General features: G+C 64.5%; 85 protein-coding genes, 1 tRNA gene and 4 pseudogenes. 55 read left to right on the top strand and 35 right to left on the bottom strand.

Features of this window, described 5'->3' with window-relative positions:
- Positions 1-144 precede the first annotated feature (144 nt).
- Positions 145-969 carry a DUF1206 domain-containing protein gene (locus tag AC1DIP_RS16950; protein ID WP_477734437.1) on the bottom strand — a complete coding sequence of 275 codons (825 nt, stop codon included), beginning with the start codon at positions 967-969 and terminating at the stop codon, positions 145-147.
- 179 nt (positions 970-1,148) lie between these two features.
- On the opposite strand from AC1DIP_RS16950, the gene AC1DIP_RS16955 reads away from it, so the two are divergent.
- On the top strand, positions 1,149-3,707 hold the full coding sequence (locus AC1DIP_RS16955; RefSeq protein WP_477734485.1) for an excinuclease ABC subunit UvrA: 2,559 nt from the start codon (positions 1,149-1,151) through the stop codon (positions 3,705-3,707).
- A 45-nt stretch (positions 3,708-3,752) separates the two neighbouring features.
- Positions 3,753-4,640 carry an SDR family NAD(P)-dependent oxidoreductase gene (locus AC1DIP_RS16960; protein WP_476210908.1) on the top strand — a complete coding sequence of 296 codons (888 nt, stop codon included), beginning with the start codon at positions 3,753-3,755 and terminating at the stop codon, positions 4,638-4,640.
- Here the strand turns inward: AC1DIP_RS16960 and AC1DIP_RS16965 are convergent.
- From AC1DIP_RS16965 to AC1DIP_RS16975, 3 genes are read right to left on the bottom strand one after another with little or no spacing between them, the layout of a single operon-like run.
- A complete protein-coding gene (locus AC1DIP_RS16965) occupies positions 4,585-5,358 on the bottom strand; it encodes an enoyl-CoA hydratase-related protein (protein WP_476210906.1) in 774 nt (257 codons plus the stop codon). The two genes, AC1DIP_RS16960 and AC1DIP_RS16965, sit on opposite strands and share 56 nt — an antisense overlap.
- Positions 5,358-5,987 (bottom strand): flavin reductase, encoded by a 630-nt coding sequence (locus AC1DIP_RS16970; RefSeq protein WP_476210904.1) that lies wholly within the window; start codon positions 5,985-5,987, stop codon positions 5,358-5,360. The genes AC1DIP_RS16965 and AC1DIP_RS16970 overlap by 1 nt, the downstream gene beginning before the upstream one ends.
- A gap of 6 nt (positions 5,988-5,993) precedes the next feature.
- On the bottom strand, positions 5,994-7,316 hold the full coding sequence (locus AC1DIP_RS16975; RefSeq protein ID WP_476210902.1) for an MFS transporter: 1,323 nt from the start codon (positions 7,314-7,316) through the stop codon (positions 5,994-5,996).
- Positions 7,317-7,695: 379 nt separating this feature from the next.
- Here AC1DIP_RS16975 and AC1DIP_RS16980 point away from each other — a divergent pair, with 379 nt between their 5' ends.
- The gene (locus tag AC1DIP_RS16980; RefSeq protein WP_477734438.1) at positions 7,696-9,129 is read left to right on the top strand and encodes a flotillin family protein; all 1,434 of its coding nucleotides are present in this window, start codon (positions 7,696-7,698) and stop codon (positions 9,127-9,129) included.
- Positions 9,130-9,136: 7 nt separating this feature from the next.
- On the top strand, positions 9,137-9,379 hold the full coding sequence (locus tag AC1DIP_RS16985; RefSeq protein WP_477734439.1) for a hypothetical protein: 243 nt from the start codon (positions 9,137-9,139) through the stop codon (positions 9,377-9,379).
- Between the two features lie 31 nt (positions 9,380-9,410).
- Here AC1DIP_RS16985 and AC1DIP_RS16990 read toward each other — a convergent pair whose 3' ends face one another.
- The 4 genes and pseudogenes from AC1DIP_RS16990 to AC1DIP_RS17005 all read right to left on the bottom strand — a co-directional run.
- Entirely contained in the window at positions 9,411-10,442 is a 1,032-nt protein-coding gene (locus AC1DIP_RS16990; RefSeq protein WP_476210897.1) for an aldo/keto reductase, read from the bottom strand.
- Between the two features lie 15 nt (positions 10,443-10,457).
- Positions 10,458-11,351, bottom strand: a complete 894-nt coding sequence (locus AC1DIP_RS16995; protein ID WP_477734440.1) for an SMP-30/gluconolactonase/LRE family protein — start codon at positions 11,349-11,351, stop codon at positions 10,458-10,460.
- Between the two features lie 40 nt (positions 11,352-11,391).
- Positions 11,392-11,658, bottom strand: coding sequence for a YciI family protein (locus AC1DIP_RS17000; RefSeq protein WP_476210893.1), 267 nt, complete (start codon positions 11,656-11,658; stop codon positions 11,392-11,394).
- Positions 11,659-11,685: 27 nt separating this feature from the next.
- Positions 11,686-12,204 (bottom strand): annotated as a pseudogene (locus AC1DIP_RS17005) (glycosyltransferase family 2 protein); the annotation flags it as partial.
- Between the two features lie 148 nt (positions 12,205-12,352).
- Between AC1DIP_RS17005 and AC1DIP_RS17010 the strand changes: the two are divergent.
- Entirely contained in the window at positions 12,353-13,519 is a 1,167-nt protein-coding gene (locus AC1DIP_RS17010) for a cytochrome P450 (protein ID WP_477734441.1), read from the top strand.
- Between the two features lie 43 nt (positions 13,520-13,562).
- Here the strand turns inward: AC1DIP_RS17010 and AC1DIP_RS17015 are convergent, their stop codons facing one another.
- Complete coding sequence (locus AC1DIP_RS17015) at positions 13,563-14,315, bottom strand: lytic transglycosylase domain-containing protein (RefSeq protein WP_477734442.1); 753 nt, start codon at positions 14,313-14,315, stop codon at positions 13,563-13,565.
- Positions 14,316-14,363: 48 nt separating this feature from the next.
- On the opposite strand from AC1DIP_RS17015, the gene AC1DIP_RS17020 reads away from it, so the two are divergent.
- Positions 14,364-14,879, top strand: coding sequence for a DEAD/DEAH box helicase family protein (locus tag AC1DIP_RS17020; RefSeq protein WP_477734443.1), 516 nt, complete (start codon positions 14,364-14,366; stop codon positions 14,877-14,879).
- A 33-nt stretch (positions 14,880-14,912) separates the two neighbouring features.
- Here AC1DIP_RS17020 and selB read toward each other — a convergent pair whose 3' ends face one another.
- The 3 genes from selB to AC1DIP_RS17035 all read right to left on the bottom strand — a co-directional run bounded on the left by selB (position 14,913) and on the right by AC1DIP_RS17035 (position 18,175).
- On the bottom strand, positions 14,913-16,709 hold the full coding sequence (gene selB, locus AC1DIP_RS17025) for a selenocysteine-specific translation elongation factor (RefSeq protein WP_476210886.1): 1,797 nt from the start codon (positions 16,707-16,709) through the stop codon (positions 14,913-14,915).
- Between the two features lie 3 nt (positions 16,710-16,712).
- On the bottom strand, positions 16,713-18,044 hold the full coding sequence (gene selA / locus AC1DIP_RS17030) for an L-seryl-tRNA(Sec) selenium transferase (RefSeq protein WP_476210884.1): 1,332 nt from the start codon (positions 18,042-18,044) through the stop codon (positions 16,713-16,715).
- 36 nt (positions 18,045-18,080) lie between these two features.
- Positions 18,081-18,175, bottom strand: a tRNA-Sec gene (locus AC1DIP_RS17035).
- Positions 18,176-18,239: 64 nt separating this feature from the next.
- Here AC1DIP_RS17035 and selD point away from each other — a divergent pair.
- Complete coding sequence (gene selD, locus AC1DIP_RS17040) at positions 18,240-19,244, top strand: selenide, water dikinase SelD (RefSeq protein ID WP_477734486.1); 1,005 nt, start codon at positions 18,240-18,242, stop codon at positions 19,242-19,244.
- Positions 19,245-19,270: 26 nt separating this feature from the next.
- On the opposite strand, the gene nrfD is transcribed toward selD, so the two are convergent.
- The 4 genes from nrfD to AC1DIP_RS17060 form a co-directional block, all read right to left on the bottom strand.
- Positions 19,271-20,362, bottom strand: coding sequence for an NrfD/PsrC family molybdoenzyme membrane anchor subunit (gene nrfD / locus AC1DIP_RS17045; protein ID WP_477734444.1), 1,092 nt, complete (start codon positions 20,360-20,362; stop codon positions 19,271-19,273).
- Positions 20,359-21,354, bottom strand: coding sequence for a 4Fe-4S dicluster domain-containing protein (locus AC1DIP_RS17050; protein ID WP_476210880.1), 996 nt, complete (start codon positions 21,352-21,354; stop codon positions 20,359-20,361). Before AC1DIP_RS17050 ends, nrfD begins: the two co-directional genes overlap by 4 nt.
- 98 nt (positions 21,355-21,452) lie before the next feature.
- Positions 21,453-24,785, bottom strand: coding sequence for a formate dehydrogenase (gene fdh, locus AC1DIP_RS17055; RefSeq protein WP_477734445.1), 3,333 nt, complete (start codon positions 24,783-24,785; stop codon positions 21,453-21,455).
- A gap of 168 nt (positions 24,786-24,953) precedes the next feature.
- Entirely contained in the window at positions 24,954-25,226 is a 273-nt protein-coding gene (locus AC1DIP_RS17060) for a hypothetical protein (protein ID WP_477734446.1), read from the bottom strand.
- A 223-nt stretch (positions 25,227-25,449) separates the two neighbouring features.
- Here AC1DIP_RS17060 and AC1DIP_RS17065 point away from each other — a divergent pair, with 223 nt between their 5' ends.
- On the top strand, positions 25,450-26,496 hold the full coding sequence (locus AC1DIP_RS17065; protein ID WP_476210875.1) for an alcohol dehydrogenase catalytic domain-containing protein: 1,047 nt from the start codon (positions 25,450-25,452) through the stop codon (positions 26,494-26,496).
- Positions 26,497-26,510: 14 nt separating this feature from the next.
- Entirely contained in the window at positions 26,511-27,473 is a 963-nt protein-coding gene (locus AC1DIP_RS17070; protein WP_477734447.1) for an aldose 1-epimerase family protein, read from the top strand.
- A gap of 126 nt (positions 27,474-27,599) precedes the next feature.
- Here the strand turns inward: AC1DIP_RS17070 and AC1DIP_RS17075 are convergent, their stop codons facing one another.
- A complete protein-coding gene (locus tag AC1DIP_RS17075) occupies positions 27,600-28,100 on the bottom strand; it encodes a MarR family winged helix-turn-helix transcriptional regulator (protein ID WP_477734448.1) in 501 nt (166 codons plus the stop codon).
- Positions 28,101-28,152: 52 nt separating this feature from the next.
- Between AC1DIP_RS17075 and AC1DIP_RS17080 the strand changes: the two genes are divergently transcribed.
- From AC1DIP_RS17080 to AC1DIP_RS17110, 7 genes are all read left to right on the top strand, one after another.
- A complete protein-coding gene (locus tag AC1DIP_RS17080; RefSeq protein WP_476210869.1) occupies positions 28,153-28,659 on the top strand; it encodes a hypothetical protein in 507 nt (168 codons plus the stop codon).
- Positions 28,656-29,297 (top strand): gluconate 2-dehydrogenase subunit 3 family protein, encoded by a 642-nt coding sequence (locus tag AC1DIP_RS17085; protein WP_477734449.1) that lies wholly within the window; start codon positions 28,656-28,658, stop codon positions 29,295-29,297. The genes AC1DIP_RS17080 and AC1DIP_RS17085 overlap by 4 nt, the downstream gene beginning before the upstream one ends.
- Positions 29,294-30,949 carry a GMC family oxidoreductase gene (locus AC1DIP_RS17090; protein ID WP_477734450.1) on the top strand — a complete coding sequence of 552 codons (1,656 nt, stop codon included), beginning with the start codon at positions 29,294-29,296 and terminating at the stop codon, positions 30,947-30,949. Before AC1DIP_RS17085 ends, AC1DIP_RS17090 begins: the two co-directional genes overlap by 4 nt.
- Positions 30,950-30,951: 2 nt before the next feature.
- Positions 30,952-32,742, top strand: coding sequence for a thiamine pyrophosphate-requiring protein (locus AC1DIP_RS17095; protein ID WP_477734451.1), 1,791 nt, complete (start codon positions 30,952-30,954; stop codon positions 32,740-32,742).
- A gap of 3 nt (positions 32,743-32,745) precedes the next feature.
- Positions 32,746-33,867 carry an enolase C-terminal domain-like protein gene (locus AC1DIP_RS17100; RefSeq protein WP_477734452.1) on the top strand — a complete coding sequence of 374 codons (1,122 nt, stop codon included), beginning with the start codon at positions 32,746-32,748 and terminating at the stop codon, positions 33,865-33,867.
- A gap of 106 nt (positions 33,868-33,973) precedes the next feature.
- Positions 33,974-35,812 (top strand): glycoside hydrolase family 15 protein, encoded by a 1,839-nt coding sequence (locus AC1DIP_RS17105; protein WP_477734453.1) that lies wholly within the window; start codon positions 33,974-33,976, stop codon positions 35,810-35,812.
- 225 nt (positions 35,813-36,037) lie between these two features.
- Positions 36,038-37,375 (top strand): MFS transporter, encoded by a 1,338-nt coding sequence (locus AC1DIP_RS17110; protein ID WP_476210861.1) that lies wholly within the window; start codon positions 36,038-36,040, stop codon positions 37,373-37,375.
- A gap of 39 nt (positions 37,376-37,414) precedes the next feature.
- Here AC1DIP_RS17110 and AC1DIP_RS17115 read toward each other — a convergent pair whose 3' ends face one another.
- Positions 37,415-37,681, bottom strand: coding sequence for a hypothetical protein (locus tag AC1DIP_RS17115; protein ID WP_476210860.1), 267 nt, complete (start codon positions 37,679-37,681; stop codon positions 37,415-37,417).
- Between the two features lie 209 nt (positions 37,682-37,890).
- Here AC1DIP_RS17115 and AC1DIP_RS17120 point away from each other — a divergent pair, with 209 nt between their 5' ends.
- Both AC1DIP_RS17120 and AC1DIP_RS17125 read left to right on the top strand, forming a co-directional pair.
- Entirely contained in the window at positions 37,891-38,349 is a 459-nt protein-coding gene (locus AC1DIP_RS17120; RefSeq protein ID WP_477734454.1) for a rhodanese-like domain-containing protein, read from the top strand.
- Positions 38,350-38,406: 57 nt separating this feature from the next.
- A complete protein-coding gene (locus AC1DIP_RS17125; protein ID WP_477734455.1) occupies positions 38,407-39,348 on the top strand; it encodes an amidohydrolase family protein in 942 nt (313 codons plus the stop codon).
- Here AC1DIP_RS17125 and AC1DIP_RS17130 read toward each other — a convergent pair.
- Positions 39,345-40,745, bottom strand: coding sequence for a dihydrolipoyl dehydrogenase family protein (locus AC1DIP_RS17130; RefSeq protein ID WP_477734456.1), 1,401 nt, complete (start codon positions 40,743-40,745; stop codon positions 39,345-39,347). The genes AC1DIP_RS17125 and AC1DIP_RS17130 overlap by 4 nt on opposite strands.
- 244 nt (positions 40,746-40,989) lie before the next feature.
- Between AC1DIP_RS17130 and AC1DIP_RS17135 the strand changes: the two genes are divergently transcribed.
- Positions 40,990-41,337, top strand: a complete 348-nt coding sequence (locus AC1DIP_RS17135) for a UBP-type zinc finger domain-containing protein (protein ID WP_477734457.1) — start codon at positions 40,990-40,992, stop codon at positions 41,335-41,337.
- Between the two features lie 516 nt (positions 41,338-41,853).
- On the opposite strand, the gene AC1DIP_RS17140 is transcribed toward AC1DIP_RS17135, so the two are convergent.
- Entirely contained in the window at positions 41,854-43,416 is a 1,563-nt protein-coding gene (locus AC1DIP_RS17140) for a CehA/McbA family metallohydrolase (protein WP_477734458.1), read from the bottom strand.
- Between the two features lie 119 nt (positions 43,417-43,535).
- Between AC1DIP_RS17140 and AC1DIP_RS17145 the strand changes: the two genes are divergently transcribed.
- From AC1DIP_RS17145 to AC1DIP_RS17175, 7 genes and pseudogenes are all read left to right on the top strand, one after another.
- Positions 43,536-44,138, top strand: coding sequence for a hypothetical protein (locus AC1DIP_RS17145; protein WP_477734459.1), 603 nt, complete (start codon positions 43,536-43,538; stop codon positions 44,136-44,138).
- A gap of 46 nt (positions 44,139-44,184) precedes the next feature.
- Positions 44,185-45,207 carry an LLM class flavin-dependent oxidoreductase gene (locus AC1DIP_RS17150; protein ID WP_477734460.1) on the top strand — a complete coding sequence of 341 codons (1,023 nt, stop codon included), beginning with the start codon at positions 44,185-44,187 and terminating at the stop codon, positions 45,205-45,207.
- Between the two features lie 154 nt (positions 45,208-45,361).
- Positions 45,362-46,058, top strand: a pseudogene (locus AC1DIP_RS17155) (PfkB family carbohydrate kinase); the annotation flags it as partial.
- A 435-nt stretch (positions 46,059-46,493) separates the two neighbouring features.
- Positions 46,494-47,579, top strand: coding sequence for a M4 family metallopeptidase (locus AC1DIP_RS17160; RefSeq protein WP_477734461.1), 1,086 nt, complete (start codon positions 46,494-46,496; stop codon positions 47,577-47,579).
- A gap of 133 nt (positions 47,580-47,712) precedes the next feature.
- A complete protein-coding gene (locus tag AC1DIP_RS17165; protein ID WP_477734462.1) occupies positions 47,713-50,478 on the top strand; it encodes a hypothetical protein in 2,766 nt (921 codons plus the stop codon).
- Positions 50,479-50,746: 268 nt separating this feature from the next.
- Positions 50,747-51,118: a hypothetical protein gene (locus AC1DIP_RS17170; protein WP_477734463.1), complete on the top strand. Its 372-nt coding sequence runs from the start codon at positions 50,747-50,749 to the stop codon at positions 51,116-51,118.
- Positions 51,119-51,395: 277 nt separating this feature from the next.
- Positions 51,396-52,058 carry a phosphatase PAP2 family protein gene (locus AC1DIP_RS17175; RefSeq protein ID WP_477734464.1) on the top strand — a complete coding sequence of 221 codons (663 nt, stop codon included), beginning with the start codon at positions 51,396-51,398 and terminating at the stop codon, positions 52,056-52,058.
- Between the two features lie 60 nt (positions 52,059-52,118).
- Here the strand turns inward: AC1DIP_RS17175 and AC1DIP_RS17180 are convergent, their stop codons facing one another.
- Both AC1DIP_RS17180 and AC1DIP_RS17185 read right to left on the bottom strand, forming a co-directional pair.
- A complete protein-coding gene (locus AC1DIP_RS17180) occupies positions 52,119-52,346 on the bottom strand; it encodes a helix-turn-helix domain-containing protein (RefSeq protein WP_477734465.1) in 228 nt (75 codons plus the stop codon).
- A complete protein-coding gene (locus AC1DIP_RS17185) occupies positions 52,346-52,741 on the bottom strand; it encodes a hypothetical protein (protein WP_477734466.1) in 396 nt (131 codons plus the stop codon). Before AC1DIP_RS17185 ends, AC1DIP_RS17180 begins: the two co-directional genes overlap by 1 nt.
- A gap of 75 nt (positions 52,742-52,816) precedes the next feature.
- On the opposite strand from AC1DIP_RS17185, the gene AC1DIP_RS17190 reads away from it, so the two are divergent.
- The 17 genes from AC1DIP_RS17190 (at position 52,817) to AC1DIP_RS17270 (ending at position 72,551) form a co-directional block, all read left to right on the top strand.
- A complete protein-coding gene (locus tag AC1DIP_RS17190; RefSeq protein WP_476210840.1) occupies positions 52,817-53,128 on the top strand; it encodes a 4a-hydroxytetrahydrobiopterin dehydratase in 312 nt (103 codons plus the stop codon).
- Positions 53,129-53,289: 161 nt separating this feature from the next.
- Positions 53,290-53,985 (top strand): hypothetical protein, encoded by a 696-nt coding sequence (locus AC1DIP_RS17195; protein ID WP_476210839.1) that lies wholly within the window; start codon positions 53,290-53,292, stop codon positions 53,983-53,985.
- Positions 53,986-54,560: 575 nt separating this feature from the next.
- Entirely contained in the window at positions 54,561-55,778 is a 1,218-nt protein-coding gene (locus tag AC1DIP_RS17200; protein WP_477734467.1) for an arylsulfotransferase family protein, read from the top strand.
- Between the two features lie 839 nt (positions 55,779-56,617).
- The gene (locus tag AC1DIP_RS17205; protein ID WP_477734468.1) at positions 56,618-58,141 is read left to right on the top strand and encodes a glycoside hydrolase family 32 protein; all 1,524 of its coding nucleotides are present in this window, start codon (positions 56,618-56,620) and stop codon (positions 58,139-58,141) included.
- Positions 58,141-59,139, top strand: a complete 999-nt coding sequence (locus AC1DIP_RS17210; RefSeq protein WP_477734469.1) for an aldo/keto reductase family protein — start codon at positions 58,141-58,143, stop codon at positions 59,137-59,139. The genes AC1DIP_RS17205 and AC1DIP_RS17210 overlap by 1 nt, the downstream gene beginning before the upstream one ends.
- 151 nt (positions 59,140-59,290) lie before the next feature.
- A complete protein-coding gene (locus AC1DIP_RS17215; RefSeq protein ID WP_477734470.1) occupies positions 59,291-60,361 on the top strand; it encodes a LacI family DNA-binding transcriptional regulator in 1,071 nt (356 codons plus the stop codon).
- A gap of 79 nt (positions 60,362-60,440) precedes the next feature.
- The gene (locus tag AC1DIP_RS17220) at positions 60,441-62,114 is read left to right on the top strand and encodes an ABC transporter substrate-binding protein (RefSeq protein WP_477734471.1); all 1,674 of its coding nucleotides are present in this window, start codon (positions 60,441-60,443) and stop codon (positions 62,112-62,114) included.
- Between the two features lie 125 nt (positions 62,115-62,239).
- Positions 62,240-63,217, top strand: a complete 978-nt coding sequence (locus AC1DIP_RS17225; protein WP_477734472.1) for an ABC transporter permease — start codon at positions 62,240-62,242, stop codon at positions 63,215-63,217.
- A 32-nt stretch (positions 63,218-63,249) separates the two neighbouring features.
- Positions 63,250-64,176 (top strand): ABC transporter permease, encoded by a 927-nt coding sequence (locus AC1DIP_RS17230; protein ID WP_477734473.1) that lies wholly within the window; start codon positions 63,250-63,252, stop codon positions 64,174-64,176.
- Positions 64,173-65,126, top strand: coding sequence for an ABC transporter ATP-binding protein (locus AC1DIP_RS17235; RefSeq protein WP_477734474.1), 954 nt, complete (start codon positions 64,173-64,175; stop codon positions 65,124-65,126). The genes AC1DIP_RS17230 and AC1DIP_RS17235 overlap by 4 nt, the downstream gene beginning before the upstream one ends.
- On the top strand, positions 65,123-66,205 hold the full coding sequence (locus tag AC1DIP_RS17240) for an ABC transporter ATP-binding protein (RefSeq protein ID WP_477734475.1): 1,083 nt from the start codon (positions 65,123-65,125) through the stop codon (positions 66,203-66,205). Before AC1DIP_RS17235 ends, AC1DIP_RS17240 begins: the two co-directional genes overlap by 4 nt.
- A gap of 317 nt (positions 66,206-66,522) precedes the next feature.
- On the top strand, positions 66,523-67,947 hold the full coding sequence (locus AC1DIP_RS17245) for a GH32 C-terminal domain-containing protein (RefSeq protein WP_476211877.1): 1,425 nt from the start codon (positions 66,523-66,525) through the stop codon (positions 67,945-67,947).
- A 103-nt stretch (positions 67,948-68,050) separates the two neighbouring features.
- On the top strand, positions 68,051-69,142 hold the full coding sequence (locus tag AC1DIP_RS17250) for a carbohydrate kinase family protein (protein ID WP_477734476.1): 1,092 nt from the start codon (positions 68,051-68,053) through the stop codon (positions 69,140-69,142).
- A gap of 52 nt (positions 69,143-69,194) precedes the next feature.
- The gene (locus AC1DIP_RS17255; protein ID WP_476210819.1) at positions 69,195-70,247 is read left to right on the top strand and encodes a zinc-binding dehydrogenase; all 1,053 of its coding nucleotides are present in this window, start codon (positions 69,195-69,197) and stop codon (positions 70,245-70,247) included.
- On the top strand, positions 70,244-71,089 hold the full coding sequence (locus AC1DIP_RS17260) for an alpha/beta fold hydrolase (protein WP_477734477.1): 846 nt from the start codon (positions 70,244-70,246) through the stop codon (positions 71,087-71,089). The genes AC1DIP_RS17255 and AC1DIP_RS17260 overlap by 4 nt, the downstream gene beginning before the upstream one ends.
- Before the next feature lie 70 nt (positions 71,090-71,159).
- Positions 71,160-71,762, top strand: a complete 603-nt coding sequence (locus tag AC1DIP_RS17265) for a TetR family transcriptional regulator (RefSeq protein ID WP_476210815.1) — start codon at positions 71,160-71,162, stop codon at positions 71,760-71,762.
- 75 nt (positions 71,763-71,837) lie between these two features.
- Positions 71,838-72,551, top strand: coding sequence for an SDR family oxidoreductase (locus AC1DIP_RS17270; RefSeq protein ID WP_477734478.1), 714 nt, complete (start codon positions 71,838-71,840; stop codon positions 72,549-72,551).
- Between the two features lie 42 nt (positions 72,552-72,593).
- Here the strand turns inward: AC1DIP_RS17270 and AC1DIP_RS17275 are convergent, their stop codons facing one another.
- Genes AC1DIP_RS17275 through AC1DIP_RS17295 form a run of 5 tightly spaced genes read right to left on the bottom strand, consistent with a single transcriptional unit; the run spans position 72,594 to position 77,976 of the window.
- A complete protein-coding gene (locus tag AC1DIP_RS17275; protein ID WP_476210812.1) occupies positions 72,594-73,589 on the bottom strand; it encodes a PfkB family carbohydrate kinase in 996 nt (331 codons plus the stop codon).
- Positions 73,590-73,634: 45 nt separating this feature from the next.
- Positions 73,635-74,696 (bottom strand): alcohol dehydrogenase catalytic domain-containing protein, encoded by a 1,062-nt coding sequence (locus AC1DIP_RS17280; protein ID WP_476210810.1) that lies wholly within the window; start codon positions 74,694-74,696, stop codon positions 73,635-73,637.
- Between the two features lie 30 nt (positions 74,697-74,726).
- Complete coding sequence (locus tag AC1DIP_RS17285; protein WP_477734479.1) at positions 74,727-75,638, bottom strand: carbohydrate ABC transporter permease; 912 nt, start codon at positions 75,636-75,638, stop codon at positions 74,727-74,729.
- A complete protein-coding gene (locus tag AC1DIP_RS17290) occupies positions 75,635-76,603 on the bottom strand; it encodes an ABC transporter permease subunit (protein WP_476210807.1) in 969 nt (322 codons plus the stop codon). The genes AC1DIP_RS17285 and AC1DIP_RS17290 overlap by 4 nt, the downstream gene beginning before the upstream one ends.
- Before the next feature lie 26 nt (positions 76,604-76,629).
- Entirely contained in the window at positions 76,630-77,976 is a 1,347-nt protein-coding gene (locus tag AC1DIP_RS17295; RefSeq protein WP_477734480.1) for an ABC transporter substrate-binding protein, read from the bottom strand.
- Between the two features lie 272 nt (positions 77,977-78,248).
- On the opposite strand from AC1DIP_RS17295, the gene AC1DIP_RS17300 reads away from it, so the two are divergent.
- Positions 78,249-79,172, top strand: a complete 924-nt coding sequence (locus AC1DIP_RS17300) for a helix-turn-helix domain-containing protein (RefSeq protein WP_476210803.1) — start codon at positions 78,249-78,251, stop codon at positions 79,170-79,172.
- A 303-nt stretch (positions 79,173-79,475) separates the two neighbouring features.
- On the top strand, positions 79,476-79,772 hold the full coding sequence (locus AC1DIP_RS17305) for a hypothetical protein (protein WP_477734481.1): 297 nt from the start codon (positions 79,476-79,478) through the stop codon (positions 79,770-79,772).
- A 45-nt stretch (positions 79,773-79,817) separates the two neighbouring features.
- Here the strand turns inward: AC1DIP_RS17305 and AC1DIP_RS17310 are convergent, their stop codons facing one another.
- Positions 79,818-80,102, bottom strand: coding sequence for a hypothetical protein (locus tag AC1DIP_RS17310; RefSeq protein WP_476210800.1), 285 nt, complete (start codon positions 80,100-80,102; stop codon positions 79,818-79,820).
- 259 nt (positions 80,103-80,361) lie between these two features.
- Here AC1DIP_RS17310 and AC1DIP_RS17315 point away from each other — a divergent pair, with 259 nt between their 5' ends.
- Positions 80,362-80,763, top strand: a complete 402-nt coding sequence (locus AC1DIP_RS17315; RefSeq protein WP_476210799.1) for a ribonuclease E inhibitor RraB — start codon at positions 80,362-80,364, stop codon at positions 80,761-80,763.
- Between the two features lie 191 nt (positions 80,764-80,954).
- Here the strand turns inward: AC1DIP_RS17315 and AC1DIP_RS17320 are convergent, their stop codons facing one another.
- Positions 80,955-81,206 carry a hypothetical protein gene (locus tag AC1DIP_RS17320; protein ID WP_476210798.1) on the bottom strand — a complete coding sequence of 84 codons (252 nt, stop codon included), beginning with the start codon at positions 81,204-81,206 and terminating at the stop codon, positions 80,955-80,957.
- 275 nt (positions 81,207-81,481) lie between these two features.
- Here AC1DIP_RS17320 and AC1DIP_RS17325 point away from each other — a divergent pair, with 275 nt between their 5' ends.
- Positions 81,482-82,087, top strand: a complete 606-nt coding sequence (locus AC1DIP_RS17325; protein WP_476210797.1) for a hypothetical protein — start codon at positions 81,482-81,484, stop codon at positions 82,085-82,087.
- 120 nt (positions 82,088-82,207) lie between these two features.
- Here the strand turns inward: AC1DIP_RS17325 and AC1DIP_RS17330 are convergent, their stop codons facing one another.
- On the bottom strand, positions 82,208-83,062 hold the full coding sequence (locus tag AC1DIP_RS17330) for a 3-hydroxyacyl-CoA dehydrogenase (RefSeq protein ID WP_476210796.1): 855 nt from the start codon (positions 83,060-83,062) through the stop codon (positions 82,208-82,210).
- A 24-nt stretch (positions 83,063-83,086) separates the two neighbouring features.
- Complete coding sequence (locus AC1DIP_RS17335) at positions 83,087-83,656, bottom strand: TetR/AcrR family transcriptional regulator (RefSeq protein ID WP_477734482.1); 570 nt, start codon at positions 83,654-83,656, stop codon at positions 83,087-83,089.
- 133 nt (positions 83,657-83,789) lie between these two features.
- Here AC1DIP_RS17335 and AC1DIP_RS17340 point away from each other — a divergent pair, with 133 nt between their 5' ends.
- Complete coding sequence (locus AC1DIP_RS17340) at positions 83,790-86,198, top strand: alpha/beta fold hydrolase (protein ID WP_477734483.1); 2,409 nt, start codon at positions 83,790-83,792, stop codon at positions 86,196-86,198.
- A 606-nt stretch (positions 86,199-86,804) separates the two neighbouring features.
- Here AC1DIP_RS17340 and AC1DIP_RS17345 read toward each other — a convergent pair.
- A complete protein-coding gene (locus tag AC1DIP_RS17345) occupies positions 86,805-87,050 on the bottom strand; it encodes a type II toxin-antitoxin system death-on-curing family toxin (RefSeq protein ID WP_477734484.1) in 246 nt (81 codons plus the stop codon).
- An 88-nt stretch (positions 87,051-87,138) separates the two neighbouring features.
- Here AC1DIP_RS17345 and AC1DIP_RS17350 point away from each other — a divergent pair, with 88 nt between their 5' ends.
- The 3 genes from AC1DIP_RS17350 to AC1DIP_RS17360 all read left to right on the top strand — a co-directional run bounded on the left by AC1DIP_RS17350 (position 87,139) and on the right by AC1DIP_RS17360 (position 88,663).
- Entirely contained in the window at positions 87,139-87,738 is a 600-nt protein-coding gene (locus AC1DIP_RS17350; protein ID WP_477734487.1) for a DUF1349 domain-containing protein, read from the top strand.
- A 169-nt stretch (positions 87,739-87,907) separates the two neighbouring features.
- On the top strand, positions 87,908-88,333 hold the full coding sequence (locus tag AC1DIP_RS17355) for a DUF3995 domain-containing protein (RefSeq protein WP_477734488.1): 426 nt from the start codon (positions 87,908-87,910) through the stop codon (positions 88,331-88,333).
- A gap of 60 nt (positions 88,334-88,393) precedes the next feature.
- On the top strand, positions 88,394-88,663 hold the full coding sequence (locus tag AC1DIP_RS17360; protein WP_476210790.1) for a DNA gyrase subunit A: 270 nt from the start codon (positions 88,394-88,396) through the stop codon (positions 88,661-88,663).
- Positions 88,664-89,208: 545 nt separating this feature from the next.
- Here AC1DIP_RS17360 and AC1DIP_RS17365 read toward each other — a convergent pair.
- A complete protein-coding gene (locus tag AC1DIP_RS17365; protein WP_476210788.1) occupies positions 89,209-89,574 on the bottom strand; it encodes a hypothetical protein in 366 nt (121 codons plus the stop codon).
- Between the two features lie 1,285 nt (positions 89,575-90,859).
- Here AC1DIP_RS17365 and AC1DIP_RS17370 point away from each other — a divergent pair.
- From AC1DIP_RS17370 to AC1DIP_RS17385, 4 genes are all read left to right on the top strand, one after another.
- Entirely contained in the window at positions 90,860-91,867 is a 1,008-nt protein-coding gene (locus AC1DIP_RS17370; protein ID WP_476210787.1) for a DUF4192 family protein, read from the top strand.
- Positions 91,868-92,177: 310 nt separating this feature from the next.
- Positions 92,178-92,411, top strand: a complete 234-nt coding sequence (locus AC1DIP_RS17375) for a hypothetical protein (RefSeq protein WP_476210785.1) — start codon at positions 92,178-92,180, stop codon at positions 92,409-92,411.
- A 1,877-nt stretch (positions 92,412-94,288) separates the two neighbouring features.
- On the top strand, positions 94,289-94,975 hold the full coding sequence (locus AC1DIP_RS17380) for a hypothetical protein (RefSeq protein WP_463961823.1): 687 nt from the start codon (positions 94,289-94,291) through the stop codon (positions 94,973-94,975).
- A gap of 79 nt (positions 94,976-95,054) precedes the next feature.
- Positions 95,055-95,711 (top strand): glycosyltransferase 87 family protein, encoded by a 657-nt coding sequence (locus AC1DIP_RS17385; RefSeq protein ID WP_476210784.1) that lies wholly within the window; start codon positions 95,055-95,057, stop codon positions 95,709-95,711.
- A 111-nt stretch (positions 95,712-95,822) separates the two neighbouring features.
- Here the strand turns inward: AC1DIP_RS17385 and istB are convergent.
- Both istB and istA read right to left on the bottom strand, forming a co-directional pair.
- Positions 95,823-96,634, bottom strand: a pseudogene (istB, locus tag AC1DIP_RS17390) (IS21-like element helper ATPase IstB).
- Positions 96,631-98,316, bottom strand: a pseudogene (gene istA / locus AC1DIP_RS17395) (IS21 family transposase). The pseudogenes istB and istA overlap by 4 nt, the downstream one beginning before the upstream one ends.
- Positions 98,317-98,475: the final 159 nt, after the last annotated feature.

Raw genomic sequence — 98,475 nt, forward strand, 5'->3', positions numbered from 1 at the left:
AGGTGTGAGGTCGGCGTTGGCGTGGGTAACGTAGGACACGAGGGCCTCCTGGCGTCGAGATGAGTGTGGTAACCCAAATCGATACCGGAGGCCCTCGCCTCTTACATCACGCCACGCTGTTCACAACGTCCCTGGGAATTACACCTAGAACTTCCCGTACCGTGCACGCGCCATGGAGTACACGCCGTAGCAGATCAGCCCTGCGGCGATGGCAGCAAGCAGGAACACGCCGTACGGCTGCGACCCGAGGGTCTTCAGCCCGCCGTCGAGGCCGGAGGACTTGGAGGGGTCCGCCGTTGCGGCGGCCACAATGATCAGGACTCCGACGACGGCGAGCACCACGCCCTTGGCGGCGTAGCCGATGGTGCCGATCCACTCCACGGCAGTCCGCGCGTTGCCCGGGTCCTGCAGGTCCTTCATGAACTTCCGGGTGACACCCCGGTACACATAGAAAACGCCCGCGCCGATGATGGCCAGCCCGACCACCACCAGGAGGACCACTCCGGCCGGCGCTCCCATCAACTTTGCGGTGAAATCGCTGGCCGACTGGCTGGAATTCTTGCTGCCACCGGAGGCGAAGACTGCGAAGGTGAAAGCAAGGAACCCGAAGACCACTGCCTTCCCCGCTGCGCTGGCTGCGGCCTTCAGCTTCTTCTTGGAGTCGCTCTCCGTGCGTGCCCCGAAGACCGCCTCGCTGACCATCCACAGGGCCAGGGCGGCACACGCCACGGCACCGGCCCACAGCAGGATCCCGCCGCCGGGCTTGGAGGCCAGGGCGCCGATCGCCCCGGACTGGTCCGCTTCTCCGCCCTGGCCCCTGGTCAGCTGCAATGCGATGGCCCCGATCAGGATGTGGACCAGGCCGATAAATACGAATCCGGCGCGTGCCAGAATGCGCACTGCCGGGCTGCGGCCCGCAGACGCGGCCTCGGATACTGCCCTGTTAGCTCCCTGCGCCGCGTTGCCCATGGCCGGCCCTTCCACCTATGTAGTTGATCTTCTGTTTTCTGTCCGCTTCCCCTGCCTGCGCCGCGGAATGCTTCAGTGTAAATCCGTCTGCGCCGTCCTGACAGATCCCGGAAAGTTCGGGCCACGCACGGACGGCTACTAGAGTCGAAGCGGTGAATGCCAAACAGAACACCGGGACATTGACCGCGCTGAACACCTCCGCTCCCGCGGCGGACCACGCCGAAGACGGATTCGTCCGCGTGCGCGGTGCCCGTGAAAACAACCTGCGGAACATCAGCGTGGATGTGCCGCGGGATGCGATCGTGGCGTTCACAGGGGTCTCGGGTTCCGGCAAGTCGTCCCTGGCCTTCGGCACCATCTACGCGGAGGCGCAGCGCCGGTTCTTCGAATCGGTGGCGCCCTACGCCCGCCGGCTCATCCAGCAGGGCCACAACCCCAAGGTGGACCACATCACCGGGCTGCCGCCCGCCGTCGCCCTCCAGCAGCGCCGCGGAACCGCAACGTCCCGGTCCACCGTGGGAACGGTCACCACATTGTCCAATTCGCTCCGGATGCTGTTTTCCCGCGCCGGCAGCTACCCGGAGGGCGCGGCGACGCTGGATTCGGACGCCTTCTCCCCCAACACTGCGGCCGGCGCCTGCCCGGAATGCCACGGGCTGGGTACGGCCCACACCGTGACGGAGGCGTCCCTGGTCCCGGACCCCACGCTGAGCATCCGCGACGGGGCAATCGCCGCGTGGCCCGGTGCCTGGCAGGGCAAGAACCTGCGCGACATCCTGACGCACCTGGGTTACGACGTGAACGTCCCGTGGCGGCAGTTGCCGCGGAAGCAGCGGGACTGGATCCTGTTCACCGAAGAGCAGCCAGTGGTGGAGGTGACGCCCCAGCGGGACCGGGTGGCCAAGCCCTACAAGGGCCGGTTCTGGAGTGCCAAAAGCTACGTCATGCACACGCTGCTCGACTCCAAGAGTCCCGCCATGCGGGAAAAGGTCCTGCGCTTCATGGAGACCGGACCGTGCCCGCGGTGCGGCGGAACAGGACTCAGGCCCGAAGCCCTCGCGGTGACGTTTGCCGGCCACACGATCGCCGCGCTGAACGCGGTTCCCATGACCGAGCTCGCCGCGATCATCCGCCCCACCACCCTGCTGGCCGCGGCGGCGACAGCATCCCGTAAGCAGTCTTCGGAGTCCAACGAAGTGGCCGTGGCCATCACCCGCGACTTGCTCCAGCGCATCACCGTGCTGCTGGAACTGGGCCTGGGTTACCTGGCGCTGGGACGGGCCACGCCGACGCTTTCGCCCGGGGAAATGCAGCGGCTGCGCATCGCCACGCAGCTCCGCTCGGGGCTGTTCGGTGTCATCTATGTGCTGGACGAACCATCGGCGGGCCTGCACCCCGCCGACGCCGAACCTCTCCTGGCCGTGCTGGACCAGCTCAAGTCGTCAGGAAACTCCGTCTTCGTGGTGGAACACAACATGGAGATGGTCCGCCGGGCGGACTGGCTGGTCGATGTGGGGCCCCGGGCCGGCGAGGACGGCGGAAATGTGCTCTACAGCGGCCCCGTGCAGGGCCTCGATGAGGTGCCGGAGTCCGTGACCAGGCCGTACCTGTTCCCCGGCGTGCCGCAGGCGGGAGGGGACGACGACGGCGCCCGGCAGGGTGCCCGGCGCGAAGCAGCCGGGTGGCTGGAGCTGCGGGACGTCAGCCGGCACAACCTGCGGAACCTGGATGCGGCTTTTCCGCTCGGCGTGCTGACAGCGGTCACGGGGGTCTCCGGTTCCGGAAAGTCCACCCTGGTAAGCCGGGTCCTGGCCGATGTGGCCGGTGCCGTGCTGCAGGCCGGAGCCGGAACATCCGCCGAGGAGCCGGACGAGGACGCCGGGGAACAGGGCGGACCCGTTGCCGTGGGGCACGTGTCCGGCCTCGAGCGGATCGACCGCCTGGTAAAAGTGGACCAGAGGCCGATCGGCCGGACCCCGCGCTCCAATTTGGCAACCTACACGGGCTTGTTCGATGCGGTCCGCAAGGAATTCGCCGCCACTGAGGCTGCCCGGAGCCGGGGATTCGGGGCCGGCCGCTTTTCCTTCAACGTGGCAGGCGGCCGGTGCGAGACATGCCAGGGCGAAGGTTTCGTGGCCGTGGAGCTCCTGTTCCTTCCCGGCAGTTACGGTCCGTGTCCTGAATGCGACGGAACCCGGTACAACCCCGAAACCCTGGAGGTCACCTACCAGGGCAAAAACGTCGCCGAGGTGCTGGGCATGACGGTCAACGCCGCCTCTGGTTTCCTGGCCGGGGTGCCCGCCGCCGCCCGGTCCATCCAGACGCTCCAGGAGGTGGGCCTGGGCTACCTTCGTCTTGGCCAGCCCGCCACAGAACTTTCCGGTGGCGAGGCGCAGCGGATCAAGTTGGCCACGGAACTGCAGCGCGCGCGCCGCGGGCACACCCTGTACCTGCTGGATGAGCCCACCACCGGCCTGCACCCGGCCGACGTCCAGCTCCTCATGGCGCAGCTGAACCGCCTGGTGGACGCAGGAAATACGGTGATCGTCGTGGAACACGCCATGGATGTGGTGGCGGCCGCCGACTGGGTGATGGACCTGGGGCCCGCGGGTGGCGACGCCGGCGGCAGGATCGTCGCCGCCGGCGACCCGGCCGCCGTCGCGCGTTCCCGCAGCAGCCGCACTGCCCCCTATCTCGCGGCAGCGCTCCGGGCGGCTTCCCCCGGGATGGACCAGTAAGCCGGCACTCTTGCCGTCGCAGCTGCAGCGGCGTAAGACAAAGGGATGCGGATCCAACGGGGCGCGCTCTCCCAGGACATCCTTCGCGGCCGGGTAGCGGTGGTGACTGGCTCATCACGCGGGCTGGGGTTTGCCATGGCCCGCACGCTGGGCCTCCACGGCGCAACGGTGGTGCTGGCAGCCAGGTCCGGCGACGACGTCGCTGCCGCCGTCCGCCTCCTGCTCGATGAGGGGATCGCGGCATCCGGACGCCGCTGCGACACCGCCGAACCGGCGGACGTTGAGGCGCTTCGCGACGAGGCCCTTTCCCGGGGAACACTGGACATCTGGGTCAACAACGCCGGCACGTCGGGGATTTTCGGCCCCACGGCTTCAACGCCCGTTGACGACTTCACGCGCGTGGTGCGCACCAACATCCTGGGTACGTTCCACGGCTCCAGGGTTGCTTTGCCGGTATTCCTGGGCCAGGGGCACGGCGACCTGGTCAACCTCTATGGCCAGGGCGACCGGGGTCCGGTGGCGCTGCAGAACGCCTACGCCTCAAGCAAGCGGTGGGTCCGCCAGTTCACCGAGACACTCCGCCTGGAAACCAAGGGCACCGGCGTCCGGGTTCACGGTATGAACCCCGGACTCGTGGAAACTGCACTCCTGGCGCGGGTGCGGTCCCAGGCGGGCTACCAACAGCGCCTCAGCGGCCTGCAGGTGGTGGTGGGGCTGTGGGGACAAAACGCGGGCGAGGCAGCACTGCCCATCGTGGAACTTGTCACCTCGGACCATCCGGAATTCAGGTTCCTGACCAAGCGGCGGATGGTGGCTCACGGACTCCGCAGCGTGCTGGCCGGACGCCTGCGCAGCGTCAACCGGATGCCTTTGGACATCACGGTGGTGGAGCCGGCGGACCCGCCCCGGCCCGGCGGTGGAGAAAGCCCGTGACCCGGTCCGGGAACTCCACGGGATCCACCGCGGGGCCCTTTGGCGCGCGGCGGCCGGCCTCCGTCAGGAGGCGCAGGCCCTCGTCCACCGCCGCTTTCGATGCCTTCAAGGAAGCCGACGAGACACCCTTCCAGGGGTCGAGGACGGCCGCCAGGGCCGCGTCCGCGTCGTCGTCGGGGGCAAGGGTGGTGACCAGCCCGATGTCCCACGCCTCCCGGGCAGTGAGCATACGGCCCGTGTAGAGAAGGTCCTTGGCCCGGGACGGACCTACCCGGAGTGCCAAGCGGGCGGCGAAGGTGGGTGGAACCAGCAAGCCCAGGCGTGCCACAGGCATCCCCATTCGTGCCGTGGGGGTCAGGAGTTGCAGATCGCAGGCAAGGGCAAGCTGGCAGCCACCGCCGGCCGCAACCCCTTCGACCACCGCCAGGGTTGGGACGGGCAGGTCCTCAAGCGCCTGCAGGGCGGCTTCCAGCACGTCAAAGGTCCGGCCAACGTCCGCGCCCGACGTCCCGTCCCATTCGCGTATGTCGGAGCCGGCGCAAAACACTCCACCGCGGCCGCGCACCACGACCGCGCGCAGGGTCGGGTCGGAGGCCAGGCCGTGCACTGCGCACCGCAAATCCTCCCAGTCCCGCTCCCCCAGGGCATTGAGCCTCCCGCCGCTGCCGAAGGAAATCGTGGCAATGGACTCCGCCCCGTCAACACTGACCGTGGCCATCAGGAGCCTGCCTCCCGCGGGGTGAAAGAACCAGGCCACTGGGACGCGCGGATCCGCGGCAAGTGGCGGACGGGGCCAAGCATGCCCCACTCGTCCCCGCCCAGCCGTGACAGCGGATCAAGCCCGGCCACGTCCGGGTGGTCACCGCTGAGCACCTGGGAGGAGACAGCTGCGTGCACCACCAGGCCGAACACCAGGACGCAGTCACCCATGCGCAGGGTCTGGTGAAGCGAGCATTCCAGCACGGCCGGAGAGTCCTTGACCCGGGGCGGCCGGACCATGGCACTGGGCTCACGGGCCAGGCCGGCGGCATCGAATTCGCTGACGTCGGCACTGAAATTGGTGCCGGTGGCATTGACCTCCTGGATCAGCGCTGCAGGAGCGAGGTTGACCACGAACTCCCCAGTCGCTTCGATGTTCCGCAGCGAATCCTTCTCGCCGACGGAGGTGAACTGGATGATCGGCGGGTCCACCGAGGCGACAGTGAAAAACGAGTGCGGCGCAAGATTGTCCACCCCTGCCGGGGAGGTGCTGGACACCCAGGCGATGGGCCGCGGAACCACCACCGACGTCAGTAATTTGTAGAAGGCCCGCGGCCCCAGGTGTCCAGGTTGGAAGTCCGTCCGCATCCGGCCCTACAGGTTTCTTGGCATCGCGGCGGCAGCGGCATCCTTGGCCAGCGCCCCCTTGGCCCTGGGAAGGAGGATCAGGGCTGCCATGGCAATGACGCAGCAGAGGATGATGTACAGCGAAATCGACGTCGAGTTGCCGTAGCTTGCCAGCAGGGCGGCAGCGATGAGGGGCGCGGGGCCGCCGGCGATGACGCTGGCCAACTGGTAGCCCAGGCCGGCGCCCGTGTACCGGATGTCGGTGTCAAAGCTCTCGGCGATCAGGGCGGCCTGGGGGCCGTACTGGATGTCGTGCAGGATCAGGCTGACCACCACGGCAACGCCAACCCAGAGGGAATCGCGGGTGTTCAGCAGCCCAAAGTAGGGGAATGCGAACAGCGCTGTAAGCACGATCCCGGTTCCGTACACCCGCCGTCGCCCGAAGCGGTCGGAGAGGCGTCCGAACAGGGGGACACTGACGAGCCCGATCGCCGCCGCGATCAAGGTGTCATCCAGGATCGAGTTGCTGTCCAGCTTCAGCTGCTTGGTGGCGTAGGTGATCACGAAGGTGATGAACAAGTAGAACGGCGCCTGCTCCGAGGTGCGCACCAGGGCCGAAAGGAGGATCTCCTTGGGCTGCCGGCGGATCACCTCGACGATCGGGGCACGCACCACCTTGTTGGACTTGCGGACTTCGTCGAACTCCGGGCTTTCGATGACGCGCAGCCGGACGAACAGGCCCACGCCAATCAGGATGATGCTCAGGATGAACGGGATCCGCCAGCCGTAGGCAGCAAACCCTTCAGTACCCGTTACGGCAGTTGTGATCCTGACGACGCCGGTGGACAGGACCAGCCCGAGCGGCACCCCGATCTGCGGCCAGGAAGCGGACAGGCCGCGGCGGTTCTGGTCGCCCCATTCCATGCTCAGCAGGACGGAACCGCCCCACTCGCCGCCGACGCCGATTCCCTGGATTATCCGGAGCAGGACCAGCAGGACCGGCGCGGCCACGCCGATGCTTTGGTAGGTGGGCAGGCAGCCGATCAGGACCGTCCCAAAGGCCATCAGGAAGAGCGTGGCCATGAGTGTTGTCTTGCGTCCGATCCGGTCACCGAAGTGGCCGAAGATCGCCGCGCCGATAGGCCTGGCAACAAAGCCGACAAACTGGGTACCGAAAGCCGCCAGCACGCCGGCGAAGGCAACCTGGCCCGGGAAGAACAACTGGGGAAACACCAGGGCGGCGGCAGTCCCGTACAGGAAGAAGTCGTACCACTCGATGGTGGTACCCACCACGCTCGCCACCGTAGCGCGCCGTACGGCCTGTTCCCGGGTCACTCCTTGAATACTCATCATCACTCCGTTGGTCAGATGCAGTAGAACGCCCGGCCTTATGGCAATAACAAGGGAAGAAAATGTCAATGCCTGGCGCTGGACCCGCATTGCGGTTCCATTTCCATCGTGCGAGCACTTGGTTGCCCGTGTCAACGGTTTCCCCCGCTGCCGGGCCCTTCCCGCGTACTGCGAGGCCCGCCGTCGTCCGTCTTTTATGGTTGCTGCAGGCAAATATCGGTGCGGCTATGGACTCTTGGGCGGGGCCCAACCAGACTGTCTACAACAGCTTGCCAAGTGAACCGGAATTGACGGCACTTTCATTCTTCGGATAAATGGACGGCTGCATTTATTTGGGGCTTTACCGTGATGCCGTTCGCGGCATTGAAAGGATCTGGTTATGCCGGACTTCGCACCGTTCTTCCCGCTTATCGCCATTATTTTGGGGGTGCTTTTTGCCGTCGGCTTTATCTGGGTTGCCACGAAGCTGATGTGGAAAGTGGCTGAACCCAACGAGGCCCTGATCATTTCCGGCTTAACCCGCGGAACCCTTGAAACCCGGGAAGGAATGGATTTCAAAATTGTCACCGGAAAGGGCGCCTTGGTCCTTCCCGGCCTCCAGACGGTGCGGCCCCTGTCACTGACATTGAATGAAACCGAACTCAAAGTCTCCTGCGTTACCTCACAGGGCATCCAGGTGATAGTGGAGGGCGTCGTCATTTACAAGATTGGCGACGCACCGCCCTTTATTGCCAATGCCGCCCGCCGTTTCCTGGGCCAGCAGCCAAAGATGGAAAGCCAGGTTTACAACGTCTTTGAGGGCCACCTGCGCTCCATCATTGGCAGCATGACGATGGAGGAAATCATCCGCGAGCGGGACAAACTTGCCTCGCAGGTCCGCAGCGCCAGCGGTGTAGAGATGGAGAAGCTGGGCCTGGTGGTGGACTCGCTGCAGATCAAGGACCTGCAGGATCCCACCGGCTACATCCAGAACATCGCGAAGCCGCATATCGCCCAGGTGAAGATGGAGGCCCGGATCGCCGAGGCCACCCGAAACCGGGAGGCGGCGGAAAAGGAAGCGGAAGCGGCAGCCCTGATCGCGGATGCGCAGAGCGTGTCCGCGATCCGCCAGTCGGTGGCTCAGGCCAATGCCGAACGCGCCCGGGCCAATGCCGCCCAGGCCGGGCCGCTGGCTGAGGCCACGGCGCGGCAGCAGGTGGTGGTCCAGGAAACCGAGGTTGCCAAGCTTGAGGCGGACCGGGAAGAGCAGAAGCTGCAGACGAGTATCCGGAAACCTGCCGACGCGAAGGCCTACGCCAAGCGCACGGATGCAGAAGGCCAGAAAGCTGCGGACATCAGTGCCGCCGAGGCACTGGCCCGCCGCACCGAGCTTGAGGCCCAGGCCAACGCCCGCCGGACCGAAGTGACGGCCCAGGCCAACGCCACGGCAGCGGCGGCAGCGGCCGGAGCCACCAAAGTTACGGGCGAAGCCGAAGCGGCTGCCACCAAGGCGAAGGGGGACGCTGCCGCCTCCGCGATCAAAGCCAAGGCCCTGGCCGAGGCGGACGGCATCAAGGCGCGTGCCGAGGCACTGGCCACCAACCAGGACGCGGTCATCTCCCAGCAGCTCGCCGAAAACATGCCCGCCATCATTGCCGCCGCCGCTGAGCCCTTCTCGCACGTGGGACAAATGACCGTCCTGAACGGCGGTGAGGGCGTCAACAAGATGCTCGGCGGAATCCTGGCCCAGGCGGGTGACTACCTGCCGGCCCTCCGGTCCGCGCTGAAGAACGGCAAGGACGCCAAGCAGCCACCCACCGGCTCCGGGGCGTAGGGGTACCGTGCGCAAGGAGGTCGATCGGAGCCTGACCGGCAAGATCGGGCGGGTCACCGGCCGCATCGGCCCGGGCACCATCGGCGAAGTCATGCTGCCCTACCTTGGCGGCACCATGGCATTCCACGCCCATCCGTTCGACAAGACCAGCGACTTCCCGGTGGGCGCTGAAGTGTTGGTGATCTACTTCGACCCGCCGCAAACCGTATACGTGGAGGAGTTACCGGACGTGCTCAAACACACCCTGTAAGGGCCGCCCCGGCTTATCCGCCGGCGTGGCGCTACCGTCCGCCCTCCATCTTGCGGCTGCGCTGTTCCTGGGCCATGGGCCCGTAGGGATAGACCCCCGCCTCGGGCCTGCTGGCCTGGGTAAGACGGGTGACCTCCTCAGCGCTGAGCTCCAGGTGGGCGGCCGCCAGGTTGTCGGCGAGCTGCTCCGTGGACCGGGCACCCAGGATCACGGACGTCACGGCTGGCCGGTGCGCCAGCCAGGCCAGTGCCACCTGGGCCGGGCTCACATTGTGGTGGGCCGCGATGTCTTCGACGGCGTCGATGACTGTCCACGTGCGCGGGTTGTCATTGCGTGCCTTCCAGGCTTCCATGCCGCGTTCGGGGTTCTCCCCCAGGCGGGTTGCCCCGGAGGGACGCTGGTCGCGGTGGTACTTGCCGGACAACCAGCCACCGCCCAGGGGCGACCACGGCAACAGGCCGATTCCTGCGTCAAGCGCGGCCGGCACGATCTCGTGTTCGATGTCCCTGACCAGGAGGCTGTATTGGGGCTGCAGGCTGACGGGCGGGTTCCAGCCCTGGCTGCGTGCAACATGGACAGCCTTGGTGAGCTGCCAGCCCAGGAAATTCGAGAACCCGTAATAGGCGATCTTTCCGCGGCCCACGGCGTCGTCAAGGAACCGAAGGGTTTCCTCCAAGGGGGTGATGGGGTCCCACGCGTGCATCTGGTAAAGGTCGATCTGTTCCACTCCCAGGCGGCGGAGGGAATCATCAAGGGCGCGGGTCAAGTGCCGGCGGGATGTTCCGACGTCGTTCGGTGCCGTCCCCATGGGAAAACGGCCCTTGGTGGCAATCACCGCCTGGTCCCTCAGGCCCGGCCGCCCGGCCAGCCAGCGTCCAATAATCTCTTCGGACACTCCCGAGCTGTAGACGTCGGCGGTGTCGATGAAGTTGCCGCCCGCTTCGAAGTAGCTGTCCAGGATGGCGTGGGAGGTTTCCTCGGTCGCTTCGGCGCCGAAGGTCATGGTGCCCAGCGCGAAGCTGGTGACGACGGCGCCGCTGTGGCCCAGGGTCCGGTGCTGCATGGTGTGTCCTCGCGTTCAGTTGCGGTTGGTGGGATGGTTGCGTGCGGCCGCGTCCGTGGTGGTGGTGCGGATCCGGTACAGGCTGGTGGTCGCGGTCAGGTAGAGGTCCTGCCCGTCGGGTCCGCCAAAGCACAGGTTGGAGACGGTCTCCGGCACGGTGATGGTGCCCAGGAGTTTGAAGGACGGTGAGTAGATCCGCACGGAGGGGCCGGCCGAGGTCCAGATCCGGCCCTCGACGTCCACCCGCAGCCCGTCGGCCGCGTGGCCGTCCTCCAACTCGAGCGTGCCGGTCCTGGCGCTGCAGTGGCCGTCACGCACGGCGTAGGCGGCGATCCGCAGCGGGACCCCGTGGGCGCTGCCGGCCGTGTCCGCGACGTAGAGGACAGATTCGTCCGGCGAGAAGGCCAATCCGTTGGGATGCACGAGGTCGGTCACCACGGGGGTCAACGTTCCGGAGGCCGGGTCGAAGCGGAACACATGGCAGCCCCCGTATTCCTGCTCTGCCTCATGCCCTTCTTTTGTTCCCGGAAGGATCCCGTAGGGCGGGTCCGTGAACCAGATGCCGGCGTCGCGGGCAATCACCACGTCGTTGGGTGAATTCAGCCGGCGGCCCTGGAAAGAGTCAACCAGGCCGGTGACGGTCCCCTCCCGGTCGCGCTCCACCCGGCGCCGGCCGTGGCTGCACTGCACAACGCTGCCGTCGGCGTCGAGGGTACGGCCGTTGGTGAACTCCACGCCGGTCGCGTATTCCTGGGTCACCCCGGTGTCCGGGTGGAACTCGAGAATGCGGTCGTTGGGGATATCGCTCCACCGCACCGTCTGCGACGACGGCACCCACAATGGCCCCTCCGCCCACACCGTCCCGGTGTACAGGCGCTCCAGCACGCCGGCCGTCAATCCGTCACCCATGAGAAAGCCCCTTCGCCGTCCAGGTTGTTGCCTTAACCGCCTACGCCAGGTGCACGGCGTTCCATTCGAGCAGCTTAGGGTCCGCAAGGCCTTCGGTCACAAAGGGGTCACCGCCAATGAAACGTTCGGCTTCCCCGTACGACGTGAAGATCCCCATCGAGCTCAGGCCGGGCTCCGGAGACTGGAAGGGGCCCAGGGCGAGCAGTCCTCCCCCGGCGGCCCGGAAAGCCTCGTAGTACGCCCTGTGGCGGGGATAGACGTCCATGACTGTGGATCTGTCCACACCCTCGCGCAAGCTGTAGATCACGACACATTCCATGGGCCTGAACTTACCCTAGCCCTGGCTTTGGGTCTGCGGGACGCGCAGGCTGCCGTATCTCTCCATCCGGTGCCAGCGCAGGTGGACGCCGGCAACTGCCGTGACAACGGCCTGGATGACCACCAGGTACATGAGCTGCCGGTAGACGAACTGCTGCAGCGGGAGTGTCCAGAGCGGTCCCAGCCGTTCCCCGTCGAGCCGGAACGCGTAGGCAGCCATGAGCAATTGGACCGCCAGGAAGACCAGCCACAGCGCCCCGATCCGCAGCGGGTCCAGGAAGATCAGGCCGTAAAGGGCGAAGACATCGACGATGGGCGCGAACAGGGGAAGCAGCACCTGCAGTACCAGCAGGTACCCCAGTCCACGCCGGCCAAGCGTGCCCGCAGCACCTCCCTGCACCACGGCACCCCGGTGCTTCCACATGGCCTGGAGGGTGCCGTAGCACCAGCGGTACCGCTGTCGCCACAGGGCGCCAAGGGTTGCGGGCGCCTCCGTCCAGGCCCGTGCGTCCTCTTGGTACACCACCCGCCAGCCCCGCCCACTGCATGACGTACCGCGGTTACCGTTCCGGCGTGGTGACGCAGGGACATGCTTTGGCTAGGATCAAGGTTCTACGGTCAGTCATTTGACGGCCTGGCGCCCACCGTGGACGGCCGGGCGCCAGGTGAGCAGGGAGGCCACCATGGACGTCACCCAGTCCGCACAATACCGGCTTGATCCCTTTCCGCAGTATGAACGCATGCGGGCAACGGCCCCCGTCTTCCAGGATGGCCAGTCGGGCAGCTGGCACGTGTTCCGGTACGATGACGTCCAGCGGGTGTTGTCGGAACACGCCACGTTTTCATCGCGGATGGGCGGGGACAATCCGTCCGGTACCGGGCAATTGTTCGCGGCGAGCCTGATCACCACCGATCCCCCGAGGCACCGCCAGTTGCGTTCCCTGGTCACCCAGGCGTTCACCCCCAAGGCCGTTGACGCGTTGGCTCCCCGCATCGCCGGGCTCACCAACGAGCTCCTTGACGGGATCGCAGCCGGCGGAAGCGCGGACCTGATCAGGGACCTGGCCTACCCCTTGCCGGTCATCGTCATTTCGGAGCTGTTGGGCATCCCCGCGGAGGACCGGGAGCGCTTCAAGCACTGGTCTGATGTCATCGTCAGCCAAACGCGGTCTGCTCCCGCGGGCGAACCCCAGGACACCACCACGTCGGAGATGGTGGAGTACTTCCTCGCCCTGATCGACCAGCGCAGGAGCCGACCCGGCTCGGACCTCATCAGCAGCCTGCTGGCCGCGGAGATCGACGGCAAAAAACTGACAGTGCCCGAGCTGCTCGGTTTTTGTGCCCTGCTGCTGGTAGCCGGCAATGAGACCACCACCAATCTGATCGGCAACGCCGTTTTGTGCCTGGCCGAGTCTCCCGGCACCCTTGGCCGCCTCCTCGAGGAGCCGGGCCTGCTCCCCCAGGCGCTCGAAGAAGTCCTCCGCTTTCGTTCACCCGTCCAGTCCATGTACCGGGTGGCCGTCGCGGAAACTGTCCTCAGCGGCCAACGGGTTCCCGCCGGCGCTCCGATAGTGGCGTGGATCGGCTCGGCCAACCGCGACGGGCAACAGTTCCAGGCGGCGGCTGAGTTCGACATCGACCGCAGCCCCAACCGGCATCTGGCGTTCGGCCATGGCATTCATTTTTGCCTGGGTGCCCCACTGGCACGGCTCGAGGCCAGGATCGCCCTGGAAGCGCTGCTGACCCGTTTGCCGGGCTTGGCCCTGGCTCCCGGAGCGGAACTGGAACGCATGGAAAGCAGCATCGTTTACGGGCTGAAGGAGCTTCCCGTCATGTGGCAGCCCGCCTGACCGTCCCGGACGCCGGGAGCCCGCTGATTCGTCAGGCTCCCCGTCATCGGACCGTGTCCGCTGCCGCTGCGCAGGCGGTGGCCTGGGAGCGCACCTGTCGGAGGTAGGCGTCGGACTGGTTGTAGGCGTGCACGGCAGCCGTCCAGCCCTGGGCAGTGGTGAGGTCACCGCCGTGGACACACAAATAGGTGGCCGCGCTCAGGGCGGCGTCGTCAATGTTGAACGGGTCCGCCGCCCCGTCCCCGTTTCCGTCCATACCGGCGATCCGCCACGTGGACGGGATGAACTGCATTGGGCCCACCGCGTGGTCCCAATGGGCGTCACCGTCCAGGGCGCCGCCGTCGGTATCAGGGATGGCGGCGAACCCCGCTCCGTTGAGGCTTGGGCCCACGATCGGGCCGCTGGCCTGGCCGGCAGAACCCAGGCTGCCGCCCCCGTACGTCCCATGGGCCGATTCGACGAAGCCGACGGCGGCCAAAGTGTTCCAGCCGATTCCACACGCGGGAGCGGCTTGGTTGGCGGTGACGGCGGCATTGACGTAGGCGCGCAGCGCCCGGACGGGGATTCCGGTGGCCGCGGCGGCGTTGCCAAGCCACCCGGCTTCCGGGACCGGTGTGACGTTGACGGCGGTGGCGAGCCCGCCGGCCGGGGCCTGGAGCCTGGCCGCGGCGCGGGGCGGGGCCGGCGTGGCGGCGTTGGCTCCGGTACCTGGCTGGCCCATCACCCAGAACGAGAACACTGCGCTGGCACAGAGCACGAACAGGCTGAAGACCACAAAGCGTTTTACACGGAGCACTGACCAATCAAACCATCACAGCCCTCCCGTGCGCCGGTACCATCAGGCATGGGCAGGAAGAATTACCTTGTCGAGGGCGGCTCCGGTACAGGTAAGACCGCTGTATGCCATGAACTGCGGCGCCGCGGCTACCAGGCCGTCAACGGAGACCGTGACCTCGCCTACCAGGGTGATCCGGAAACCGGCGACCCGGTTGCGGGGATCACCGGAACGGCTGTACACGGCCATCACCTCTGGCGGGTTGCCGACGTCCGGGCGCTGGCCGCAGACCAGCGGGAACCTGTGACATTCTTCTGCGGCGGGTCCCGGAACCTGGAGTCCTTCATTGACCTGTTCGATGCCGTCTTCGTCCTGGAGGTGGATGTCCAAACCCTGCGCCGGCGCCTTGACGAGCGGCCGCCGGACGAATGGGGCGCGCAGGCGGCGGAACGGCAGCTGATCGAACACCTGCACGAAACCCGGGAAGAAATCCCGCCGGGCGGCATCCCGATCGACGCCTCCGCGCCGCTCGCCCGCGTGGTGGACGAGATCCTGCGCCAGGTCCAGGACCGCCGACCCGGGTAGCCGGGCTTGGCACTTTTCCCGGCCGACGGCGGGTCAGCGCACCACGGTGCGGTGTCCGGCGTCGAGCCTCCTGGTCCAGCCGCGGGCATCAAGGTGTTCCAGCAACGGAACGGCGGTCCGGCGTGTCGTGCCGAGCGCCTGGCGCGCCTGGCTCGTGGTGAAGGGCTGGTCCAAACCGGCGAGGGTGCGCATGGCCAGTGCCGGTGCCGTGGGCAGCAGCACCACCCCGTCGCGGAGCCGAAGGATACGTCCGGTGCGCTCCGCCGCGGCGAGCTCGCGGGCACCCAGGCCCAAGGCCGCCAGCTCGTCGGCTTCGGGTGCGTGGAAGGCATCCACGCCGAGCCTGCCCTCCAGTGTGGCGATGGCCGCCTCGATAGGTCCAAGGTTGCCCTGGCTGCCGGGCAACCGGACGTGCCCGGCGTCCTGTTCCAGGCCAGCCCCGCGGATGACGTGGGAAAGCAGCTTCTCATCGGGCAATTTGAGCAGGTCCCGCGCGGCGCCCATGGAAAGGCCCGGTGCCAGGGCATCCCGCTCCTGCAGCGACTGGACCGCGCCGCGCAGCTGGTGCTGCCACGCCTCAAAAACGGGAGCGTGCACCCACCAGTCATCAATGACTTGCACACCGGCAGGTGCCTCGGTGTCATGTCCGGACAGCAGTCCGAGCCGGCGCAGATGGCCTGACTGCACGGCCCGGCGGGCCGCCACCTCTCCCAGCACATCACCGGCGGGGTCCATGCCTGCAAGGCGCTCCGCCCAGTGGGCGCCGTCGCCGCGGCGCCGCAGGGCCGGGGGGTCGGCATCGAGGATTCGTGCACCGCCCAGCACGGAGCGGCTTCCTGGGTCCCGCAGCACCAACCGGTCCCCCAGGACCAGGGGCAGGTGCCGGTCGAGGACCAGCCGGGCGTGGTCGGCCCCGAAGGGACGCAGCCGGGCCGGCACGGACGCGGTGCCAACGTGGACCATGAGTTGTTCCGGTACATCGGTGTAGGCCACACCGGTGGTGCGGTGGATACCCACCACGGCTGTGGTGGGCCACGCGTCCGGGGAGACCAAGGCGTCTCCGCGCCGGATTTCCGTTGCTGCAATGTCGCGCAGGTTCAATGCCACACGGCTGACCGGCTCCACGGAAGGGTAGGAAGTATCACGGCTCTGCAGGCCACGGACCACCACGGTCCGGGTATCGGTGTGCCCGAGCAGTTCCAGCCGGTCGCCCTGGGTGAGCGTTCCAGCCGCCAGGGTTCCGGTCACCACGGTTCCGGAACCGGTGATGGTGAACGAGCGGTCCACCCACAACCTGACCCGCCCGGTGGTGACCGGCGCAGGCACCCTGGCCAGGACGTCGTCGAGCGTTGCCCGTAACTCCGGAAGGCCGCTCCCGTCAATGGCGGACACCACCACCGCGGGCGCATCCCGCAGCCCTGTCCCGGCCAGCTCTGCGCGGGTCCGCGCGAGCACGTCTGCCACCTGCTGCCCCGTAGCCCGGTCTGCCCGGCTCAGCACCACGACGCCGTGGTCGATGCCCAAGGCAGCGACGGCGTCCCGGTGGTCACTGGACTGGGCCTGCCAGCCTTCGTCTGCGGCAACCACGAAGCAGACCACCGGCGCCGGTCCAATGCCGGCCAGCATGTTGCCGAGGAACCGTTCGTGGCCCGGTACGTCGACAAACGCGACATCCTGCCCGGACGGCAGTGTGGTCCAGGCGTACCCAAGGTCGATGGTCAAGCCGCGGCGGCGTTCCTCCTCCCAACGGTCCGGTTCCATGCCGGTGAGGGCACGGACCAACGTGCTTTTACCGGAATCGACGTGTCCGGCTGTGGCAACGACGTGCACCGCTCAGCCCGCCCTGCCGGCGTCCGCGGCTTCGAGGCTTGCCAGGGCCGCCCGCACCGCCACCGCGATCCGGGCGTCGTCCCGTTCGGGGACGCACCGCAGGTCGACCAGGCAGAAGCCGTCGTGGACGCGTGGCAGCACGGCCGGGTCCCCGGTCCGCAGGAGCCGGGCGGCGCCTTCCGGGAGCCGGACTGCCCACCCCGCCAGGGGAACCCCAGGGGCACCCCCGCCGCCTACCCTGCCGTCATGCGGGACCACGGCTGCGCCAAGTTCCTGGGCCAGCCGGTCAGTTCGGCGGCGCAGTTGCCCCGCGTCGGCGTGCAGCGCCTGGACTACCGGCGGCGGGCCGCCTGCAACAGTCGCCTCCAGGGCGGCAAGCGCAAGTTTGTCGGCCCTGACCGCGCGGGCCAGCGGGTGGCGCGCCAGCCGCGCGATGACTTCCCTGCGGCCCAGCAGCAGGCCGGCCTGCGGGCCGCCCAGCAGTTTGTCGCCGCTGGCAATAACGACGTCGGCCCCGTCCGCCAAAGCGGTGGCGGCATCCGGTTCATCCGGCAGGAACGGGTCCGGTGCCAGCAGTCCGCTGCCGAGGTCGGCCACGAGGGGCACCCCGTTGTCCGTAGCCAGGCGGCTCAGCTCATCCACGGGAACGGCCGAGGTAAAGCCGTCGACGCGGAAGTTGCTGGGGTGGACCTTGAGGATACAGCCGGTATCCGGCCCGAGCGCCCCGGCGTAGTCATGGAGATGGGTCCGGTTGGTGGTGCCTACTTCGCGAAGCCGCGCGCCCGTGGATTCCATCAGGTCGGTGAGCCTGAACCCGGCACCGATTTCCACCAGTTCGCCCCGGCTCAGCACCACCTCGCGGCCGGCTGCCAGGGCCGTGGTGGCGAGCACCAGTGCCGCCGCTCCGTTGTTCACTACCAGCGCGTCCTCGGCCGCAGGACATGCAGCGAGGAGGGCAGCGCGGGCTCCGGCGCCGCGGCGGGAACGGCTGCCGTCCGAAAGGTCCAGCTCCACGTCCACGTAACCACTGGCCGCCACGAGAGCAGCAACCGCGCCTTCGGAAAGCGGCGCACGCCCCAGGTTGGTGTGGACAATGACACCGGTGGCGTTCAGGACCGGGCGCAGGGTTGTCGCCGTCCGGGCAGCGACGGCGGCCAGCAGGACAGGTTCCACCTGCCCGGCCGGGAGGCCGCCGCTCCGGGCCTGCTCCTGGACATCCCGGACGAGTTCGCGGATGATCCGCCCGTTCAGCCGGGTGCGGGCCTCGCGGACCGCCGGCAGTGCCAGCAGGTCATTCGTGCGGGGAATCAGGCGCCGGGGATCGACCTGGTCCACAGCCCTCCTCGTATCGCGGCATTCGTTGCCGAAAGTTGGCGGTGGCGGACGGGAATCGAACCCGCCAGGCCGAGATGCTCAGCCGCACCGGTTTTGAAGACCGGGGGGCCCACCAGGACCCGGACGCCACCGCGCCTCAATATAGCAGGGTTGCCTTGAAGGTACGCTGGGCAGGTGAATGAGGCCCAGACGTCAATGCAGCGACTCGATGAAGGTGCCGCCGGCGCAGTCCGGCTCACCGACTATGCCCACGGGGGTGGCTGCGCCTGCAAGATTCCTCCGGGCGAGCTCGAAGACGCGGTCCGTGGCCTGATCGGCCAGCCCGGAGCCGAGGTACTGGTGGGCCTTGACAGTGGCGACGACGCGGCGGCAGTCCTGGTGCGCGAGGACCTTGCCGTCCTGACCACGGCCGACTTTTTCACTCCCGTGGTCAACGACGCCTTCGACTGGGGCCGGATCGCCGCGGCCAATGCGCTCTCTGACATTTACGCCATGGGCGGCCGGCCAATCACTGCGATCAACCTCGTCGGCTGGCCCCGCGGCGTCCTCCCCATGGAGTTGATGACCGAAGTCCTGCGCGGCGGGCTCAGCGTGGCCTCGCAGGCGGGTTGCCCGGTGCTGGGGGGCCACTCCATTGATGACCCGGAGCCAAAGTACGGCATGGCAGTGACGGGCGTGGCCCATCCGGACCGTTTGCTGCGCAATGATGCGGCCCGCCCGGGCCTGCCCATCACGCTCACCAAGCCGATCGGCGTCGGACTTCTCAACAACCGGCACAAGCAGACCGGCGAGGTGTTCGCTGAAGCCGTGGAGACCATGGCTGCCCTGAACCGCGACGCAGCCCAAGCCGCAGTGGATGCCGGTGCCAGGGCGGCGACGGACGTGACCGGGTTCGGGCTTCTTGGACACCTCTACAAGATGGTCCGGGCCTCGAACGTCGGGGCAGTGATCGACCTGGCCTCGGTACCGGTAATCGAGGGAGCCCGTGAAGCGCTCCGGGACGGATTCGTCTCTGGCGGCACCCGGCGCAACCTGGACTGGGTCCGGCCGCATCTCAGCGCCGCCGCCGGTGTGAGTGACGACGACCTGCTGCTCCTGGCTGATGCCCAGACCTCAGGCGGCCTGCTGGTGGTGGGCGAGCTGCCGGGGCACCCCGTCATCGGCCACACCACCGCCGGGCAGGGCATCGAAGTCCGCTGAGCCCAAGTCCCTCTTGGGGAAGCCGGTCAGCTGCCGGTGGTAATTGAGTCGCCGGTGACCCCGGCGGCACGGCGGGCTGCGAGCCGGTTCTTCTGCGGTTCAATGGTGTACCGCGGATCCCTGGCCGAGGCGAGGCCCGCCTCGAACACACCGAACCGGGTCAGGGCCGAAGCAGTAAGCAGCGCCAGTCCCGAGGCAGCGGCCACCACACGGTTCCGTCCGCCGAACAACGCACCGAGGCCGCCGGCGACGGCCAGCCGCTCACTCCATGTGAGCATTGCCCCTGCTTTGCCCTGGTGCAGCGGTTCGGCGGCGACCGGGTCCATCCGGCGCTCCATTACCTTCATGGCCGCAACGTCGCCCAGGACGCCCAGCACGGCGAGATTCCGTGCAGGACCTGTTTCGTGTACCGGCGTCGTGACCAGCGCCAGGCCGGCAGAGGCGAGGCAGGCGGAGCTCACGAAAACAAACGGCAGTTCCTCATGGGCGGCGTTCCATGTCGGTGTGGCAGTATCGCCCAAGAGGACCGCTGTGTAGGCAGCCAGGGGTCCGGCGAAAACGGCGGCTTCAATACCGGCTGGTCCTTCGACCGCCTGCAGCACCTTGCGCAGGGGACCCAATGGCAGCCGGTTTCCGCTCATCCGGTCGATTTCCGCCACGGCTGATACTCCGGCGCCGGCGCTGAAGGCGCTGAGGATCCACGAGCCGACGCTCATCGGCGAGGTCACCTTGAAAGTCCGCAGCATGTGCAGGAACCGCTCGGGCCGGCCTAGGTCCTTCACCAGGAAAACTGCGCCGGCGCCCACTGCCGCCAGGGCTCCGAGGCGCGCATTTCTCCGCAGCACCGGGCGTCCGGTCAACTGGCCGCCGAGGCCAAGGAAAGCGGACCCCGCGGCCACGCCCCCGAGGAACAGGTAGATCGCGACGTCGTCTCCCCAGGGTGCGGGCTTAACCACCGGACGGCCGTAGTACGAAGTGAACTCAGGCTCCGGAACCATAGGCATTTCCCGGGAACCATCCCCGTTGTCCCGACGGCGTCCGGTTCCACGTTTGCCGCCCTCACGGCGACGGCGGGCAGGTTCGGATGGCCTGAAACTGTCGAACTCGGAAAGTGTCACGCGCGTCCTCCCAGGAAAGCCAGGGCAGCCGCCGCGGCCATTCCCGCAACCGCCAGGCCGGCCCGCCGGTACATCGTCGGCAGGTCAGCGGTGGGTACACGTGGGTCCGGCGGAAGTCCATAGACCTCCGGTTCGTCCAGGAGGAGGAACACCGATCCGGTGCCGCCAACGCCGTCGTTCTCATTCGCGCCGTACAGCCTCGCCTCGGTCATTCCCTGTGCATGCAAGGCGTCAACCCGTTCCCGGGCCGTCTCCACCATGGCGTCATGGTCGCCGAACTTGATGGACGTCGTCGGGCACGCCTTTGCACACGCGGGCGTCTCGTCGGCCACCAGGCGGTCGTAGCACAGCGTGCACTTCTGGGCGATGCCCTCATTAGGGACGGCGGGATGCTTGGCGTGCTGATCCTCCCTGCTGGTTGCGACCTTGACGGTGCCGTTGCTGCGGCGCTCAATGACGCCGAACGGGCAACCGGCCACGCAGGTTCCGCAGCCGTTGCAGACGTCGTCCTGCACCACCACGGTGCCGAACTCGGTGCGGAAAAGCGCGCCGGTGGGGCAGACGTCCAGGCACCCGGCGTGCGTGCAGTGCTTGCACACGTCCGAGGACATCAGCCAACGGAAGTCGGCGGTGTCCGGTGGCGTGGTATCAGCGTGGTCCATCGCAGCCGGCGCGGGGGGACCGATCCGGGGCATGCCCAGGCTGACCAGGGCCCGTCCCGATTCGCGGGCCTCGACAATGCGTTCCTGGCCCTGTTCGATGAAGGCGACATGCCGCCACGTGCTGGCACCCAGCGAACCGGTGTTGTCGTAAGAGGACCCCAGCAGTTCGAGGTTGCCGTCCTGCGGGTTGTGGTTCCACTCTTTACAGGCCACTTCGCAGGCCTTGCAGCCGATACAGATCGAGGTGTCGGTGAAGAATCCCTTGCGCGGATGGTTGTGTTCCCAGTGGGCATCGGCAGTGGGGTCGGTCGGTCCGGACAGCTGGCCCATTCAGTTCTCCAACGTCGGGTCGGTGCCCGGAACGCCGCACTGGTGCTGCGTCCCGGGCCGGGCAAGGTTTGTGTCGGCGGGGCCAAAGATGACTCTCATCATCGCGGCCCACCTTCGGCGCGGCCATTTTCGCCGGCGGGTTCGATGCCCTCTGCGGCGGGGTCGGTGACCGCCTGGTTACCGGTCTGGGGAGTCAACCCGGCCTTCGCCTGGTACTCGGCCACCAGAGCAAGCAAATCCTTGCCCCGCGGCCGGCGCCCCGGACGGATGTCGCAGGAGGCCACCTTCGATTCCTGGATCTGGACGTTGGGGTCCAGCGTCACACCAAGCAGGTCGTTGGCGGCGTCGCCGCTGACGACTGCATTGCTGCCGACACCCCAGTGGTAGGGCAGGCCGATCTGGTGCACGGTATGGCCGCCGACCTTCAGCGGCGCCATCCGGTCAGTGACAAGCACCTTCGCCTCGATCGCGGAGCGGGGCGAGATGATGGTGGCCCACCCATACGGCTCCAGGCCCCGTTCGGCTGCCAGTTCAGGCGAGACCTCGCAGAACATCTCCGGCTGCAGCTCCGACAGGTACGGGAGCCAGCGGCTCATTCCGCCGGCCGTGTGGTGCTCGGTGAGCCGGTACGTGGTGAAGACGTACGGGTAGATGTCCGCACCACGGGTGCCGGCGCTCGGCGCGCTGAGGTTGTCCGCACGGGGGAACACCAGCCTCGCCGGATTCTGCTGTTGCGGGTACAGCGCGTTGGCAACCGGCGATTCCTGCGCCTCGTAGTGCGTAGGAAGGGGCCCGTCCATCAGGCCCTTCGGCGCAAACAGCCAGCCCTTGCCGTCGGCCTGCATGATGAAGGGGTCGTCACCGCTGAGTGCCGCCGGACCGCCGACCGACGGATCGGGTTTGCTGTCCGGCGCCAGGTCGACCGGGAAATCGGGCACGTCGTCGCCCACCCATTTGCCCTGCTCCTGGTCCCACCAGATGTACTTCTTCCGCTCGCTCCAGGGTTTACCTGCAGGGTCGGCCGAGGCCCGGTTGTACAGGATGCGCCGGTTCGCGGGCCATGCCCAACCCCATTCGGGAGCCGCGGGGCCCTGCTCCCGGCCCGGCTTGCGGTTGGCAGCATGGTTGAAACCGTCGGCATAGACGCCGGTGTAGATCCAGCAGCCGGCAGTCGTGGAACCATCGGCGCGCAGTTCGGTGTAGGCGGAGAGGGGCTTGCCGGCGTCCGGACCAGACAGGTGGCGGCCGTTGATTTCGGCCAGCACTGCCTCGGCGTCGGGGTCGCCGTGTTCGTCCGTGGGGTAGTCCCACGTCAGGTCCAGCAGCGGACGGTCACGCTCGTCCTGCGAGCCGGCCAGCTTCTCCCGGATCCGCTGGCCCAGTTCGAAGAAGAACTGCAGTTCGCTCTGGCACTCCCCCGGCGGTGCCACAGCCTGGTGCCGCCACTGAAGCAGCCGCTGGGTCTGGGTGAATGAACCTGCCTTCTCCACGTGCGTTGCTGCCGGCAGGAAGAACACCTCGGTCTCGATGTCTTCGGTGCGCAGCTCGCCCGACTCGATCTCCGGGCCGTCTTTCCACCATGTGGCGGATTCGATCATGTTCAGGTCCCGCACCACCAGCCACTTCAGGTGCGACATGCCCAGCCGCTGCATCCGTCCGTGTGCCGAGCCCACGGCAGGATTTTGTCCCAGCAGGAAGTAGCCCTCCACCTGGTCTTCAAGCATCCCCATCACGGTCTCATAGGTCCCGTGGGCGCCGGTGAGCCTCGGAAGGTAGTCGTAGGCCCAGTCGTTCTCTGCCGTTGCTGCCTCGCCCCACCAGGCCTTGAGCAGGCTGATGGTGTAGGCGTCCGCGTCAGCCCAGAAGCCTTTTTGCTGCTTGGATCCCACGACGGACAAATACTCTTCCAAGGTATCGTGGCGGCCGGCGCTGGGCATCGGCAGGTACCCCGGCAGCAGGTTGAACAGGGTTGGGATGTCCGTGGAGCCCTGGATGCTGGCGTGGCCGCGCAAGGCCATGATACCGCTGCCCGGCCGTCCCACGTTCCCGAGCAGGAGCTGCAGGATGGCTGCGGCGCGGATGAACTGTGTTCCCAGTGAGTGCTGGGTCCATCCCACGGCATAGGCGAAGCAGGTGGTCCGGTCGCGTCCTGAGTTTTCAGTGATGGTGCGCGCCAGGTAGTCGAAGTCCGCAACGCTGATTCCGCACATGTCCTGGACCATCTCGGGCGTGTAGCGGGCATAGTGCCGCTTCACGATCTGGAAGACGGTCCGGGGGTTCTGCAGGGTGTCGTCACGCTGCACTTCGGCGTGTTCCATGGGCGGACCACCGCTGCCGAATGTGTCGCCGTGGGCGCGGGCCCCGGCGTCGGCGCCGTGTTCCGATCCGGAACCCGGGTCCTCGATTGCACCGTCTTCTTTTTCGGCATAGCCCCACGAGGATGTCTCGTAGGCCCCGCGCTCGGGGTCGAACCCGGAGAACAGGCCACCCAGGTCCTCGGCGTCCCGGTAGTCGTCGTGGACCAGCGTGGCAGCGTTGGTGTAGGCGCTGACGTACTCCTTGAACCAGAGGTCGTTGGCGATCACGTAGTTGATGAGCGCGCCAAGGAGCACGACGTCGGAGCCGGCGCGGATTGGGATGTGCTTATCCGAGACGGCCGACGTTCGCGTGAACCTGGGGTCGATGTGGATGACCTTCGCTCCGCGGGCTTTAGCCTCGGCAACCCACTGGAATCCCACCGGATGGCACTCGGCCATGTTGGAACCCTGGATGATGATGCAGTCGGCGTTGGCCATGTCCTGCAGTGACTGCGTAGCGCCACCGCGTCCAAACGAGGCTCCCAAACTGGGAACCGTTGCGGAGTGTCAAATACGCGCCTGGTTCTCGGTCTGCACCGCCCCGGCAGCCGTAAAGAGCTTTTTGATCAGGTAGTTCTCTTCGTTGTCCAGGGTCGCGCCGCCCAGCGAGGCGATGCCCATGGTCCTGCGCAGCAGCCGGCCGTGTTCGTCTTCCTGCTGCCACGTCCTGCGGCGGGTTTCGATAAACCGGTCCGCGACCATCTCGACGGCGGTGGCCAAGTCCAGGTGCTCCCATTCAGTGGATCGCGGCGCACGGTAAAGGACCTTGGTCTGCCTGCCGGGTGAATTAACCAGTTGCTCGCTGGCGGAACCCTTGGGGCAGAGCCGGCCGCGGGAAATGGGCGAATCCGGATCGCCTTCGATCTGAATGACTTTCTCGTCTTTCACGTAGACGCGCTGCCCGCACCCCACCGCGCAGTAGGGGCACACACTTTGCACGACGCGGTCGGCAGTTGCGGTCCGGGGAGCGATTGCCTTCGTCCTGGCCGAGGTAACCGACGGTCCACGGCCCAAAAGGTCGCCCGTGGTCAGCTGACGGACGACCGGCCATTGAAGAAAACTTCGCGGTGCCATTTCTGGAGCATATCCCAGAGAGCGGCACGAGCAACAGGACAGGGCAAGGCGTGTCTCCCGGTCCTGCACGCGTCCAGCTGCAACACCAAGAAAGCCGTTGCAGGCCCGGTCATTCCGGTGCTGCAACGGCCAACGAACAGCCCGGCGGCCCCGGGCTGCATGGTTTGTTTACCGCTCGATGCTGACGCTCAGGTCGAGGTGGATGTTCTCGCTCGCGAGCCGCTCCTGGAGGTACTGGGCGAGGCTTGCATCGGTGGCCGTATGCGCGCCCTTCGGCACTGCGCCGCGGAACACAGCCTGGGTGTTTGTTGACCTAAGTACATCCAGGGGCGTTGACCGGAGGTGTCCGTCGGTCAGCCGTTCGATGTCGGTGCGGAACGTGCGTCTGTGGTCATGCTGCGCAGAGGCGTGCATGGTGAATGGAATGAAAGCTACGGGCAAGGGAGTCCTTTCGAGGGAGGCAGCCAGTGGTCCGGCACCTCACTGCTAACAAGGCAAAAGCGGGCCTAGGTATTCCCTCTGGGACCAATGGAGGCGGATATCACGGGCATGCCTGCATACTGCCCCACTGACCGGCAGAAGATATTCACAGCCCACTGATCATTGCGCAAACGCAACTAACGAACCAGACTGGCTATACGGACTGTCCACTTGAGGAGAGACGATGCATGCACTGACAGTGACACCGGGCTCAACAGACTCACTGCGCCTTCGCGATATCCCGGAACCGCCGGAAAACCAAGGCCAGGTGCTGGTGGAGGGATTGGCGGTGGGGCTCTGCGGAACCGACAGCGAGATCATCAAAGCTGAATACGGGCAAGCGCCCCCGGGCCAGGACTACCTGGTGCTTGGGCACGAGAACCTTGGCCGGGTAGCGGACGCTCCCCCGGCTTCCGGCCTGGAAAAGGGTGACCTGGTGGTGGGAATTGTCCGCCGGCCGGACCCGGAACCCTGCAAGGCCTGCGCCGCGGGTGAATGGGACATGTGCCTGAACGGAAACTACACCGAACATGGCATCAAAGGCCTTGACGGTTTCGCGCGCCAGCACTGGCGGGCGGACGCCGCTGCAATGGTCAAGCTCGACTCCGGGATGGAGGACGTTGGCGTCCTGCTCGAACCCACGACGATTGTTGCCAAGGCCTGGGAACAGATCAACAGAATCGGGCAGCGCGCATTCTTCGACCCCCATACGGCGGTGGTTACCGGGGCGGGGCCTGTTGGCCTGCTCGCGGCACTGCTGGGGGTCCAACAGGGCCTGGACGTCCACGTCTTCGACGTCGTCACGGACGGACCGAAGCCACAGCTTGTCCGCGACCTGGGGGCGACCTACCACAGCGAACCCCTCCCGGAATCAGGCCTGAAGCCCGACGTCCTGGTCGAATGCACAGGAGCCACCCCGGTGGTCCTTGATGCCCTCAAGTGCCGGGACCAGGACGCCATCACCTGCCTCACCGGCGTCTCGGGGACCGGGAAACAGACAAAAGTGGACGTCGGCGCCCTCAATCGGGAGGAGGTGCTCATGAACGGCGTGGTGTTTGGCAGCGTCAACGCCAACCGCCGCCACTACGACGCGGCCGCCCAGGCACTGGCCAAGGCAGACCGCGGCTGGTTGCGGCGCCTCATCAGCCGGCGGGTCCCCTTGGAGGACTTCGCTGACGCTTTCGAGCACCGGCCCGACGACGTCAAGGTAGTCCTCGACCTGCCCCGATGAAGGAGGCCGCAACCATGACCGGGAAACCAGCCCGTCCCGACGCCCAAGTAGACCGCCGGCTCCCTTCGGGGCAGCAATACGCAATCGCCTCCGGCCGGCACGAGGTCCTCTTGACTGAGGTCGGAGGTGCCTTGCGGAGCTACCTGCACGACGGCCGGAACCTTCTGGATGGGTACGGGCCGGAGGATATGTGCACGGGCGCGCGCGGGCAGTCCCTCATTCCCTGGCCCAACCGGATCGGCAGCGGGCGCTACAATTGGGAAGGCCGGCCCCTTCAGCTTGACCTGAGCGAGCCGGACAAGGGCGGCGCCATCCACGGGCTGACGCGTTGGCGGAACTGGACCGTGCTGCACCATTCGGAGGACGCCATCGCCTTCACCTACACCCTGCACGCCTGCCAGGGCTGGCCCTGGGTGCTCGACTGCCGCCTGGAATACCGGCTTGGCGAAAGCGGGTTGAGCGTCCGAACCACGTCAGTGAACCGCAGCCTGGAAGCGTGCCCCTACGGCACTGGGGCGCATCCCTACCTCAGTACTGGCGTGGGCCGACCGGGTTCCATCGACTCCGCCTTGGTCCAGGTGCCCGGCCGCACCTTCCTGCCCGTGAATGGGCGGGGCATCCCCACCGGGCATGAACAGGTGGACGGCACCGCATATGACCTAAGGGAACTCCAACAGTTGGGTGGACGGCACATCGATGTCGCCTACACCGGACTGGTCCGTGACGGTGACGGCCGCGCCCGGGTCAAACTCCAGCGTCCGGACCATTCCGGAGGAGTCGAACTGTGGGTGGACGAGGCATACCCGTACCTGGAGATCTTCACCGGGGACACCCTCCCCGAGCCGGAGCGGCACCGCAGCGGGCTGGGTGTTGAACCGATGACATGCGCCCCTGACGCCTTCAACTCCGGCGAGGGCGTGACAACCCTCGAGCCGGGGCAATCCCACACGGCCGAATGGGGCATCAGGCCGCTCTAGCGGAACCACTCCGGGATCCGCGGCGCGGGCGCCACAAACCAACCGAGGACATACGACTAACTATTGCGCCAGCGCAAGTAAGGGAGTTCAATGAAATATGGCTTGCCGCAGCAGAAACGGGCCAATTCAGGTGCCGGCTCCCAAGGTAAAACGGCCGTCCGAAGTGCCTTGCCCGCCGGCGGCGGCCGCGAAGGCCTCCAAGGCCGCAGCCAGTGCCGGGCGGCGGCCTGACGGCATCCGCGAAATGACCTCCGCAATCGCCTGCCGTCGGTGGTCCAGCACAGAGTCCACCAAAGTCTTTCCCTTTACGCTGAGCTCCAGGCGAACGTACCGCCGGTCCGCCGGATCCTCCCTCCGCTCCAGCAGGCCTGCAGCGACCAGGCGGTCGCAGATGCGGGTGGCATTGGAGGCATGCACGCCCAGCTCGGCCGCCACCCCGCCAAGGTTCTGCGGTCCACGGGTGTGGATGAGGACCAGGACCCGCAGCTGCGGAGTATTCACCACATCCTCGACCTCGGCAACGGAGCGGGCCACGACGCGCAAAAGGGTGTCGGCTGCCAGCATCACCGCCTCAACTTCCCGGCTCGAAGGTTCCAGCGTGGGCTCAGGTCGACCAGCAGCATCCATGGGGACCAGTTTCCTCCGATAGTTGCTCCCCCGCAAAGTTTGAAGGTTCCACATGACCAGCACGGGACTTTCCGTCAAGGTAAGGAGAATCGTGGGAACACACCAGGCAGAAAAGGCCGTTGCAGGAACAGTCCACGGCATCGACAGGCTCATCATGGATGTGCAGACGGGCCGGTTTGAGCGGTCGTTGTCCGCGCTGACGGCGGTGGGCGCGCTGGTGACTGCCGCGGAGATCTTCCTTGAGCACGACAAAGCGAGTTTCGGCAACAAGTGGATGTGGGTACCCGTGGCTCTTGGCCCGGTAGGCGCGGCCGCGGGCGTTGCCGCGGTTTTCAGCCGCCGGATGGCCAAGACGGCACTCCCGCTGGCCAGCGCTGCCATCGTGGCGAACGGCTTGCAGGGTACGTGGCTGCACCTGCGTGGAATCAGGCAGAAACCAGGGGGCCTGTCCAACCTGCGCTACAACCTGGAGATGGGGCCGCCGCTGTTCGCACCGCTGCTTGTGACGATGGTAGGGGGCATGGGTGTCCTCGCCTCGGTCCTGAGGAGGGAGCCGTGAGCGCGCTCCCCTTGGGCGAAGACGACGGCGGCGGCCGGTACCCAGGCTTCAGCACCCTCGCCCAGGCGCGGCACTGGGATCCGGTGACGGCCGCCGTCGTGCAGTCCAGGACGGCGCTCCCTCCGGACGTGCGCTTCTTCACCCCGGCGGAGGAGGCCGCGGCCCGCGCCCTGTTCGACCAGCTGCTGGGGCAGCATGCGGAACCGCGGGTGCCGGTGGTGAACATGGTGGACGCGCGCCTGGCCGAGGAGCAAACGGACGGCTGGCACTACGGAAACATGCCGCGGGACGGCGAAGCCTGGCGGGCGTCGTTGGCCGGGCTCGACCAGGAGGCCCGGTCCCGGGAGGACTGCACCTTCGCCCTGCTCAGCCGCGAAGCGCAGGCCGGACTGCTGCAGGACATCTGTGACCTCGACCAGGACCTCTGGCACGGCCTCCCCGCGGACCGGGTCTGGAGCCTTTGGACCCGGTACGCGTGCACCGCGTTCTACTCCCATCCGCTGGCTTGGGACGAGATCGGCTTTGCGGGCCCCGCGTACCCCCGCGGCTACAAAAACCTGGGCGTGGACCGGCTGGAGCCATTCGAAGTGCGCGACGTCCGCCCTGGTGCGGACCCCACGCGAAGGACCGGCCAGTGAGCAGCCTGCGCGCGCGCAACGAGTCAGCGTGGCTGCTGCCCACCGGACCGGGCAGCAACCATCGCCTGCGCGCGGACATGCGCCGTTTCCGCGACGGGGACGAGGTGGACATTGTCATCGTGGGCTGCGGTGCCGGGGGCGCCACACTGCTCCAGCGCCTCGCGCGGGCCGGGTGGCGGGCCGTGGGCCTTGACGCTGGGCCGTTCTGGGAACCCGGGCAGGACTGGGTCAGCGACGAAGCCGGCTCCCACCACCTGTACTGGACCGAGCCGAGGGTCATCACTGGCAAGGATCCAGTTCCGCTGGGCTCGAACAATTCGGGCCGGGGCGTGGGTGGCTCCATGGTCCATTTCGCCGGCTACACGCCCCGGTTCCATCCGAGCGACTTCCACACCTGGAGCGTGGACGGGGTGGGCGCCGACTGGCCACTTGAATACGCCGAACTCCGGGAGTTCTACGAGGACATCGAAGCCGAACTGCCCGTCGCCGGCGAGCACTGGCCGTGGGGCGACCCCCACAGCTACCCCCACCGGCCGCACCCAGTGTCCGGCAACGGGGAGCTGTTCCTGAGAGGTGCGAACGCCTGCGGCATCACCGCAAAGGTGGGGCCGGTGGCCATCGCCAACGGCCGCTTCGGCAACCGCCCGCACTGCATCTACCGCGGCTTCTGCCTCCAGGGCTGCAAGGTCAATGCCAAGGCCTCTCCCCTGATCACCCATGTCCCGGACGCCCTGGCACACGGAGCCGAAATCCGAGCGGACTCCATGGCCACCCGCGTGGGGTTCGACGAGCACACAGGCCTGGCGACCGGCGTCGAATACCTCCACGGCGGCGTGCCCCGGTTCCAGCGCGCCCGGATGGTGGCCGTGGCCGGCTACTCGATCGAAACACCGCGGCTGCTGCTGAACTCCGCGTCGTCGCGCTTCCCGGACGGAATGTGCAACGACTTCGACCAGGTGGGCCGGTACCTCATGGTCCAGGGGGCGCCGCAGACCGCAGGAAGGTTCCAGGCGGAAGTCCGGATGTGGAAGGCCCCGCCCCCGGAAGTCAGCACCGAGGAGTTTTACGAAACAGACCCCGAAAAGCCGTACAAGCGTGGCTTCTCCATCCAGACCGTTTCGCCTCTTCCCATCACCTGGGCGGAACACGTTGCTGCGCAGGGCCACTGGGGGGCGGCGCTGCGCCGGTACATGAGCGACTACCCCCACTGGGCCTGCCTGGGCGCGCTCTGCGAGTTCCTGCCCCTTGCAGGAAACAGGGTGACGCTCGCGGAGGAAGCGGACCGCAATGGCATCCCCGTGGCCTGCTTCAGCTACGGCCAGTGCGACAACGACCGGCAGCTGATGTCCGCCGCGCAAAAGGTCATGGAACGGATCCTCACCGCTGCCGGAGCGGAGGAGGTGATCACCATCAACCGCTACGCGCACCTGGTGGGCGGGGCCCGCATGGCCGCCGGTGAGCGGGAGGGAGTGGTGGACCGCAACCTGCGCAGTTTTGCCGTACCAAACCTGCTGGTGACCGATGGCAGCGTGCTGCCCACCCAGGGCAGTGCCAACCCTGCCCTGACCATCATGGCGTTGGCGGCCCGCGCCGCCCGTGTCCTGGTCCAAGGCGCCCGCAGGGGTGTCCCGCTAAGCACGAAGGAAGACTGATCATGGCAACTACAGTGGCTGACTACCTGCTCTCCCGCCTGGGCGAGTGGGGCGTGGACAAGGTCTTCGGCTTCCCCGGAGACGGCATCAACGGCATCCTGGCCGCGTTCGGCAAGGCGGGCAACCAGCCGAAATTCATCCAGGCCAGGCACGAGGAGATGGCCGCGTTCGAAGCTGTTGGCTACGCCAAGTTCGATGGACGCCCCGCCATCTGCATGGCCACCTCCGGCCCGGGCGCGATCCACCTGCTGAACGGGCTGTACGACGCCAAGCTGGACCATGTTCCCGTGGTGGCGATCGTAGGCCAAACGGCACGGAGCGCCATGGGCGGGTCCTACCAGCAGGAGGTGGACCTGCTGACGCTGTTCAAGGACGTGGCGTCCGACTATGTCCAAATGGTCACCGTGCCGCAGCAGCTGCCCAATGTCATCGACCGGGCCATCCGCATCGCGGAGGCACAGCGGGCGCCCACGGCCGTGATCATCCCGGCAGATGTCCAGGAACTCGAGTATTCCGCACCCACCCACGAATTCAAGATGGTGCCCTCCAGCCTCGGCATCCGCTGGCCGGACATCCACCCGGACAGCGACTCAATCCGTGGTGCCGCCCAGCTCCTGAATGAGGGCTCCAAGGTGGCCATTCTCCTGGGGCAGGGCGCGAGGGGCGCCGCCGCGGAGGTCCGGGAACTGGCAGAGCTGCTGGGAGCGGGAGTGGCCAAGGCCCTTCTGGGCAAGGACTCGCTGCCCGACGACCTGCCCTACGTTACGGGCTCGATCGGCCTGCTGGGCACCCGCCCCAGCTACGAAATGATGCGCGATTGCGACACACTGCTCACCATAGGCTCGAGCTTCCCCTACACCCAGTTCCTGCCCGAACCAGGCCAGGCCCGGGGCGTGCAGATCGACCTCGACCCGAAAATGATCGGGCTGCGGTACGCGAACGAATTCAACATCGTGGCCGACGCCGGCACCGCCCTGCGAGCGCTCATTCCGCACCTGGAGCGGAAGAAGGACCGGTCCTGGCAGGAGGGCCTGGAAAAGTCCGTCAGCCGCTGGTGGGAAACCATGCACGACGAGGCCATGGTCAGCGCTGACCCCGTCAACCCCATGCGGCTGTTCGCGGAGCTCTCCAGCCGGCTCCCGGAGAACGCCATGCTCAGTGCTGATTCGGGCTCATCGGCCAACTGGTATGCCCGGCAGCTGAAGTTCCATGGCGGGGTCCGCGGCTCACTGTCAGGGAACCTGGCCACCATGGGCCCGGGTGTCCCGTATGCCATCGGGGCCAAGTTTGCGCACCCGGACCGGCCGGCCATTGCCTTTGCCGGCGACGGTGCCATGCAGATGAACGGGCTCGCGGAGCTGATCACCGTCAAGCACTACTGGCAGGAATGGAGCGACCCCCGGTTGGTGGTGGCTGTCCTGCATAACAACGACCTGAACCAGGTCACTTGGGAAATGCGCGCCATGGGCGGCGTACCGGCCTTCCGCGAGTCCCAGGCCCTGCCCGACGTCGACTACGCAGGCTTCGCGGAAAGCCTGGGACTGCAGGGCATCCACGTGGATAATCCCGACGACGTAGGGCCGGCCTGGGAGAAGGCACTCGCCGCGGACAGGCCCACGGTCTTGGATGTCCGCACCGACCCTGATATTCCGCCCATCCCGCCGCACGCCACCTTGGAGCAAGCCCGCAAGACAGCCGAAGCCATGGTCAAGGGCGATGACAGTGCCTGGGGCGTGGTGAAGGAGGGGGTCAAGACCAAGATCCAGGAATTCCTGCCGCACAAGGAGGGCTGAGCCTTGGCTAATTCCGCTCCGGACCGTGCGGAGGCTCCTGTCACCGCCGTTAAGGCGGCGGCCTACACCGTTCCCACGGAGGGACCGGAAGCGGACGGCACATTCAGCTGGGACTCCACCACCCTGGTGCTGGTCCAGGCAGCCGCGGGCGGGAAGACGGGCCTGGGCTGGACCTATGCTCCCGCGGCAGCAGCAGCCCTGGTGGAGGACCTTCTCGGTCCTGCCGTGTGCGGCGTGGATGCACTCGACGTTCCCGCTTCCGCGGCAGCCATGGCCCGTGTCGTACGCAACCCGGGAAGAACTGGCCTGGCGTCCTACGCCGTGTCCGCCGTCGACTGCGCCCTCTGGGACCTCAAGGCCCGGCTCCTGGACCTTCCGCTCCACAAGCTGCTGGGCGCCGTCAGGGACAAGGTGGCGATCTACGGCAGCGGCGGTTTCACTACTTACACCGCAACCCAGCTGCGCGACCAGCTCGAAGGCTGGTCACACGGCCAGCACATCCCGAGGGTAAAGATCAAGATTGGCGGGGACAACGGAAGGGACGTCCGGCGCGACCTGGAGCGCATCCGCCAGGCGCGCACCGCCGTCGGCCCTGGCGTGGAACTTTTCGTCGACGCCAACGGCGCCTACACCGCTAAGCAGGCCATCCGCGTGATGCGCGCGGTTTCCGGCGAGGACGTTTCCTGGTTCGAGGAGCCGGTCTCCAGCGACAACCTGCCGGGGCTGCGGGAGGTCAGGGACGCCGTGGACGCCGATGTTGCCGCCGGCGAATACGGGACCGGGCTCCCCTACTTCCAGCGGATGTGCGCCGCCGGCGCCGTCGACTGCCTCCAGGCGGACGTGAGCAGGTGCGGGGGCATCAGCGAATGGCTCCGTGTCGCCGCGGTCGCCGCTGCCCATGGCCTTGACGTCTCCGGCCACTGCGCTCCCAACCTGAGCGCCGCCGTCGCTGCCGCCACCCCCAACTTCCGCCACCTGGAGTGGTTTGCGGACCACGTCCGCATCGAAAGCCTCTTCTTCGATGGAACGATGGACCCCGACGGCGGGTGGCTCAGCCCCGGGGCCGGCAACGGCAACGGCCTCTCGCTGCGAACCGCGGACGCCGACAGATACCGGGTGGGCTGACCAGCAGCCCAGGGCCGCCAACAGATCCCAACACGCCAGGAAGGACCCGTTCAATGGAGATATCGCACAGAGAACCGGCCGGTCGACCCGCACCAAGGGGTGCCTGATGGCGGAGATCAGCGACTATGCGATGGTGGGCGACCTGCACACGGCTGCCCTGGTTGGCCGCAGCGGGTCCATCGACTGGATGTGCCTGCCGAACTTCGATTCACCGGCCTGCTTTGCGGCACTCCTGGACTCCCCGGAGGCGGGACGCTGGCTCCTGGCACCCGCCGGTGCCGGCAACTGCACCCGGCGGCGCTACCGGCCCGGGACGCTGATCCTGGAGACGGAATGGGACACTGCGGACGGCAGCGTACGGGTGACGGACTTCATGCCTGCCCGCGATGACTCCGTCGACATGGTCCGCATCGTGGAGGGTCTCAACGGCAGCGTACCCATGAAGGGCGAACTGCTGCTCCGCTTCGACTACGGGCGCATCGTTCCCTGGGTCAGGCGCATGGATTACGGCATCCGCGCCGTCGCCGGTCCGGACGCCGCTTACCTCAGCACCCCGGCCCCCGTGAAGGGCCAGGACATGCGGACCGTCAGCGAATTCACCGTCAAGGCAGGTGAGCTGGTCCCGTTTGTCCTGCACTGGGCACCCAGCTGGAAGCCCGTTCCGGACCGGACGGACCCCCACCGGGCCCTGGCCTCCACGCAGGCTTTTTGGGATCAGTGGACCGGCCGCAACACCACTGCCGGTCCCTACCAGGACGCTGTCCAGCGGTCCCTCATCACCCTCAAGGCACTGACCTATGCCCCTACGGGCGGCATCGTGGCGGCCCCCACCACGTCCCTGCCCGAGGACCCCGGCGGCAGCCGCAACTGGGACTACCGGTACTGCTGGCTCCGGGACGCCACCCTGACGCTGCAATCCCTGCTCGCCTGCGGTTATACCGAGGAAGCAAGTGCCTGGCGGGAATGGCTGCTGCGGGCCGTCGCCGGGGACCCCGCCGATCTGCAGATCATGTACGGGATCGATGGCACGCGCCGGCTCCCCGAGGCGGAACTTCCATGGCTCCAGGGCTTCAAAGGCTCGAAGCCGGTCCGGACGGGAAACGCAGCGGCACCCCAGCTTCAGCTCGACGTATGGGGCGAGGTACTCGATGGCTTAGCGCTCACCCGGGCCGCTGCCGCTGATGGGGTGGCTGATGATTCCTGGGACATCCAGGTGGCGCTCATGGAATACCTTGAGGGAGCCTGGGACCAGCCGGACAACGGGCTTTGGGAGATGCGCGGCCCACGCCGCAACTTCACCCATTCCAAGGTCATGGCCTGGGTGGCCGCCGACCGGATGGTCAAAGGAGTACAGCAGTACGGGCTGCCCGGTCCCCGGGAGCGATGGGCGGCGCTGCGGAAGCAAATCCACGATGACGTCATGGCCCACGGCTTCGACGAAAAACGCAACACTTTCGTCCAGTCCTACGGAAGTACCGAACTCGACGCCAGCCTGCTGCTCATCCCCCGTGTCGGGTTCCTGCCCCGCAACCATCCACGCGTCGTCGGCACCGTCGAAGCGGTCCAAAAAGACCTCACCCAGGACGGCTTCGTTCTGCGCTACCACCCGGAAGCGGCCAATGACGGGCTGCCCGGAACCGAAGGCGTTTTCCTGGCCTGCTCCTTCTGGCTCGTCGACGCGCTCCAGGGAATAGGGCGCCGGGAGCAGGCCACCGCCCTGTTCGAACGCTTGTTGGCGCTCCGTAACGACGTGGGCCTGCTCAGTGAAGAATGGGACCCGAAAAACCATCGCCAGCTCGGAAACACTCCCCAGGCCTTCAGTCACTTCCCTTTGATCCACTGCGCACTGCAGCTTGAACACGCACGCCCGGGCCCCGGGGCCGTGCCGGGCTCCGTACCCGCACGGGGGTTGGAAGCCCTGGGAAATCCCTCTGGAGCCGCCTAACTTCCTTGCGTTAACGCAATAGTTGCTATTGAATAAGAGAATAATTCGCGTGGGAGGGCTGCAGGCTAACTGACGGCTGCTGGACTCCACCGCCATGTGGCGCGGCCCCCGCACAAGTCCCGCTCCTTCCGTCCTGCACGGAAAGCTGGCCCTTCCGGGGCCCGCGGGAGAGCGTCAGCATGCTGGGGTGCTATCTGATAAGCCATATTGCGAAGGAGCAATCCAATGGCCCGCAACGCCACGTCAGCAACCGCAGTGGGAAACGCCCGGTGGAAGAGGCTGATTCCCGTCGCAATCATCGTCTACATCATCTCGTTCATGGACCGGACCAACATCGGGTTCGCCCTTAACGGCCTCCACCAGGACCTGGGCATCGACGCCGCCCAGCAGGGGCTGGCTGCCGGTATTTTCTTTATTGGCTATCTGGTCCTGCAAATACCAGGCGGCCACCTCGCCGAGCACTGGAGTGCCAAGAAATTTGTCGGCATCATGGTACTCATTTGGGGCGTGTTGGCCGTCCTCTCCGGATTCATCCAGGACTTCACCCAACTGCTCGTGGTCCGCTTCTTCCTCGGCGTGGCCGAGGCCGGAATCTGGCCCGCGATCCTTGTCCTGATCAGCCACTGGTTCCCCGCCGCCGAACGCGCAAGGGCTTACGCGTTCTGGATGATGAACATCGCGATTGCGTCCATCATCACGGCCCCGCTGTCCGGGTGGATACTGTCCTTCTCGGACTGGCGGTGGTTGTTCATCATCGAGGGCATCTTCCCGTTCGTCATCGCCGCGCCGCTGTGGTGGGCCCTGATTGCCGATCACCCGCGGGAAGCGAAGTGGTGCTCCGTCGAGGAGCGCGAGTACATCGAAAATGGACTTGCTGCCGATGCGGCGGCCCATCCACAGCAGGAAAAGCTGGGCCTGCGCCACGTCATCTCCAACTCGGTGGTGTGGCGGCTGACCCTGGTGTACTTCCTCATCCAGATCGGCTTCTACGGCATCAATATCTGGCTCCCGCACGTGATCAAGACGATCACCTCCGGGTCCTCGATCGAGGTCGGCCTCATCACCGCCATCCCGTATGTACTGGCAATGGTGGGCCTCTGGTACAACGCCAAGGCCGCAGACCGCACCGGCCGCTACTCCACCCACGTGCTCCTCTCCATGGCCGTCGGTGCTGTCGCCCTGGTGCTCTCGGTGGCAACCGGGGATAACATTCCGTTCCTTGCAGTCACCCTGATCAGCATCGCCGTCGCCGGAGCCCTGGCCTACGACGGGCCGTTCTGGGCCTCCGCGTCACGCGCCATGCCGGTAGCGGTGGCCGGCACCGCCATGGGACTGATCAATGCGGTGGGGAATCTCGGCGGATTCGTGGGGCCTTACGTGGGCGGGTACCTGCAGGACGTGACGCACGGCAGCTTCCTGGCCACGTCCATCTTCCTGGCTTGCTGCCTGCTCGCCGCCGGCCTGGTGATGCTCAGCCTGCGCCGCGGCGGTGACAGGCCGGTACCGGGCGGACAAGCGGACGGACAGGAGTCCCGGCGCAGGCATGCCGGAAAGGTTAGCTAGTCCACGGAAGCGTCCGTGGCGGGTATTTCTCCGGCAGTTTCACTCAGCGGGCACTTCGTGGGACGGCATCACCTGCGGCACGAGGTGCCCGTGGATCCTCCACCCCTGGGCAGCCGTGAAGCCGGCTAAGGCCGGCCCCTCCCCAAACACACGGCTGTCAGCGGACGCGTGCCGCAGGACCGCGCTGATGCAGGGCAAGCCCATGAGGGCCCTCTGGGCGTACGCCAGCGCTTCATGCAGCGTGCCGCCATTGATGGCAGCCCGGCCCACGGTATGGCTAGTTACGTACTCCAGGAAGTACGGCATAAAACGCAGCTTTGCATATCGCGGAACGCGGTCGTAGAGGCCTTTGTCACGCCCGCGGGCGCACCGCTGCCTTCCTGGACCGTGCATGGATCCATGGCGTGGCGGGTCCGACGAGCGCCCCTCCGTCCATAATCTAAAGAGGGCGACGGACTGGCTTCGCTTTATCGTGGAACCGCCGTCCAAGGGAAACGGGAAGTGCGAGGTAATCGGTGGAACAAGGTCATATTTCCGACAACGATGCTCCGATCACGGTGCACAACGATGATCCGGGCGGTCCTGCCGGGAGTCTTACGATCGACCAGTTGCTCAGGGAATGCCGGATCGGGCTGGACCGTGTCCAGCCTTCCGATCTTGAACGGGAAATGGCAGCGGGTGCGCTTGTTGTCGACACAAGGCCGGCCGATCAGCGGGACCGTGATGGAGAACTTCCCGGGGCAATCACCATCGACCGGAACGTGCTCGAGTGGCGGCTCGACCCATCCAGCCCCCACCGGATCCCCGGCGCCGACGACTTCACCCGGAGGATCGTGGTGGTCTGCAATGAGGGGTACAGTTCCAGCCTCGCCGCCCATACCCTGCAACGGCTGGGGCTGGCTCGGGCCACCGACCTTGTCGGCGGTTTCCAGGCGTGGGCCGCGCTCCGGAAGCAGCCCGGCCAGATGCCCTAAGCCGCGGGACCGGTGGCCTTCCCGCATGGTCCGGACAGGCCCGAAGTCGGAGGGAGCATGAAGATCACAGGACCACGTGGAGACAGCGAAATCCCCGCGTACGTGCGCGCACTGGGCATACCGGGGTTGGCGGATATCCACGTCCATTTCCTCCCGGATCCCATGATGCGCAAAGTCTGGTCGTACTTTGACCATGCAGAGGAGAACTACGGGCGTCCGTGGCCCATCCGGTACCGCACCGATGAGCAAGCCCGGATTGCATCCCTGCGGGACTTCGGCCTGAAAGCCATCCCGGCGCTGACCTACGCACATAAACCCGGCATGGCCCAGTGGCTCAACGACTGGAGCCTGGATTTCTCCCGCCGGGTGCCGGATGCCCTCCAATGCGCGACATTTTATCCCGAACCAGGTGTTGGCCAGTACGTCCGGGGCGCCATCGACGCCGGCGCGAAGCTGTTCAAAGTCCACGTCAAGGTAGGCGGCTTCGCACCCGAAGATCCGCTCCTCGACGACGCATGGGAAGCACTCCAGAGAGCGGGCATCCCTGTGGTAATCCATGCAGGATCGGCCCCACTGGCCGGGACCTTCACGGGCCCCGGGCACATCCAACGGCTGCTGTCCAGGTTTCCGTCGCTGGTGCTGGTGATCGCCCATATGGGCATGCCGGAGTATGACGCCTTCGCAGACCTCGCCACGGACTATCCCGGGGTCTTCCTCGACACGACCATGGTCGGCACCGATTTCACCAACACCTTCGCCCCCATGCCCGGCAGCTACCGGCACCGTCTTTCCGGCTTGCAGGACCGCATTATCCTCGGTTCCGATTTTCCGAACATTCCATACGCCTACGCCCATCAGCTCGAAGCCCTGGACCGGCTGGATCTCGGCGAAGACTGGCTGCGGGCCGTGTTATGGGAGAACGGCGCCCGCCTCCTCGGCCTGCCACGCTCCGGGGGGCCCTGCCCGGCCCGGCTTGACCGTCCGGTCGGCCGGACCTAGTCCTCGAGGAAGGCCGGCGTGAACAGCAGGGTCAGGCCTTCAGCCATGGTCGGGTGGGTGATGATTGCATCGCGAACCTTGGTGTAGTCCAGGTCAGCCAGCATTGCCATTTGCACCACGGCGATGGTTTCGCTGGCGTCAGCACCGTACATGGCGGCACCCAGGATCTTGTCCGTGCGACGGTCAACGACCGCTTTCCAGAACCCATCCAGGTGTCCGACCGTCAGGGCGCGGGGAATGGCGGCCACGGGCATTTTTGCGACGCGGACGTTGTACCCGGCATCCCTGGCCTGCTGTTCGCTGAGCCCTACCCGGCCAAGCTCCGGGGTGGTGAACACGCAATAGGGAATCAACCTGCCCTCGGTGCTGCGCGGCCGCCCGTCCCCGTTGGCAGCGGCAATGTTGGTTTTGAGTATGCGGTAGTCGTCATAGGAAGCGTGCGTGAACTGCGGGGTCCCGGCGGCGTCCCCGGCTGCCCACGTTCGGTCAGCAGAGGTGCGCAGCTGGTCATCGACCCTGATGAATCCGTTGTCGTCCAGGTCGACGCCGGCATTCTGGAGATTTGCGCCGTCGGTCACCGGCCTTCTCCCCACCGCCACCAGGACGTCCTCGGCGGTGACGGTCTCCCCTGAGGAGAGGGTGACGACTGCGTTTCCGTCCGCGGCCCTGGTGATTTCCTCGGCCCTCTCCCCCACGAGCACGGTGATGCCCGCTGCCGTGAACTTTTGCTCGACGGCAGCAGCAACGTCCGCGTCCTCCCGGGCGAGCAGTTGACCACGACTTTGGACGATGGTGACGTCGACGCCGATGGTGTTGAGGAGATCGGCGAATTCGCAGCCAATGTATCCGCCGCCCAAAATGACCATGCTCGAGGGCATCGACCGGAGCTCCAACAGGGTGTTGGAAGTCTGGACGCTGGATTCCGCCAGTCCCTTGATGGGCGGCAGGAGCGGCTCGGTGCCGAGGTTCAGCACGACGTCGGCCCCGCGCAGGGTGCGCGTGCCGCCGGCCTCCAGCCGTACCTCCACAGTCCGGGGAGCCACAAACGACGCCTCGCCAAGGATGAAGTCCATGCCCGAATCGCTGAAGGAGGATCGCTGGCCGGCGACCATGGTCTCCACGACGTCCTCCTTGCGGCGGCGCAGCATTTGGAGGTCCATGAGCGGTTGCCCGGTCCCGGAGACCCCGAATTCGGAGGCCCTGCGGACGGTAGCCAAAACCCGGCCGCTGTTAATGAGGGTCTTGGTGGGAATACACGCCACATTGATGCAGGTTCCGCCGACCATGGAGCGTTCGACCATAGCGACCGCCCTGCCGGCCCGGGCAGAGTCCATTGCCAGCGTTTTCCCTGCCTTTCCGCCGCCGATCACCAGCAGGTCCACGTCTTCGATGTCCATACCGTTCCTCCCCTGCCTTCGGTTCCAGCGGCCATAGCGCCCACCAGTACGGTACGCGCCCGCGGCCCGGCCTTACAGGGAACTGACTCCCGAACCGCACGCAGTTTTGGCACAGGGATGCCGGCACGGTGCGGGCCCAGGGACATTCATCGCTCCGCTGTGTCCCTTCAGGCCGGCCACGCAGTGGCCTATCCTGCAGGGGATGCATCAGTTTCAGGCATGCTCCACCAAAGGAACCCGCAAGATGAGCCTTCCCCCAGGAATCGATCCTTCCGCGCGGCCAAGCGGTACGGGCTGTGCAGAGTGCGAGAACCAGGGCGGGTGGTGGTTCCACTTGCGCCGGTGCGCCCAATGCGGCCACATCGGCTGCTGTGACTCCTCGCCGTCCCAGCATGCCAGCGCGCACGCGGCCGCCACCGGCCACCCTTTTGTCTGTTCCTTTGAACCCGGCGAGGACTGGTTCTGGAATTACGCCACGGAGGAATACTACGAAGGGACGGTACTGGCGCCGCCCCAACACCGGCCGCTCAGCCAGCCCGTCCCGGGCCCGGCAGGACGGGTGCCTTCGGACTGGGAGCGCCACCTGCACTGACGTGCCCATCCTCCGTTCCGCCCACCGCGTGGCCGGCGCCGAGGCCAGCAGGGGACTCCCCCGTGCTGGCGCGGTAGTAGCGAATCCACACCCTGCGTTTGGCGGCCAGCGCCGTGGCACTGGCCGCCTTCCATTACGCTCGGACCGCGGCGCTCAGCGCACGTTGATCGGTCCCTCCAACCCCAACTGAGGGCACGGATACCAAGGGCCGGGGAAGTCGCCGTAACCGCGGGCGGGAAGAATTCCCGCCCGCGCGGTGCGGAGTTTCACCCGCGTCTGCCCGGCGTGCGGTCCTATGCTGTGGCCATGCACCCCTTAATGGCGATCGGCCTGGTGTTCCTCACCTGGTTTGCCTGGACGGGCACCATACTGACCTTGTTGGTGTCCCTCGCAAAAGCCCGACGGCGGACGTCCGCCCGCGCCGGACACAGTGCTGAAGCTGCCCGGGCCAGACCCGCTGACATGGCGTCGGTCAGGACATAGCAGCCCTTTGCCCACTCCCCTGCGCTGTCACGGTTATTTGGCCCCGAGAAAGATCGGGTTGGTCAACGCAGCCATAGGGCCCAGCAAGAGCGCTACGCCCATGTTGGTACCGTTGCTGGCTGTTCCGTCGGCCATGGGGTGGCGCACTTCGGCCCTGACATAAGCGGAAAGCTGGGCGGTGGTGACCCAGGTGTGCGAGCCCTGGCCGGAGGCCGGGAGGGTGACTTGCTGGGTCTGCCCCTCGTCGGTGATGATCCGGATGGCGCCGTTGGGGATCCCGCTGACTTTCACGCTGACGGTCACGGGAGCATCGGACTTAACGTCGAGCCTCTCCCCTACGCCTGCCTTACGGCCGCCCGCGGATACTTCGAAGTCCAGGGCGATGTCTGCGGATTCGGCTATCCAGCTGCGCCCATTGCGGATGCCGTCGAGGACGGCGTCGTGCGAAAGGGCCGCGGCGTTGACCGCGTTGTGTGGTAGGCCGATGACCTGCGGCTCGCTGTGGGCATCGCTGTTGCCCATGGCCGGGATCCAGCGTCCGCCTGTGCGCACCGAATGGGCGAGCATCGAGTCCCATGTGTTGATGGCATACTCGTCGTCCACGGTCCACGGGCCGGTCCAGACTTCGACGGCGTCCGCATCGTCGTAGCCGAACTTCCAGCGGCAGGCGACATACGGGCAGTACGGGTGGGCGGGGACCACCAGGCCTCCGGCGGCGTGGATGTGCTGGGCCTCCTGCTCGAAGCCCTTGTCACGGGCGCGGTAGCGCCAGTCGATCCAGTCGCCTGGTTCGATGCCCAGTGCGAGGTAGTGGCCGTTGCGGGTGGTGACTTCCTCCCCGGTGAGGATGAGCAGGTCGTCACCGGCCAAGGGGCCCCAAACTCCGTGGGAGGCAGGAGTGTTGTGGTCAGTGCTGATCATGAAGTCTAGTTTCGCTGCCCTCGCTCCGGCAGCGACTTCCGCAGGGGTGCGCTTGCCATCGGAGTAGATGGTGTGGAGATGGGCGTCTCCGCGGTACCAGCCAGGTCCGCGGCCGTTTACCTGCTTGGCCGGGTACTGAGGACGGAAAGGGGGGCCGTCCGGGCCGTAGTCGAGGGTGACGTTGACGGTATAGTCCATGCCCTGTTCGGCCACCTGGTACGGGCCAAGTGCGATATTCCAGGTGCCTTTGCCCACAGGTCCTGGCAGGTACCCTGGGGTGGCTTCGGCGGCGCTGATGAAGAACTCAGTACGGAAGCCGCCCGACCAGCCACGGAATCCCTTTCCGGCAAGGTCGGTGCCCTTCTCGTCGAAGACTCCGATGTCGCAGGCGTTGGACAGGAGTCCCGGAGTAACCGAGGGTTTGCTGTAGCTGTAGGAAACGCTGATCTTGTTTACGCCGGCCGGCACCTCAACTGGCAGGTACACGAAGTCAGCGGCACCAGGATCGAGGTGCCCGGTGATCGTCTTGGTCCTGCTGGCGCCGGTATCGGCAGCGGCAAAGGACATGGGTGCCAGGGTCACGGCGGCACCGGCCAGCGCAGCGGCAAGGAATCCGCGGCGGGAAGGGGACAGGAAGACACTTTCAGCCTCGTGGGCCTTACATGGTGAAGTCACCGCCCGAGTCTCACCATGCGGACTGAACGGCAGGCGACGAGCAGGCGAATACCGGGAGAACCGCTGTACTTAATTAGTAGTCGAGTAGCAGTTCTTGGATCGCCCGGTTTCCATCCGGCATGGTTGCCTCAGTGGGCGGCCACGACCACCATGGAATTGTGGCCATGAACGCCGTCCGGCACCGACTGGTTCTGTCCCTGTGCCTGCTGGTCCCACTGGCAGCAGCGGCGGGGTGCGCCTATGACTACCCGGACCCGGCCAACAGGACGCCGGCCGAACCCGGCGGTACTCCCGTACCCCGGTCCCCCCGGGGAACGGAGGCCGCCACCCCGACGCCGGACCCACTGGTCCTTGAACGGGAGGTCCGGAACTACCAGGAGCTGGACGGAATACTTAAGTCCGTGCCGGGGCCGGTCCTTCTCTTTCAGGAAGGGCCGCTTGACGGCCCTGCCCGGGGTTTTGGCACAATCGAGCAGGTGCCTGCGGCCGGCCGATACACAGTGACGGCAGCCTGCGTTGGCGGCGCCAGCGCCAAGATCTTCATCCGGCAGGAGAATCCCAAGGTCACCCTCTGGCCCGTCGAGCTCACTGTGGACTGCCCGGGGGCGGCGTCACAGGTGATCACGCTCCAGGAAGGCTACGTCTCCGCGCACCTGTCCTTGCCGGGGCCCGCAGGGACACCGTGGACGGGCGCGGTCGGCGGAGTACGCGTGACCGGTTGAACCGCCCGGTGGAATAGGAACGTCCGCTGGCATGTTGGCTGTGGGTGTGAAGAGCATCGGATTTTTGTCCTTCGGCCATTGGACCGACCACCCGGAGTCCGGCACACGCAGCGCATCGGACGCGCTATTGCAGGCCATCGACCTGGCCGTCGCGGCAGAGGAGCTGGGAGCAGACGGCGCGTACTTCCGCGTCCATCACTTCGCGCAGCAGTATGCATCCCCGTTCCCGCTGCTGGCGGCAATCGGGGCGCGCACGAACCGCATCGAAATCGGTACCGGCGTGATCGACATGCGTTACGAGAATCCGCTTTATATGGCGGAGGACGCAGGCGCGGCCGACCTGATTTCCGGCGGCCGGCTGCAGCTTGGCATCAGCCGAGGTTCACCCGAGCAGGTCATCGACGGGTGGCGCTACTTCGGTTTCGCCCCGAACGAGGGGGAATCGGATGCGGACATGGGCCGCCGTCATACTGAGCGCTTGCTTGAGGTGCTCAGGGGGGAGGGCTTCGCGGCCCCGAGCCCCCGACCGATGTTCCCCAATCCTCCGGGTTTGCTGCGCATTGAGCCGTACTCGGAAGGGCTGCGGGACCGTATTTGGTGGGGTTCCGGCTCGAACGCAACGGCGGTCTGGGCCGCGAAGCTCGGCATGAACCTGCAGAGTTCCACTCTCAAGGATGACGAGAGCGGCAAGCCCTTCCACGTCCAGCAGGCCGAGCAGATCGAACTGTACCGGCAGGCCTGGAAGGAGGCCGGGCACAAACGGGAGCCCCGCGTCTCAGTCAGCCGCAGCATCTTCGCCCTGACGAACGACCTCGACTGGCGATACTTTGGCCGTGACCGCCGGAGCTCCGACCAGATCGGCAACATTGACGAGAAAACCAGGGCGATTTTTGGCCGCTCCTATGCTGGCGCCCCTGATGAGCTGGCTGCGATGTTGGCCAAAGATGAAGCGATCGCCGCGGCAGACACCCTGCTGCTGACTGTTCCCAACCAACTTGGTGTGAATTACAACGCACACGTCATTGAGTCGATCCTGAAGGAGGTGGCTCCGCAGCTCGGCTGGCGCTGAGCCGCCGCTGGTTCGGTCCCAGTCGGACGCCCGGTGCGGGTCCACCGGTCTGCATTCCGGTCCCGGACAGCGAGATGCGGACCGGCGTTCCGCCGGGTCCTTAACACGCACCCAATTGACGCGTAGAGGAGCCTCGGTTCCCGCCCGCTCCGGAATCGTTACGCGAACGGCAACCGCCACCGCCACCCTTGGGCACGATGGGTCCGCCACATACGACTTCGATATCCACTGGGACCTGCCACCAACAGCGCCGACCTGCTTCCCCAAAATCCTCCACACGGGTTCCATAGCCAGCTTCCTGAACCCAGGCGCCAAAGCTGTCAAAGCCCTGCTCGAACAAGCCCACGCGCAGTGCACCATCACCTACGATCCGAACATCAGGCCATCCCTGCTCGGCAGCCACGCTGAAACGAAGGCGACCTTCGAAGAACTTCTCTCCCTGACCGACGTCGTCAAGCTCAGCGACGAAGACGCCCATTGGCTCTATCCAGGAAAAACCCTCGACGACATCGCAACCCCACATCCTCGAATTGGGCGCGGGCCTGGCGGTGATAACCAAGGGGGCTGCAGGCTCTCAATTCACTTCCCCGAACGCAAAGGTCACGGTTCCGGCGGCAAAGGCCACAGTCAAGGACACCATCGGCGCCGGAGACTCCTACATGGCCGCCCTGATCATGGGCCTCTTAGCCCGCGGCACCGAAGGCTTCGCGCCCGCCGTTCTGGAGGAACTGGGACGCACCGCAGCCGCGGCCGCAGCCATCACGGTCCAGCGGGCGGGAGCGAATCCACCGACGCTCGAGGAACTGAGGGCTGCCGGCGAAGCACCCAGGTCGTGGGGTATCGGCTTGTGAGTTGAGGGTGCGGCCGGGTCCTTGTCGACAATCCCATTTCAGCTCGGTAGCACACGCGACTTACCCGAGTTAAGCAAGGGCCAATAGCCCCTGGCAGGTAGGGGCGCCCGCTCCTAAGGTACCCGCAGCGGGCAATGCTGCGGGCCGACGGTCTTCATTACGCATAAGGACGGCCTTCCCCAGCCGTACGATGAGCCCCTGGAACGGGGCACTTTATGTATGGAGAACAGGGCAGGCCCATTGGCTTTCCGCCGGCCACGAATCCAGCATCATATCGGACCGGGAACCCGTCCTCGCGCCCCGCTGCGAACATCTACGGGCTGACCCCGCCGCGGCGTGGCAGCTGCCTTCCTTTGCAGGTGGCTTGGAGAAAGCATCCAGGCACCAGGCGCTCACAGCTATTGGCGTCAAAGTACTGACTGTAAGGAGATCATCATGTATGAACGTACCTGCCGCGGAGTGGAACCTGCCATGCTTGGCCGCTCCCTTGCCTGCATCCTTCCCCCGGACCTATTGATCGAACTGGCCCGGAGCGCTGACCCGGACCATAGGGAGGTGCTGTTGTCCACGCTGGCCATCGATCAAGGACTCCGGGTCTCCCGGGCCGAGGTCGCAGCACGCACTCTCCCGCATCCCACGGCCCTTCAGCGCACGACGGCAGGGGGTGCCCCCAACCGCAGAATCTACGACCAAGCACATTCCAGTGACCAGACACCGGGGAGGCTTGTGCGCTCCGAAGGAGACCCGGCGAGCGCCGACCAATCCGTAAACCAGGCTTATGACAACTTCGGTTACACGTACGCCCTCTACTGGGACATCTTCCACCGTGACTCGATCGATGACCAGGGCATGCCACTCGAGGGATTTGTTCATTTCGGCACAGACTATGACAACGCTTTTTACGACGGAGCCGGGCACATGTACTTCGGTGACGGCGACGGGAAGACACTCACAGACACCACCAAAGGCACCGACGTCGTCGGCCACGAGCTCACGCACGGCGTGACACAGCACGAAGCGAACCTGACCTACTCCGGTCAGTCCGGTGCGCTCAACGAATCGTGCTCGGATGTTTTCGGCGTTCTGGTCAAGCAGTACCACCTCGGCCAATCAGCACAACAAGCGGACTGGCTTATCGGCGCCGACATTGTCGGGCCGCTTCTCTCCCCCGCCCTCCGCTCGATGAAGGCACCCGGTACCGCCAACCAGTACGACCACCAGCCTGCGACGATGGACGGTTACGTCCGGACTACCACCGACAATGGCGGCGTCCACACCAACTCCGGAATCCCAAACCACGCGTTCTATCTCGTTGCCACCGCGATTGGAGGCAACGCATGGGAAGCACCCGGACAGATCTGGTACGACACCCTTGCCGACCCTCGACTACATCCGAATGCAACCTTCAGTTCGTTCGCTGCCCTCACCCTCCGGTCCGCCCGAACCCGCTACGGTGCGGCAAGCTCCGAAGCAAACGCCGTCACGTCAGCGTGGGATGCTGTCAAAGTCCGGGTTCGCTGAAGGGCCTGGCGGGGCCAGGCAATTGGAGAGGTAGTACACGGCGTCAGTTCGGCTGAAACTCCAAACTCTGGACTTCTACCGTCAAGAGTCGTACCCTACGGGCACCAGCTGGGGAAGCCGCCAAGGAGGAGGCATGTCCTCAGCGTTGGAAATTCTCGAGCTTCGCGTCCACGGGGTCCGTAACACCCCGCCCTATGAAATGTTGGGAGAAGACGCCGGCGATGTGGTCCCGGCGGACGCTGACGGCATCAAACTCGTTGACAAACTGGCTGGGTTCTACAAGGTTAGGCAGTCACCCTCAGGCACGACTTCGGTATCGGATTCGAAAACCCGTCTGGAAGCATACAGCTGGGGCAAGCTGGACCGCTTCGCGCCGAACGGATTTCTGGGCAAAACCCTCCGGGCACTCTATAACCTTGGCTGGTTCTTAATTGCCCCGTTCGGTTTTGCCAACGCCGCCTACTGGGCCCGTGTCCTCAAAGCTGATGACCGACGCGGTGACGGTGTCGACCCAGGAACAGGGGCGGCGCTCGTACGTCTTTTCAGTCTGCTGTTGACGCTTTTGCTGGCTACTGCCGTCGCCACGGCCGCCATGGACTTTATCGCCGTCCAGTGCTATCGCGTCGCCGCAAACGGACAGCCCCAGGTCTGCAATGCATTGCCGCACTGGTTCGATGGGCTCCGGGGCTTGACGCGGGGCCAACGACTTGCAGCAGTCTCAACCTTTCCGATCCTCGCCGTGGCTCTACTGGCCGCCATCAGCCTGTCCAGCGATGTTCGTTTTCGCACCCGGTTCACGGATCAGAAACGTGTCCACCGCAATGCCCATCTCCCCAAAAAACGAGAACGCCGCAATACAGAAAACAGGTTGAAAGGCGCCCCCGTCCTCACTGCACCACGGTTGTGGATCCGGCGGGTGAACTCGCCAACCGGAGTGGCGCACATTGCCGCCAGTGTCCTGCTTGTGACTTTCCTGCTCGCTGCCGACCTCAAAACAAGTTCCGCGGAGGACGCCGGCATCGCCACCACGTTGATAACTATTTCGTGCCTGCTCCTGGCAGTCGTAGCGGGCTCCGTCATGTACTGGGGATCGGAAAGCATCCGTGCACCTTTGAGAGTCAAGTCTTCGCGGATGGCCTGGGCCGTAGCCCTCCTCCTTTCCAGCTTCGCCGTCTACCTTTATGCGATCGTGGCGATCTGCCAGGCCACCACTGCTGACCAAGCAGCCTCCTTCACCGTGGCCCAACTGGTGCCGACCGTGCTGGTTGCGCTGCTGGCAATACTTGCGACGTCAGGGTCCCTTATGCGCCTGGCCCCGAACGCCGCCGTCGCTTGGGGAACAGTGTTGTGGTGTTGCGCGCTCATCGGCGTCTTGCTCATCATCAGCCGCTGGAGTTCTTCACCTATGTCCGTGACTGCGGCCTTCGGCGTGTGTGCTGCCTGCCTGCTGGCCGTGGCAACATCCCTGATGAATCAGCGTGACAGGGCGCCCGAGCGGCCACTCGGTCGACAGGCTGAAGCGTGGCATGGTCTGGCTCCCGCCGTGATGATGTATCTCAGCCTCCTGCTTGCTGCCTTCTACTCAAGCGCCATCGTCGTAGGTGTCGGCAACTGGTTACAGTCTGGCGGCCTCCTTTGGCAACAGGATGCCACCCATCCGCTATTCCGCACGCTGCTAAAGGACGACGGGGCCGCCATCTCAATCCCTTTCCTCTATTGGGCAGCAGGCGGAGTGATGGTTCTCCTGGTCCTTGCAGCCATACTCATCCTGAGTACGCTCATGTTGAGCAGCCTCTGGATCGGTCAAGGAGTTGCGGATCCCTCGATCGATGACACCGAACGACCCTACGAATCGGAAATCATGGCTGTCCGCCGCAGAAGCGCCTTGCTCCAGCGCGGTGAGCGCGTCGTGGAGCTTGCAGCAGGAGCCACCATGCTCGGTGTCGTCGTGGTCCTGGCCCTGACGATTCTCCATGAGGACGGCGCAGGCCACCAGTGGCTACACCACCTGTGGTTCTGGAACACGCTCGCCCCTGCCGGCACCGGGATAGCCACAAGCGCACTGACAGCGGCGGGGGTGCTGATACTGGGCGTGGCAGTCTCCAGCGCTGTCGTCGGAACAGGCAGGCCATTGGGCTTGCTCTGGGACCTGGTGGCCTGGCTGCCCCGGGCAGGCCACCCGTTTGGCCCCGCCTGCTACTCCGAACGCGTTGTACCCGAACTTGCAAACCGAATGCTCCAATGGCTCACCGACCAGAAAAAAGTGGATGATCCGGCGGTGCTCGATCAAGTGCAGCCCGCGCGTCGCATCCTCCTGGCCGCACACAGTCTGGGAGCCGTTCTGGGCATCGCCGCGCTGTATCACCTCGCCGCCATAGTCCAACATAGGGAGTTCGAAGCTGCGGCAAACAACATCGATGCCAAAGCAGCCAAGGAGGCCACCAACATAAAGGTCCGGGAACTTCTATCCAGAATCAGGTTGCTTACATTCGGTGTCCAGCTCCGCCCCTACTTCGGCAGGTTCTTCCCCGACCTATGGGGGCCGGCTGTCCTGGGAACCCCCGGTATACAGGGGCCGAGATACTTCGGAAGCGATCCGTGGTCAGGCCGCTTTCTGCCCGCGCCGCCTCTACCGTCCGAAGGCCAGCTCTCGGGGCTGCTTGGCAGCGGCGCAACGGGACCAGGAGTCTGGTTGAATATCTGGCGCCGGACGGACTACCTGGGATTCCCTGTCTACTCGTATCCGCACGACACTTCAGATACGAACTCACTGGACGCCACAGCCTGTGAGATCGAACCTGACTCCTACCAGGCGCTAGTGGCAACCCATGGAAACTACTTCAAAACCAACAGGTATGCCCTCGCCCGCGAGTCGTTACTGGACCAATGGGAACTCTAAGGACACGGACAGCATCCACCATGGAGGCACCCGTGGCTACAGCTGAGACACGGGATGCAGCCGCTTATAGTTTCGTCACGCACGAAAAACACAGGTTGACGTGACTGCCAAATAGGTTTTATCACTCCCAAATCGTTGCGGTGCGGAGGACGCCATGAAGAAAGACCCAGGAACCCGTGAACAACTTTCCGAGCTGATTGAGCAGCGGCGAGCGAGTATAAGGTCTTTTCTCCAACGGGCCCGGCCCCGTCGGAGCAGGTTAACCAACATGAGCGTCATAGGAAGCGCGCTGGCGGCGGCACTAACTGTCGGACCAGCGGCCGGCGGGACCAAATTTACTGAAGGTGCACAGGCCCTGCTGTCATTAGAGGACGACTCGACCGTATGGCGCGTGCTATGCCTGCTGGCAGCACTTTCATCACTGACTGCAGCCGTGTCTACAGGTTTGGCCAACTCCCACGAGCTCGCGGCCCGTGTCAGCGCCGCAGAAGCCTGCAATGCAGAGTTGGCCGGCCTGGAAGGAGCACTCTCTTTTGGCCACCTTCGCCTCGAGGACGCCGTCCAGCTTTACCAGCAATACATCGCCAAGGTCCCATTTGTCGACGACACACCCCTTCCTTCGTCGACTGGCGCTGGATAAGCGGGCCTCAGCAACCGCGCCCCGAGTCCGGCGGTTGTGCGGTTGCGCGGTTGAGCGCCTCCCCTTCTATTCGAGTACACGCTACTCGTGCCATGGACCCCAGCCGGCGGGTAGTCTCCGTCGAGGACCACTTGGACCACCTGGCCCCGTATGAGGAATGAGAAAGAAGATGGGCTCCGTTTCCACATCTGAAGGGACCGCTCGAAACAATGCTGGGTCCCGAATGCGCCTGGCCGTCCTGCCACAGGTACGGCACTGGGTTTTGTGGCCTTTCATGATGGGCGTTGCCGTCCTCGTGCTTGGCTTCGGGATGAAGAACCTCCCGGGACCAACTTCATCGGAATTCACGGTGGACCAGTTCTTCAGCGCCCATCACACCCCCGCGCTCAACGCGGTGGCCCTAACCTTTGACACGGTCTTGGGGGACCTCATCGGCGCGGTTCTGCTCGCCGTCGTAAGCCTCTATTTGTTGGTTGTCCGCCGTGCCCCCGTAAACGCCGTTGCCTTCGGGGCCGTTACCGCAGTCGGTTGGCTGTCCTGCCACCTGGTCAAAGCTGCTGTGGCACGCCCCCGGCCCGATCAATCAATGCTGGCGGATCCGCTAATTGCCGCGCCAGACACCCACAGCTTCCCCAGCGGCCAAGTCTGTCTTGCCACCGCCGTAGCCTTCGCCCTGTACTACCTTGCACGGGGGACACGGTGGCAGAAGCCATCCCTTGGATTGGGAATCATATTCGTCCTGGTGGTGGCCTGGTCCCGGCTCTACCTTGGCGTCCACTACCCCACCGACGTCCTCGCTTCCGTCGCCACGACCACCGCTGCCATCCTTTTCTTCTCGGGCCTCTGGAACCGGTATGCGCGAGCCATCTTGAGCAGAATCAGGCCGCTTGAGTGGTTGGGCCCCATTCCGCCCCGCACTGGTGCAGCACCGAACCCGTAGGCAGGGCGTTTCTCCCCAGCGGCGTGGCGGGCCCTTCGCTCGCGGGATCCGTGCGTGGAATCACGGCTGGAGCGCGACCGTCAGTAAATCACCGACCTGGCAGTCGAGCACTTCACAGATTGCCGTCAGGGTCGAAAACCGGATGGCGTTCGCACGGTCGTTCTTGAGCATAGACAGGTTTACCAGGCTGACCCCGACCCGCCTGCTGAGCTCTGTCAAGGCCATGCCGCGGTCCGTGAGCAGGTCATCCAGGTGGCAGTGGATGTGCGACGGCGCCTCGGAGGGCATCAGACCAGTCCCTCGGTGTCTTTCTGGAGCCGCCGGCCGTACTCGAAGACTCCCGCGATGAGGACCAAGGCAATGCCCACGATTATCGGGGTCAGGTTGATGTCTGCCGAGAAGATCCCGGCCTCCCCTGCAGCCCAGGCCTTCGCACCGATCATTTCGGCAAGCTGACTCAGCACACCCGCGCACGCCAGGCTTACGGCAGGACCTGCAGGAAGAACCGGCATCGTCGCTTCCATCGAGATGAAGTGACCAGCCGCCCCCAGCGAAAGATCTGCGGCAGTCTGCTTTGAGCCGGCCACCGGAACGTCCAGCATCACCGGCCCCGTAAACAGCCCGACGGTACTCGATACAGTCAGCCAAGTAGTTATAAGGGCTGCAACCACTGAACTGGCCATCCGCCCGCCTCCCCCTTTCCCAGGCAGAGGCTCCAGGGGTAGCCGACGGCGGCTCTCCGGAGCCATGATGGCACTATGACTGATCCCCAGCGGAAGCTGTCCGCCGCAGAGCTCTCCGAAGCGGGGCTCACGGGCTGGCGCATGACCGGCGAGACCCTCACCGCCGCCTTCAGGACCCGGAAGTTCTCCACCGGGCTGGAGTTCGTGAACCGCATCGGCGCCTCCGCCAAGGAGGCCAACCACCACCCTGACCTCACGCTCACCTACCCGCAGGTAACCGTCACGCTCTCGAGCCATGACGTCGGCGGGATCACCAGCCGCGACGTCGATCTCGCCCGCACCATCAGCGGCCATGCGGCCGACCTCGGCGTCGCCACCGCGGAGTGAGCTGGAGGGGAACGTCGAGGCGCTGCGCGATCTTTTACGGAATCCTTACTTTCGGCCTTTGAGATACGAATGGGACCCGCAAGAGTCGGAAATCGGCGTAAGGGCTCGCAGGATCTCGTCTGTGAATCGAATCCGAGAGGTTCCGTGCCTACACTCCTGCTATGACCATGGAAAGCGAACAGCAAGCCCGTGCGGAGCATCGCTGGCCAGCAGTCGTCGGCTTGCTGATCGCGTTGGCCCTGTATGCGACGCTGCCCACGACCTTCCTGCCGACTGTTCGCCTGGCTGTCGTCATCGTCGGCGTCGGTCTGCTGATCCCACTCGTTGCCTTGAATCCCCGGCGCCTTACCCGCGAAACGCGCTGGTCCCGGTATCTTTCCGTTGGCCAAGCGCTGCTGCTGGTCACGGCCAATGAGGCCGCCCTTGTTCAGCTGGTCATAGCGCTCACCAAGTCCGCCAGCAGCAACGGACCAACCCTCCTATTGGCTGCACTTCAGGTATGGGTCACGAACGTCATCGCCTTCGCCTTGGTCTACTGGGAGTTGGACCGTGGCGGCCCCGTCTCACGACGGCACACCCCGCGCCACGAACTACCTCGGGCGGACTTCCGCTTCCCACAGGACGAAGACCACGACGCCGTCAAGGAAGTAGCCGCCAGGTCGTCAGTCAAGACCGGCTGGACTGCTTCGTTCGTTGACTACGTTTACTTCTCGCTGTCCAATTCCATGGCCTTCAGCCCCACGGACACCATGCCTCTCTCTGCACGGGCGAAATCCCTCATGGGGCTGGAGGCCTTTGGAGGCTTCGTGCTGCTGGCGCTCGTCATCGCGCACGCAGTATCTCTGCTCGCCCAATAAAACCCTGCCCTGCCGCCAGCGGAACCGGCCGTGGCACATGAGCGGATTATTATGACATCCGGCGTCCACCAAACGATCCCTGCCCCTCTCCGCAGGCGGCCCATTGTCCTTTGCAGTGTCACAGCCGATCCAAAGGTTGATCGAGGCCTGGGCATAGGCTTCAAGCATATTTTGAGCCTGTGGATGTGAAAGAAGATCCCGCAAGCGAAGACGGACATGGCCGAGGGTCCTACCCCGAGCCTGGGAGAGACGCAGCCGGGGGCTGGCCGCACCTGAGCCGGCGCAGGTTCCTTCACGGCGCTTACCTTGTCGGCACGGGGGCCTTGGTGACCGCAGGTTTCTCAAAAGCCGGGTTACTCCCTGTTCTGGCCGCAGGCCAAGTCAGTCAAGCATCTCCCGGAGCTCCGGCCACGCCCGCGCCCTTGCCAACTGCAGAAGTACTCTCCGCACCACCCGACCGGTCGTTCCTGAGCACCCACCTGACAGCGCCGCATGTGACCGCGTGGTCGACCGACGCCCCAGCATCTGGGCTGCTTTTTACGGGCCCGATGGGGCATGGTTCCAACGGGCTGATCATGAATGATGCCGGCGAACCGGTGTGGATGGAGCCAACAGGGGCGGGCGTCATGGACCTCAGGGCGCAGACTTTCGAAGGCAAGCCTGTACTCACCTTTTGGACCGGCACCGGAATCGGAGGCCATGGGCTGGGCAAGGGCGTGATCATGGACAGCGCCTACCGCACAATCCACGAAGTCCAGACCGGAAACGGGATCCAGGCAGACCTCCACGAATTCACACTAACGCCCGCCGGGACAGCCCTGTTGACGTCCTACCCAACCATCCAGCAGGACCTGAGCGCGGTAGGTGGCCCCGCTGCCGGCTATATATACAACTGCCATGTACAGGAAGTGGAGGTACGCACCGGCGCTGTCCTGTTGGACTGGAACGCCCAGGACCATATACCGCTCACCGATTCCTACCTGCGACCACAGGATGACCCGAACAGCGACGGAACGAGCGCGGCGAAAGCCTACGACCCATACCACCTCAATTCCGTGGACGCGGACGGAAACTCGCTACTGATCTCCGCACGGCATACGCACACCCTCTATCTCGTTGACCGGACCACCGGAAATGTCAGGTGGCGCATGGGCGGGAAGCACAGCGACTTCAGCCTTGGACCGGACGCTCAATTTGCTTGGCAGCATGACGCGCGCCGGCAACCGGACGGCTCAATCAGCATGTTCGATAACCATTACGACGCCGGCGGCACAGGAACCTCCCGCGGCTTGGTTCTCGCCGTCAACGAAACAACGCGGACCGCCGTCACACAACGGCAGTTCACCCACGCCGGGCACCGCGGCAACGCGATGGGCAGTGTCCAACAACACCTGCCTAACGGAAACATCCTGGTGGGCTGGGGAACAGACCCCGCCGTCACAGAATTCACAGCAGACGGCACAGCAGTTTACGAGGCCACCAGGGTAGGCAGCGGATCTTACCGCGCCTACCGCAGCCCCTGGACTGCGCAACCCGAAACGCTCCCCGATCTGGCAGCAGTACCGGGAAATGGGTCCACGATGCAGGTCTACGCCAGCTGGAACGGGGCCACAGAAGTCACCAAATGGCGTTTCTTCACCGGAACCACCGCCGACGAACTCAGTGAGGCCGGAACCTCTCCGAAACGCGGCTTCGAAACATCAACAGCGGTCGCCGCCGCCCCCTACCTCGCAGTACAAGCGCTGGACAAGAACGGCGCCCCACTGGCCACCTCCACCACCATCGCCGTCTGACGTTTCACCGCGGCCCTAGACAATGATCCGCACCCCAGCGTCACGTTCCTGCTTAGCCGGCAATCACAAGAGGGTCCGCACAGTCTAAATTCCTGGACGTCACTGACGTGCCTTCACAGGGCCGACGTCTTCACAGGGACCGTGTATGTCATTGGCGAAGCGCCGGTCACAGAGAAGGTGACCGGTGCTTCGGTTCAACAGGCACCGCCGGCGGGGTCTACTTAGCCATACCCCTTTTACGCCCGTGTCACCGACGGAAAGCCGGCTTACACCCGTTGACACCTCCAAGTAACGCGGGTAACCTAGACGTCAGCACCTAGTAACGCGCGTTACCAAAATCGCAGCCCCGGAAGCGCCCCGCGGGCCGTCGCTCGAAAGCTGAAGGTCTTCTGGGAAAACCCGCCTACAAGGCACCCGCACATCAGTTCCCGAGCAGACGGCGGCGGGACAGTCACGCCTGGAGCGGCGTGAGCCGTAATACTCTCGCGCCCGGAGTGTTGGCAGAGAACATACTGCCGCCGCCCCAGCAGCAGGACAGTCGGTCACTGCCAACCAGCAGTTCATCGACTGCCTGCTGCTGGAACGCTCTTCGGCCAGACCGCGAAATCAACGTCGAAGAGCAATCCCCCACCCACCCTTCACCTTGCAAATGAAGACAGGAGAGAGACAACCATCATGACACAAGCTCCATTTTCAGGCCGCTCCAGCCATGCCCCCAGTTCCAGTTATCCGGAAAGCCCTTAACTGCGGCAGCAACTGCGGCGCGCTCGGGACCGATTCCGGGCTGCTCCACTGGACAAAAGCACTGCTCCTCGGGGGTCCGCGAACTTCCTTCGGCCATGAAACGAGAACAATTGAACAGCACTTCTTCCACCATCGACACCTATCGGCCGGTGATGCATTACGCCGCCAGGGATACGTGGCTCAATGACCCCAATGGGCTGGTCTTCCATGAGGACACGTACCACCTTTATTACCAGAACAATCCCTTCGGAAACGTGCACGGCAACATGTCCTGGGGCCATGCGACCTCGACGGACCTGGTCAGTTGGAGCGAACAACCGGTCGCGATCCCGTGCGATCAGTCCGAGGAGATCTACTCCGGCAGCATTGTGGTTGATACCGGAAACACCAGCGGGTTCGGCACAGACGGGCACGACCCCTTGGTGGCCATCTACACCAGCGCGTACAAGCCGGGCTCCCTCCATCAAGGCACCCAGGCCCAGTCCATCGCGTGGAGCACGGACGGCGGCTACACCTGGACCAAGTACGCCGGCAACCCGGTCCTCACCCGAAAGTCACCGGAATTCCGGGACCCCAAGGTCTTCCGCTACACCGGCCCGGCGGGCAACTACTGGGTCATGGTGGCCGTGGAAGCACACGACTTCAGCGTCCTGCTTTACCGCTCCTACGACCTCAAGAACTGGGAGTACCTCAGCACCTTCGGCCCCGCCAACGCCACCGGCGGGATCTGGGAATGCCCGGACCTCTTTGAACTGCCCCTGGACAACGACGCGGCAGCAATGAAGTGGGTGCTGACGGTGAACATGAACCCCGGCGGCCCCAACGGCGGGTCCGCCGGGCAGTACTTCGTGGGAGAGTTCGACGGCGTCACTTTCAGTTCCGAAACAACCCTCACCGAGGGGATGCAGGATCCGGAGCGCGTGCCCGACTACCAGTGGCTGGACTGGGGCCGGGACTACTACGCCGCCGTCTCGTTCAGCAACGTTCCGGACGGACGGCGGCTAATGATCGGCTGGATGAACAACTGGCAGTACGCCAACCAGATTCCCACGTCGCCCTGGCGCAGCCCCATGAGCCTGGTCCGGGACGTATCCCTCGTTACCGTGAACGGGCAACCGCGGCTCCAGCAGCACCCCGTGCCGGAGTTAAGGGCAACTTCGAGGCCCGGTCCCGTGCAACGGGTCACCGTAAACGGGCCGACGCCGGTTGGGGGCGGCACGGCAGTACAGCTTATGGACATCACCTTTTCCCCTGGCGACGCCGAGGAGTTCGGCCTCGTGGCCAGAGGGTCAGCGGACGGGGCGGTCGGGACACGGATCGGGATCCGCCCCCGCAGCGGGGACCTCATCGTAGACCGCAGCCGCTCCGGTGACACGGGCTTCCACGAAGCCTTCCCGTCCGCCAGCCGCGCCCCAATTGCGGCCGGCGGGGATGGCAACTACACCCTGCAGATCTTCATCGACCAGTGCTCGGTGGAAGTATTCGCGAACGACGGGCTCGTTTCCGTGACCGAATTGATCTTTCCCGAGGCCGGCCAAACATCCCTTGCCCTCTACTCCACCGGCGGTACAGCCAACGCTGTGCTTCAACTCACCAACTTCGGACAGGACGACTCTTAATGGAACACCGAAAACTGGGATCTTCCGGCATGTACATCAGCGAAATCGCCTACGGAAACTGGGTCACCCACGGTGAGCAGATCGACCAGGCCGCTGCGACGCAGTGCGTCAAGCAGGCACTGGAGTTAGGCATCACCACCTTCGACACCGCCGACGCCTACGCTGGAACCCGGGCCGAGGAAGCCCTGGGTGAGGCACTCAAAGGAACACGCCGTGAAAGCGTGGAGATCTTTACCAAGGCCTACTTCCCCACCGGAGATGGCCGGAACGACCGCGGCCTGTCCCGCAAGCACGTCATGGAGTCCATCGACGCATCGCTCCGCCGACTCCAGACTGACTACGTCGACCTCTACCAGGCGCACAGGTACGACTACGAGACCCCGCTGGAAGAGACCATGCAGGCCTTTGCCGATATCGTCAGGGCGGGGAAGGCGCACTATGTCGGGGTGTCAGAGTGGACGACGGACGAGATGCGCGCCGGTGTTGCCCTTGCCAAGGACCTTGGTGTCCAGCTCATCTCCAACCAGCCGCAGTATTCCATGCTGTGGCGCGTCATCGAACAGGAAATCGTTCCCTTGAGCGAAGAACTGGGCATCGGCCAGATCTGCTGGTCCCCACTCGCCCAGGGAGTCCTCACGGGCAAGTACACCCCCGGTGCGGCGGCCCCGCAAGGCTCCCGCTTCCGAGGCGACAACGGCGAACTGAAAAATGACCACCGCTTCCTTGACGAGGACATCCTCACCCGTGTCCAACAACTGAAGCCCCTGGCAGAGGAGACCGGACTGTCCATGGCGGCCTTCGCGGTCGCATGGGTACTGCAAAACCCCAACGTCTCGGCAGCCATCGTGGGAGCATCCCGGCCCGAGCAACTCGTCGACAACGTCCGGGCCGCGGGAGTCAAACTCGACCCGGAACTGCTCCTGAGGATTGATGACATCCTCGGCCCAGTCATCGAAAAAGATCCGGGGAAGGTCGAGTCCTTCAAGACCCGCCCATAACCGCCACCTAAGAAATGTATTGACACCTCTTAGTAACGCGGGTAACTTAGATCACAGCCGGAGGTAACGCGAGTTACTAGACGCAAATCACCACGTTACATCCGCATCAAAACTGGCACCCCCAGCTCAATGAAGACCTCTGGAGCATTCAATGGCGAAGACCTTCTCCCCCGGCAAAGCCGGCACCACCCGGCAGCGTGGCGTCACCATGAATGACGTAGCCAAGCATGCCGGAGTATCCCGGACGGCTGTTTCATTCGTGCTGAACAACCGCGAAGACGCCAGCATCTCGGAGGAGACACGGACCCGCATTGCTGACGCGGTTCAGGCATTGGGCTACCGCCCGAATGCCGGGGCGAGGGCGCTGGCATCCCAGCGCAGCGACTGGTACGGCATCGTTACGGAGATCGTCACCGCACCGTTCGCCGTAGACATCATCAAAGGTGCCCAGGACCAGGCCTGGATTGACCGCCGGTTTCTCCTGATCGCCCCGTCAGACCAGGGTGATACGGACGGAACCAACCAGGGAATGGAAGATGCTGCTGTTGAGAAGCTGCTGGAACAGCGGGTGGAAGGCCTGCTGTACGCCGCTACACACCACCGCGGCGTCCATGTGCCCCGCAGCGCACACGAAGTACCCACCGTCCTCGTCAACTGCTTCGACCTGGACGGGAAGCTGCCCTCAATCGTCCCTGACGAACGCACGGGCGGACGGGTCGCCGTCGAACGCCTCCTCCACGCTGGCCACACCAGGATCGGTGTGATCAACCTGGATCCGGGAATCCCGGCAGCCGTCGGGCGACTGCAGGGCGTCCAGGAAGCCCTGGCCGGCGCGGGTCTTGACCTCGATCCGGAGCTGGTCGTAGCCGGGTATGCGACAGCAGACGGCGGCTACGACGCTGCCTGCCAGATCCTTGATCGATACCCGGCCAAGGACAGGCCGACCGCCCTTTTTTGCCTCAATGACCGCATGGCCATGGGCGCTTACGACGCCATCAAGGAACGTGGCCTGACCATCCCCGGCGACATCGCCGTGATCGGCTTCGACAACCAGGAACTCATCGCGGCCTACCTCAGGCCCAAGCTGACCACCGTTGCGTTGCCGTTCGAAAAGATGGGCGCTCTGGGAGTCCAGACGCTCGCCGCCCTTACAGCCGGACAGCCGATCACTGCCAACCAGCAGTTGGTCGACTGTCCGCTGCTAGAACGCTCTTCGGTCTGACCGCGAAATCAACGTCGAAGAGCACATCCCCCACCCACCCTTCACCTTGCTGATGAAGACAGGAAGAGATAACCCCATCATGACACAAACCAGGTTCTTCAAGTCCGCCCGCGTTGCCGCGGCCGGACTGGCTGTAGGCGCGATGCTGCTGACCGGCTGCGCCGCGACCGGCAACAAGTCCGGCGGCACCGACGCTGCGGCCAACGCCAGCGCGTTCCTCACTATCCCCCGCGAAGACATGGGCACGTTCGTGCAGAACTTCAACCCGTTCGCACCGACCGTGAACCCCATGGTCCAGCAGTCGATTTACGAGTCCCTCCTGGTCTTCAACCCGGCCCAGGGAAACACGGTGCCGTGGCTCGCCACCGACTGGAGGGCAGCCGACGACGGCAAGTCCATCACCTTCACCTTGCGTGACGGTGTGAAGTGGTCCGACGGCCAGCCGTTCGTTGCCGACGACGTCGCCTACACATTCGAGCTTCAGAAAAAGCTGAAGGGCGGCTACGAGTACCTCGATAGCGTGACTGCCGAAGGCAGCAAGGTCACCTTCAACTTCAACAAACCCTGGTCTCCGGCCCTGTACGACGTCGGCCAGCTCAGCATCCTCCCCAAGCACATCTGGTCCGCACTGGCCGACCCGGAGAAGGACGCCAACGCCAAACCGGTGGGCACCGGACCTTACACCGAGGTGGACAACTTCCAGGCCCAGTCCTTCGTGCTGAAGAAGAACCCCAACTACTGGCAGCCGGAGAAGCAGAAGATCGCCGGCATCAAGATGCTTGCCTTCGCAGGGAACGACGGCGCCAACCTCGCCGCCGCCAACGGCGACGTGGACTGGGCCCCCCAGTACATACCGAACATCGAAAAGACGTTCGTCTCCAAGGACAAGGACCACCGGCACTACTGGTTCCCACCCACGGGCGCCATGATCAACTGGCAGCTCAACACCACCAAGGCGCCCTTCAACGATGTGGATGTGCGCAAGGCGCTGAGCATGGCCGTGGACAGGGACCAGGTCACCAAGATCGGCATGAGCGGCTACGCCCAGCCGGCCGACTGCACCGGCCTCTCCGGCAACTACGAGACCTGGAAGAACAGCCAGGTCAAGGACAACTGCACCTGGACCAACCACGACGTCCAGAAGGCCAATGACCTGTTGGACAAGGCCGGCTACCCGAAGGGTCCCGACGGCAAGCGCACGCTCAAGGACGGCAAGCCGTTCGAGTTCAGGATCTCCGTGGGTGCGACTTCGTCCGACTGGCTTTCGGTAGCCAACGTGATTTCCCAGAACCTCGCAGAAGTCGGAGTAGCCGCAAAGGTGGACTCCCCGGACTGGGCCGCTGTGGTGTCAGGGTACGAAACGGGCGACTTTGACTCGGGCATCGTGTGGAGCGCCAACGATCCGAGCCCGTACAAGTACTTCAACGCCTCCATGGGCTCCTCAACGGTGAAGCCGGTGGGCACCAAGGCGTCGGATAACTACCACCGTTTCGGGGACCCCAAAGCCGATGCCCTGCTGGCACAGTTCGCTGCCACCACGGACCAGTCCACGCAGAAGGACATCGCCAACAAGCTCCAGGAAGAATACAACGACGTCGCACCACTGGTGCCGCTCTTCTCCGGCCCTGAGTGGGGTGCGTACAACGACACGCACTTCACCGGCTGGCCCACCCCGGACAACCCTTACGCCACCCTCTCGGTCCGCGCACCCTCTACGGTTCTCGTGCTGACCAGCCTGGAACCGCGCAAGTAGCGACCCACCGAGCCTGAGGCCCACCTGGCCCCGCGCCATTTGGCGCCCGACGGCCTGGCCTATGCCACCGGCCGGCCGTCGGGCGTACCCCACAATCTTGACCACTCCCGAATTGGAGGGAAACCGTGCGCTTCATCCTGCGCCGCCTGGGTTTCTACCTGATCGCCTTTTGGGCATCCATTACCCTGAATTTCCTGCTCCCGCGCTTCATGCCCGGGGACCCCGTCTCACGAATGTTTGCCCGCACCCAGGACAGAATGCAGCCCGAACAGCTCGAGGCACTGCGCAAGCTCCTCGGAGTGGACGACCGGCCAATTTGGGAGCAGTACGCCGGCTACCTCCAGAACGTCCTCACCGGGCAGATGGGCGTATCCATAACCCGATTCCCCACACCCGTCACCGAGGTCATCTCGTCCCAGATCGGCTGGACCCTGCTGCTCGGCGGGACAGCACTGGTGATAGCCGCCGTCGTGGGAAACCTGCTGGGCATCCTCGCAGCGTGGCGCCGCGGCGGCGCCGTCGACTCGGCGCTGCCTCCCCTACTGGTCTTCATCGGATCGTTCCCCTATTTCTGGCTCGCAATGGGCGCCCTGTACCTGTTCGGCGTGGTGCTGGGCTGGTTCCCCATCCGGCACGCGTTCACCGACGGCCTCGAGCCCGGCTTCACCACCGAGTTCATTGGCGACGTCGCCGCCCACCTGGTACTCCCGGCGCTCACAATCGTCCTGGTCTCCATCGGCGGATGGATGCTCGGCATGCGGAACACGATGATCGCCACCAACTCCGAGGACTACATCACCATGGCCGAAGCGAAGGGACTGCGCCCGGGACGCATCATGCTCCGCTACGCCGCCCGGAACGCCATGCTTCCCTCCGTCACCAGCTTCGGCATGGGACTGGGCTTCGTAGTGGGCGGCGCGCTTCTCACCGAGGTCGTGTTCGCGTACCCCGGCGTCGGCTACCAGCTCCTCAACGCCGTCCAGGGCCTGGACTACCCCCTTATGCAGGGCCTGTTCCTCACCATCACCGCTGCCGTGCTGCTGGCGAACTTCCTGGTGGACATCCTCTACGTCCGCCTCGACCCCCGCGTGCGCAGCAACTGAGCCTTGCGTACCCAGTCACCAAGGAATCCATCATGACCAGCGTTATCCTCCAGCAGCCAACCGAAGAAAAAGCTGCCCGCAAGACCAACCGCGGCTTCATACACGGACTCATCACCAACAAGAAAGCCACGACAGGCATGGCCATCATGCTCGTCTTCATCGTCCTGGCGCTGGCCGCGCCCGTGCTGTTCCCCGGAGACCCCTCCCGGATCACCGGGATGGCCTCACTGGAACCGGACAGCGAGCACTGGCTCGGAACCACCGCCAAGGGCCAGGACGTGCTCGCCCTGACCGTCCACGGCGCCAGAAGTTCCCTGCTGGTGGGCCTTACCGTCGGGTTTGCGTCCACTTTTATCGGGATCCTCGTTGGGCTCGCCTCGGCCTATTTCGGCAAATTCATCGACGAAGCCTTGTCGCTGCTGACCAACGTCTTCCTCCTCCTTCCCGGCCTGCCGCTGCTCGTCATCCTGGCCGCATTCCTGCCCCCTGGACTGGGAACCGTGATCCTGGTACTCACGGTGACAGGATGGGCCGGATCGGCACGCGTTCTCCGGTCACAGGCCCTGTCCATCCGCTCCAAAGACTTCGTCGCTGCCGCCGTTGTCTCCGGTGAAAGCGCCGGCCGCATCATGTTCCGGGAGATCCTGCCAAACATGGCATCGATCGTGATGGGAACACTGCTCGCCTGCGTCATCTACGGCATTGGGGCCCAGGCAGGCCTGGAATTCCTTGGACTGGGTGATGTCAGCACCGTCTCCTGGGGCAACAACCTCTTCTGGGCCGGAAACGAAGGTGCCCTGCTCACCGGAAGCTGGTGGGTCTTCATCCCCTCCGGCCTGTGCATCGCCCTGGTGGCGTTCGCCCTGGCCCTCATCAACTACGCCGTCGACGAAGTAACCAACCCCCGGCTGCGGAAGATCCGCAAGCCCGCCACCACCGAAAGGAGCGCCCTCAAGTGACCGTTTCCCAAACCTCCTTCGGCTCCCACGAACCGGTTCTCGACGTCAGGAACCTCACCGTCAAGTACATCGGCGACACCCGCTCGACCACGGCTGTGGACGACGTCTCCTTCAGCATCGGCGCCGGGGAAGTTTTCGGGCTGGCCGGCGAATCCGGGTGCGGAAAATCAACCATCGCGAACTCAATCATGCGGCTGCTCAAGGACCCGGCGAACATCGCTGCCGGCAGCATCTCTTTCGGGGGCAAGGACGTGCTGGCCATGAACCAGGACGAACTGCGCCGTTTCCGCTGGCAGGACGTTGCCATGGTGTTCCAGTCGGCCATGAACTCGTTGAACCCGGTGCTGACCATCGGGGAGCAGATGGCAGACATCTTCACGACACATGCCGGCTACTCGCGTCAAGAATCTCTTCGACGCGCAGCACAGCTCCTGGAGCTCGTGCGGATCGATCCGACCCGCCTCAGGTCCTATCCGCATCAACTCTCCGGCGGAATGCGGCAGCGCGCCGTCATCGCCATGGCCGTGGCCCTGAAGCCATCACTGCTCATTCTGGACGAGCCCACCACCGCCCTGGACGTGGTGGTGCAGCAGGAAATTATGGCCCAGATCAAGGACCTCCAGCGTGAACTGGGCTTCTCTGTCCTGTTCATCACCCACGACATGTCGCTGATGGTGGAACTCTCACACCGCATGGCCGTCATGTACGGCGGCCGGATCGTGGAGACCGCCAAAGCCCACGACATCTACACCACGCCCAGGCACCCCTACACCCAGGCCCTCATGGGCGCGTTCCCGCCGCTTACCGGCCCGCGTGTCCCGCTGACGGGCCTGCCCGAAGGCGTTAAGTTCCAGAACATCCCGGACCTTGCCGAAGTGGCGCCCGGCCACTTCGTGGCCCCGTTTGCCGCCGACGCCGAAGCCGCCGTTTATGAAGGAGCAGCACAATGAGCCACGCCGTTCACTCCCCGGCACGCTGCGATGTGTCGACCCAGACACCTGCACTCGAGGTGCGCGGACTGGGCAAGACATTCCACACCGGCGGCCTGTTTTCCAGCCAGGCAGTCCGCGCGCTGCACGGGGTCGACCTGACCATCGGCCGCGGCGAAATCGTCGCACTCGTCGGGGAATCCGGCTCGGGCAAAAGCACCCTGGCCCGGTGCGTCGCCCGGCTCGAGAAACCCGGCGAAGGCGCTATCCTGCTCGACGGCGTTGACGTTCTCAAACGCGACCGGTTCCAGGCCTCCAGGTCATTCCGCGCCCAGCTGCAGATGGTCTTCCAGGACCCGTTTGGCTCCCTTAACCCCGCCCACCGGATCGAGCACTTCCTCCGGCGGTCCCTCACTATCCACGGCAAGGGCGGCACCGGCCAAGGTTCCGAAGCGCAGACGAGGCGCCGCCTCGAAGAGCTTATGACCACCGTAGGGCTCCAGGCCGACATGCTCGACTCCTACCCCCACGAGCTCTCCGGCGGGCAGCGTCAACGGGTGGCGATCGCACGCGCCTTGGCCGTCGAACCAGAAGTCATCCTCGCCGACGAACCGACGTCCATGCTGGACGTATCGGTCCGCATCGGCGTGCTTAACCTAATGCGGAAGCTGCGCGACGAGCAGGGCATTTCCATGCTCTACATCACCCACGACCTCGCCTCCGCCCGGTACCTCGCGGACCGGACTGCCGTCATGTTTGCCGGCGAAATCGTGGAAGAGGGCGAGTCCTTGGACCTGCTGGCCAACCCGGCCCACCCCTACACGCAATTGCTGGTCTCAGCCGTCCCGGACCCAGCCCGGGCCGGATCCTACGACCCCGTTCACCGCGCCAAACTAAGGCAGGCCGTCATGGCTTCCACCACCTGCGCCTTCGAGGACCAAACCGACCAACGCTGCTCAGCAGAAGAACCTGTTCGGCACCAGGTGGGCGACCCGCTGAACCGTCACTGGGTCCGCTGCCACCTCTACCGGCCAAGAGCCGGGGCCGGCGGCCACGCACTGGCGACGGAACCCTTGCCGGAACCTCAGCCCGCAGGCTGAAGTTCTTCGTTCCAGAACTTGCCCTTCCTGTCCCCCTAGCAGGACGCACAAAAGATTAGGCCCAAACAGCGGCCCCTTCTGCGCTGCCCAAAAACATCAACATTCACGCACTGGCAGCGCCGAAGCTGCCCACCGAAAGGTCACTGATGGAAAACTCACCCGCCGTCTCCCGGCGTTCCCTCCTGACCGGAAGCGGGGCCGTCGCCCTCACCGGATCGCTCGCACTCTCAACGTCATTCGCCCAGTCAGCGACAGCGGCACCCCCAAACGCTCCTAACACCGCCCCGGCCAAGCCGCCCTTCAAAGGACCAACCCGCATGCGCCCGACCTATCACTTCAGCGTCCCCGACAACTGGAAGAACGACCCCCAGCGGCCCATCTTCATCGACGGCGAATACCACTACTACTACCTCTACAACGGCGATTACCTGCAGGGTGGTGGAGGCACATCGTGGCGGCGCGCGACCACCACCGACCACGTCTCCTTCCGCGACCGCGGCGTCGCCATTCCAAAGTTCAGCAACGACAACGGCGACTGCTGGTCAGGATGCCTTGTCATCGACGAACGAAACACCGCTGGATACGGCGAGAACGCCGTGATCGCCCTCGTAACGCAGGCACCCCAGGGCCGCCAGGCCCAATACCTCTGGTACTCCACGGACCGTGGGCGCTCGTTCCAACCCGGTGGGGCGGCCCCGGTCCTGCCGAACCCCGGAGTACAGGACTTCCGCGACCCGAAAGTGATCTGGGACGCCGACCGGGGTCAGTGGTTCATGGTCAACGCCGAAGGGCAAAAGCTCGGCTTCTATACATCCCCCAATCTGCGCTCCTGGCAGCGGGTCAGCGAATTCATCCGCACTGATCTGGGGCTGCTTGAGTGCCCCGACCTTTTCCGCATGACCGCCGACGACGGTACCTCGCACTGGATCCTCGGCACGAGCGCCAACGGCAAAGGCCGTGGCCTGCCGGCAACCTACGCCTACTGGACAGGGACCTTCGATGGCACGACGTTCGCTCCCGACCGTGCCGAACCGGAGTGGCTGGACTACGGCTATGACTTCTACGGAGCAGTGACCTATCCCCATCACGACCCGTCCGGAGCAGAGGATGCCACCCTGCGCAGGGCGCTCGGATGGGCGAACTTCTGGGACTACCCCCACAACACCCCGACCCTGGCGACTGACGCGTACAACGGCGACGACATGATTGTGCGTGATGTCCGGCTCAAGAAGGAAGGCGCCAGCTACCACCTCGTCTCAGCCCCGACAGCCGGCCTGAGCGACCACGTCAAACAAAGCCACCGCCTTGGTGACGTGACTGTCACGGGCACCCGGGACCTCGATATCAAGTCACTGGCCTACGACCTGAACTGTGAGCTGAGGTGGGATCCGGCCAGCCCGCCAACCAATGTTGGCCTTGAGATCTGTCGAGCAGACGGTGGGGGCCGGCACGTCGCCGCCGGGGCATTCCTCCCCGGCCCCTTCGCGTACGTCAACCGGAGACCCACCATCAACCCAACCGGCGGGGAAAGCCAGACGCCCCTCGACCCATCGGCAGGGCGGCTCACGCTCCGTATCCTCGTGGACCGGACAAGCGTCGAAATGTTCGTAGGAGACGGGCGGGTGGTGCACTCACACCGGGTGTTCCCCCTGGACGGGGACAACGGCATCCGTCTATATGCGCACGAGGGAACTGCCACCTTCGGCAACCTCACGATCAACGAAATCGGCGCGCTGTCCTAGCTGTACTCCCAGCCCAACGCATGACGCTGCGGGCAGGCCATTCCGGCATCGGCCACCGAAGTGCCTGCCCGCTCCCCTACCATCACCTGCCGGAGAGAAGATCATGGCACGCCCCAAAACATCTCCCCATGACACCCAACGCTTCCTGGACGTCCTGGTTGTCGGAGAAGCACTCGTCGACGTGGTCACCACTCCGGACGGCCAGGTTGAGCATCCCGGTGGATCGCCGGCCAACGTCGCCTACGGCCTCGGGCTTTTGGGCGTCTCCACCGGACTGCTGACGGCCATCGCCCCGGACCCACGCGGCACACTGATAGAAGAGCACCTGCGCCAGGCAGGCGTGACTCTCCTGCCCGGATCAAAGCTTCTCGCGCGCACTGCAACGGCCGCAGCAATCCTTGGGCCTGACGGCTCTGCGGAGTACAGGTTCGACATCCACTGGGAACTGCCACCAGCAACGCCGGCCTACTTCCCGAGAATCCTCCACACGGGTTCCATAGCCACCTTCCTGGAACCGGGGGCGAGTGCGGTCAAAGCCCTGATCGAACAAGCGCACGCCCAGTGCACCGTCACCTACGATCCGAACATCCGTCCCTCGTTGCTGGGCAGCCATGCGGAAGCGAAAGGGATTTTCGAAGAACTCGTATCCCTGGCCGACGTCGTCAAACTCAGCGACGAAGACGCCCACTGGCTCTATCCCGAGAAGACCCTTGAGGAAACTGCCGACCATATCCTCCGGCTCGGCACCGGCCTGGCAGTCATAACAAAAGGGTCCGAAGGGTCCCAATTCACCTGCGCTGCCGCAGGCATCACAATTCCTGCGGTGAGGGCCACGGTCGTGGACACCATTGGCGCCGGCGACTCCTACATGGCCGCGCTCATCCTGGGCCTTCTCACCCGCGGGACCGAAGGCTTCGCCCCTGCCGTCCTGGAGCAGCTGGGACGCACCGCAGCCACAGCAGCGGCCATCACGGTTCAGCGGACCGGAGCAAACCCTCCCACCCTGAAGGAACTGCAATCCGCGGTCGAAGCACCTTGGCGTCGTCCCGAAGGGCGAGGTGATAGCTGCGAGGTTTCCGATCCGGCGGCCGGTTCACCAGTTGGGCTCCAGCCCCTCGGGCCAGCAACTGGGCTCGTCCATCAGAAGGCTTCTGTCCACCCAGCCGCTTCTCGTTGCAGGCGTTATCTTGATTAAAAAGCTGAGTGCGCTCATAATTGATTAGAGTCAATTAAGGGGAGTACCCGCCATGAAGGCGTTTGTCGTTAGCAAGTACAAGGCCGGGCTACGGATGGCCGAAGTCCCTGAGCCGACCGTTGGAGAGCACGATGTCCTGATCCGGGTCGAGGCAGCGGGGCTCAACCAGCTGGATGAGAAGATCAGGCTCGGCGAGTTCAAGCAGATCCTCCCCTACCCGCTGCCGCTGGTGCTGGGGCACGACCTGGCGGGAACGGTTCTCCAGGTTGGGATGAACGTGCGCGGCTTCAAACCAGGCGACGAGGTGTTCGCCAGGCCGCGCAAGGAACGGATCGGCACCTTTGCCGAACGCATTGCCGTCCACGAGGCGGACCTGGCGCTCAAGCCCGCGTCCCTGTCCATGGCCGAGGCGGGGTCCCTTCCGCTGGTGGCTTTGACGGCGTGGCAGGCCCTGGTGGAGCGCGGCAAGGTGGAGCCGGGGCAGAAAGTGCTCATTCATGCGGGCGCCGGCGGCGTTGGTTCCCTTGCCGTCCAGTTGGCAAAGCACTTGGGGGCGACGGTGGCTGCCACGGCCAGCGCCGCCAACGCGGAGTTCGTCCGAGGTCTTGGCGCCGACGTCGTCATCGACTATCGGAACGAAGACTTCGAGGAGATCCTCAGCGGCTACGACCTGGTTTTGGACAGCCTCGGTGGCCAAAACCTGGAGAAGTCGCTCCGCATCCTCAAGCCCGGCGGTGTGGCAATCGGAATCGCGGGTCCCCCGGACCCCGCCTTCGCCCGGGAACTGGGCCTCAACCCGTTGCTCCGGCTCGCCATCGCCGTCCTTAGCCTAAACGTCCGCCGCCAGGCACGCCGGCTCGGCGTGCGCTACGAATTCCTCTTCATGCACGCCAGCGGAGAGCAACTCCGGCGCATCGCAAGGCTGGTCGACGACGGCGTGCTGCGTGCCGTCGTCGGACGCAGCAGTGCGTTTGCCCAACTCCCGGAGGCCTTGCGGGCGCTGGGCAACGGAGGTTTGCGTGGCAAGGCGGTGGTCATGAATCCGCCTGGCGGGGAGGCCGGGGGCGAAACAGCCGACCAGCACGGTCTTGGGGACCGGGCATGAGCGCCGCGGCCTCTTCCTATGCCGCGGCGCCCACCCGCAGCATCACGGCTGGCGGCATCACCTACGCTTACCGTGAACTGGGGCCAATCGGCGGCGTTCCTGTGGTCTTCTTCCACCACCTGGCCGGCAACCTGGATAACTGGGATCCGCGGATCATCGACCCCATTGCCCAAGAACATCACGTCATCACCTTCAACAACCGTGGGCTGGCCGGCACCACCGGCAAGGTGCCGGCCACCGTCGAGGCAATGGCCGACGACGCAGCCACCTTCATCCACGCTTTGGGGCTGGACAGGGTCGATGTCTTCGCCTTTTCACTGGGCGGAATGGTGGCCCAGGCCCTTGTCGGGAAGCACCCCTCCCTGGTCCGGAAGCTCATCCTCGCCGGTACGGGCCCCAGGGGCGGGAAAGGCATGGACAAGGTTGCCCGGGTCACGTACTCAGACATCCTGCGGGCCACCCTGGTCCGGGCTGATCCCAAGGAGTTCCTGTTCTTCAACCGCAACTCGTGCGGCAAGCGGGCAGCAAAAGAGTTCATCGGACGTCTCCAGGAGCGGAGTGCGGGACGTGACCTTCCGGTACGGATCCAGGCGTTCCGGACGCAGCTAAAAGCTATCAGGAACTGGGGCCGCGCCGAGTCAGCGGACCTGTCCACCATCACGCAGCCAACCCTGATCGCCAACGGCGACAACGACCGCATGGTTCCCTCGGTCCTGTCAGAGGACCTGCACCGCCGCATCACAGGTTCAGAGCTGGTCATGTACCCGGACTCCGGCCACGGCAGCATTTTCCAGTTCCACGAGCAGTTAGTTGCTGTTGCCGCCAAGTTCCTGCAGCGCTGACGGCCATGCGCGCCGTTGGCTACACTCGAAGTCAGCCCGTCACCACGACCGTCCCGGAGGACCTCCCTCAATGCATCTTGCTTCCCAGCCCGTCTCCCGGCGGGAGCGGAACAAGCAGGCCAAGCTTGACCGCATCACGGCGGCGGCCCGTGAACTCTTTGCCGAACATGGCATCGACGATGTCACCACCCAGCAAATTGCGGAGAAAGCCGACATCGGCGCGGGAACCCTGTTCCTCTACGCCAAGAGCAAGGGCGAACTGCTCCTGCTCGTCCAGAACTCCGCCTATGCTGATGCCCTCGCCAAGGGAACGGCCGGCGCCGCTGAGGCCCGCGCACCGCTGGACGCAGTCATGGCCATCGTCCGGCCCGTGGTGGAATGCAACCGGACCCAGATCCATAACGGACGCACCTACCTGCGCGAAATTGTCTTCGGCGACCCAAACGAGCCGCACCACCACGCCGCACTCACCCTCGCCGCGGGGACCGAGGCAGCCATCGCCGACGTGCTGCAGCGCGACGGCCGCACGTCCCCCAAAACTGCAGCCACTCTTGCCCGCACCGTCTCCGCCATCATGTTCCTCACCATGGCAGCGTCAACCAACACCTCCCGGGCCACCGACGACCTGATCCTGGACATCCGGGACCAGGTAGCAGCCATCATCCCTGCCTGACCGCCCTACTGAGCGCTGCCTTATGCGGCAGAACTCCTCAGTACCCGGGCACCCTCATAGAAAAGGCAACCAGCCATGACTTCCCTCAACAATGCAATCGTCCTCATCACCGGCGCAAACGGTGGGATCGGAACAGAGTTCGTCCGCGAAGCTCTCGCCCGCGGCGCCGCCAACGTCTACGCCACCGCCCGCCACCCGCGCACCTGGGACGACGACCGCATCATCCCCCTCACCCTGGACGTCACAGACCCTGCCTCCATCGGGGCAGCGGTAGAAGCAGCACCGGATATTACGGTGCTCATCAACAACGCCGGCGCCTCCCCCGCCAGCGCCAGCCTGCTCACCCTGCCGGAAGACGACATCCGCTCCAACGTCGAAACCAACTTCTTCGGCCCGCTCCGCCTTGCCCGCGCCTTCGCACCCCTGCTCAAAGAACAGGAAGCAGCAGCGATGGTCAACATCCACTCGCTCCTAAGCTGGTACGCAACGGCTGGCGTCTACAGCGTCTCCAAAGCCGGCCTGTGGTCAGCCACAAACGCCCTGCGGCTCGAGCTCGCCCCCGAGGGCGTCCACGTCCTCGGGGTACACGTCGGATGGGTGGACACCGCGATGGCCGCGCACACGACCGACCCCAAGCTCCCGCCCGCAGTCCTGGTAAGCCGGGTCTTCGACGCCCTCGAAGCCGGCGAATACGAGGTGCTCGCCGACGAGGCATCAGCACGCGTCAAGGCCGGCCTCAGCGCCGGCATCGTGGAGCTCTACCCGCAACTCAAAACCCCCACCGCATAAAGGGGCGCGGTTCTGCGCTAACACTCACACGCACAGCCCAAGTCACTGCACTGGTGCTGCGGCGGACAGCGGTCCCAGTTCAGCGGCCTGGGGAGGGTTGGCTCCCGGCCGGGAGCAGGTGATCCCGGCGGCCCGGTTGGCATAGGTCGCCAGGGCACGGAGCTCGTCCGCGCCCAGTGTCTGCAGGCGGCGTCTTCCGGCTGCCCCAAGCGTTCCGAGCTGGGCAAGGCCGGCGATGACAGCAGCCATGAAAGAGTCGCCGGCGCCCACGGTGTCAGCCACGGTGACGGGTTCCGCTTGCATTTCAGCCCGCCACCGCCGGGTGATGATCACCGGGCCAGCGGCGCCCCGGGTCAAGGCTGCAACGGACGGTCCTAGTTCCAGCCAGGCTGCAAGGCTTTCCTCCGGGCTGCGGTTGGGGTACAGCCAGGCCAGGTCTTCGTCGCTGGCCTTGACGATGTCGCTGGCCGCCACGAACCGTTCCGCCCGGATACGGGCTGCGGCAACATCAGGGCTGATGGCCGGCCGGCAGTTGGGGTCGTAGCTGATCGTTGCCCGCTCCCCCGCCGCCTCGAGAAGGCCAAGGACGGCCTGGTCCCCTGGCGCCAGTAGAGCCCCAATTGATCCTGCGTGCACATGGGAGGAAGTCTCGACGGCGGCCAATGCAGGCAATGTTGCCCCCGCCAGGTCCCAGCTGATGTCGAACGCATAAGTGGCGGCACCGCCGGCACCTAACCTTGCGGTGGACGACGACGTCGGTGCGCTGCCGCCCCTGATCACCGTGACGCCGTTGGACTGGAGGTGCTCTTCGATCATGAGTCCGTACTCGTCATCGGCGTAGTGCGTCACCAAATTGCTGGCAAAGCCCAAACGTGCCACCCCGACTGCCACGTTGAGGGGACTCCCGCCCGGGTGTACCCGGGCCGGAGTTGTTCTTCCGGCTTCCCGGACGACATCGACGAGCGACTCACCAAGGACGGTGACGCTGACTCCCCGTTCAGCCGGCAGGCGCGCAGGTGTGGGTCCGGTATCGGTCATGGCTGCTTCCTCGCAGTTCTCTTCATCAGTCCCGGGAGCATGGATCTAGCGGCCCGGGTACACCACGGCTTTAAGCTGGCCACGCTGCTTGCCCGCCTTGAGTGCCTCTTCTGACTCGGCGAGGTTGAATTTGCCCGTGACCAGGACGTCCAGGTCCACTTTCCCGTCAGCAATCAGCTGGATGGCCAGCGGCCAGGTGTTGGTGTAGCGGAAAACGCCAGAAAGCCAGATCTCCCGGTTCTGGATGTAGGAGACGGGCAGCTCCACGTCGTCAGCTCCCAGCCCCACAAGGATGACGCGGCCGGCGGGTGCCACTGCCGTGATCCCGGCGCGGACTGCCTGGGGTGCGCCGGAGGCGTCAATGAACGCATCAACGTCGAGCCCTTCCACACTGTCGGTCTTCGCGTTGAGCGCGTGCGTGGCGCCGTGCTGGAGGGCGAAAGCGAGACGGTCCTCGGCGATATCGGAGATGTAGATTTCGGTGGCGCCGAAGGCGCGGGCGGCTTGGGCGGCGATAATGCCGATGGGCCCGGCTCCGGCGATCAGGACCCTGCTGCCGGGCTTGATCTCTGCGCGTCCGCAAGCCCAGAGGCCCACGGAGAGAGGTTCAATCAAGGCCGCGGCCTCGTCGCTGACGCTGTCAGGGATGTCATAGGCAAAGTCCGACTGGATGGTCACGTACTCGGCGAACGCGCCGTCGACCGGCGGGGTGGCGTAGAACTCGATGTCCGGGCACAGGTTGTAGCGGCCGGCCTTGCACTGCTTGCACGTACGGCAAGGCCGTTGGGGTTCGACGGCGACGCGCTGGCCGATGCGGGCGGGGTCAACGGAGCTGCCGACGGCGGCGATCCTGCCGGAGAGTTCGTGGCCCAGGATGAGCGGGTGGTCCACAATATAGGGGCCGATCCGGCCGTGCTCGTAGTAGTGGACGTCGCTGCCGCAGACGCCGACGGCGGCGACCTGGACCAGGACCTGGTCGGCGTCGAGCTGCGGGAGGGGCAGGGTTTCCATGGCCATGTCGCCCTGGCTTTTGAGGATGTTGGCGCGCATGGTCGCGGGCAGTTTCGCATGGGCATGTGGGCGGAGCCGGGTTGTGGGAGTTGTCATCGGAGCGATCCTTTCGAAGCGGTGTGCAGGTTACTTGACTGCGCCCAGGGAGAGGCCCTGGACGAGCTTGTCCTGGGCAGCGAAGCCGGCGAACAGCACCGGCAGGGAAATGACGACGGCGGCTGCGCAGACTTTGGCGAGGAAGAGGCCCTGGCCGGACACGAAGCCGGTAAGGAACACCGGGGCCGTGCCCGCCACCACGCCGGTGAGGACGCGGGCCAGGAGCAGTTCGTTCCAGCTGAAGATGAAGCAGATCAGTGCGGTGGCGGCGACGCCGGGCATCGCAACGGGTGCCACCACTTTGCGAAGCGTCAACAGTAGCCCGGCGCCGTCTATCTGGGCGGCTTCCAGCATTTCGACCGGCACTTCGGCGAGGAAAGACCGCATCATCCAGACTGCGATGGGCAGGTTCATGGAGGTGTACATCAGGATCAGGAACCAGATGTTGTCCAGGGCCCCCACGCTGCGGGCAAAGAGGTACAGCGGCAGGATCGCCGCGACCACGGGCATCATCTTGGTGGACAGGAAGAAGAACATCACGTCCGTCCACTTCTTCACCGGCCGGATGGACAGCGCGTAGGCGGCGGGGACGGCCAGGACCAGGACCAGGACGGTGGACAGGATGGAGGCCGTGGCGGAGTTGATCAGGGACGGCCACGGGCTGACGCCGGAGGTTTCGCCGAAGAACTCCCGGTAGGCGTCCAGGGTCAGGTTGGCGGCAACCGACGGCGGGTTGGTGGCCGCGTCAGTCTCCGAGTGGAAGGAGGTCAGGATCATCCACACCACAGGTGACGCGAACAGCAGGGCCAGGAGCCACGCAGCGATCCCAGCGGCGGTGCTGTTGCGGGTCGGATCCATGCGGGACTTTCCGCGGCGTGTCCCCGTGCTGCGCGGGCTGGTGCAGGTGGTGCTTTGGGATGCGGCGGGGGTGAGGGTACTCATCGTGCTGCCTCCTTCTTGAAGAGTGAAAAGACGGTCCGGAGGGCGAAGGTGGCGACGATGATGGTGCCGATGACCACCACGACGCCGGCGGCGGAGGCCAGGCCGTATTCGTTGGCGTAGTAGAACGTCTGGTAGATGGCATAGGGCAGGTTGGCGGTGCCCAGGCCGCCTGCGGTGAGGGTGAAGACGGAGTCGAAGTTCTGCACGATGTAGATCGCGCCGAGCAGGCCGCCGAGTTCCAGGTACTGGCGCAGGTGCGGCAGGGTCAGGTGCCGGAAGATGGCCCAGGGGGTGGCGCCGTCCATCTGGGCGGCCTCCACGGTGTCCATGGGGCGGGACTGCAGTCCTGCGAGCAGGATGAGCATCATGAACGGGGTCCACTGCCATACGAGGGAGACGACGACGGCGGCCAGGGGTGCCTGGGAGAGCAGGTCCAGCTGCGGCGGCGCGGTGCTGCCGAACAGGGACCAGAGCCAGGTCAGGAGGCCGTTGACCAGGCCATAAGCGGGGTTGAGCAGCGCGTGCTTCCAAATCAGTGCCGCGGCCACGGGGACCACCAGGAACGGCGCGATCAGCAGGGTTCGGGCCAGTCCGCGGCCGATGAACTTCTTGTCCAGCAGCAGCGCCAGGCCCAGCCCGATGAGGAGGCTGGCCAGGACCACGGAGACGGTGAGGACGATGGTAGTGAAGATGGCCTGGCGGAGGTCGGGGTCGGTGAGGACAATGACGTAGTTTTCCAGGCCGGCGAAGGCTGTCTTGTTCGGGCTCAGGCTGTTCCAGTTCAGGAACGAGATGATCAGCGTCACCACGAACGGAAGCTGGGTGACGACGATGAGGAAGATCAAGGCCGGGAGCAGCGGGGCACGCCGGGCCCAGGCCATGGCGCGTTCACGGGATGGCGCACGTCGTGTGGGTTTGGCTGCGGTGTGTCCCGGTCGGGAGATACGCGCCGTTGCGGTAGTCATGGGATTCTCCTGCGGTTCGGTTGGTGCTACTTGTACTTGTTGCCGATTTTTTGGGCGGCGTCCTGGCCCTTGGCCAAAGCGTCCGCCACCGTGCCCTGCCCCGCGATGGCGGAACTGACGCCCTGCGAAACGTTTGTGCCCAGGGCAGCGAACTCGGGGATGCCCACAAACTGGATTCCGACGGCGGGTCGCGGCTGGGTGCCGGGGTTCTTGGGATCGGCGTTCTCGATGGCGAACCGCTCCGCGGTGAAGAAGGGGGCAGCCTTCTGGAATTCCGCATTTTCATAGGTGGAGACGCGTTTGCCGGAGGGGACTTTGGCCCAGCCGAGCCTGGATGCCACGAGATGTTCGTAGTCCTTGGAGCTGGCCCAGGCTACGAACTTCCCGGCGGCATCCTGTTTCCTGGAGGCGGCCTGCATGGCCCAGGACCAGGTCCAGAGCCAGCCCGAGGACTTGGTCTCCTTAACGGGAGCCTGGGCGTAGCCGATTTTGCCTTTGACCGGAGAGGAGTCGGCTTCAAGGGCACCCGCGGCCGAGGTTGCGTCGTACCACATGGCCGTTTTGCCCTGGCTCATGTTGTTCAGGCACTCGGTGAAGCCTGCCTGGGCGGCTCCTGCTTCACCGTGTTGGCGGACCAGGTTGGTGTAGAACTCGGTGGCGGCGGTGAACTCCGGGCTGTTGACCTGGGCATTCCAGTCCTTGTCGAACCAGGTGCCGCCAAAGGTGTTCACCACTGTGGTCAGGGGCGCGAAGACCTGGCCCCAGCCGGGCTGGCCGCGCAGGCAGATGCCTTTCATGGCGGGTGCTGCGCCGTCTACTTTCGCCGCGATGTCGGCCACTTGGTCCCAGGTGGGTTTGTCCGGCATGGTGAGACCTTTGGCCTCGAGGATGTCCTTCCGGTACATCAGGAAGGACGATTCACCATAGAACGGTTCGCCGTAGAGCCTGCCGTCCGTACCGGTGAGGGAAGCAGTGTAGGCGGGGAGGATATCCGCCTGGTCGAAGCCGGGGTCCCTGGCCACGCTGTCCAGCGGTGCCAGCCAGCCGTTGGCGGAATAGAACGGGATTTCGTAGTTGGACAGCGATGCGACATCGTATTGACCGGCCTGGCTGGAGAACTCCTGGCTGATCTTGGCCCGGACGTCGTTCTCCGGCAGGATCGTGAAGTTGACGTTAATGCCGGTTTCTTTGGTGAAGTTGTCAGCGGTGAGTTTCTGCAGGTCCTCCATTTGGGGGTTGTTGACCATCAGGACGTTGATGCTGTTGGGGTTGCCGGCGGAATTGCCTCCGCCGGCACCCGCGCAGGCCGTGGCGCCCAGAGCGATGCAGAGGGCTCCGGCGGACAGGACGGCAGCGCGCGTTTTCGGGCGCATTAAGGACTCCTTTGTTCTTCAGGAAGAATCAGGGCAGATGCACCCGACTGCTGCGTCAGGGTGCCGGTCTAGTGTGCGGCTGGCCTCCGGGATCCCGGTGCCGTGCTCTTGTTCCTCAACAGTAGGTGTGCGGGATGTGCCACAACTAGCGTCACCGTTGCCCGTTTCTGATACTTATTTTCCGATTCGATAAGCCTCAGCAGCCGGTACCCTGATTAGGGCGGAGGGGATGCCGTCCAGAATTCATAACCACCGGACGCGCGGAGACTGCCATGGCCACAGTGGATAATGCCGAGGAGGCGGCTGCCCGGCTGGCCGAAAGGCTTGTGGGCATGCGGGCCAACCGGGAGGTGATTCCCCCGGATCCCAACCACTCGGTTCGGTGGCACCAGCACAGCTACCCAAGCCCACTGGCGCGGTGGAACTACCATCCTGAATACGAGATCCACCTCATCCGCAAGGGCGCCGGAAAATTCATCGTCGGCGACCACATTGGCACCTTTGAGGCCGGCCACGTGTCGATCGTGGGTTCTGGCCTGCCGCACGACTGGGTCAGCGACCTGGAGCCGGGCGAAGTGCTGGAGAACCGGGACGCTGTCATCCAGTTCGACGGGAAGTGGGTGGAGCAGGCGTCGGCCTTGGTCCCCGAGTTGGCTGAGGTCCGTCCGTTGCTCGAACAGTCAGCGCGTGGCATCGAATTCCTGGGACAAACCGCAGTGGCGGCGGCGGAGGCCATTGAGGCCATGGGCCGGACCACCGGCCTGGAGCGCCTCCAGCACCTGTTTGAATTGTTCGCCCTCCTTGGCGCGGCGCCGGAAGGTGACCGCCGGTACCTTGCGGAACAATGGTTCAGGCCGCAGCTGGACAGCCAGGCCGCCGCCGTCGTCGACCTTGTCCTGGAGTACGTGTTCAGCAACCACTCCGGCAGCGTCCGGATGTCCGAGGCTGCTGCCTTGGTGGGGATGCCGGAGCCCACCTTTTCCAAGTACTTTAAGCGCGCCACCGGCCAGAACTTCAGTGACCTCGTCCGCAAACTGCGCCTGGCACATGCCCGGCGCCTGCTCGAGCGCAGCGATAAAGCGGTGTCAGACATTTGCTATGAAGTCGGTTTTACCAACCTCTCCAATTTCAACCGACACTTCCTCAACGACACCGGAGAAACCCCTCGGCACTACCGCCAACGCACGCAAAAGTGAGCGTCGGGGCCCGCTCCCCAGGACCTGCCCGCCGCCGGGAGTGCCGCCGGCTTGGTCGCCATCTCCCTCCCGCCTGTACTGGCAGGTCCGTGGAACGCATCCTTGCTAACTGATCCATGGGGGCGCACACGCTGCCGTGCCCTACACGCTTCTCCAACTCCGCACACGAGGCAGAGACCCGGCCCCTGTTGGCCGAAAAAAAGAGGGCAACGCAGGGGTCATATCCCCTCGACCGGGCCGGCAGGACGGGCCTAATCTTTTGCTCGCGGGACTCCGAACAACAAATGGACTCGGGAGCAGGTCATGGCGGTAGCAATCATCATGGAGTTCGACGAATCAACCCTCGAACAGTATGACGCGATCAACAAGAAGATGGGACTGACACCCGGAGGCCCTGGTCCCACGGGATTCATTTCCCACTGGGCAACGGCGACCGACAACGGCTTCCAGGTCACGGATGTCTGGGAAAGCCGGGAGCAGTTCGATGCCTTTGCCCGGGACACTATGGGACCACTGAGCATGGAATTGGGATTCGCCGCACCACCAAAGATGACCTTCCTCGACGTGCACAACTACTTCACTCCCAACGCCACAGGCTAAAAGCCTTCCGGGCTCTCTGCTTTGTAGGCCATGGAAAATGTCCAGTCAGCCGGGCAGGGTGAAGAAGCTGGCCGGGTTGTCAGCGCCCAGCAGGTCGTGGTGGAACGCGATGGCATCTACTGGCCGGGTGTCCACGAAGAGCACTGCAACGTCCAGGGAGTGAACCACGGTGTACCGCACGGGCCCGTGGAGCCAGGAGTGTATTCCGGTGAACTCTTCCACGAACAACCCTTGACCGAGCAAGCCGCGCTCAGCAAGCAGGTCATAGACAAGATTCCAGGCGAGATCCATCAACTCATGGATGGCTGCGTCCACTGTTGGAGCTGTCATGCCTCCATGGTCCTCCCGGGCACCGACAGGGTTGCGGACGATCCCGGGTGTGTCTTGTCAATGCTCAGGGTGACGACTTTTCCGCCCCGGTACTGCTGCGGAAATCGCATAGGACAGAAAGTCTTCTGAACCTGCTTCCAATCTGCAGGAATCTCGAACCGCCTGGCGCGGAAAGCCATGTCCGCAGAGCTCCGCTGACCATACGAGAAGACGGCGTTGTGCCTGCAAAATTGAGACCACCACGCATACTGTTGGCACCATGACGACCCTCCCTGAGCAGTTGGCCCATCAGAAGCAACTGTCAGCTCAGCAATTGGAGCAGCGCCGCACGATGAATGATGACCTGGCTGCACCACGGCCGGTGGATCACAGCGGCATATTCCCGGACAGGAAGTCAGCCGTTGCCGCCAGCGAGGAACTGGCCAACGCGGGATACGAGACGCAAATCGCGGACGATGGGGGAAACGTCCTCCTTGAAGCCCGAAAGGTCAGCGCCATCGACGGCGATACCGTAGACGGATTCACCAAAGAGGTACTGACCGTCTTCCAGCGGTTTGGCGGCGACTACGACGGGTGGGGCGGCCCGATCGTCACTTCGATGCCCCAGGCTCCCGCCTTGCACCGCTCCTGGATCGAACGGCTCATCCGTCCCCGGAAGTAAGGTGGCAGCCCAACGCAGACGGACACCCATACAGGGTTGCCGTGGACATGCGACCAGACGGCTGCAGCCAGATGTGCCACCCGGCCCGTACGATTCCGTAGGCGATCAGGACCGTCGAAGCGAGTGCAAGCAGGATCCAGACAACAGTTCTGGCCCATCGCCGAGCCGCCTACAGTCCTTCTAATGCCTACCTACTGCTGTTCCACTTCGCGGAAGCGGCGCTGCTCGCGACCGGCGTTACTGAAGGCTTTCGAACACCATGGTCGCCTGGATGCGGTCACCGCCGCCAAGTCCCTTGCTCCCGCTGCTGGACGTGGTGATCGTATGGAGCCGGTAGCCCTTGCGGCCTGAGCGTTGATTGTTTTCTCCAACTCGGTCAGGTTGCCTGAACCGGTTCCCCACAGCTTCTCTTTGAGGATCACCTGCAAAACCACGTAGTGCATGAACAGCTCCCTCCCATAACTGGCCAGTTGTCGGCAATGCTACTTCAAGCCTTACAGCAGCTGCGAAGGATCTGCCGGTGGCTTGAAAGACATCGCGCGTCGCCTGGAGAATAATCCGGCCACTTGTCAGCGAAAGCCCCCGGCCCAGCCGTAGAATCACCCGGAGATCAACACATTGGGGGACGCGTGATTTTTACCGGCAATCTGTCATGTCGAAGACACGGCAGCAAAGATGGCTGCAAAGGGCCTGGGTTTGTCCTCAGTGAGGCCCCGGCATGAATCACGACCAGCAGCAGCCGCCGTATCCCCCGCAGCCGAATCGCCCTCCGCTGACCTACACGGAGTCGGCTCCGTATCAGCACCATCCGTATTACGGTTCCCCGCAGGCCAGGTGGCAGGGGTCGCCACCGCAAAAGAAGAAAAGCAAAACAGGCTGGATCGTCGGTGGAATCGTACTGGTGGTAGCCCTGGCGTGCACTCTGGGTTTCACGGCCTGTAATGCCCTCGTGCAGGGCATCAACGGCGGTGGCGGCTCCCAGGCCGAGAAAGCCGCGGCGATGATGGCCCGGGCGGACAAGATTCCGCAGAAAGGCTGGGTCGAGGTCTACCGCCAGAACCCCCAAGTCGATCCCGGCTGTCTCTCCATCGACACCTCCTGCCTGCGGCTGACTGCCAGATGGACCGTGGACCACAAGGTCAGCCTTGATGAGGTGGCTGGGAGGTTCGGCATGAAGTCCGAAAAAGCCGGCCCGCTGTCGGGGCGGTACATGGGGTGCGTCAGGAAAGCGTTCGATGGCACGAGCGAAGAGTCGCTCTGCATCGACGAATCCGCCGAAGGATCAGACTCCTACGACGTCACCATTCAGATGCGGCGTGACTAGGCCCAGGATCAAGGTCATCTACACCGGCCAGTAATCCAGTGGACCCAAGGGTGAAGATTGGCACCGTCAGCAGCGGGCCGCCCGATGACTCCTCGGCGCGCAGCACTAAAGGTCCGCGGCTCAGTACTTGTAGAAGCCCTCCCCCGAGGCGACGCCCAGCTTGCCCTGGTCGATGTAGTGCTCCTTCAGGTACTGGGCGAATGCCTGGGAGCCGGCATCCGGCGAGGCCGAGGCGATGTTGTACGCGGTGGTGAGGCCGACGACGTCGTAGATCTGGAACGGTCCGCTCGGGGCCCCGGTGGAGATGCGCCAGGTCTTGTCAATGGTGTGCGGGTCAGCGACGCCCTGCAGCAGCAGGCCGGCGGCCGCGTTCAGCAGCGGAACCAGCAGCGAGTTCAGGACGTAGCCGGCCTTCTCCTTCTTGATCTCGATCGGTTCCAGTCCGCTGTTCCGGGCAAATTCGACGACGGCGGCGTACACCGCCGGGTCAGTCTCCGCGGTGCCCATGACCTCGGCGATGTTCTGCGCCCAAATGTTGTTGGCGTAATGGAGCGCGAGGAAGCGGTCCGGGCGTCCGGTGCAGTCTTTCAGGTCACTGGGCAGCAGGGTGGAGGAGTTGGTCGCGAAGATGGCCTTCGCCGGCGCCAGCTCCGCGAGCTTGCGGTAGACGTCCCGTTTGAGTTCCAGCAGTTCGGGAACGGCTTCGATCACGAGGTCCGCGTCGACGACGGCGTCCCCGAGGTCTGCGGTGAGGCGGAGGTTTGCCAGGGCTGCTTCGGTCTTGCTCCCGGAGGCGCCGGCTACTTGTGCCCGGTAGATGCCGGCCAGGCGGGTGAAACGGTCCCGCGCCTTGGAAAGCGCGTCCTCGTCGACGTCGTAGGCGGTGACCGCGAAACCGTGGAATGCCGCCTGGAAGGCGATCTGGGAGCCGAGTACACCGGTGCCGAGCACGGTGAGCGTCTTGATGGAGGGCATTGTGGTTTCCTTTCGGCGCGGGCCTTAGCGGCTGCCGGGGTTGTCGGACCCGTAAATGCTGCGGATCCAGATGGTTGACAGGACGTCCAGGGCGGAGGTCTCCGCGATGGCGGGACTCTCCCGGTTGAGGACAGCGGTAATGACCCGTTCGTTCATCAGGTTCAGGCTCACCGCAAGGTCGTGCGCGTCGATGCCCGCCGGCGCGGCCCCGCGGGCCTGTTCGGCACGGATGACGTCGCTTGAGAAGTCGACCCAGGACTGCATCGATCTGGACCACAGCCCGCGCACCTCGTCGTTGCGGGCGCGCGCACCGATGGCGGCGGTCGACACAGCGCGGTGCGAGACAAATACCTCTACGAACATTCCGATGGAACGGGTCCACGCGCCCGAGGGGTCGCTCTCGAAATCGCGCGGCAGGTGCCCCACCCGGTGCTCGACCTCGGTGATGACCCGGTCCAGCAGGGCCAGCAGGACGGCGTCTTTCGAGGGGAAGTAAAAGTAGAACGTGGGGCGCGAAATGCCGGCACCCCGGGCCAGGTCCTCGATGGAGACGTCGTCAAAGGCACGGCTGGCCAGGAGGGCCTCCGCGGTCACCAGAATTGCGTCCTGCCGCTCATCCCCCGAAACCCTCGCGCTGCGTCTTCCTCTTTGAACCATGCGTCCAATCCTAGCCTCGGTTATCAACACAGTGTTGACTATCTCAACATTAAGTCGATAACTTGGCGGCATGAGCGTGCACGTAGATGTGTTGATTGTCGGCGCCGGGCTGAGCGGCGTGGGATTCGCCAGCCGGCTGAAGCGCGAGGTACCCGGAAAAACCTTCACCGTACTGGAGTCACGGAGCGCCGTCGGGGGGACCTGGGACCTGTTCCGGTACCCCGGGATCCGGTCCGACAGCGACATGTACACCCTCGGCTACTCCTTCCGGCCCTGGGCCGGCGCCAAGGCGATCGCCGACGGCGGGTCCATCCGCGAGTACATCGAGGCAACGGTCGCCGACGAGGACCTGGCACCGCGGATCCAACTGAACACCCGGGTCGTTTCCGCCGCATGGTCCAGCGAAACCGCACTGTGGACCGTGACGGCGGTCCACACCTCCGGCGGCGAGTTCCGGTCCGGCGACACCGCCTCCTCCCCCGAGCCGGTCACCTTCACCTGCTCGTTCCTGTCCGTCTGTTCCGGCTACTACCGCTATGACGAGGGCTTCACCCCGGCCATTGACGGGGCCGACACCTTTGCCGGAACGATCGTCCACCCGCAGCACTGGCCGGCCGACCTCGACTATGAGGGAAAGCAGGTGGTGGTCATCGGCAGCGGCGCCACGGCCGTGACGCTGGTGCCGTCCATGGCAAAGTCGGCGACCAAGGTAACAATGCTGCAGCGCTCCCCCACCTACATCGCCCCCGTGCCCGCGCGGGACCACCTGGCCGACCGCCTCCGGGGCAAGCTGCCCGCGCAACTGGCGTACGACGTCGTACGCTCCAAGAACATTCTCTTCTCCATGTTCACCTACCAGCTCAGCCGACGGCGGCCCGAGACGATGAAGGCGATCCTGCGCAAGTCGGCAGTAGCCAAACTGCCGGCGGGCTTCCCGGTGGACACACACCTGGCCCCGTCGTACCAGCCGTGGGACCAGCGGGTCTGCGCGATCCCCAACGGGGACCTGTACCGGGCCATCAGTGCCGGCACTGCCGAAATCGTGACCGATACGATCTCCCGGATCACCCCGGACGGGATTGACCTGGCCTCCGGCACATCGCTGCCTGCCGACGTCATTGTCACGGCCACGGGACTGAACTTGCTGGTGATCGGCGGCATGAAGCTCTCCGTCGACGGCGAGCCCGTGGATGTCGGCAGAACCCTCACCTACAAGGGCATGATGCTGGAGGGTGTGCCGAATTTCGCCCTCACCATCGGCTACACCAACGCGTCCTGGACCCTCAAGGCAGACTTGGTGGCCGGCTACATCTGCAGGCTGATCAAGCAGCTCGACCGCCGGAACCTCCAGTGGGTGGTACCCGTGGCACCCGCCGACGTCGCCAACGGCACGCTGTCCTCACTGATCGACCTGAAGGCCGGCTACATTTTCCGCGGCGCCGACCAGCTGCCCCGGCAGGGCGCAAGCTCGCCGTGGCGGCTGCACCAGAACTACTTCCGCGACTTCGCCCTGCTCCGGGCCGGCAGGCTGACCGACCACGTCCGGTTCGGCCGGCGCGGGCAGCCGGTGCGGGAAACCGTACGGCAACCCGCGGCCCCGGCCCGGGATCCCCTCGCGCTGCCGGGAACGGGCCATGTCACCGTCGCGGGGACACGCCTGCGCTACCGGAAGACCGGGAGCGGGGATCCGGTCCTGCTGCTGCACGGCATCGGCCAAAGCCTCGAGGACTGGAACGAACAGCACGAGCGGCTCTCGGACCGCCACACGGTCTACAGCATCGACCTTCCCGGCTTTGCGTACTCCGAACGGCTCCCCGGCAAGACGACGCTCGCGAAGCTGGCCGGGATCCTGCCGGCCTTCCTGGACGCCGTCGGGGTTTCCGGGCCGCTGCCCGTGATGGGCAACTCACTCGGCGGTGCCGTAGCCATGAAGCTGGCCGCCGACCATCCGGACCGCGTCTCCGCGCTCGTGCTGGCCAACAGCGCCGGATTCGGCAAGGAAGTGGCACTGGTCCTTCGCCTCCTGTCGGTCCGCCCGCTCGCGGCCCTGCTCCTGCGGCCCCACGAGAAAGCATCACGCCGGACCGTCCAGTCGCTCTTCTACGACAAATCGCTGGTCACGGACGACCGCATCGGCCACGCGCTCGCCCTGTCGCAGCGGGAGGCGCACCGCCGGACGCTGCTCGACGTCGCCCGCGACCTGGGAACGGTCTCCGGTGTCCGGGCCGAGTGGCGCACCGCTCTGATCGGCGCGCTCGCCACGTCCGACGTTCCGGCGCTGGTGGTGTGGGGCGACCACGACCACATCCTGCCGTTCAGCCACCTTGAAGCGGCCGCCGCGGCGCTGCCCCGCGCCGAGTCGCACGTCTTCGCCAAGACCGGACACATGCCGCAGATCGAACGGCCTGACGAGTTCGCGGCCGTAGTCGAGGACTTCCTCACAAGGGTCTCCGCAGACCGTCAGGCGGCAAGCATCTAAGGGCGCTTCTCGACGTCGGTAAGGACTTCGGCCGCCACGTCCGCGCCGGCGCCGCTCCCACAAATCCAGCCCGGTCTGTATCGGTGTGGACACTGTACACACCCTCTTTGATAGGACAAAAGACGCAGGCCATCCTTTCCTGCGGTCCTCCAGACCGGCATGCGGCAGCGCCTAAAGCAGGTCCGGAACAGTCATGTTGTCCCGGCTCCCCCGGCACATGAATAGGTGTAGGCCAATACCGGCCCACCCGGCAGAACCGAAACGAGGAAACGCAAGAACCCAGTAACAGGAAGCGGAAGGCCCACCAGCCAGGGTCCTGAACCCGCCACCCCGCACACCTGAATAGGCCCCCGCGGAGGCCCCGCTACAGCCCGCGAACCTAGCGTCAGAGCGCGACCACAAGCTTTGTACACACTTTAAAGCAGAACCCTTCTGACCTGAGGAAACACTGTGCCCGAGGTTGGACTCGAACTGTCTTCTAAACCTTGAAATGACCGTGAGCCCGCGAAAACATGCGGAATCCTGGCCAGACCGAAGGCTGTTTGGCCCAGTACGAGACGAAAAGCGTGGACTTTGTCCATACCCCCTTTCGGGGGCACTGGAGGACTACCGGGGCACCAGATGCCTGGAAATCTCGGCGGCAGAGTCCAGCAAGTCGATGGTGCCCGCGGCGACTCCGACGACTAGGTCGAAGCCTTCATCCGTGGTGAAGCCATGCCGGTAACCGTTGATCCACAGCAGCAGCACCATGAGCGTCCACGCCGTCCGTTTGTTCCCATCAATGAGTGGATGGAACCAGTCGACCGACTCCAACAAGGCTGCCGCCTTCACCGCCAGTTCCGGATCGATCAACGGGCAATCGCCGTCGTGTTGGGTGTGCCACTGCTTGAATAGGGCTTACGGACTGAACGATCGACTTAGGGGATCTGACGTGACACAAATGATAAAGGAATTACACGATTCCTGGGACCGGGGAAGGTGGCGCAACCCGCCCGTGCGTGTCGTCGCTGATGGTCGGACTCTGCGGGTAACCGCAGCCGAGAACAGTGACGCGTGGAGGCACACCTCGTACGGCTTCGTCCATGACAGTGCGCATGCCCTGTTGGCACCGCTGCCCGCTGAGGGGGCCGTGGAGGTTTCATTCCTTCTGAATTACACCGAGCAGTTCGACCAGGCGGGGATCTATCTTCACGTTTCGGAATTTTCTTGGATCAAGGCCGGCGTGGAGGTGTCCGACGGAGTCCCCCAGGTTGGGGCGGTCGTAACGCATGGGGTTTCCGACTGGTCGGTGGAACCTGTTCCTGAGTGGATCAATCGGGAAATCACAGTGCGGCTGAGCAGGGCTGGTAACGCCGTCACCATCAGGGCCCGCGCCGGGGATGAGTCTTTCCGGCTCATCCGCGTTGCTCCTCTGGATGAAACAGCAAGTGCCGAGGTCGGCCCATTTTGTGCCTCGCCCACTCGGGCTAACCTCACGACCACCTTCACCCGATGGGTTGAGACCGATGCAGATGCAACCCTGCACGCTGAACACGACTAAAGCCGCAGCACTATTCATCCGTGAGTCGTACTGGGAGCGGTGAAGGATCGGCAATCGGTGCCCCGTCTGAAACGATCTTCGGCCATTGGCTACAGTGATCCAGGTGACGCCTGAAAGGAAGCTGTCCTGCAGCCGATCTTTGGTGTGGCTGGCCTGCATAGCCGGTACTGTGCATGCCGGGTTCAGCTTGTACTGGGCCCTGGGTGGGCAGTGGCTCTTAGCCACGGTTGGTCAATGGGCAGTCCAGCTGTCCGTCGAAGCCCCCCTCGAGGCAGGACTAGGGCTCGGAGTTGTTGCGGTAGTGAAGTTGCTGGCAGCGACTATCCCCGTGGCCGTCGCGTATGGGCGAATGCCCCGGCAGAGGTTCTGGCGTGCCGTGAGCTGGGCCGGCGGACTGCTCCTTGTCGTCTACGGGGGCGTGAACACGTTAGTCAGCGGTGCAGTTCTTGGAGGTGTGGTTCGGCCTGCAGGTGGGTATGACCTCAACGCGATGATTGGCCACGCATGGTTGTGGGATCCCCTGTTCTTCCTTTGGGGTATAGCCCTATTGTTATCGCTCTGGTACTCGCGCAGGAGCTCAACGGCAGTTGCGTAAGCCGATCCCCTAACGGCACGGAGTCATTTCGCAGACTGCCTGTCATGCAAGAATCGCAATATGGATCAAGATGAGCGCCACAGGGAAGAATTGATGATCCTCGAAGCTTTGATGCAGGCGATGGATCGGCGCGACGAGGTCTTTCAGGTGATTGAGGATTCAGGGGACGTGGACGAAGCGATTCGTCGGGTGGGTCAACTGTTGGGCGTGGGAGCGGTGGACAGCCGGGCAGTCCTAGATATGCAGGCCAGAAGTTTTACCCGACGCCAGCGCCTGCGCAGCGCTTCTCGTGCAGAAGAACTCAGGTCGATGTTGCCCGATGGGCGTTGATCTGGTCGCGCGCGAGCCGCATAAGGTCGATCGTCATGGCATCGATCCGCATCTCTCCGCGCTATTTAGTGCGTCGTTAATTCAACGGGTCAGAGGTGCCCTTAAGCCGATCCCTCACCGGACAGTGTGTGCGACAAATAGCGCCGTGAACAAGCCGCAATTTTCGCCGAAAGTCACAACACCAGGGCGGCAACTAGTATCGAGGGAAATTCATCCGAACATCACTTTCAAAATTCCCCCCAACGATTCCGTTTACCGGTAAGGTCGCTCAAGCTCGCTGATCTGCCATTTGAAGCCAGCGCCACAAGGCGTCTGCCTCGTTCTCCCGGCCGCGGTGTCGTGAGGCGATTGCGTCCACTTCGATTGTCGTGCCACGGACCTCCACCGTGCAGTAAACCGGTACGGGACCCACGTTTCTCGGGATGATCTGGTCCGTGTCGACGTTGTTGCGTCTGAGCGGGGCTGCTTTGCCGTTAACTGTGGTCAGAGATTGGAGGCCATCAGGTCTTCTCTCCTTTGCGCTCTGGCTGTGGGGCTTGGGCGTTTTAGTCCGCGCGCGGATCTACGAGGACTATGTAGCCATCTGAGTGGTAATAAACCTGTCTGGCCCGCAAGGCGTCCGGGGGCAGCCAGAGGAATGCTCCATTTTTTGTAACGGCGTCGGCGGTGCCTTCGATGCGGTCCTTGTTTCGGGCAATGAGAACCACCGTGTCCCCAGCGATCAGTTCGCGCCAATTGGCGACTACGGTGCGCCTGAACCCGTATCGGGTCGGACTCATTTCTGCAGTTGTCGGGATACTGCCCGTGGTGGCGGCAGCGGAATCTTCGGCAGTCTCTACTGCCGTGGCCATGTTGGTTGTCATGTTGGGGCCGGACGTCAGGCAGGGCTTGAATGAGGTGTGGTCGTTCATTTCCCACGTTGTCTTGGAAAAGCTCTTGGATCGAACCCTGCCACTTCTGTCTTAGCGCAACGTTGACCCCGTCGGGTCCCGATCACTGCAAATTGCAGCGCGGAGTCTCTCGAGCCGGGACGACCGTAAGCCCAATCCCCGCCGCTTGGTCCAAGCACTCGGTGTGTCAGAAGGCGGAGCCCGTTCCTGGGCGTCGTAGTGGCCCGCTCCCCCACAATTTTGTGCGACCTGCAGCCAAGCCTGCTTCGCCTTTATCCTTCTGTTCTTCACTGGGCCGTTCCCCGCCGCAGTCAGGGCGCCACATGGGGCCCTTGATCCGACATGCCCTTCCGTGCTCCTAGCCAGCAGGGACTCTCATAAAGCAGACGTAAGTGTGGACACTGTCCACACCCAATTTGGCAGGACAAATCGAGCGCATACGGCTCCGGCGGCGGTTGCAAGGAGCCCTTCAAGAAAATTGCCGTACCAACGGCGGCTACGTCATGTTGTACCCGCCACCTCGGACCATGAATAGGTGTTGGACAACCACGCCCACCACACAGAACCGAAACGAGGAAGCATCTAACCGCACCACAGCAGGCGGAAGGCCCACCAGCCAGGGACTTGAACCCGCCACCCCACACACCTGAACAGGCCCCGCGGGGGCCAGGCCACAGCCCGCGACCCAACCCGTCAGATGACGCGACCGCAAGCTTTGTTAACACGTCAAAGCAAAATCGCCTCTGACGAGGGAATACACTGTGCCCGAGGTGGGACTCGAACTATCTTCCGGGCCTTGAAAACACTGGGAAACCGCGGAAACATGCGGAATTCGAAGCAATAAGCAGTCTCTACAAGGCAGTCCGAGACGCAAAGTGTGGACAATGTTCACACCCCCCCATTTTCGCCCCGTTGAAGCGTTCAACCTAAGAACCGCATCCCGAAAGGAAGGGATGCGGTTCTTCTTTGTCCTGACTGATTTGGCTCGCCGAGTAGGTCATGCCGCATGGCTCTTTGCCGTCGAGGGACAGGCAGAACTACGAACTGCTTGTCATTCTGCTATGTCCCATGATCGCTGGATGGGTCCTCCGCGCAACCAGGGCGCTACCGCGCCGACCCCGGAACCGAAAACTTCTGCATTGAAAGACCAACGCATTGGTCCCGGACGAAGTTTTCGCCCCGGCGCCGGTTCCCCAAGTTGCACTCCGGCCCCTCAACCCAGCGGGTGGTCCCCTACCAGAACGACGCCCAAAACCAACAACCGCAGAAAATCAAGGCAACACCAGGGTGAAGGGAAACAATGATCATGGAAAAGCTCACGATCACAACACCATCAGATGTCCTCAGCTTCATCGGCCACACCCTGGGCTTCTGGCCCCAGGAAAGCCTGGTCTGCATCACCCTGAACGAGAACAGCATCGGCGCGACCCTGCGCATCGACCTGCCCCGCCAACCCGGCCAGGAACTCCCCTACGCACGCACCGTCGCCCACTACCTCACCAGCGACACCACCGCCACATCCATCCTCTTCGCCGTCTACACCAGCGAAACCAATCAGCCCGGACAGGCCCGACCGTATGCCGGCACGATCGCGGCCCTGACCGGTGTGCTCGCGGAACAGGGCATCACTATTCGGGACGGACTGTTCGTCGGCGACGAAACCTTCTCCCCCTACGACGGCGAACCCGGCACCAGCCTTGCCCTGCCCGTCAGCTCCACCCAGACCAGCGCGATCAACGCCGAGTTCATCTACCGCGGCAGCATTGTTGAACCCAGCGACCGCATCACCCTGCCAACCACTGGTCAGGAAGCCGCCAAAGCGACCGCCGTCGAACGTTACATGGAAACCATTAGGTCGCAAGCGACCGACACCGCGCTCCAGCAAGGCCGAAAACTCTGGTCAGACATACTCGATTCCAAGTCCTTCCCGAACGACGACCACTGCCACGCCTTAGTGGCTAACCTGCAGTTTCCGGCCATCCGTGACCGATTGTTTGCAGACATCTCAGGAGTCGACGAACCCATGCAGCAAATTCTCTTCGCCCAAACCCAAACCGCCCCGAAATGTCACGCATCGAATGGGCACAACAACTGCTCCTGCACGCTTACACCCGCACGAGCGCAGAACATGCAGCACCGGTCCTTACGGCGATCGGCTACATCAACTGGTGGGAAGGCAGAGGCAGCAAAGCCCACCAATTCCTCCACTAGCCCTCGACACCGACCCCGCCTACCGCCTCGCCCGCCTCAGCGACCAAATGATCGGCTCCGGCCTCGTCGCCGGATGGAACATGAACAAAGACACCGCCTTTAAGGCACTGCCCTTCAACTGATCCTCGAAAGGACAAAGACTCAATAGCTCCGACCAGCGTGCCCTGAACTAGGATCCGCGAGAGGTTTACCGCGACGCGTCAACTCTAAAGGGCCACCCGATTGTCCAACAGGCTGTTGGACAATCGCGGTTGAGAAGCACCGGCTTCTTGTGCTTAGACTGCAGGACCATACGCCTTATCTAGCGCCCCTCGGCCACGCTATTTCGGACCTCCTGGTGCCGCCAGCAACTCCGCCTGCTGAATACAGCTTTATGGAATCTCCACTATCGGCGTTTCAAAAACCGTGAGGGAGTGGCTGAAAGAAGGTGCTGCTCTGCGTTTGGCGGCGCGGCCACAACGACCAATGCTGAGGAAATCCGCGAGTTCGCGCTGGCTTTGTCCCGGCCCACCGGAGCCGTCGTGGAAGGCTGGAGGGGAGAAATTGAAGGAATAGACCTCATGCTGCGCCTCTTCGAGGAGAAAATCCGGAATACCGACAACACCAGAGCCAAGACTGTGTACCTCGCAATGCCAGCGTTGCCTTGACTAAGAAAAATCCGTCAAAAATCGCGCAAGAAGTTTTCTCGACGCCGTGAAACCTTTTCGGGTTTCCCGGACACTAAGGGCATGGGGAACAAAGCCGGCCGTCCCACTTCCTTGCAGCTGGGACACCCCGCACGGAACAACCCTCGCTTATTCCTGGGATTCGTGGGAGTGCTTGGTTTTGCCGTCTAGTCTCGTTTGATCATGTCAAGTATTTTTGGCCCCACCATGGCGGCTATATGTGGCCCCACCTCGTAGAGGTTTCCGGTTAGCGGTGGTGGCGGGACCGGACGGTCTCACGGCATAGCACCCCTACCGGGGGGTCAACGGGGAAGACACAGATGGAGTCGAGAGTGGAGCTATGCGCCCGGATGCCAGGATTAAGGGCTCATCGATCAGTCTCTTGCGAGGGAACACCGGGTCAAAGGGTCAGCGGCTTAAAGAACGCACCCAGCCATATTCCCCTTGGCGAGAAGCCAAGACAGAGGGATCAACGAAATTATGGTCGCCCAGCGATACCCGGCTCGATCCTCCAGCGGCCGCACTGGACGCCGTATCCACCCGAAGCATTGATAAATCCAAGCTATTTAGAATTGGCCAGTATTCACTATTGACCTTCCAGAAAGCTGGGATAAAGTTTGGGCTAGACCGCGTCTTTCGCGGGCTTAGCTTTGGGGGAAGCTACGTAATCCCCTGCGTAAGAGGGGGATTACATGCAGGCAAGATCCTTAAAGGCAAGAATACTTACCGCAATGATGACGGCAGCGATTCTTGTGGTTGGACCCGGTCACGGCAGCGAATGCAGGTACCGGAGCGCCGACCGCGACATCTGAGTCCGTTACCGTCTACACGCCCATGGTCGTGGCTGGGTATGACGCTGAGGTGGCCGAGGCAAACGGCTTCAAGATCGTAACTCACGCCGATGGCTCTCAGGAGTCCGTACCGGTAACAGCCGCCGCCGCTGCCCAGCGCGAGCGGGCTGACCAGCTCCGCGCGGCCAACCAAAAAGTGCCCGTACTTCAGCGGCATTGACGGTCTGTGGTGACTCCTGGCTCTCGGGCGCAAAGGTCGACAACAATGTAGTTGTATTCCAGACAGGCTTTACTGTCTACGGGGCCGCTTACCAACATAGCTGGACGGTATACGCCACAGGAGCGATAACCGGGAACTCCTGGTCCACCAGCGGCCCGGGCCCTGCCTCGGGTAACAAGAGCTGGGAAGGCGCCATAGGCAATGTCATTGGGCCGGGAATCGCAGGTGTTCCGTGGGGCTCAAACTCCGCTTCGGTCATCCTTGTCGATGGCACAGTGTGCTGGTCAGACGGACCCAATTTCGCCTTTGGGTAAATAGGCCAGATAGTGGGGCTGATTCCATCGAATCAGCCCCACAGTCATGCTCCCTCAAACTGCGCTCACCCGTCGTCCTCAGCCTCTGCGTGGAGTGAGGGGGGCGACCCGCCCTTCTGCGTACGCACGTCGCTTCGGGCTTGACCGTCCTCCACGAAAGTAATCCTGATTTGGCTCCCCCACCTAAGAACCGACCCTGGTGAATGATCCTGGGAGGTCACCCAGAACGGCCTCGGCCATGTACGCGTGCGAAGCCCCGGACCCGTCAGGGTCACCGGCTGCGAGACCAAACCCGATGTTCGCCGCACTCTCTTCTGCAATGTGCACAGGCTGCCCAACGAGATCGGGAACAGTCAGCGAATGACGTTCAACCATGTCTGCATCTCCTAGGGCAACTGATAGCCGCAACGGTGTAGTAAAACCCTATTTCACCAGAATAGGGCCGACGGCCGGATGAATCTTCGCCTGGACAATTGGGGGGGCCGAAACCCAATTCCCATTTACAGGTACCCTCGTGTGGTTCATAGTCGAGGTATGCGAGTGGCCGGAATTCTCCCCTCAGACGCTCCTGACCCGCGGGCCGGATGGGCCGAGCGCCTAAAGCTGATGCCCATTCCGGTGATGGGGCTCGCGCCTCAACCATCGTTGGAGGACACCGACAGCGTTGGTGTGACCTATGGCCAAGATGATCGTGGGTACAACGAGATGACGGCGAGCATCACCTATACGCTCTGGCGAAACCCGGATGACCGCTCAGACCCGGTAAACCTCGCGGACCTCAACGAGAAGACACGCAGATCGATCGAGGAAGTTCCGCCATGGCCGCGGCCCCCTTGGCTGATCGAGTACGTGGAGCGCCTGCGTTACCCGCAACTTGAGGAGGCCGTGCGAACCACCTGGCACCGCGATTCATCCGAGCGTTTTTCGGTTCGAAGCCTGTTGGTTGACCATGTCAACCACATCCTCATGAACCAATATCGGCAAGAGCTCTGGCCGGGCAGCAACCCGTGGGACCAGCACGCCCCCACAGTTACAGGCCGGATGGTCAACAGCCAGGCCAGGACCGTCATCAACGGAGTCGATATGCCCGGTGCAGAGGTCGATACGGACCCGTTCGTCTACGGTATCGGAGCCCAACTCGCAGGCGGCGGCGTGGTGACCGCTGTGCTTCCCCGCACTGAGCTCAAGCACATCCAAGTCCAATTCACGCCCCGGACCTAACGGTTCCATTCCAAACACAGCAACACCAAGCTTGACGTGGCCCCCTAGGGGAACCTCGTCCGTAAGCAACGTCTTCCTCATGGCACTCGTGCTGTTCGATATGTGCCGGCAACAGCAAAGCGGTCTTTCCCGGCGAATACCTTCCGGGGTGCTGGTAGGGCTCGCCGCAACCATAAAACTGACCCCTGCCTTGTTCATCGTCTGTTTGATCGTTTCCCGACAAAAACGAGCTGCTCTCGGGAGCTCACTGGCTGCCGTCGGGGCAACGCTCTTTGCGTTCCTGGTCTATCCCGACATGAGCTGGGACTTCATCACCCACGTTCTATGGAATCTCTCTGACAGGGTTTCATTGGACGGTTTCTTCGCGACATCGGGCAACAATTCGATCCATGGGGCGTTGGCGGCCGTGGGCAAATGGAGATCATTTCCGGCACTCCTGTTGGCGGTCTGCCTTGCCGCTCTCGGTCTATATGCTGCCGTTGGCGTTCACCGTCGCGGTAAAACCACCCAGGCAGTGATCCTGGTGGGCCTCACCGCCTGCGTGGTTTCACCCGTGAGCTGGATGCATCATTGGGTTTACCTGCTGCCCGCCATAATCATCCTCTGGAGGGAAGGCGGCCCGAAAACGCGTGCATTCTGCTACTCCAGCGGGGCCATACTCACAGCTACCGGGCCTAACCTCGGCGACGTTCTTCTCGACCTCGAACAGCCCCTACTGCTGCCTTTGGCCATCTAACTTCGTGAATCATTGCTCCTCACAGCCACAATCAGTGCAGTACTGCTCGCAAGAGGGAGTCAGCGCGAAACCATCCAATCGGGACGGTTGACTGTCACGTCGCGTTGATGGTTATGGATGTTGGGCGATGGTGTGGGCGAGTCGGTAGGAATCTGTGCCCGTTTCGATGATGGTGCCGTTGAAGGTGAGGCGGTCCACGATCGCGGCGCAGAGACGCGGGTCGGTAAACGTTTTGGTCCAGCCTGAGAATGACTCGTTAGAGGCGATCGCAATGGAGTTCTTTTCTTCCCGCTCAGTGAGGACTTGAAAAAGCAGCTCGGCACCACGGCGATCAAGCTCCATATAGCCCAGCTCGTCGATGCAAAGCAGGTCCACGCGGCCGTACCGGGCGATGGTCTTGGCCAGCATTTTTTCATCAGCGGCTTCGACGAGTTCGTTCACCAGGCGGGTGGCCAGGGTGTATTTAACCCGGTACCCCTTCTCTGCAGCAGCGGTGCCGAGGCCGATAAGCAGATGGGATTTGCCGGTCCCTGAGTCACCGATAAGGCATAAGGGAGCGCCTTTGCGGATCCAGTCGCCGGCCGCAAGAGTGTGGATCGTTGCGGGATTTATGTTTTGGTTCGCGTCAAAATCGAAGTCTCCAATCCACTTGTCCCTGGGAAGTTTGCTGCTTTGACGCGGCGGATCGAGGAACGTCGGTCACGGTCGTCGCATTCGGCCAGCAGCAGCTCAGCCAGGAACCCCTGATACGACAGCTGCTCTTTCCGGGCAACGCTCAGCGCTTCCTCCAGGACCGCCCTCACCGTGGGCAGCCGCAGGCGGCGGCAAGCTTGGTCCACGGCCGCGATTGCTGCTTGTTCGGTAAGGCCGCGCCTGCGGCGCAGCGTCGGGGTAATGGTGGCTGTCGGGGCTGTTGGACTCATGAGATGTTCTCCTTCGACGCTGTTCCCGCTTCGGTGGTGTGTTTACTGCGTTTGGCCAGCAATTCGTCATAGGCATTGACCGAGGGCAAGGGCCGGCTATCGTGTGGCAGGCCGGCGATCACCGCCGCGGGGTCTGTCAGCCGGCGCTGGGTCAGGCTGACAACTCGTTGCATTTTCACCTCACCGTGATCACCGTGATGACGGTCCGAGGTGGCCCCACCCGAGGAAACAGCTGCTGCGGCATGGCGTCGGGCTTCAACCGCAACAACGTCGGCGCTGACCGCTCCCACGCTGAGCGCAGCGATGATTCCTGCCTCAACGTCGAGAGGATCCATGCATCGGTGCAAGAGGAGGACGTCGATCAGTTCGCGCGTCCCGTCGGCATCACCATTGACCCTGCGGGATGCGGCCCAGAAGGCCTCATGGGCGGTCGTGAACGATCCCGACTCCCTCGCCCGTGCCAGAGCGGTGGACCCAGGCAACGCACCGGGTTTAGTCTTCAAGACCTCTAAATAGTGGTCCAACTGGACGGAGCATCCGGTCCGGGTTGCGATCCGTTGATGTCTGGCGACCATCAGGCGCCCGTCGAAGACCAAAACCTCAGAGGCGCGTAAGGACACCCGTAGCCTCCGGCCGATGAACCGTGCAGGGACGGAGTACTTCACCATCCTCACGGTGATCATTTATGACCGGTCGACCCTCGGGCTCAACGCTAGCCCAGGGTCAAACCCTTCCACCGGTAACGGATTCAGCCGGGAGCGTTCGGCTGCGAAGTCTTCGCCGATAGTGCGGATCCTGTCGTTGATCCGGCGGTTTTCATCGCGGGATTCCCAGTCCTTAATCCTCTCGTTGAGCTCGTTCAAGGAGGCCGCCACGGGCATCGGAGTGAGCCGGTTCCGGCGAAACCATCCCACTTCTCCTTCGACACCGCCCTTTTCATGAGCCCCGGCGATACCTGGTTGGCAGTAGAACGCATCAAACCCGTAATGGGAGCGGAATAGCACCCACCGGTCGTTTTCTTGCCTGTTCCGGCCCTGCCCGAACAACACCGAGGTAACTGCGCTGGTCAGGTTGTCGTATCGGATGTGTTTGACCGGGACTCCACCGATTTCATTGAAAGCCTCGATATGTCCCTCGAGAAATGCTTCTTGGGCCTGGGTCGGATAAACGCGGTGGATGGACTTACCAGAATGCGACAGTCGGAACACGAACATGTGGCACCTGGTCTTCACGCCATTGAGCACGACAAAGACCTCGCCGAAATCCACCTCAGCTTCAGCACCAGGGGCATGTTCCTGCGGGACGAAGACTTCGACTCGGCGGCCGGCTTCCACATCGATCTGCGCCCTGCGGACCCTCACGTAATCCCGGACGGTTGAATACGAGAGCTCCGTCGCCCCGTTCTCCTCTATCAGCCGCTCTAGGATTCTGCGTGCCGTATGCCGCTGTTTACGTGGCGCAGCCGTATCGTCGACAAGCATCTGGTCGACCGCAGCTTTGAACGGCTCCAATCGCCACGCAACACCCCGCCGCGGTTTCCTCTCCGGAGGGGCAGCTGACTCCAACGCCTGACGCACGGTTCTTCGGTGGACCTTGTGCCTGGCCGCCAACGCACGGACCGACAAACCCTCAACACGGGCATCCCGTCGGATCCGCGCAAACAACTCCACTCTCGACTCCATCCGGACCAACCTGGTTGGGTCCCCAGAGAGTAGTCCAGTGTTTGTGTGAGTTTCGTGTCCGAGAATGGACACAGGAGGAAATTCACGAATCATGGCACGCAGACACACCCCCGAGCAGGTCATCGCCAAAGTCCGGCAGGGCCAGAAGATGCTCAACGA

The sequence above is a fragment of the Pseudarthrobacter sp. 05T312 genome, assembly GCF_056396685.1.

Coding starts and splice junctions, on each gene's coding strand:
- AC1DIP_RS16950 (WP_477734437.1), bottom strand. CDS start 969: ATGGGCAACGCGGCGCAGGGAGCTAACAGGGCAGTATCCGAGGCCGCG.
- AC1DIP_RS16960 (WP_476210908.1), top strand. CDS start 3,753: ATGCGGATCCAACGGGGCGCGCTCTCCCAGGACATCCTTCGCGGCCGG.
- AC1DIP_RS16965 (WP_476210906.1), bottom strand. CDS start 5,358: ATGGCCACGGTCAGTGTTGACGGGGCGGAGTCCATTGCCACGATTTCC.
- AC1DIP_RS16970 (WP_476210904.1), bottom strand. CDS start 5,987: ATGCGGACGGACTTCCAACCTGGACACCTGGGGCCGCGGGCCTTCTAC.
- AC1DIP_RS16975 (WP_476210902.1), bottom strand. CDS start 7,316: ATGAGTATTCAAGGAGTGACCCGGGAACAGGCCGTACGGCGCGCTACG.
- AC1DIP_RS16980 (WP_477734438.1), top strand. CDS start 7,696: ATGCCGGACTTCGCACCGTTCTTCCCGCTTATCGCCATTATTTTGGGG.
- AC1DIP_RS16990 (WP_476210897.1), bottom strand. CDS start 10,442: ATGCAGCACCGGACCCTGGGCCACAGCGGCGCCGTCGTCACCAGCTTC.
- AC1DIP_RS16995 (WP_477734440.1), bottom strand. CDS start 11,351: ATGGGTGACGGATTGACGGCCGGCGTGCTGGAGCGCCTGTACACCGGG.
- AC1DIP_RS17010 (WP_477734441.1), top strand. CDS start 12,353: ATGGACGTCACCCAGTCCGCACAATACCGGCTTGATCCCTTTCCGCAG.
- AC1DIP_RS17020 (WP_477734443.1), top strand. CDS start 14,364: ATGGGCAGGAAGAATTACCTTGTCGAGGGCGGCTCCGGTACAGGTAAG.
- selD (WP_477734486.1), top strand. CDS start 18,240: ATGCAGCGACTCGATGAAGGTGCCGCCGGCGCAGTCCGGCTCACCGAC.
- AC1DIP_RS17050 (WP_476210880.1), bottom strand. CDS start 21,354: ATGGGCCAGCTGTCCGGACCGACCGACCCCACTGCCGATGCCCACTGG.
- AC1DIP_RS17065 (WP_476210875.1), top strand. CDS start 25,450: ATGCATGCACTGACAGTGACACCGGGCTCAACAGACTCACTGCGCCTT.
- AC1DIP_RS17070 (WP_477734447.1), top strand. CDS start 26,511: ATGACCGGGAAACCAGCCCGTCCCGACGCCCAAGTAGACCGCCGGCTC.
- AC1DIP_RS17075 (WP_477734448.1), bottom strand. CDS start 28,100: ATGGATGCTGCTGGTCGACCTGAGCCCACGCTGGAACCTTCGAGCCGG.
- AC1DIP_RS17080 (WP_476210869.1), top strand. CDS start 28,153: ATGACCAGCACGGGACTTTCCGTCAAGGTAAGGAGAATCGTGGGAACA.
- AC1DIP_RS17095 (WP_477734451.1), top strand. CDS start 30,952: ATGGCAACTACAGTGGCTGACTACCTGCTCTCCCGCCTGGGCGAGTGG.
- AC1DIP_RS17105 (WP_477734453.1), top strand. CDS start 33,974: ATGGCGGAGATCAGCGACTATGCGATGGTGGGCGACCTGCACACGGCT.
- AC1DIP_RS17110 (WP_476210861.1), top strand. CDS start 36,038: ATGGCCCGCAACGCCACGTCAGCAACCGCAGTGGGAAACGCCCGGTGG.
- AC1DIP_RS17115 (WP_476210860.1), bottom strand. CDS start 37,681: ATGCCGTACTTCCTGGAGTACGTAACTAGCCATACCGTGGGCCGGGCT.
- AC1DIP_RS17125 (WP_477734455.1), top strand. CDS start 38,407: ATGAAGATCACAGGACCACGTGGAGACAGCGAAATCCCCGCGTACGTG.
- AC1DIP_RS17130 (WP_477734456.1), bottom strand. CDS start 40,745: ATGGACATCGAAGACGTGGACCTGCTGGTGATCGGCGGCGGAAAGGCA.
- AC1DIP_RS17135 (WP_477734457.1), top strand. CDS start 40,990: ATGAGCCTTCCCCCAGGAATCGATCCTTCCGCGCGGCCAAGCGGTACG.
- AC1DIP_RS17145 (WP_477734459.1), top strand. CDS start 43,536: ATGGTTGCCTCAGTGGGCGGCCACGACCACCATGGAATTGTGGCCATG.
- AC1DIP_RS17160 (WP_477734461.1), top strand. CDS start 46,494: ATGTATGAACGTACCTGCCGCGGAGTGGAACCTGCCATGCTTGGCCGC.
- AC1DIP_RS17165 (WP_477734462.1), top strand. CDS start 47,713: ATGTCCTCAGCGTTGGAAATTCTCGAGCTTCGCGTCCACGGGGTCCGT.
- AC1DIP_RS17170 (WP_477734463.1), top strand. CDS start 50,747: ATGAGCGTCATAGGAAGCGCGCTGGCGGCGGCACTAACTGTCGGACCA.
- AC1DIP_RS17175 (WP_477734464.1), top strand. CDS start 51,396: ATGGGCGTTGCCGTCCTCGTGCTTGGCTTCGGGATGAAGAACCTCCCG.
- AC1DIP_RS17180 (WP_477734465.1), bottom strand. CDS start 52,346: ATGCCCTCCGAGGCGCCGTCGCACATCCACTGCCACCTGGATGACCTG.
- AC1DIP_RS17185 (WP_477734466.1), bottom strand. CDS start 52,741: ATGGCCAGTTCAGTGGTTGCAGCCCTTATAACTACTTGGCTGACTGTA.
- AC1DIP_RS17190 (WP_476210840.1), top strand. CDS start 52,817: ATGACTGATCCCCAGCGGAAGCTGTCCGCCGCAGAGCTCTCCGAAGCG.
- AC1DIP_RS17195 (WP_476210839.1), top strand. CDS start 53,290: ATGACCATGGAAAGCGAACAGCAAGCCCGTGCGGAGCATCGCTGGCCA.
- AC1DIP_RS17200 (WP_477734467.1), top strand. CDS start 54,561: ATGAATGATGCCGGCGAACCGGTGTGGATGGAGCCAACAGGGGCGGGC.
- AC1DIP_RS17205 (WP_477734468.1), top strand. CDS start 56,618: ATGAAACGAGAACAATTGAACAGCACTTCTTCCACCATCGACACCTAT.
- AC1DIP_RS17210 (WP_477734469.1), top strand. CDS start 58,141: ATGGAACACCGAAAACTGGGATCTTCCGGCATGTACATCAGCGAAATC.
- AC1DIP_RS17215 (WP_477734470.1), top strand. CDS start 59,291: ATGGCGAAGACCTTCTCCCCCGGCAAAGCCGGCACCACCCGGCAGCGT.
- AC1DIP_RS17220 (WP_477734471.1), top strand. CDS start 60,441: ATGACACAAACCAGGTTCTTCAAGTCCGCCCGCGTTGCCGCGGCCGGA.
- AC1DIP_RS17230 (WP_477734473.1), top strand. CDS start 63,250: ATGACCAGCGTTATCCTCCAGCAGCCAACCGAAGAAAAAGCTGCCCGC.
- AC1DIP_RS17240 (WP_477734475.1), top strand. CDS start 65,123: ATGAGCCACGCCGTTCACTCCCCGGCACGCTGCGATGTGTCGACCCAG.
- AC1DIP_RS17245 (WP_476211877.1), top strand. CDS start 66,523: ATGCGCCCGACCTATCACTTCAGCGTCCCCGACAACTGGAAGAACGAC.
- AC1DIP_RS17250 (WP_477734476.1), top strand. CDS start 68,051: ATGGCACGCCCCAAAACATCTCCCCATGACACCCAACGCTTCCTGGAC.
- AC1DIP_RS17255 (WP_476210819.1), top strand. CDS start 69,195: ATGAAGGCGTTTGTCGTTAGCAAGTACAAGGCCGGGCTACGGATGGCC.
- AC1DIP_RS17260 (WP_477734477.1), top strand. CDS start 70,244: ATGAGCGCCGCGGCCTCTTCCTATGCCGCGGCGCCCACCCGCAGCATC.
- AC1DIP_RS17265 (WP_476210815.1), top strand. CDS start 71,160: ATGCATCTTGCTTCCCAGCCCGTCTCCCGGCGGGAGCGGAACAAGCAG.
- AC1DIP_RS17270 (WP_477734478.1), top strand. CDS start 71,838: ATGACTTCCCTCAACAATGCAATCGTCCTCATCACCGGCGCAAACGGT.
- AC1DIP_RS17275 (WP_476210812.1), bottom strand. CDS start 73,589: ATGACCGATACCGGACCCACACCTGCGCGCCTGCCGGCTGAACGGGGA.
- AC1DIP_RS17280 (WP_476210810.1), bottom strand. CDS start 74,696: ATGACAACTCCCACAACCCGGCTCCGCCCACATGCCCATGCGAAACTG.
- AC1DIP_RS17285 (WP_477734479.1), bottom strand. CDS start 75,638: ATGAGTACCCTCACCCCCGCCGCATCCCAAAGCACCACCTGCACCAGC.
- AC1DIP_RS17290 (WP_476210807.1), bottom strand. CDS start 76,603: ATGACTACCGCAACGGCGCGTATCTCCCGACCGGGACACACCGCAGCC.
- AC1DIP_RS17295 (WP_477734480.1), bottom strand. CDS start 77,976: ATGCGCCCGAAAACGCGCGCTGCCGTCCTGTCCGCCGGAGCCCTCTGC.
- AC1DIP_RS17300 (WP_476210803.1), top strand. CDS start 78,249: ATGGCCACAGTGGATAATGCCGAGGAGGCGGCTGCCCGGCTGGCCGAA.
- AC1DIP_RS17305 (WP_477734481.1), top strand. CDS start 79,476: ATGGCGGTAGCAATCATCATGGAGTTCGACGAATCAACCCTCGAACAG.
- AC1DIP_RS17310 (WP_476210800.1), bottom strand. CDS start 80,102: ATGACAGCTCCAACAGTGGACGCAGCCATCCATGAGTTGATGGATCTC.
- AC1DIP_RS17315 (WP_476210799.1), top strand. CDS start 80,362: ATGACGACCCTCCCTGAGCAGTTGGCCCATCAGAAGCAACTGTCAGCT.
- AC1DIP_RS17320 (WP_476210798.1), bottom strand. CDS start 81,206: ATGCACTACGTGGTTTTGCAGGTGATCCTCAAAGAGAAGCTGTGGGGA.
- AC1DIP_RS17325 (WP_476210797.1), top strand. CDS start 81,482: ATGAATCACGACCAGCAGCAGCCGCCGTATCCCCCGCAGCCGAATCGC.
- AC1DIP_RS17330 (WP_476210796.1), bottom strand. CDS start 83,062: ATGCCCTCCATCAAGACGCTCACCGTGCTCGGCACCGGTGTACTCGGC.
- AC1DIP_RS17340 (WP_477734483.1), top strand. CDS start 83,790: ATGAGCGTGCACGTAGATGTGTTGATTGTCGGCGCCGGGCTGAGCGGC.
- AC1DIP_RS17350 (WP_477734487.1), top strand. CDS start 87,139: ATGATAAAGGAATTACACGATTCCTGGGACCGGGGAAGGTGGCGCAAC.
- AC1DIP_RS17360 (WP_476210790.1), top strand. CDS start 88,394: ATGGATCAAGATGAGCGCCACAGGGAAGAATTGATGATCCTCGAAGCT.
- AC1DIP_RS17365 (WP_476210788.1), bottom strand. CDS start 89,574: ATGAACGACCACACCTCATTCAAGCCCTGCCTGACGTCCGGCCCCAAC.
- AC1DIP_RS17370 (WP_476210787.1), top strand. CDS start 90,860: ATGGAAAAGCTCACGATCACAACACCATCAGATGTCCTCAGCTTCATC.
- AC1DIP_RS17380 (WP_463961823.1), top strand. CDS start 94,289: ATGCGAGTGGCCGGAATTCTCCCCTCAGACGCTCCTGACCCGCGGGCC.
- AC1DIP_RS17385 (WP_476210784.1), top strand. CDS start 95,055: ATGGCACTCGTGCTGTTCGATATGTGCCGGCAACAGCAAAGCGGTCTT.